The organism is Clostridium sp. YIM B02506 (assembly GCF_022324845.1).
Lineage (GTDB): Bacteria > Bacillota > Clostridia > Clostridiales > Clostridiaceae > Clostridium_T > Clostridium_T intestinale.
This window is the reverse complement of the sequence record NZ_JAKGTG010000003.1, coordinates 115,344-207,752: the sequence shown is the minus strand read 5'-3', so window position 1 is coordinate 207,752 and position 92,409 is coordinate 115,344. Positions and strand designations below refer to the sequence as shown.

The following is a 92,409-nucleotide window of genomic DNA, read 5'->3' as shown; positions in this document are numbered from 1 at the left end:
TGAAGAATTGAAGAATTGAAGAATTGAAGAATTGAAGAATTGAAGAATTGAAGAATTGAAGAATTGAAGAATTCTTTTAATGTTAGAAAAATATAATAGAGTAAAGTGCTGGGAAAGGGGATAAAGTATGGCGAATAATAGAGGTAAGGAAGAATTATTAAAGGAAGAAGAGGAAGAGAAACTGGAATCTGTTGTTGGTTTCGAAGAAGATAAGGATGCAAAATTTTCAAAAAATTACAATGTGGCAGATTTAGTAAGAGAGAAGTTAGGGGATTCAGCAGTAGTAGATAATATAAGTGAGGGAGAACCTAAAAGTGAAGATATAGAAAAAACAGGTAAAAAAAGTGAGGTTAAGAGTAATTTTGCACATGAAGTAATTCCTGAAATGAATAATAGTAAGCTTAAAAAGAATTTTTGGGTTAGTGCTAATACAATCAGAATGATAAATGAACTTAGGGCTGTTCATCCTAATGCTAACGTAAAGTTTGGAATAATAGTTGAAAATGCTGTTGAGCATTATTATAAATATATAAAGGAAGAAGGGGGAACCCAGATGTAGTAGCTTTTTCGGTTGTAAAAATAATATTTTGATTGTCAAAGTTTTATATATAAAGTAGTGGTGTTTAGATTCGATTATTATATTATAAATATAACTTTAAATAACTTGGGTTATATTTATAATTAAATTCTTAAGAGGAGAATGCTTATGAAAAATCTAAAGATAAGATTAAAATTAATGATCATGATTTTAATACCATTACTAACCATTATATTTATCTCTATAGACGGGGTAAAAAAAATTGATGACACTTACGATACTTTGACCGATGCCTACTATGAAAAACTCTATAAGGTTAATGAGTTAATATTAAATTCAGACAGAGACATGTATCAAGCTCTCGTTGCTCAGAATACGTTAAATGATGTAGGATTATCCGCAGACAATAGAACAAAAAATATAAAGGATTTAAATGATAATATTGATCAGGCTAATCAAGGTATGAAGAAAGCTGTGGATATACTTATTCCAATTAAAGATAGCTTGGTAGGAATAAAGCATACGGACGTTAATAAAAATATATTTGAACTTTACGAAAGCTTTCAAAATAATTATAAGGATTGGTTAAGTAGTTTTAATAAAGAAACTGGAGAAATAAAAGATTTAAATGAATTTAATAAAGGTTTTGAAGAGACTAGAAACGATATAAATCTAATGACTGAAGTTATGGAACTTACATCAGAAGGTACTAAAACTCATATGAGATCAAGTATTAATACAACAATTGTGAGATTTTCTATATTAGCAGGAATAACAATATTAATAACACTTATAATAGGATTATTAATATCAAAAGATTCTTCAAAGGTATTACATAAAATAAGAGAATTGGCAGTAAGATTATCTAATTATGATTTCTCAGAGGATTTAGTTCTTAAGCGTAGAGATGAATATGGACAAACTGCTGAAGCTTTAAATAAGGCTCAAGAAAATATAAGAACATTTATTAATAATATTGTTGAAAAAGTTAACGATATAGATTCTTCTAGTAATAATCTATTTACATCAATAAATGTAATAACTGAAGATTTTAATGAAGTTAATGAATCAACAAGAAAAATAAATATAACTATGCAAGAAAATAGTGCTATATCTGAAGAGATATCTGCATCAGTAGAAGAGGTTAATACAAGTGTTGATGTATTATCTGCTAAGGCTACAGATGGAACAAATAATTCTAATAGCATAAAAGATAGAGCAAATGGTATATTAGATGCTAGTAAGAGCGCTATAAAGAATATTAGAGATATATACGAAGAGAAGGAAGGCCTTATAGTAAATGCTATAGAAGATGGAAAAGTTGTAAGTGAAATAGGGGTAATGGCAAATACTATTTCTGCAATTTCTGAACAGATTAATCTATTGGCTCTAAATGCTGCTATAGAAGCTGCAAGAGCTGGGGAACAAGGAAGAGGTTTTGCTGTTGTTGCAGAAGAGGTAAGAAAATTAGCTGATCAGTCTTCTGAAGCTGTTAATAATGTTAAGGGTGTAATTGATAAGGTGCAAAAATCTTTTGATGATTTATCTTTAACTAGTAAGGATCTTTTGAGATTTATGGATGAGGATGTAAATGTACAATTTGAGGATTTTTCTAGTGTAGGGGAGCAATACTATAAAGATGCTGATTTTGTTAATAATATGTCTTCAGAATTAGCAGCTATGTCAGAAGAAATAAATGCTACAATTAATCAAGTATCAGATGCTGTTCAGCACTTAGCAGAGATGGCTCAAAAATCCTCTGAAAATACAAATGATATAGAGGAACGCTTAAATAGTTCCACTAGCTCAATGGAGGAAATATCTGAAATAGCTGAAAAGCAATCAGTTCTTGCTAATAATTTAAGTGAGATGGTTAAGAGATTTAAAGTTTAAAAGTGTTTTTTAAAGATAGCGATGGTCTGTTTTGAGACATTGCTATCTTTTCTTTTATAGTTTGACTTAAAATTTTCCCTATGATAAATTAAAGGTGTTAAGTTTGTGGCTATATTCAAACTTCTTAAATTTCATTTTACAATCTGAATTAAGAGAGGATGTAGTTATGTTAAAAGATGATATTCTTAAATATTTAGAGGTAAAGACAGAGAGTTTTACTAAGGGAAATGAAAATGAAGATTATACTGCAAATAAGATCTCTGAGGTATTTAAGGTTAAGAGAAATACTGTTAGCCATTATATTAATCAGATGGTTGAGGAAGGTCAAGTGATAAAGATAAATACTAGACCAGTGTATTTTCTTCATAGGGGAAAGTTTGAGGAGAGTTTTTTTTATGTATCTAGAAATATATATTTAAGCTTTGAGGAGCTTTATTTAGAAGAGCCTTTAATAGATAGTTACGATATATTTAATAATCTTATTGGTGCTGAAGGAAGTTTGAAAAAAGCTATAGAGCAGATAAAGACATCTATATTTTATCCAAGTGATGGGCTTCCACTTATGCTTAATGGACCAAGTGGAGTAGGAAAAAGCTATATAGCGGATTTGATTCATAGATACAGTATAGAGATGGGTGTTATTTCGGAAGATGCACCATTTATAATATTTAACTGTGCCCAATATTATAATAATCCAGAATTATTATCTAGTAATTTGTTTGGATATGTTAAGGGTGCTTTTACTGGGGCTGAAAAAACTAAAATAGGTATGCTAGAAGCGGCAGATGGCGGAATATTGTTTTTAGATGAGGTACACAGATTAAATGAAGAAGGACAGGAAAAGCTGTTTACCTTTATGGATCAGGGAGTATTTAAAAGAATGGGAGAAAGCGAAGAATGGCACAAGGCAAAGGTTAGGCTTATATTTGCAACTACTGAATCCTTAACAGATACTTTCCTAAAGACCTTCTTAAGACGTGTTCCTATATTTGTTACAATACCAGGTTTAGATGAAAGAGGAAATAAAGAAAAGCTTCAGTTTATCTATAATTTTTTGATTGGGGAAGCTAAGAATTTTAATAAAACTCTATCTATATCAAAACCTGCTATTGAGTCATTGCTTTCTTATAAGTTTAAAGGAAATGTGGGAGAGCTTGAAAATGCTATAAAATATACTTGTGCTTCAGTGTACTCTAGAAATGTGAAAGCTGAAAAGGTTGTGATTAGGCTTAAGGATATGCCGGAGAAATTACTGCATGAGGTAATAGAGCTAAAGAGTTTTAATATTAATAAAAGCAGTGATGAAACCATAATAACACCAAATACAAGGCTTGAGGAGCTATTTAAAAAAGAAGAGAGTATACTACAAATTATCAAAAATACTTATAGGCAGATTTTTAGTTTATATAGTGATTATAAAAGAAAAGATGAAACTGTAGAGTTTTTTGAGAAGAATGTTTTTAATGAAATTTATGCTTTAATTGATACCTTAGTTTTTGAGAAGTCCTATACTACTGAAAATACTATGTTGCATTTTACAACCTCTAGTTTACAGGATGTTTTTAGATATATGGAGGCAAGTTACAATGTAAAGTTTAATGGAGATAGCATTTACACTATAGCATACTTTTTATATTCTAAAGGTTCTGAAATAATAGAGTGGGATAAGGATTCAGAAAAGCTTAAGGAGCAGTTGTATAATTATATACTTTCCAATAATAATGAGGAGTATCAGCTGGTGTCAAAGCTTATAAAGCTTATTTCTAGTAAGATGGATATAAGTTTAAATATGGAGGAGGAGATTTTTCTTTCTTTTTATTTAAAAAGCCTAAATATTGAAAAACAAAACAATTACCCTAAGGCGGTTATACTTGCCCATGGTTATGCGACAGCTAGTAGCATAACTAATGTGGTGAATAGAATGCTTGAGAAAAATATATTTGAGGCTTTTGATATGCCTATAGATATATCCATTAAAGAAATATCCTATAAGTTAATAGAATATATAAAAAATAATGATGTTTCAAAAGGGCTTATTATCCTTGTGGATATGGGATCTCTTAAAGATATATATTCTAAAATTGAGGATTATATAAATGGACCTGTAATAATCATTAATAATGTTTCTACTCAAATGGCTCTATATGTTGGAGATATGTTAAGGAGAGAAGTCTATTTAGAAGACATAATAACAAAGCTAAAGGAAAATAATAAAACTGAGTATGAAATAATTTACCCAGTAAGCTTTAAAGAAAAGGCAATAGTAACCTCTTGTGCTACTGGAATAGGTACAGCTAAGAAGATACAAAAACTTCTAGAGCAGAGTATACCTAAGGATTTAAGTATAAATATAGTTGTGCATGATTACGAAAGGTTAAAAACTCATGGAACAAAGGAAGCAGTTTTTCAATTATATGATGTTTTAGCTGTGATTGGAACCATGAATCCTGATATTGATGAGATAAATTATATATCTTTAGAGGATTTAATATCTGGAAGAGGGGAAGATAGACTTATTAAGTTATTTGATGGAATAGCTGACGAGAAGATTATAAGAAATATAAATGATAATATAGTCCGTAATTTCTCTCTTGAGAGTGTTGTAAGCTTCTTAACTATTCTTGATACTAATAAGATATTAGAACATGTAGAACAATGCTTAAGCAATCTTGAGGTTTTTATGGGTAAAAGACTTCCTAATGATAAAAAGATAGCTTTATATGTTCATACAAGCTGTCTTGTTGAGAGATTGATAAGGCAGGCACCTATTAAGGATTATCCTGATATAAACGAGTTTTCAAAGTGTCAAAAAAACATGATTGATTATATACAAAAATCCTTTAGTGTCATAGAAGAGATTTATAATGTCAAAATCAACATTGAGGAAATAGGGTATATTTATGATATACTTTCGGCTAAAATAGAGAGTTCAGAAGAGTTTTAGAAAATTTAAAAGAAGGCGTGCCACTATATTGGCACGCCTTTTGCTATATATAATAATTGTAAAATGAAATAAGAAGTAGAAGTTAGAAAGCAGTAATTAATGATAGAAAGGATGAAGTTTAGTTAATGAGGAGTTTTTTGTTAGCTACCCATGGATATTTTGCAGATGGAATATATAATTCACTAAAGATAATAATGGGAGAGCAGAATAATGTGTCTACGCTATGTGCGTATGTAGATGGAAAAAATGATTTAAAGAAAGAAGTTCTTAAGATAATAAATAAGATGAAGAAAGATGAGGAACTAATTGTCCTAACTGATATTTTTGGTGGAAGTGTAAATAATGAGTTTATGAACTATATTGGGAAGGGAAAAATTCATCTTATTTCGGGGTTAAATTTACCATTGTTAATAGAACTCATATCAAGACAAGAGGAGGAGGATATTGAACTTTTGATAGAAGATGTTTTGGTGGGCAGCAAAAAAACTATTCAGTACTGTAATAGTATATTGAAGTCTGCCAAGAAAGTTGAAGATGAGGATTTTTAAGGTAATTATTTTAAGAAAGTGAGGGATTCATATGATAAAGCTATTAAGAGTAGACCATAGATTATTACATGGACAGGTGGCATTCTCCTGGACTAGTTATTTACAAGCAGATTGTATCTTAATTGCAAATGATAATGTTGTTTTAGATGATTTGAGAATGACAACTATAAAGCTTGCAAAACCAAGTGGAGTAAAACTTGTTATAAAGAATATTGAGGATTCAATTAAAGCAATAGTTGAAGGTAAAACAGATAAGTATAAACTTTTTATAGTTGTTGAATCTTTAGGGGATGCAGCTAAGATAGTTAAAGCTGTAAAGAATATAAAAAGTATAAATCTTGGTGGAACTAAACCAAAAGAAGGAACTATATCTATTTCAAAGGTTGTTCATCTTACAAAAGATGAGATTAAGATGATAGAGGAATTAAATAATGATGGTATTGAGGTTGAGGTTAGACAGGTTCCTAGTGAGAGTAAGGCAAAAGCTATGAGTTTGATAAAGAATAAATAAAGGAGGAATTATTATGGAAACATTATTAATTGGCTTAATTGCAGTTTTCGGTTATCTTGAGTATTTTTTAGGGACACAAATGATTCAAAGACCTATAGTAATGGGTACTTTAGTAGGCTTAGCATTAGGAGATTTAAGACAAGGACTTATAATAGGAGCTGCAATTGAATTAGTATTTATGGGAGTAGCTGCTATAGGTGCTGCTATACCACCAGAGGTCACTGCAGGGGGAATACTTGGAACAGCTTTTGCTATTAAATCAGGAGCGGGAGCAGAAGTTGCACTTGCTTTAGCATTACCTATAGCAACAATAGGTTTATTAGCTAAGAACTGTATATACTTACTTATTAGACCTATATTAGCTCATAAAGCTGATAGATATGCTGAGGAAGGAAATGCAAGAGGCATTGAAATGATGCATCTAATGTCAACTTTCATATTTGTAGTATCTATGAGTTTGATAGTTACAATATCCTTTAACCTAGGAAGCGGTGTTGTTGAATCTTTCTTAGCAATGGTTCCTAAAGTGATTATAAATGGCTTATCCGTTGCTACTGGATTATTACCAGCTGTAGGGTTTGCTCTTTTAGCTAGAATGATTATGACAAAACAAGTAGTTCCATTCTTTTTCTTAGGATTTGCTATAGCAGCATATTTAAAAGTACCAGTTATGGGAATAGCAATCATGGGTGTTATTGCTGCACTTATAGTTACTAATAATAGCAACAATAATGTAAATAAGGGGGTAGTGGAAGATGACAACGAATTCTAAAGACAATAAGAAAATAACAGACAAGGATTTGAGAAAAGTATTTTGGAGATCTTTTACTCTTGAAGGATCTTGGAACTATGAAAGAATGGCTCATTTAGGATATGCATATTCTATGATACCTGTTCTTAAGAAATTGTATGACAAAAAAGAAGATTTAAGTAGAGCACTTAAAAGACATTTGGAGTTTGTAAACATAACACCACAAATAGTTACCTTATTACTTGGAATATCAACTGCAATGGAAGAACAGAACTCTAATGATGAGAATTTTGATGAAAGTTCAATATCTTCAGTTAAGACTGGACTTATGGGACCAATAGCTGGAATAGGAGATTCTTTCTTCTGGGGAACTTTAAAGATAATAGCAGCAGGTGTTGGTGTTTCCTTATCAGCTCAAGGAAGTATATTAGGACCAATATTGTTTTTACTTATATTTAATGTACCTCACTGGATACTTCGTTATACATGTATGTTTGGAGGGTACAGATTAGGAACTGGCTTACTGAGCAAAGTTGAAGAGTCAGGATTAATGGGAAAAGTAACTTATGGTGCATCAATATTAGGACTTATGGTTATAGGAGCAATGACAGCATCTATGGTAAGCTTTACTCTTCCTTTTACTGTAGGAAGTGGAGATACAGCGGTAGCATTACAGGATATTTTAGATGGTATCATGCCAGCTTTATTGCCATTAGGATTAACAGGGTTAATATACTACCTTTTAGGTAAGGGGGCTAAGGCAACACATATTATCTTAGGACTTATAGTAGTAGGAATAGGAATCGCAGCATTATCTTAGCTAATAGTAACTTTTTAAAAAGGAGAAGATTATATGAATGAAACTATGTATACCTATATTTTAGAAGAGGAAGAGGTTTGCAGAAAAGTATTAAAAGAAAGAAAAGAAAAAACAGCTCCTTTTCTAGAAATTCTTAAAAATAACAACAGCGATAAGCTTGTATTTTTAGCTACAGGTTCTTCAGTAAATGCTCTTAATTGTGCCAAGTATTATATAGAAAATATGCTTAACATGGAAGTTCAGATAAAAATGCCTGGTACATTTATATATTATGATAAGGTCTTTGATAAGGATTCTATAGTCATTGCAATATCTCAAGGTGGAAAAAGCACTTCAACCATTGATGCTTTAAAAAAGGCAAAAGAAATGGGAGCAAAGGATGTTTTAGTTGTTACTGGAAATGTTGATAGCCCTATATGCAGCCATGTTTCCAAGGTAATTGACATAAACTGTGGAGAAGAAAAGGTAGGGTATGTAACTAAAGGATTTACAGCTACTATATTAACTTTAATGCTTATGGCTTTAGAGGGAGCTTATTTAAAGAAAAAGATAGATGAAGAGATATATAATTTAGAAATTATGAAGTTAGAGAAGGTAATAAGTAAGATACCAGAAACTATTAAAAAGAGTAATGACTGGTATGAAGCTAATAAAGAAGAGTTTGTATTAGCTAAAAGAATGAAGACTGTAGGATATGGTCCAAGCGTTGGGGTTGCTTCAGAAAGCAATACCAAAATAGCTGAAACTGTTAGGATTCCTATATCATCCTTTGAGCTTGAAGAATATACTCATGGCCCTTATTTAGAGTTAAAGGAGGATCATTATATGTTTTTCCTAAAAACTTGTGGGGATATGAAGGAGAGAATAGATAAATTAGAAGAGTATTCAAAGAGGACAACCAATTACTGTTACTCAATAACTTATGAAGAAACTTCTCATGATAAAAAGACACTAGCATTAGGTTATGATGAGGATGAAGATTTTAGTACATTATTATTTGTTATCCCAATTCAAATTTTATCTTATAGATTAGCTGAAGATAAGGGGATACCTTTAGGGATAAGAATCTTTACAGATTTTCATTCATGCTTATCAAGTAAGCTACAATAAAATAACTAGGAGGAAAGAAAATGTTTAATTTTGATGAGAAACACTATTTACAATTAGGAAAGGATGCCTACGCACTAAGAGCTGAAGTAGAGAAATTAGCAGATGATATTTCCAAGAAGGGTTTTGAAAATTTATTTTTCATAGCATCAGGAGGCTCACTAGCAGTTACACAAACTTTTGAGTACATCTGGAAAACTAAATCTAAAATTCCTGTTTATTCAGAGATAGCAGCAGAGGTTATATTAAAGGAAAATAAACAATTAACAGAAAAGTCTCTTGTAATATTACAATCAAAATCAGGAGATACAAAAGAAACTGTACAAGCCGCTAAGTATCTTAAAGAAAAAGGAATACCAACTGTAGGTATTGTAAGAGTAGCTGGCTCTCCACTTGATGAGTTAGTAGATTACTCAATAGTAGAGAAGGTTGAAAATTTTGCTGGTAGCGATCCAGAGAATATGATTTTATATTTCTTATTGTTCCGCTTATTACACAATAATGGAGAATTCCCAGAGTATGAAAGATTTGCTGATGAACTTAAAAATCTTCCAGAAGCTATGGTAAAAGTAAGAGGACAAGCTGACAAAAAGGCAGAAATCTTTGCTGAAAATTATAAGGATGAAACTTATCAACTTTGGATTGGAAGCGGAAGCCTATGGGGAAAAACTTATTCTTATGCAATGTGTGTATTAGAAGAAATGCAATGGATAAAATCAAAATCTATACAAGCTGCTGAGTATTTCCATGGAACTCTTGAAATAGTTGAGGAAGACACTTGTGTAGTTCTAATAAAAGGTGAAGACGAAACTAGATCAATATGTGACCGTGTTGATAACTTCACAAAACAGTACACTAAAAAGTTCACAGTAATTGATACAAAGGATTATGAAGTAAAAGGTATAAGTGATGAGTTTAGAGTAATAATAGGTCAAATGATAGTTACTGCTGTAGTTGATCGTATAAGTGTGTACTTAGAGAAAAAGAGAAATCATTCTCTAGATACAAGAAGATACTATAGAGTTTTAGAATATTAATATATTGTATGAAATAGGGTAAGAGAAAGAGGCGTTTTGAAATGCAATTAGCATGTCAAAACGTCTTATTTCTTTTATAATAAAATAAACAAATTTAGAATTATTTGGTATAATTATGGTATAAAAATTTAAATATGTATTTTTATGTAAAAGGAGGGGTTGTTGTGGAATATTTTAATTTAACACATCCACAGAGAGGTATATGGGAAACTGAAATGGTCGTTAAGGAAACTCCTATTGGGTGTATAGGAGGAACAATATTTTTTCAGGAGGAGGTCGATGTAAAAGTTTTAGAAAAAGCTATTAATAAACTAATAGAGGTTAATGCTTCTATTAGGATTCATATTAAAATGATGGATTTTAATCCTGTGCAGTATGTTTCTAGTTATAGCTTTAGGAATTTTAAGATGGTTGATTTTTATGGTAAATCTAAAGAGGATCAGGAAAAGTGGGTTAATAAGAATATGAGGACTCCCTTTAATTTATATGAAGAAGATTTATTTGATGTTGTTATTATAAGAGCTTTTGATGGGGAGATTGGGTTTTATCTTAAAATTCATCATATTATAGCTGATGCTTGGACTATGGCTTTAATTGGCTCTCAAGTTATGGAGTATTATAAAGTCTTAATGGAGGGAGGAGAGCTAAGTTCTGAGTTTAAGCCCTCTTATATAGAGTATGTAATTAGCGAAAATAATTATCTAACTTCATCTAAATATGAAAAGGACAAGGAGTATTGGGATGAAAAGTTTCAATATAAGCCTACCTTCTCCTCAATGAAGACAAGGGGTAAGGCTTTTTATAGTACTTTGGCTAATAGAAAAACTTTTATTATTAATGAAGAAAGTTTAGATAAGATAAAGAATTTTTGTAGAGAAAATCTGCTTTCTCCTGGGGTTTTATTTGAAGCTGCTATAGGAATATACATAAAGAGATTTTTTGATATTAAGGGTGTAACTTTAGGAGTTCCTGTTTTAAATAGAAGAGATAAAAGAGAAAAAGCAACAAGTGGAATGTTTGTAAGTACTGTTCCTATGAGAATAGAAATAGATAAAAATAATACTTTTTTGGAGCTATGTAAGATTATAGGGAAAGAACACAGGGAGGTATTTCGCCATCAAAGATATCCCTATGGTATATTGTTGTCTGAGATAAGAAAAAAGCATAAGATTAGGCATAATCTTTATGATATTAGTGTGTCTTATCAAAATGCTAAGATTGTTAAGTGTGATGACGGGGATAATTTTAAAACTAAGTGGTATTTTAATGGGCATTTGTTAGAGTCTATTTGTTTACATATAGATGATAGGGATGACTTAGGTGTTTTGGTTTTGAATTTTGATTATTTAGCGGAGTTATTTACAGAAGAGGAGATTGAGGATTTATATGATACTTTAATGCTTTTTATTAATCAAGGAATTGAGAGTATGAGCTTAAAGCTTCATGAAATGGAGTTAGTTAATGATAAGGATAGGTATAATCTCCTATACGGGTTTAATAATACTTTAGCTGATTATCCAATCCATAAATGTATGCATGAGCTTTTTGAAGATCAGGTAGAAAAAACTCCTGATAATATTGCACTGGAATATGAGGGGAAATTTTTAACCTACAAAGAATTAAATAATATAAGTAATGACCTTGCTTTAATTCTTAGGAGTAAAGGAGTGGGCCCTAATGTAATAGTGGGGTTATTGTTAGAAAGGTCATTTGAAACTATTATAGGGATATTGGGAGTTTTAAAAGCAGGTGGGGCTTATTTACCAATAGATCCAGATTATCCAGAGGAAAGAATAAAATATATGATAGAGGATAGTGGAACTAAAATGGTGTTATCTTCGTCTAAGTTTAAAGGTAAGCTTTTAAATATTCAGTGTATATGTATGGATTCTCTTAATAAATGTGAAGAAGAGGTTCCTAATTTAGACATAAGTTATGATTCAAAAAATCTTGTTTATTTAATCTATACATCTGGTTCTACAGGTAAACCTAAGGGATCTATGATAACTCATAGTGGGGTTGTTAATTATATTTTGTGGGCAAAAAAGGTTTATTGTGATAATAAAGCTGTTAACTTTCCTTTATTTACTCCATATTCTTTTGATTTAACAGTTACCTCAATTTTTACACCAATTATATCAGGGGCAGCCATAATAATATATAGAAATGAAAATATAAAAAGAACTCTAGATAAAATTATTGAGGAGGACAAGGTAGGCGTTATGAAGCTTACTCCAACTCATTTAAACCTTCTTAAAAATCTACACAATAAAGAAAAACATAGGGTTAATAAACTTATTGTAGGCGGGGAAGATTTAAAGACTGAGGTAGCTAAAAAAGTGTATAAAGAATTTAAAGGAAATATAGAGATTTATAATGAATATGGCCCTACAGAAACTGTGGTTGGTTGTATGATTTATAAATATGATTATTTTAGAGATAATAAGGAATCTGTTCCAATAGGGGTTCCTAGTGATAATGTTATGATTTATATTTTGGATAAATATATGAAGCTTGTACCAATAGGTAAAAAGGGAGAGATGTATGTATCTGGAGCTGGGGTTGGAGCAGGTTATATTAATAATGAAAAAATAACGAAAGAAAGATTTATTGAAAATCCTTTTGTCTTAGGAGAAAGAATGTATAGAACAGGGGATTTAGGAAAGTGGACAAAGAGTGGGGATATAGAATATTTGGGAAGAATAGATAACCAAGTCAAAATAAGGGGATTTAGAGTTGAGGCCGGAGAAATAGAGAAAAAGATCGAGGCATATGAGGGGATAAGTCAAGCTATAGTTAATGTTTATAAAGATAAAAGTGGGAACAAACATCTATGTGCTTATTATGTTTCTAAAGAAGATTTAGAAACACAAAAGCTTAAAAGCTTTCTTAAGGAAACTTTAGCTGAATATATGGTTCCAACATATTTTATAAAAGTAGAGGCTTTTTCTATAACTCCTAATGGTAAAATTGATAGAAATAATCTTCCAGAGCCAGAGCTTGATAATATACGTACTAAAGCCTTTGTAGCTCCAAGAAATGATTTAGAGAAAAAAATAGCTGAGATTTTTTATGATTTGTTTGATACTAAAAGCATAGGTATTGATGATAATCTCTTTGATGATCTTGGTGGAGATTCATTAATAGCTATCCAACTGCAGATTTTAGCTGAAAGGCAAGGTATAAAGGTTGAGATAGAAGAAATCTATAGATACCCAACAATAAGACAACTTACTTCTGGATTAAAGGAGGGAAAGAGTGAAGTTAATGAGTATGATGACTTAGATTATTTGGATATTTCTAATAGATTTAGGGAGTTTAATAATAAAAAGGAGATGAAAAATGTCCTATTAACTGGGGCAAGTGGATTTTTGGGAACGCATATATTGTTTAAACTTTTAAGTAGTTATAAAGATGTTAAGGTAACCTGTTTAGTAAGAGATGAAAAGAGGTTTTATAGTTCTCTAGAATATTACTTTGATAAATCAGATGTAGTTAATATGAAAAGGAGAATAAGCTGTGTAATAGGTGACATAAGAGAGGATAATTTAGGACTAGAATTAGATATATATAATAAGGAAAGAAATGAAATAGATACAGTTATTCATACAGCTGCAAATATTAAGCATTTTGGGGTTTTTGAAGATTTTTATAAAACCAATGTTAAAGGAACAGAAGAAGTGATAAAATTCTGCTTAAAGTCAGGAGCTAGGATGTATCACATATCTACTATGAGTGTTTCAGGACAAGGGATTATAAAACAAAGTCAAAAGATGCCAGAGTTTAGTGAAAATAATCTTTATATAGGTCAAGCTTATAAGGATAATGTATATATTCACACTAAGTATTTAGCTGAAAAAGCTGTTATTGATTCAATGGAGAAGGGATTAGATGTTTGTATTTTAAGAGTTGGTAACCTAATGTGGAGAGAGGGGGATGGGAGATTTCAGAAAAATCCTAAGGACAATGGATTTATAAATAGAACCCTTGCAATCCATAAGTTAGGGGTTACTTGTAAAGAACTCCAGAATTCTATAATTGATCTTACTCCTGTTGATAAATGTACAGAAGCAGTGATTAAAATAGCTGAATTTACGGAAAGCTGTGGAGTATTTCACTTAATAAACCATAATGAAATAAGTTATATAAAACTATTTGATATGCTTAATAAGAAATTAAACACAATATCAACGTTAGATTTCTACAATATTGTTAATGATAATAAAGAAGAGGACAAGGTTGGAGTTTTATATCTATATTTAAATGGTATAAAGGAAAATATAAATACTTTAAGTGTAAACATAAAATCAAACTTCACTAAAGAGTTTCTTAAGGGAGTGGGTTTTGAATGGAATTGTGTGGATGAAGAGTATATTAAGGGGGTTGGGGTGTTTTAGGGGAATATCTTTACAGTATCTTTATTATAAAATTATAAAAAGGTTAATAAAAGTAGCCATTATGTCTTTATTTTAGACTATGGCTATTCTTATTTAAAGGAAAATACACGCAAGACTACTTTTATATAATATTAAATTGTTACAAAAGTATTACATTTATAAATAGTAGAAGAACAAAAGATGAGAGCTGTTTTACAAATTATGATATTGAAATTAAATATATTATATGCTAATGGCAAAAAAAGAGATATTTTAAGAAAATATTATAGTAATATTAATTTTGAGTTAAAAATATTTTTAAAATATTGAATAATAGTCGAAATATAATTTATATTCATAAAAGCTAATAAAATATATGGCATTGAAGATTCAAATGAAAAAATATATAATAATTTAGACAAGATGTTTAATAAATTGCTACATAATTTATTGTTTGTACAAAATATGCTCTGTTTCCACAAATAAATAACAATTTTGCTTTTTATTAAATAGACTATAAAGGTATTGTATGATAATATTATTTTACTATAAATTCTTATGATTATAGGATATGGGGGGGCATTAATGCAACTTGAGAGAATTGAAGAAAAAATTTTTTATAATAAAAAATATAATACTATGTACAGTCTTACAAAAAGAGTTATAGATGTATTAGGTTCGATGATTGGAATAATTTTATTAAGTCCAATCTTTTTTGTGGTAGCTGTATTAATAAAAATTGACTCCAAGGGGTCAGTAATATTTTCTCAAACCAGAGTCGGAAAAAATGGTAAAGAATTCAAAATGTACAAGTTTAGAAGTATGGTAGTTAATGCGGAAGAATTAAAGAAAAAACTTTTGGCACAAAATGAAATGTCAGGTCCAATGTTTAAAATGAAAGATGATCCTAGAATAACTAAAATAGGAAAGTTTATAAGAAAAACAAGTATTGACGAATTACCACAATTAATAAATGTATTAAAGGGGGAAATGAGTTTAGTAGGTCCTAGACCAAGCTTGCCTAAAGAAGTGGAGAAATTTGAACCTTGGATGAGAAAAAGATTAGAAGTTAAACCAGGTCTAACATGTTATTGGCAGGTTAGCGGTAGAAATAATATAGATTTTAATGATTGGATGAAGTTAGACATAAAATATGTTGAAGAGAGAAATATATATACAGATATAAAACTTATCTTTAAGACGTTTTTTGTATTGTTTGGGGATAAGAATGCTCATTAATATTTTTAAGAAATGGAACTATGGATTTTAAATAAAAGGAGACTTATTATGAAAAAATATGATTACTTAATAGTAGGAGCTGGTCTGTTTGGATCAATATTTGCTTATGAAGCTAATAAGAAAGGAAAGACGTGTTTAGTAATAGATAAAAGAAACCATATAGGAGGTAATATTTATACTAAAGAAGTAGAAGGTATAAATGTTCACGAATATGGAGCACATATATTTCACACAAGTAATGATAAAGTCTGGAAGTACATAAATAAATTTACTGAATTTAATAGATATACTAATTCACCAGTGGCTGTTTATAAAGATGAGCTTTATAATATGCCTTTTAATATGAATACATTTAATAAACTATGGGGAGTAAAGACACCAAAGGAAGCTAAAGGAAAAATAGAAGAACAAATAAAAGAATCTGGTATTGGAGAACCTAAAAACTTAGAAGAACAGGCAATAAAACTTGTTGGAAAAGATATTTATGAGAAATTAGTAAAAGGCTACACAGAAAAACAATGGGGCACTAGAGCTACAGAATTGCCTTCATTTATAATAAAAAGACTTCCTGTAAGATTTACATATGATAATAATTATTTTAATGATAAGTATCAAGGAATTCCAATAGGTGGATATACTCAAATTGTTGAAAAGATGCTTGATGGAATAGAGATAAAGCTTAATACAGATTTCTTTAAAAATAGAGATGATCTAGAAAGTTTAGCTGATAAGATAGCATTTACAGGAATGATAGATGAATTTTACGAGTATAAGTTTGGAACTTTAGAATATAGAAGTTTAAGATTTGAACATGAAATTTTAGATGAAGAGAACTATCAAGGAAATGCAGTAGTTAATTACACTGAATATGAAGTGCCTTATACTAGAATAATAGAACATAAGCACTTTGAATATGGGACTCAACCTAAGACGGTAATAACCAAAGAATATCCAGCTAAATGGAATATAGGAGATGAGCCATACTACCCAATAAATAATGAAAGAAACAATAAAATGTATAAAGCGTACAAAGAGTTGGCAGACAAAGAAGCAAAAGTAATCTTTGGAGGACGATTAGCTGAGTATAAATATTATGATATGCATAATGTAATATACCAAGCTTTAAATGCAGTTAAGGAAGAGCTTGGAAAGGTAGAATAAAATGAAAATTATTAAAAATTTTTTATATAACTTATCATATCAAATATTAGCATTAATTTTGCCTTTAATTACAGTACCATATGTATCAAATATATTGGGAGCAAAAGGGATAGGGGACTACGCCTTTACTTTTGCTAATACACAATACTTTATTTTATTTGGAATGGTTGGTATAACGTTATATGGAAATAGGCAAATTGCATATGTACGGGATGATAAGCAAAACTTAAAGAATAATTTTTATTCAATATATTTTGTACAAGTAATGACAGTAACAATATCTAGTATAATATTTATACTTTTTGTTTTTATGTTTAATGTAGATTTTTATAGAACATTATACTTAATTCAAGGGATAAACATACTAGCCGCATTGGTGGATATTTCCTGGCTTTTTATTGGACTTGAACAATTTAAAAAAACAGTTGTAAGAAATACTATAGTAAAGTTAATCTCTCTTGCTAGTATTTTTATATTTGTAAAATACAGTAACGATTTGCTAAATTATACCTTGATATTAGCGTTGTCAAATTTATTAGGAAATCTAACTTTTTGGTTATATATTCCTAAAACGATAGGGCTTAAGGAGATTAAGTTAAGTGCATTGCCAATGCACCTGAAGGCATCAATAGCTTTGTTTATTCCACAGATAGCGATACAAGTATACTTATTACTTAGTAGAACATTGCTTGGTGTTTTTACAGATACTATACAAGTTGGATACTATGAAAATTCACAAAAACTAGTGAAAATGGCTCTTACTGTTGCGACAGCCATAGGTACAGTAATGATGCCAAAGATAGCAAATACAGTTGCATCAGGAGATATGAAAAAAGTTAAATATTATATTTCGAATTCATTTTTCTTTATGAGTGCTTTTTCAATACCATTAATGTTTGGATTGTTAGGAATTTCAGCAGAGTTATCACCCTGGTTTTTTGGTAAGGAATTTGTGGGGATAGAAAAGTTAATTATAATTAGCTCAATAATTATTTTAGCAATTAGTTGGTCTAACGTTTTAGGAACTCAGTTATTAGTACCATTAAATAAAATAAAGCAATTTACTACTTCAGTTACTTTAGGTGCTATAGTTAACTTATCATTAAATTTAATATTGCTTAAAAAGATGGGAAGTATAGGAGCTTGCATAACTACAGTTATTGCAGAGATAACTGTTACAACATCCCAATTCTATTTTCTAAGAAAATTCTTGAATATACCTAAGTTAATTAAGTCAGTACTTATATTTTTTCCATCAGCAATAATTATGTTTATAATTGTTAGATTTATTGGAATAAATATGGGAGCTAAGAAATTGACAACTATAGTTCAGATTTTAATAGGAGGTATATCTTATTTAGTATTCGTATTCATATCTTTTAGGATATTTTATAAACAAAATATTATAATTTACTTAAAGAAGATGGTAAAGAATTAAGGGTGAATATGAGTAATACTTGGAAGAGGTAATTTAAAGGAGTTGTCTAAGATTATAAGGCAACTCTTAATTTTTGGAAGCTATAAAAATATGTTTTTTTATAATATTAAGTAGTTATAAATATGTCAAATTTACAAGGTAAAACAAATATAAATAAATATATTAAACATAAATGTAAATAATAAGTTATATAGGACATTGTAAATATAGAAAGATTAAATTTAAAGAAAAAATATTGAGTCTAGAACTATAATTAGTCGAAAAATGGCTTGTTGACTCGAGGGTTAATACAAAATGTAGCGTTGAAGAATTTTAAAAAAAACTATATAATTATTTAGTTAAGGTATTCAATAAAGTACTATATATTTTATTGGTTATACAAAACATGTTTAATTTCCACGAATATATAGTGACTTTGGAGTTTAATAAATTGATGTGCAATATAGTATATGATGCTGTTATTTTGCTATAAATATTAAAGATGATAGTTAAATAATATAAATAGATGCCAATTTAAGATAACAATAGATTTGATTAGATGATGAAAGTGTTGATAGGGGGATAAAAATGAAAATAGTAGTAGCTGGCACTGGATATGTAGGATTAGTAACAGGGGCATGTCTAGCCGAAGTGGGGCACAATGTAACCTGCGTTGATATAGACGAGAAAAAAGTAGAGATGATGAAAAAAGGTGTTTCGCCTATATATGAACCGGGATTAGATGAGTTATTAAAAAATAACTATGAGTTAGGAAAAATAGATTTCACTTTAGATTATATTAATGCTTACAGAAATGCAGACGTTATATTTATAGGGGTTGGGACACCGGAGAGAGAAGATGGTTCTGCTAATTTAGAATATGTGTACAATGTAGCTAAACAAATAGCAGAAAATGTAGAGAAAGATGCTTTAGTAGTGGTAAAATCTACAGTACCTATAGGAACTAACGATAAGATAGAAGAATATATTAAGTTAAATTTGAAAAACAAAGTTAAAGTAGAAGTAGCCTCTAATCCAGAATTCTTATCTCAAGGGACAGCAGTAAAGGATACTTTAAATGCTAGCAGAATAGTAATAGGTGTTGAATCTAAGAAATCGGAAGAAACCTTAAGAGAAGTATATGAAAGATTTAACCATCCAATAGTAGTTACAAATAGAAGAAGTGCAGAAATGGTAAAGTATGCTTCTAACGATTTTTTAGCGCTTAAAATATCTTTTATAAATGAAATAGCGAATCTATGCGAAATAGTTGGTGCCAATATTGAAGATGTAACTAAAGGTATGTCTTATGATGAAAGGATAGGAAGTAAGTTTTTAAAAGCAGGAATAGGATATGGGGGTTCATGCTTTCCTAAGGATACTAAGGCTCTACACTGGTTAGCTGAAGACAATGGATACGAGCTAAAAACAGTTAAGGCAACTATAGAAGTAAATGAAAACCAAAAGTTTAGGCTTATAAGAAAGGCAATACAAAAGTATGGCACACTTAAAGGAATGAAAGTAGCAGTTTTAGGATTAACGTTTAAACCAGGAACTGATGACTTAAGAGAGGCACCATCAATACCTAATGTAAGGAGACTCTTAGAGGAGGGAGCAGAGGTTATAGCTTATGATCCAGTAGGAGCAGAGAATTTTAAAAAGTTATATCCAGAGAGGGTTCAGTATGTAAATAGCCCTGAAGAAGCATTAAAGGATGCAGACTTAGCCTTTATATTTACTGAGTGGGATGAAATAAAGAAAATTAATCTTAAAAGTTTTAAAGAATTAATGAAAAATGCTGTAATTTATGATGGTAGGAATTGTTTTAACTTGAAAGAAGTAAATAATGAAGGCGTAGAATATTATTCTGTTGGAAGATAAATATTTAAGAGCTTAAGAAGAGGTATATAATGAAACATGTTTTTATAATTGGATCTAAAGGAATTCCAGCTAATTATGGAGGATTTGAAACTTTTGTTGATAAATTAACAGAGGGACAAAAAGATAAAGAAATAAAATATCACGTTTCTTGTTTATCAGATAATGATGATGAGTTTGAACATAATGGGGCTAGATGCTTTAATGTTAAAGTACTTAATTTAGGTGCTGCAAAAGCAATTTATTATGATGTTAAGGCTCTAAAAAAATGTATTGCTTATATAAAAGAAATGAGATTAGAAAAACCTGTGGTTTACATATTGGCATGTAGAATAGGACCATTTATAGGGAAATATAAGAAGCAGATTGAAAAAATAGGTGGCAAGCTATTAGTAAATCCAGATGGACATGAGTGGAAACGAGGAAAATGGAATTTTGCAATAAAGAAATATTGGAAAATTTCTGAGCAGTTGATGGTTAAGCATGCAGATTTATTAATATGTGATTCTGTAAATATTGAAAATTATATTAAAGAAGACTATAGTTTTTACAATCCTAATACGACATTTATAGCTTATGGAGCTGACACAAAAAAATCACAATTAGGTGACAATGATGAAACTCTTCTTAGTTGGTATAATGAAAAGGGTATTAAGAAAAAGGGGTATTATTTAGTAGTAGGTAGATTTGTTCCAGAAAACAATTATGAAATAATGATAACTGAGTTTATGAAATCAAATACTAAGAAAGATTTTGTTCTAATTACTAATGTAGAGAAAAATAAATTCTATGATAAGCTTAGAGAAAAAACTAACTTTGATAAAGATAAAAGAATAAAGTTTGTAGGAACAGTATACAACCAAGAGCTGCTTAAAAAAATAAGAGAGAATGCTTACGGATATTTGCATGGTCATGAGGTAGGTGGCACCAATCCATCTTTGTTGGAAGCATTAGCTACAACTGATTTGAATATCTTATTAGATGTTGGATTTAATAGAGAAGTTGGAGAATCTGGAGCTGTTTATTTCAATAAAGACAATGAAAGCTTAAGTAGATTAATAGATAGTTTAGAACAGTACGACCAAAAGACTATAAATGATTATAGTAGTGCAGCTAAAGATAGAATAGAAAAAGAATATACCTGGCAATTAATTATAGATAAATATGAACAAGTATTTTTATCTAATAATATATAATGGAAACGACACCTTTAGATCCACACAGTCCATATTCTTCAAGTAAAATTGGAGAAAACTTTATGGAGAACCAGGTAAAGTTTATAATTTAGGTGAGCATAATGAAAGAATTAACATACAAATAGTTAAAACAGTAATAGCTTATTTAAATGAAAATGTAGATAATATTATAACTGAAGATTTAATTAAGTATATAGAAGATAAAAAAGATCATGATAGAAGATATGGATAAAAAATGATTTAGGTTGTTATCCAGAGACTACTTTTCAAGTATGAATAGCAAAAACTATTAAGTGGTATTTAGATAATAAAGAATAGATGGAACATATAACTTCTGGAAACTAACAGAAGTATTATGAAAATATGCATAGGTAACATAAGTTATATATTAATAAAACTTGAGGTAAGGTAATGATAGATAGAATTGATAGGAAAAATGTAACTAATTCTGCTTTGATAAATATACTATTTATGTCAGTTATAAAAGTAATTAGAGGAACCATAAGTAAGTATTTTTTTAAAAAATCTAGAGGGTTATTATTTATTGGTAAGAAGACTAGTATTACTCATAAAAGATACATATCATTGGGAAGAAATGTTAAGTTCGAGCAGAATTGTGAGATTCAAGGATTAAGCAAAAGAGGAATAATATTTGGAGATGATGTAACTATAGGAAATTCAGCAATGATAAGACCATCTAGTTACTATGGTGTTGAAATAGGTGAAGGTATGGAGATTGGTAATAACTCATCAATTGGGCCATTAAGTTATGTTGGGTGTGCCGGATATATTAAAATAGGAAAAAATGTAATGATTGGTCCTAGAGTTAGCTTGTTTGCAGAAAATCATAGTTTTTCTGATATAAATATTACTATAAAAGATCAGGGAGTTAATCAAAAAGGGATAGAAATTAAAGATAATTGTTGGATTGGAAGTGGAGCTATTATACTAGATGGAGTTACAATAGGGGAAGGTTGTATAATAGCAGCTGGAACTGTTGTAACTAAAGATATAAAACCCTATTCAATCGTTATGGATAAAAGAAATAAACAAATAGTAAGTAGATTGGAGAAGTAATATGAAAAAAATCTTATATCTTCATGCTGGGGCAGAACTGTATGGTGCTGATATAGTGCTTTTAGAGTTATTAAAGAATTTAGATAAAGATAAATTCACTCCATATGTTATATTACCTAGTGAGGGTCCATTAGTAGAGAAATTGAGAGGACATAATATATGGGTTAAAGTTATGGAATATCCTATAATTAGAAGAAAAATTTTCAATATTCTAGGACTATTAAAATATATAAAAGACTATTTTATATATTCATCTAAAATAAAGGCTATAGTTAAGCATGAAAAAATAAATATAATTCACACTAATACAGCAGCTGTGTTAGAAGGGATATTTATAAAAAGAATGCTTAAAATACCACTTATATGGCATATACATGAGATTATTGTAAAGCCGAAAATTGTACATAAAGTCCTGAGCTATTTAATTGCAACTAATTCTAGTGAAGTTGTTACTGTATCAGAAGCTGTAAAAGAACATTTGAAATCTACTGGATATTTTAAAAAAAATATAAATGTTATTTATAATGGTGTAGATAATAATGTATTTAATAAAGAAAATAATACGAGTTATATAAATAAAGAATTTAATATTCCAACAGAAGCAATAGTTGTAGGCATGATTGGAAGAGTTAATGCGTGGAAAGGTCAAAATGACTTTTTGGGAGCAATGGATATAGTTTTAGAAAAGCATAAAGATGTTTACGCTATGTTAGTTGGAGGTGTGTTTGAAGGAGAAGAGTGGAGAATAGAGGAACTAAAAAGTAAAATTAAATCAATGAAGAATAAGAATAGAGTAGTATTTGATCAGTATAGAAATGATAGCAAAAATATACACGCTTTGTATGATATATTTGTTCTTCCAAGTACTAACCCTGATCCGCTACCAACAGTAGTATTAGAAGCCATGGCCAGTAGTACACCTATTGTTGGATATAGACATGGGGGAATTTGTGAGATGGTTAAGGAAAACTATAACGGTTTGTTAGCAGAAGTAGGTAATGTAAAAGATTTAGCCGAAAAAATAAGTTTAATATTAAACGACAAAAATCTTAGAAAGAAATTTCAAGAAAATTCATGTTTAAGACAGAAAGAAAACTTTTCACTGAGAAGTTATGTTGATAAATTTACTAATCTATATGATAAGTATGAATTATAGTATTTGGGATATAAGGATGTAAAAATATGAATGATAGCAATGATAAGAAAAAAATATTATATATAAGAAGTGGTCCGTATGAGTTAAGCTTTGATAGTTATAATTTGCAAGAAGTAGGACTAGGAAAGGCATTTTGTGAATTAGGATATGATTTTGATATTATATACTATTCAAAGAAGAATAGGGATCAAGCTGTAAATACTGACCAAAATAAGTTGATAATATTTTGGCGTAAAGGTATAAAGATATTACGTACAGGGCTTTATCCTTCTGTTTGGAGTAGAAAGTTTCTAAGTAAATATGATATTGTATTTGTATCAGAATATAGCCAATTAATGAGCGTTATTGTAGCACATAGACATAATAACGTATTTTTGTATAATGGACCCTATTATAATTTATTTAAGATACCAATAATGGAAAAAATATATGATACTCTTTTTTGTAAATATATTAATTCACATATCAAAAAGATATTCACAAAAACAAGAATGTCTAAAGATTTCCTTGAAGAAAAAGGAATAAAAAACTCTGTAGTTACAGGTGTTGGTCTTGATGTTTCAAAATTTGAACAAGAAATAGAACTACAATCAAACACTCAAAATTTAATTGATAAAATGGATGGACACCGTAATTTATTATACGTTGGAAGTATAAGTAAAAGAAAAAATGTTGAATTTTTAATAAAAATATTTAATGTATTAAAGAAAGATACAGAATACAAAGACCTACAGTTGGTTTTAGTTGGAAAAGGAAGTGAATCTTACACACAATATTGTAAGAGTCAAATAGATAGAGAATACTTAAATGATGTGATTTGGTATGAATTCATTAAAAATTCTCAGATGAAATTTATATATAATAAAGCCAGTATATTTTTATTACCTTCTGTTCAAGAAATTTTTGGAATGGTATTATTAGAAGCTATGTATTTTAATGTGCCGACTATTTCAAGTAGGATTGCAGGTTCAGATACCCTAATTAGAAATAAAGAAAATGGATTTATTGTTGACTCTTTTGACTGCAATCAATGGGTTGAAAAGTGTAAGTGTTTATTAGAAAATCCTGAATTCTCTACTGAAGTTGGAAATAATGCAGGGCAAACAATACGTAAAGATTATATGTGGAGTAGTATTGCGAAAAAAATGATGGATTATTTTGAATATAGTTAGGAGGGAAAATAATGAAACTGTGTTTTGTAATATTACACTATCTAACATATGGTGATACAATAGAATGTATAAATTCGATATTAAATTTAAATGGATCAACAGATATTGTGGTTGTTGATAATAATTCCAATAATGGCAGTATAGAAATTGTTGAATTAACATTTAAAGAAATAAATAATATTAAATTTATTTATAACAAAAATAATCTTGGATTTGCTAAAGGCAATAATATTGGTTATGAATATGCAAAAGATGTTTTGAAATCAAATATGATTGTTGTAACAAATAATGATACTGTTTTTAATGATATAGAATTTATTGATAAATTACATAAATCTTACGAAGAAAATAAGTTTTTTATTACGGGACCAGATATTGTATCTATGGTTGATGGTGGCCATCAAAATCCAATGAGTGGAAATTGTTTAAGTAGCAAAGAAGCATTTATGGAAGAAGTTCGCTATTCTTTACTTTTCCTACTTTCAAAGTTAGGTTTATATGACTTACTTAAGAAGAATAAAAATAATAGTAATTCTAATAATTTAGCAAAATATGTTGCTGAAAAAAAAGAAAATGTTATTTTGCATGGGTCGTGTATTGTTTTTTCAGAATTGTATATAGAGAAGATGAAATATGCTTTTTATCCAGAAACTTTTCTTTATATGGAAGAAATGATCTTGTTTCAGTTATGTATAAAAAATGGTTTTAAAATAATTTATGAACCTTCACTTAAAGTACTTCATAAAGAGGATTCATCAACAAATAAATTAACATCTAGTAACAAGAAAAAACGTGAATTTGTTTTTACAAATATGGCTAAGTCATTACGTATTTATAGAAAATGCCTTAGATAATATAATAATTCTTATTATACAAAGTTGGAGGAATGATATGATAATAGCTTGCTTTATATTAATTTTCGCAGTTACAATCGTGGTTATTGAGAAAGAATATAGGAGTCCAATTAATCCATTTATCTTTTTTAGCGGGATTTGGGCATTCATTGTCTTTTTGTATTCATTACATCTTTTCGGACTTAGGGAAGGATCAGAACAAATAGTATATTTAATTTTTATTGGGGTCATATCTTTTGGAACTGGATATTTATTATTAATGATAAATAATAAATATAAAATCGTGAACAATTATAATAAAGAGAGTAAGCTATATGATTTAAGATATAAACTAATATTGTTTTTAGGATATTTATGTATTTTATTTTACCTAAATGATTTTATTATATCATTGAGTCTGGTACTAAAAGGAAATGATTTAGATGCTATTAGGGTTTTGGCTCAAGATCAAAATAGTATTTTAAATAGAGAGGCTGGAGGTATTTATAACCTAATTAAAAACTTTATAATTTTACCTTCTGTAACTGCAATAGAAGTAATTGCTGTTGTAGATTACTGGTTTGGGAAAAATAGTAAGCATTTGTTTTTTGTAAACATAGGTATCATAATTATGCGTGTTGTTTCAGATGCAGGAAGAACCCCATTGGTTAATTTTATGTTATATATGCTACTAGCTTATTTTCTTTTGTCAACAAAACAATCAAATAAAGGATCAGAAGAAAGTGAAGTAGATAAAAAAAATAAGAAGAGGATAAAAGTAATTACTGCAGCTGGTTTTATTTTGGGCGTAATATTAACTATTTCGAGAAGTGGTATATTAGTAATAAGACACTTGTATTTTTATTTTGCAATGCCTCCTTACTTATTTAGTTATTGGAAAGATACCATTGATAAGCTAGGTAATCTGGCATATGGAACTGCATCATTAAATGGTTTTGTATTTAGTATTTCCTACTTTTTCAAAAACTTATTTAATACTCAATATCCAGAATTTATTCAAACAGTGTACAATCAAATAGCTCAGACAGATAGTGTATGGCCTGTAATTGCAGCTGGAGGAACAAAAGCAAATGCATATGTTTCAGCATTTTGGTTTTTCTATTTTGATGGGAGGACTATTGGAATTATAATAGGAATGTTCCTGTATGGACTACTTGCAACTAAGATATATTTAGATTCAAAAAAAAGTGGTTCTGTAAAAAGTATTTCACTATACTTACTACTTTTTCAGGGGATAGCTTTCTCATTCATAAGATTTCCATTTGCTAAAATTTATTATTCATTAGCATTTTTACTCATTATGTTTATTGCATACAAGCCAATAGGAAGTTATTCTTCAAGGAGTTGGGTTACTAAAATTATTTATTTATATAAAAAAATATTTAATAAGAAAGAGACGTGATTATATGCTTAAAATCACTAATATGTCAAAGATATATGTTTTATGTCCATACAAGACCAAAACAGGAGGAACTGAGTTATTACATCAGCTAGTGCATGAGCTAAATAAAAATAATCATGATGCGCATATTGTTTATTTAGGAGTACCTAATAATCAAGTAGGTGATATAACTACTGGGTTTGAATCCTATGTTAGTAATTCAGTTAGTGTTAATACTATAAATAATTCAAAAGAAAATATTTTGGTTGTTCCAGAAGTGTTTACATTTGATATAATAGATAAGTTTAATAATATACAAAAAGTTATATGGTGGCTAAGTGTGGATAACTTTGTGAAAAATAATGGATTCATTAATCATCTAAAGTTTTGGGGATTTGCTAAAGCTTTATCACATACTATAAAAAGATTGTACAAACTAAATTCTATTAAAGAAATTTCAAGTTTGGGAGATATACATTTATGTCAATCTCATTATGCAATAGATTTTCTTATTAAATCAGGTGTAGCTAAAGAAAAAATAGAATATCTTTCTGATTATATTAATGAAGTATATCTAGAGAAAGAACATTCAATAAATAATAGGGAAGACGTAGTATTATATAATCCTAAAAAGGGATATAAATTTACAGAGAAGTTAATTAAAGCAGCACCTGATTTAAAGTGGGTACCATTAATAAATCTAACAACTAGTCAAGTACAGGAACTAGTATCAAAGTCTAAGGTATATATTGATTTTGGAAATCATCCAGGTAAAGATAGATTTCCACGAGAAGCGGCTATTTCCGGTTGCTGTATTATTACTGGAAAAAATGGATCAGCATCATATTATGAAGATGTAATGATTGATGACCAATTTAAATTTGATTGTAATGAAAATAATATATCAGCTATAGTAGATAAAGTTAGAAATTGTATAAATAATTATAATGAATATAATGGATATTTTGATAGATATAGAGAAATGATTAGAAATGAAAAAAATATATTTTCAAAAGATGTAACTAAAATATTTAAATCTAGGATTTAAGCAAAAAATAAATAAAGTTACATAGAAAATATACAGTGAATATTAAATTAAAGAGTTACATTAAAAGAAGATTTGTATTAAAAATTACTAATACAGATCTTCTTTTTTCTAAAAGTTATGAATAGACGGTAGTGATTTATTAAAATTAATTAAACTGTTAAGTCTCTCTAGAACACTAGATATTAAGTAAGTCAATCCAATAAACAATAGTAAAATAAATAAAGGGTTATGTGGTCTATAAATTAAAGATTGAAAATATTGATAGCAAAAAAAGCTATGCATAAGCCACATATACGTTGACTTTTTTCCAATACTAATGAAAGACTTTTTAATGAATTTAAGTTCATTAATGATGTTAGTTATAGATATAATGAGTAGCGGAGCATAAATATAGTCCCAACTAGTTTCTAATCCAGTTTCAGTTCTAAAAATAAAAATAATTATTAATAAAATAAAAGAAAAAAACAATAACGTAAATTTACTTTTAAATATTTGTCTAAATTTTAAAAATAAATCATATTTTGCGAAGATGTAACCAGATAAAAAACTAGGCATAAACTTAATTACTGAATATAATATACTCCAATATGTAGATTTCCAAAACTTATCAAAGTATGAAATGGAAATAATGCTAGGGAGTATAGTTCTAATTATTACTGCTAATGTTATAATTAAAAAAATATCCACAATTAAACCTTTTGAAAATCTTTCGTAAATGTTGGATATTATTGGAAAGAATATCATTGTAAAAATAAAAGGTGTAATAAACCACCATTCAGAACTGTAATCAATCTTATAACCTAAAATATTGTTAATTAAGTTGAGAAGGCTAAGTTTTCTTTGATAGTGCAAAACATATCCTAGTGGAATAAAAATAGCAAAAACTAACCAATAAACTTTGTAAAAATTCAATAACTTCTTTTTAATAAAATAATATTGTTTATTACTGGAATTATAACTTTTGTAGGTTCCATAGCCACTTAAAAAGATAAATGTACCTATACATATACCGCCAAATACGCCTATCCTCCATTCTATGTCCTTTCCCCATAATTGAAAAAAACTGTTATAATAATTTCCATTTAATATTCTGTTTGGAAAAGCATATAGATGATGGATATACATTAATATTAATGCTGCCCCTTTAGCTATCAAGGTATCATCTTTCGTAAAATTACGGTCCATGTTTATCCTAATCCCCCTCATATATAAGTCTATAGAATTATAACATACTTAAGAAGGATTTTCTATCGTAATAATCTCCTTTATACACTTAATTTAGAAGTTTAATTTTAGTAGTAGTCTTTAATATTAGAAAAGATTATTGTTTTATAGAGAAATTGAAACTAGAGTTAGTTCATGTGCCTTAAAGCTGTAGATTGTTAACTACTTTTGACCCGCTTTTGCAAATAAAATTGACCCTCCACTATTTAATTTCTATAGTGATAAGTTATCATGTGCTTAAAAATAATTATACGTCATATGCTGAACCTCTTAGAATATATTTGTAAGTGACTAAGATATTCATACTATAAGTTATAAATTACCCTTAATTATTTCAAATAATTACATAAAAGGTCAATAATTACTTTAAAAACACCTTAGTTTTGTTTATAATTATATATGTGAAATTTTTAAGATATTAAGGGGAGTGATTGAGATTAAGAGAAAAGCAATTGAATGTCTGTTAATTGTTCTTTGTTTATCACCTTTTATGGCTGATAATGTGCAAGCTGCTGAAAAGACCACTACTACAGCTGTAACTACAACAGTTAGTAAGAGTCTTGAGAAAATTGGGCATGTTGATGAACCAACTGCTAATTTAACCACAGGTGGTAACATAAGAGTAAGAGGATGGGCATTAAACCAATCAGGTATAAATGAAGTAAAAATATATGTACAAGACAAATATTTAGGGAATGCATCTATAGGAAAATCAAGACCGGATGTTAAAAATGTTTATCCGCAGTATATAGAGTCTGATAAAAGCGGATATGAATACACAATAAACACATCAGGTTTAGGAGAAGGAAGAAAAACTATAAAAGTAGAAGCAATAGGTAAGGATGGATCAACCCAAACCTATACTAAAAATGTAGATTTAACTAAAGCAAAGCCACTTATGAATATAGACGAGCCAACAGCTGATTTAAAAACAAGTGGAAACATAAAGGTAAGAGGATGGGCAATAAGCCAATCTGAAATTAAAGAAGTAAAGGTATATGTTAATAATACATTTGTAGCTAACGCAGCTTTAGGAAAAGCAAGACCAGATGTAAAAAATGTATATCCAGGATATCCAGGTGCTGATAAAAGCGGATATGAATACACAATAAACACATCAGGTTTAGGAGAAGGAAGAAAAACTATAAAAGTAGAAGCAATAGGTAAGGATGGATCAACCCAAACCTATACTAAAAATGTAGATTTAACTAAAGCAAAGCCACTTATGAATATAGACGAGCCAACAGCTAATTTAAAAATAGGTGGGAACATAAAGGTAAGAGGATGGGCAATAAGCCAAACTGGAATTAAAGAAGTAAAGGTATATGTTAATGATAAGTTTGTAGCTAACGCAGCTTTAGGAACATCAAGACCAGATGTAAAAAATGTATATCCAGGATATCCAGATGCTGATAAAAGTGGGTATGAATATACTATAAATGCTTCATCCTTAGGATCAGGAACTAATACAATAAAAGTTCAAGCTGTTGGCAATGATGGAACAAGTCAAACATATAATATAAATGTTAATTCAGAAAAATTAGTTCCAATCATGAACGTTGATGAGCCAAGAGTAAACTTAACTGCTAATGGAAATATAAAAGTAAGAGGATGGGCTTTAAATGCTTCTGGTATAAAGGAAGTTAAGGTTTATGCACAAGACAAGTATGTAGGAAGTGCAGCTTTAGGAAAATCAAGACCAGATGTTAAAAATGCATATCCAGTATATACAAATGCAGATAAGAGTGGGTATGAATATACTATTAACACTTCAGCTATAGCAGTAGGAGGAAATACAATTAAAGTACAGGCTATAGGTAATGATGGAACAAGTCAAACCTATAGTGTAAAAATAAACAAGCCAAGTCCACTTATGAATATAGATGAACCAACACTTGACTCAAGTACTGGAGGAAATATTAAGGTAAGAGGATGGGCATTAAATGCGTCAGAAGTAAAAGAAGTAAAAGTTTATGTAGATAATGCTTATGTAGGCAGTGCAGCTTTAGGAAAATCAAGACCAGATATTAAAAATGCTTTTTCGCAATACATTAATGCAGATAAAAGTGGATATGAATATACAATTAATACTTTAACTATAAAGCCAGGAACCAAAACTATAAAGGTCCAGGCTATAGGAAAAGATGGTACAAGCCAAACATACACTACAAAAGTAAATCTTAATAAGCCTAATCCTATAACTCATCTTGATGAACCATCTGTTAATTCTACAGTTAAAGGAAAAGTAAAAGTAAGAGGATGGGCATTAAATGCATCAGAGATAAAAGAAATAAAAGTCTATATGGATAATAAATATATTACAAATGCAGCCATAGAAAAGTCAAGACCTGATGTTCAAAGAGCGTATCCTAAGTATATTAATGCAGCTGAAAGCGGTTATGAATGTACTATTGACACTTCCTTTATAAAAGAAGGAACAGCTGCTATAAAAGTACTAGCTATAGGCAAAGATGGTACTCAAAGTGAAGTTAGTATTAATGTTAAGGTATATAATAGTTCAGTTGAGTATTACACTTATTCTAAATCTATAAATGACTATGTAGATATACAAGCTGCAAAGAAACCATTAATTCAAGATAGCTACACTGGACTTTGGAGATTTGCTACTAAAGATGAAATTTACTATTATATGAATCCAGAAAACTTCAGAAATGACTCCATTAGAAAATATATGTTTCTAAATCTTAATTACAGTAATGGAATAAGTGATTCTCAATTAAATAAGGCATTAGAAGGAAAAGGTGTTTTAGCAGGAAAAGGACAAGCATTTTTAGAGGCGGGAAAAAGAGCGAATGTGAATCCTATATACTTAGTAGCTCATGCACTATTAGAAACTGGAAATGGTACATCTAAGTTATCTAATGGATCAATTACTGTAAAGGAAATACATGAAGAGTTTGGTAATATCAAGTCTGATATAAAGAATGTCTCAGATAAAAAGATATATAATGTTTATGGTATAGGAGCTTTAGACCAAGGGGCAGATCTTTGGGGTAGTGAAAAAGCTTACTCAGAAGGATGGTTTACTATTGAAGATGCCATAATAGGTGGAGCTAAATGGATTGGTAATGGCTATGTTAATAGTACAACATTCAAGCAAAATACCTTATATAAAATGAGATGGGATTTTTCAACAGATGAAATGTGGCATCAATATGCTACTGATGTAGGGTGGGCATATAAACAAACCGTACAAATAAAAAAAATAATTGATTGCATGGACAATCCTGTTATACACTTGGAAATACCAAGATTTAAAAAATAATCTAAAATAAAAAGAGATGAGAATTCATCTCTTTTTATTTTAGATTATTTTACACTTATAGGAGTTTTAATGAAGTTATTACAATAAATTTAACTTTTATAAATATGTAAACGAGGTTATAATTGACCTAGAGTCCTTATATATAGAGGGATAATATAGAAAGGGAAGTGAGTACAATAAAAAGTGGATTAATAAAAATTCTTATTGCTTCAATATTTATTACACCTTTTAGTTTAGAAAAAGTACAAGCTGTAGAAGGAATCGTTATTTCATCTGATGCAGATAAAAAGCTTTCTACTATTATGAATATAGATAATCCTGTTAGTAATAGTACAGTAAGTGTTGGAAAATCTATTACTATAAATGGTTGGGCATTGAATGAGTCGGGTATTAAAGAAGTTAAGATATATCTAGATAATTTATATTTAGGAAATGCTACTATGGGCATATCAAGACCAGACGTTAAAAAAGTTTATCCAGAATATATGAAGGCAGATAAAAGTGGGTTTGAATATACTATAAATAACTCATCATTATCTGAAGGAGCAAAAACTATTAAGGTGCAAGCAATAGGTATAGATGGGACTAGTCAGCAATACTCTATTAAAGTGAATGTATCAAAATTAAGTTCTAAAATGAATATAGATGATCCCATATCTAACAACACAATAAATGGAAACATTAAAGTAAGAGGATGGGCACTAAATTCATCAGGAATAAAGGAAGTTAAGATTTATGTTAATAATTCTTATGTAGGAAGTGCAGCTTTAGGAAAATCAAGACCAGATGTAAAGAATGCCTTTCCATCATATACAGATGGAGATAGAAGTGGATATGAGTACACCATAGATACTTCATCCATGGCAGTTGGATCAAAAACAATAAAAGTACAAGCTATAGGAAATGATGGTAGCACTCAAGAAAGCGCTAGTATAGTTAAGTTTGATAAATTAGCCTCTTACATGTGGATAGATGGACCTAGTGCAAATAGTACTATAAAAGGAAATGTTAATGTAAGAGGATGGGCGTTAAATTCATCAGGTATAAAGGAAGTTAAGATTTATGTTAATAATTCTTATGTAGGAAGTGCAGTTATAGGTAAGTCAAGACCGGATGTAAAAAATGCCTTTCCGGCATATACATATGGGGATAAAAGTGGATATGAATATACCATAGATGCTTCATCTATATCTTCGGGTATAAAAACATTGAAAGTACAAGCTATAGGTAATGATGGAACTATTCAAGAAAGTAATGTAAATGTTAATATAGCTAAACTTAATCCTATAATGAATATAGATGATCCAGTAGCAAATAGTGAAGTGAAAGATAACATAAAAGTAAGAGGATGGGCACTAAATTCATCAGGAATAAAAGAAGTTAAGCTTTATGTTGACAATACATATATAGGAAATGCATCTATAGGAGTTTCTAGACCAGATGTAGGGCGAGCATATCCTGAATACATAAATGGAGATAAAAGTGGATATGAGTTTAATATGAATACTTTACCTATAGCAGCGGGTATGAGAGAACTGAAAGTAGAAGCTATAGGTAATGATGGTTCTTCAAAAACTTATTCATTAAAGGTAAATATAGTTAAACTGAGCCCCATGACACATATTGATGAACCTTCAGTCAATAATATAGTTAATGGTAAGGTAAAAGTAAGAGGTTGGGCATTAAATGCATCCGGGATTAAGGAAATAAAATTATATGTAGATAATAATTACGTAGGCAGTGCAACCTCAGGACTTTCAAGGTCAGATGTAGGAAAGGTATATCCACAATATATTAATGCAAATATAAGTGGTTATGAATATACAGTAGATACATCTAGTATTAATCAAGGAACAAAAACTATAAAAGTGCAAGCTATAGGTAATGATGGAAGTCAGAATGAGGTAACAATTAAGGTTAGTATAGTTAACAGTATTACTACATATGTTACTTATCCCAATACCTTTAATTCGTACTTAGATATCCAAATAGAAAAGAAACCTCTGATTCAAGATAAGTATACCTTGCTTTGGAGATATGCAACAAGAGATGAAATTGCTTATTATATGAATCCAGCAAATTTTATAAATGACCCAGCTGGGAAATATATGTTCTTAAAGCTTAGTTACAGTGATGGTATACAAGCTTCTCAGTTAAATAATGTTTTAAAAGGTAAGGGTGTGCTGGAAGGAAAAGGAGACGCTTTTATTGAGGCTGGTAAAAGAGCAAATGTTAACCCTATATACTTAGTTGCTCATGCATTGTTAGAAACAGGAAATGGAACATCTACCTTAGCAAGAGGAGCAATTAAGGTGGATAAACTGCATGAAGAGTTTGGGAATGTAAAATCATCTTTAAAGTCTGTTGAATCTAAAACTATATATAATATGTATGGTATAGGTGCATTAGATAGTGATGCAGATCTTTGGGGAAGCGAGAAAGCTTATGCAGAAGGATGGTTTACTGTAGAAGATGCTATTATAGGGGGAGCTAAATGGATTGGCAATGGTTATATTAATAGTATTACCTATAATCAAAATACTCTATATAAAATGAGATGGGATTTTACCACGAGTTCCATGTGGCACCAATATGCTACCGATGTTGGCTGGGCTTATAAACAGACAGTGAGAATAAAAAATATAATTGATGCTATGGATAATCCATTAATTCATTTAGAGATTCCAACTTTTAATAAATAGGAGGCTGCCTTTCAGGTAGCTTCTTTTTTTTGTTGAATTTTGAAAAAATATTTACTAGAAGTGATTAATTTGCATAAATATGGTACAATGATTTAGATATTTAATGATTAATTTTATGGGAGGAAAGATGAGCAGCAAATTAATTTCTATTGTAGTTCCAATGTATTATGAAGAGAAGGTCGCTGATGAATGTTATAAAAGATTGAAAAAAGTAATGAATGATAATGAGATAAATTATGAGTTTATATTTGTTAATGATGGAAGTAAGGATAAGACATTCGAGATTCTTAATAAGATAGCAGAGGAAGATAAGAATACTAAGATAATAAGCTTTTCAAGAAATTTTGGGCACCAAATAGCAGTTACTGCAGGTGTAGATAAAGCAAAGGGAGATGCTGTGGTTGTAATAGATGCTGATTTGCAAGATCCACCAGAACTTATTCCTAAAATGATTGATTTGTGGAATGAAGGATATAAGGTTGTTTATGCTAAAAGAAAAAAGAGAAAGGGTGAATCTTTCTTTAAACTTTTTACAGCAGGTATGTTTTATAGAATTTTAGATAAGATGACTGATATAGACATACCATTAGATACTGGTGATTTTAGACTTATGGATAGGGATGTAGTTAATGTTCTTAAAACAATGAAAGAAAATAATAGATTTGTGCGTGGAATGGTTAGCTGGGTAGGCTTTAAGCAAACACCTATTGAATATGAAAGAGATGAGAGATTTGCAGGAGAAACTAAATATCCACTAAAAAAGATGATAAAGTTTGCATCAGATGGTATAATATCTTTTTCAGCAAAACCTCTTAAACTTATGGGATCTTTAGGGGTGTTTTGTGTTTCCATATCACTAGTTATATTTTTGTATGCTTTAATCAGAAAATTAACAAATAATGTTAATGTTGTATCTGGGTGGGCATCTATAATGACTGCGGTAACTTTTTTAGGTGGGGTTCAATTGTTAAGTATATCTGTTCTAGGTGAATACATAGGTAGAATATATGATGAAAGCAAACGTAGACCACTATATGTAATAGAGAAAGAAGTAAATATGGAATAGAAGGTGGAATTGTGACTGATATAGTGAATTTTATTAAAGGAAAAAAGGAGTTCATAAAATTCGGTATTGTAGGAGTTTCAAACACATTAATAACTTTTGTTGTTTATAACATACTATTAAAATTAGGAATTAATTATTTAGTAGCTAATATTATAGGATATATATGTGGAATGATAAATGGATTTATTTGGAGTAAAAATTGGGTATTTAAAGTTAATAATGAGTCTAAGATGTATTTTATAAAGTTTGCCTTGGTCAATTTATTATCTTTAGCAGTTAGTACAGGGCTTCTTATGGTTTTGGTTAAACAGCTTAGTTTTAATAGTACTATAGCTCAGTTAATAACCACTTGTATAACTGTAGTTATTAATTACTTGTTAAATAAAATATACACCTTTAAAGTATAAATTTTTACACATTTAAAGTATAAAAGAGTTGTAGTTAACAACTCTTTATTTTTATTATATAAATACTAGAATACGTAGTAGTTACGAGGTAATCCATAAGAAAAACCTAAAGCTAATATTATCATTTCAAACACAAATACAACAAGTAATAAGGAATACAGAAGATATCTTTTCTCTAACATATTTCCAAGCAGTAAATATAGTGGAAACATAGGAAGTACATATCTTCCCATTGAAAAGATATTATTGCCTTTCATACCAAATATAATAAGAGGAAGAATAATTTGGACTAACGACCAAGTTACTAATAAGGCTTCAACCTTATAATCTATGATATTTGTGTACATATAATTCGAAAAAATTTTGCCTTTTTGAGACTTTCTAAATATTAATCCAATTATACTTATTAGAGATACAATAAGTAATATATAGACTACTAAGATTGATATAACTGAAGAGTCTAATGGATTAAAGTGTCTAAAAAAAGGAGTAAGTATGTATTTTATGAGATTTTTAATTTTTTGTAAAAGAGTTAAATCCCCACCGATATTTCCCCAATACTTTTGAACAATTTCTGAGGCAAAGGGCTCATTAAAACGTATAAGATTATGCAATATAAAAGCAACTTTTCCCCAGGTACTTATAATACAAAGTATTGATATTTTTACTAGGTTTGAGATTGTAAGTTTTTTTCTTTCAATAAGGAAATAATAAATAAGAAGTATAAGTGTAAAGAAAACTCCTATTGACCTTATTCCACTTAATAGCCCTCCAATAAATGCGGCAGGAACAATCTTTTTTTTAATCAGCAATATTATAGTTATTGCTGATATAAGTACATATATAGGTTCAGAGTATCCAGCAGTAAGAAAAATTGAAAAAGGATTAACTGCATAAAGTAAAATACCTATAAAAGCCGCATTTTTACTTATATTTATAAGCTTACTTAAATAGTACATTAAAAAGAAGCTAATATATGTTGCTATATTACTAGTTAATATAAGTGCTGCATCTGTACTTATTCCTAAAATATTACGAACAATTCTTGAAGTCATAGGATAAATATAGTAAAAAGCTACATTGATGGTTTGGCTATTATTAGGTTCGTAAAGATAGCCTGTATCTACTATATTTCTGTACCAACCTGAATCCCAAAATGAGAGAGCTTTTTTTAGTTGGAGTATGATATTATTTACCATACCAATATCTAAGGTATTAGTATTTTCAGGTAAAGCAAAAGGTCCTATAGAAAAAAACAAAAGTGCAGAAATTATAATTCCTCTAGAAACTATAAAGATAAGTGTTATTTGTAGAAATATAGTGAAAATATGTTTGAAGTAATTGAAATTAAAAGTTTCTTTATTAAAAGAAGTTATGTATTTCATTTTATCCTCCAGAATTAAGTTAAATCTTTTCTATATAATATATTATCAGAATTTTTAGGATGAGTACACAGTAGCAGGATTTAATAAACACATCTATAAAAATTTTAAACCTTTTTCCTATTTTAATCGTATTATTAGTGAAGGGGGAAGTGAAATGAAGGATTCTTTTGTGCACACAAATAAAGAAGTTTCAGAAATATATGATAGACATGTAAATAGCGTTTATAGGGTGTGTGTTTTGTATATGAAAAATCAACATGATACCGAGGACATGGTACAAAATACTTTTATTAGGCTGATGAGGGATAATACGAAGTTTGAAAGTTTTGAACATGAAAAAGCATGGCTTATTAGAACTGCTACAAACTTATGTAAGGATTTTTTCAAAAGTTTTTGGAGAAAAACAGTTGATATAGCTTATGCCAATGAGGTATCACATAATGAGGAATTTTATATTGATGATACTATAAAGAAGGTTATGGAACTTCCACCCAAATATAAAACAGCTTTATATATGTACTATTATGAAGGGTATTCTACTGTGGAAATTTCAAAGATTTTAGATAAAAACCTATCTACTATAAAAGGATATCTTCATAAAGGAAGGAAACTTCTTAAAGTTGAAATGGAGGGGGATTTAAGATGAAAGAAGATGAATTAAAAAAATCCTTTGAAAGTTTAAAGCCTAGTTATGGAGCTAAACAAAGAATGTTAGAAAATGTACTGAATAGCTCTAATGACAAAACTCCATCTATATTTATATATGCAAAAAGAGCAATTCCTCTATTGATTTTAGTTCTTGTGTTTAGTGGAACATTAGTATTTTATAATTTTAATAAAAGAAATTATATAAATGAGGAGCTTAGTACCGAGGATAATGCTATTGGGATGATAGACAATATTGCAAGAGTTACAAATCAATTTAAAGTAGAGAATAAGACTTATAATATTTTATCAGAAGGTGAAAAAGCTGAGTTTAAATTTCCAAACACAATTAATAATAAAGATATTGGGGATAAACTTACGACTATTTCTACAAGTGTTGATGAAACTTTAATAGGAAAAGAGGTTTATAGATATCTTCCAGCTGGTTGTGATGGAATTGTTGCTGTAAAGGTAGATAATGAATATAAACTTTTCAAATTCTTTTGGTTTGATAGTTATATAAATAATAAGGATGAAGATATAAAAGCTTATCTTGAGCTTTATGGTATAAATAAAGGTGAAGATATTTCAAAAATTCAATTTATAAGAAACGGAAACAGTATAATAAATGAAATTACTGATAAATCTAGGATTTTGGAATTTTATAATTATTATTCTATAATCCCAGATTCAAGTGATAAATATTTTAATAAATTATTTAACTACAAAAAATCTAAAGAGCAAGTTGAACCAGAAGTAAAAAATGAACCAAAAGAACTTCCTCCTGATTATAAAGATAATACAAGTTCAAGTGCTGCTTCAACTTTTATTGATAATGATGAGGCAAAAGATCCTCAAGCATCAATTCAAACAGACATAATTATGGATAGTGGTGAAGTAAAGGATGCCCCATCTTCAATCCCTGGAAGTGAGGGTTTTGTGGGAGATGCTTTAGGTAATTCAGTAACTATTAGAATATATAATCAAAAAGGTGTGTATTTTAGTTCAGAATACTATCCTAATATAAGTTTTATTTCAAGACATGAGGTTAATGAGGATTTTAAGAGGTTTTTAGATGAGTATGTTAAGTAGCATAAAAGAGCTGTTGATTTGGCAGCTCTTTTTATTATGAGAGTTTACTTAAATAGAGTACTATCATACGAAAAATTGATATGAATAAACTGTAAAATAAATTATAATAATTTGTAGAGATGGAGAATTGGGTAATTTCTAAGGTGTTGGTATCTTCTTATAATATTGTTGGAGTAAAAAGTTGGTGGAAATATAGATCAATCATACAAGCTGTAATTCTTTATTTAACTCACCAACTTTTCTTTCCAACATAGTCATATGTAGTTAAATAAAGTCTATATCTCCACAAGACAAACTTTAGGGTATATAATATTAATAAAAAGTGGAAAGTTGATGGGGTTTTAAACGCTCCTGTTTCAACTTTCAATTCTCAACTAATTAAGTGAGGAGTGGGAAATATGAGAGAAGATATGAAATACAATGATGGAATATATCAATTAAGGGAAAACCAAATAGATTTAATAAAAAAAATCATAGTAAATAATAAAGAAGCAATACCAGGTGGAGTAGTTTTTTATGGGGACTCTATAACTGAGTTGTATGATATAGATAGATTTTATCCTGAAATAAATATTAAATATAATTCTGGCGTAGGGGGATTTACTTCAGAAACTCTTTTGTGGATTATTGATGAAGGCGTTATTAAATACAACCCTAAGGTTGTTGTGTTAGGGGTAGGTACTAACGACTTGGGCAATGCAAGAATGAGAAGCCCTAGAGATATCTCTTATAATATTCAAGAATTAATAAGAATGATTTCTAATAATATCGAAGGAGTAGAAATAGTAGTTTTATCTGTTCACCCCTGCGATGAGGAATCAAATGGTCCAAAGGCGGGTAAAGTTTTAAGAAGTAATAGAATAATAAAAGCTTTAAATGAAGAGATAGAGTTGATTTGTAAAAGATTTGATAATGTAACCTTTAAAAATGTCTTTGATGTTTTATATAATAAAGAGAGTGGTAATATATATTATGAGTACACAACTGACGGATTACACCTTACTGAGGAAGCATATGTTAGGCTTACTAAAGAAATTAAACCTTTAATATTAGAAAAAAGTTTATCTTGAAAAAATATATAAAACCAATTATACTTAAAACAATTAAATATAGATTCTAGGAGAAATTCTAGGAGAGGTTCGTAACCATCCCTCTATAAAAAACTAGGAATTAGCTTAAGCATTTATTTGTGTTTGGCTTTTATTACTTGTGATTTAAGAACCTCTAGGTATATGCCTAGAGGTTTTATTAGTTATGATTAATTTTAGGGATGGGAGACCATCCCCTTTTATTTTTATAAAAATTAGGAGAGTGTAAATGAAAAGAAAAGTAATAATTGATTGTGATCCAGGAATTGATGATGCTCTGGCTTTAATTTTAGCTATAAAATCTAATGAATTAGATATCTTAGGCATAACTATAGTTTCTGGAAATGTACCTGCCTTACAAGGGGCTAAAAATGCTAAAAAGATTTTGAAACTTTTAGGTAAAGAGGAGAAAAAAATATATGTGGGAGAAGAATATCCTTTAGTAAGAAAGTTAGTTACGGCAGAGGATACACATGGATTGGATGGCCTTGGAGAAACTAATTACACCTTTAATGAAGATTTAATAGAGTACGGTGGGGTGGATTTTATTTTAGAAAAAGCTAAAGAAGGAGATGTAAGCATAATTGCTTTAGGACCTTTAACTAATCTTGCAAAAGCCATAGAAAAAGATAAGGAAGCTTTTAATAGTTTAGAAGAAATAGTATCTATGGGGGGTGCTTTTAAATCTCATGGAAATTGTTCACCTGTGGCTGAGTTTAATTATTGGGTTGATCCAGAGGCTGTTAAAGTGGTTTTAGATAACTTGGATATTCCTTTTACTATGGTGGGATTAGATGTAACTAGAGAGGTTGTACTTACCCCAAACTATATTGAACTTATTAACCAAATAGGTGGGGATATAGGAAGATTTGTTGTGGATATTACAAGATTTTATGTGGATTTTCATTGGAAACAGGAAAAAACACTAGGTTGTGTAATTAATGATCCATTGGCTGTGGCTTATTTTATTGATAGAAGTTTATGCAAGGGCTTTACTTCTTATATGGACATAGTTACTGATGGAATTGCTGTAGGACAAACTGTTGTTGATGTAGCTGATTTTTATAAAAAAAAGCATAATGTACGAGTATTGACTGATGTAAATTCAAAGGAATTTATGAAGTATTTCCTTAATATTCTTTTTGAAGATTATAAAGAAGAGATAGAAAAAATAGTAGACAATAATTAATTAATAGGAGATAAAAAATGAAAAATAATAATACTTTTAAATTAATAGTAATGGCGTTAGGTGTTGTATTTAATATAGCAGGTGGATTTATAGCTGTAGGGCTAAAGCTACCTATATATTTAGACACCATTGGAACTTTTATGTCCGCATTTTTCTTTGGACCAATAGCTGGAATATTAACGGGAGCTGTAACTTCTATAATTAATGGAGTTAGTTTTGACCCTGTATCTCTATATTTTATGCCGGTTCAAATAATAATAGGTTTAACCTCAGGATTGCTTTATAAAAAAGGTTTGTTTAAAGGAAAGCTGGCTGTTTTAGGAACCTTAGTTGTAACTTTAATTGGGTCAGTTATGGCTTCATTAATAGCAGCTTATGTTTTTGGTGGAATAACTTCATCAGGAAGTTCATTTATTGTAATGTATTTAAAAGAAGCAGGGGTTAATGTAGTAGCAGGGGTATTTTCAACTCAGATTATAAGTGATATTTTAGATAAAGCTATAGCTGTAGCTTTAGTAATTAAAATAATGGATGTAATCCCTAAAGGATTAAAAGAGAGAAGTTATGGAGAGATATAATAAAATAACTAATAAAAATAAAAGAGAAATAGTATTGCTTAAAGCATTTCCGTGTGTATGGGGAAAGTGTAGCTTTTGTGATTATATTGATGATAATGGGCAAGATGAAGAGGAAATGAATAAATTAAATAGAGAGGTATTAGATAAAGTAACCGGTGAATTTGGAGTTTTGGAAGTAATTAATTCAGGAAGTTGCTTTGAGATACCTAAGGATACATTGTCTTATATCAAAGAAATAATAGAAAAAAAGAAGATTAATAAGTTATTTATGGAAAGCCACTGGTGTTATAAAAATAGACTAGATGAAATAAGAGGGTATTTTAATATACCTATAATTTTTAAAATAGGAGTAGAAACTTTTGACTATGATTTTAGAAACTATATATTAAATAAAAATGCAAGATTTAGAACTCCAGAGGAAGTAGCAGAAAAGTTTCAATCTGTATGTTTAATGGTTGGAATAAAAGGGCAAAGTAAAGAAATGATTAGAAGAGATATAAACATTTTAGTAGATTATTTTAAATATGGAACTATAAATGTATTTGTAGAAAATACTACAGAGGTTAAAAGAGATGAAGAATTAGTGAATTGGTTTAAAAAAGAATATTCACATTTAAATGAAAACCCTTATATTGAGGTACTTTATCATAATACGGATTTTGGTGTGGGGGATTAAAGAAAAAACTGTTACAAAATGTAGCAGTTTTTTCTTTTTAATTAATAAATTCAACATAAATTTTAAGCGGATAAGTTCTTTATGATATATAATAATAGTATTATATAAATATTAGCAATTAAAAATATCTTAGAATATAAAACTAATATTTTCTTATGAGGTTATTTTATGAAAGTAGTTGAATATGTAAAAAATAAGAAAAGAGAAATATTCACTGCTATAATATCTTTTCTTTTGATATTTATGGCGGTTTTTTTTGCAATTAAAACAGAAAGTACTAATAATGTATATATAAAAGATAATATTTTAGATTTAAGTAATGTTGATTTACAAAATACTTCCCCATTATTTATTAATGGAAAGTGGGAATTTTACTGGGGAAAACTGCTTTCTCCTAAAGATTTTATAGATGATAGCATTTCATTAAATTCATCACATGAAAAAGTACCTTCCACTTGGACTAATTATAAGGATGAGAAGGGTAATAATCTAAAGAGTGAGGGAAAGGCCACTTATAGATTAAAGATAAAGTTAAGTGAAGGAAATCAAAATTTAGGGTTGAAGGTAAATAATATTTGGGGCAAGGCCACATTATTTATTAAGGAAGAGGGACAGGAACTTGTAGAATTGCAAGAGGAGAAGGGAAAGAAATTAAAAGCTGTAGATACAGTATTTTTTAATGTTAGAAGCAATAGTTTTGATTTAATAATACAAATAGAGAACGAAGATTCGCTAAAAGGCGGCATATTAAAGTCAGTTTATATAGGATCTTGGGATAATATCCTAAGTCTTAAAGAAAAGTTTCTGTTTTTTGATACAGTAGGTGTAATAGGATTATTTATGATGTTTTTATATTTTTTAAATAATACTATTCATAAAAGAAATTATGAGTCAAACATTACATTAGGAGCATTTTCTCTTCTTTCCTTAATATTTATAGCGTTGGGTGATGAAACTATAATATTATATGTCTTTCCTAATTTAGATATGTCTGATCTGTATACCTATGCTCTTTATATAGGGGCTTATTTCTTTTATATATTTTTTAAATATGTAAAAGAGAACTATAATGCTAAGATTTCTGATAGTTTCCTTCTTTTTTGTAAGATTTGTATTCTAATATTCACAGTTTTAATAACTGTAACCCCTATTGCTAAAAGATTAAATATAGGAGCATTTGGCGGTGCTATAGGAAGTATACTTGTTATTTACGGAGTATTTCTAATCTTGAAAAATGTTTTAGCAAAAAAAGAAGGTGTAGAATTTAAGTATTTATCATTAATAAGTATAATGCTTATGTTTTTTATTTTGATATATAATATTTATAGTAAAAAGCAAATAAATATTTTGATACCTATTTATATATTAACTTTTACTATAAGTGAAGGAATAGCATTGTCTTACAGCTATACTGATTTCGTGAGTAAAATAGAAAATCTTTCAAGGAAGCTAAAAATATTAGATAAAAGAAAAGATGAATTTTTAGAAAAAACTTCTCATGAACTTAAGTTGCCATTACAGGGAATAGTAAATATAGCAAAATCTCTTATGGATGGTGTAGCTGGGAGTTTAAACTCCACACAAAGAGAAAATATTGAAATGATAGGTAATATAGGGGAAAAGTTAGATATTTTAGTTGATGACATTCTGGATTACTCTAATATTACTAATGGATATGTTATAAATGAAGAAAAGCCAGTAAATGTAAAAAGTCAGTTAAATTTTGTTATCAATATAGCTTCCTATACTATTAAGGATAAGCCTATAGTTATAGAAAATAGAGTTAAGGGCAGTGCTGTCATATTAGGTGATGATAAAAGGGTAAGACAGATTTTTTATAATTTAATAGATACTTTGCTTGTTTACACAAGTATAGGAAAAATTATAGTTAGTTTATATATAAGTAATCAAGAGGTTATTGTTGATATTATTAATGAAGAACTTTTTATTGATGAAAAAGATGATATATTTAATGGTGTTAAGTGGATAAATGATGAAAAGGTGATACTTCATGAGAAAAAACGTTCGGATATAGGGCTTTTTGTGGCTAAAGAACTTACTAAACTTCATGGGGGAGATATTAAATTTCAATCAAGCAAAGAAGACGGGACTAAATTTAGTGTGTTTTTACCAATAGTAAATAATTTTAGTAGTGAAGTTATAAGTTATGAGGAGAAAAGTTCATATCTAATAATTGAAGATATTAAACATCCTAATATCCCTTTGGGAGATAATTCTATATTGCTTCTAGAACCCAACTCAGTAAATAGAAAAGTTATAACTAATTCTTTAATTATAGATGGACATGAGATAAATAGTGTGGGGTCTGTTCAAGAGTTTATCGAAGTGTTAGATAAAGGAATAAAGGAAGATTTATTAATAATAAACTCTATACTTCCTGATAGTTCAGGATATGAATTAATAACAGAAGTAAGAAAAAAATATAATAAAATGGATTTACCTATTTTAATAATAGTTGATAGGTCATATTCTGAAAATGTTTCTTTAGCATTAGATTTAGGGGTTAATGATATAATAGTAGAACCTTATGATATGAATGTTTTTAGAATGAGAGTGAATAACCTCATAAAGCTTAAAGAATCTTTTAATGCATTGATAAATTCTGAGATGGATTTTTTAAAAGCCCAAATAAAACCACATTTTATTTTTAATGTTTTAAGTGTAATATCTTCTATGATTACTAGAGATACTAAAAAAGCTAAGAAGATACTATTAGATTTTAGTGACTATTTAAGGTATAGTTTTGATTTTTCTTCTGGAGAAAGTTTCACTCATATAAAAAAGGAGATAGATTTAGTTAAAACCTATGTAGCCATTGAAAAAGAGCGTTTTGGAGATAGGCTAAATATAGAATATAATATAGATGAAAATATAGATATTAAGATACCGTCATTGGTAATACAACCAATAGTTGAAAATGCTATAAGGCATGGAATACTTAGTAAAATAGATGGTGGAAATATTGAATTAAGTATTTATAAAGATGGAGAAGAGGTTATTATAAAGGTAAAGGATGATGGGGTAGGTATAGAATCCAATAGATTAGCTAATCTTCTTGATGGAAAAGATGAAAAAGCAGGAGTAGGAGTTAAAAATATAAATAGCAGGCTTATAAAAAGTTATGGTTCAGGATTAAACATAGTAAGTAACTTAAATCAAGGAACAGAGATTATTATAAGAGTTCCGTTAGGAGATTTTAGAATTTAGTTTAGGGGAGAATTATGATTAAAAGAACTTATTATGATTTTATGTTATAATATGTAAATGTATTAGTAAGTAGTAAGGAGTGCAGTATGTTTAAGATTATAATTGTTGAAGATGAATTACCGAATCTACAGCTGATAAAGATGCTTTTAGATGAAAATAAGAATATAGAAGTAATTGGAGAATATCTAAGTTCAAATAAAGCTTGGGAAAATATACAATTACTTAAACCAGATGCAGTATTTCTTGATATAGAAATGCCTGGTATGAATGGAATGCTTTTAGCTGAAAAAATAAAAGAATATGATGAAAATATACAAGTGGTTTTTATGACTGCCTATAATCAGTATGCAGTTGAAGCCTTTAGGATTAACGCAGCACATTATATACTTAAACCTATATCAGAAAAGGCAATTGATGCTTCTATTGAAAGATTATTAAAAAATAAAAAAGGCGATGTTGAAAAAAAAGAAGAAGAAAAATATTTAATAGAGTGTTTTGGAACTTTTAAAGTTTTTAATAAAACAAGGGAAAATACAATAAAGTGGATAACCTCAAAGTCAGAAGAATTATTTGCATATTTTATATGTAATAGAGGGCAATGGGTGGATAAGTGGAAGCTTTGTGATATGTTTTGGAGTCAATCTACTCCTAAAAATGCAGAACACAATTTACATAGTACTATAAATAGATTAAAAAATTCTTTAAAGTCAATAGGTATAGAAAATATAATCGAATATAGCCAAGGTATGTATAAAGCTTATTTAGAAGAGTTTGATTGTGATTTATGGAAATTTGATGAGTTTATGAGAAAAAATTCTGCTTTTAACATAAGTGATATAGAAGCAATTGCTAAGTTAGATAAGGGAGAGCTATTTGAAGGTAAAGATTATCCATGGTGTACAGAGTTAAGAGAAAATTACAACAGGTATTATACTGATTTAATAAATAAAATTGTAGATTATTATAGCGAGAGAGCGGATTTAAATAAGGCTGAAATGTATATTAGTAGATTATCAGAGTTAAATCCATTAAATGATAGTATACAAGAAAAAATTATAGAATTATATTATAAACAAGGCAATTTAATAAAAACTATTGCTCAATATAAGAAAATAAATGAACTATATAAAAAAGAATTAGGAATTAAATTCACCCTCTCTAATAAAGAGTTATATAAGAGGATAGCTTTAATAGAAGAAGTAACAGAAGTATGAGATCTGTTACTTCTTTTTTTTTGTAGAAAATTGGCGGAAATTTGACAGATAAAAGTGTGGTTTTGCGAGGAAATTGTGAGAATATTGTAGTAAAATAAGGAAAAAGAGACGATATTTATAGGAGGGATATGGTATATGGTTAAAAAAATAGTTAATAAGATGTCGATAAACAAGGCAATATTATTTTACAAACTATTCAGAGTAGGATTTAAATTTCATAATGGAAAAGGAACTCCATTTATAGAAATATAGTATATATTGTTAATATAAGAGTCTTTACAGATTTAATTTAGAAGTTAGATTTGTAAAGGCTCTTATTTATTATCCCTAGTTTATTTTTTTATTTAAATAAAAGCTGTATATAAGAATTTTAATTTAATGTTATAATGAATATAGTATAAAAAATTCTTATATACGGGCAGGGATTGGCAATGAGAATTATAAATGACAGATACATTGTAGAAAAGATAATTTCTAATGGGGATCATATTAGTAGTTACCTTGTAAAAGATAAAATTAATGATAAGAAGTATGTTTTTAATATCATAGAGACTAAACTACTAAATGATAGAATAAAAGACAATATTTTATCTAGCATCACTTGGATTAAAAATCTGAATTTTGCTGGAGTAATTAACTTATATGATTTTATTACAATAGAGAATATAGATGGAACAAAAAGTGAAGGTAGGAAGTTTGCTTATTTAACTGAAGAGCTTAATGAAGGTGCTAAGAAGATTTCTGATATTAAGCCAGCTAGTATTGACATAAAGTTAAATGTATTCGCTCAACTAGTAGTCATTATCAACACCTTAATATTAAAGGGATACGTGTATGATAAACTAGATTTAGATAATATATTTTATTTACCAAGTGGAGATGTAAAGCTTAGCGATATCCTATCTATAGAAATAGAAAGGATAAATTTAAGCAATGATTTAATAGAAAATATTCTATTAGTTACTGAGGATAATAAAGATGATTATTATAAGTTTAATGACTTAACATATATTTTTAATTATATTTTTGAAAATGAACTTCAAAAAAATAAGGATGAGCATAAGGCTTTAAATAGATTATATAAAAAACTTATAGAAAAAGCATTTTCAGATTTTGAATCTATTATAGAATATATAAATTTAAAATTTAATAAGACATTTCCTAAATTTGATTATAGTTATTTAAATAGGATAAATACTGAACTACCTATAATAGGAAGAGAATATGAGATTAATAAATTTATTCAGAAAGTAGATGCTGTTGTAGCTAAAAAGATTCAGTTTTCTATAACGTCTATAAGTGGTGATGAAGGTAGTGGGAAAACAAAATTATTAAATTATTTTAAAAATATCATAGATAACAAATTTGATGATAATGTAAATATTATTGATATAGAGACGCTTGTAAACAAAAGTATTAGTATTGAAGAAAATAGAAGAATAGTGTTTGATTTTCTTCAAGGTGTATGGGATAAAAAACAAAAAGAAAAATATGAAAAATACATTGAAGAATTTTTCTATTTAATAGTAAAATCAAAGGAAATGTATACCGAGGAAGATAAAAATACTTATTTAATAATAATTAATAGAATAACCAAATTTTTATCAGAGATATCTAAGAATAAGTTTACTGTGTTATTTCTTGATAATATTGAGAGCAAAACCTATATAGGAAAGCTATTTCTGAAATATTTATGTCTATCACAAATTTCAATAGAAAACTTTCTAGTAGTAATAACTTATAACGATAATAAGATTAAAAATTCTATGGGGATTGATAATTTTATTCAAGAGTTTAAACTAAATAAAGATTTCGATGAATATAATTTAAACTATTTAAATGAACATGACACAAGGAAACTAATACGAAATATGTTAAATACATCTTTGGATTTATATGATTTTTCTAACAAAATCTATAAAGAAACATTAGGTAATCCAATGTATGTAATTGAAATTATAAAGAAGTTATTTGAAGATAAAGTAATATATATTTCTGAAAAAACTGGTAAATGGAAAGAAAATCTAAAGGATAAAGAGATAGCATTACCTAAAAATATAGAAGAAGAAGTTCAAAGGGAGCTAAAACGAGTTTCTGATGTTTCTTATGATATCCTTAAGAAATTATCCATGTTTAAAAGTCCTATAGAAGAAGAGCTATTATATAGTTTAGGAATATTAAACAAAGATAACATGAGAGAGTTTAAACAGCTTACAGTTGATGACTATGTAGGGGAAAGAATATCTGATAGAGGTATACTATATGGAATGAATAATAATCTTATGAAGAAAATTATTTATAGAAACACCTCTATAAAAGAAAAAAATATATGGCATAGTGAAATAAGTGATTTTTTGGAAGAGAAAATTAAAGAAGGTTATTCCTACGAGGATGAGCTTATTTATCAATTAGAAATATTAGAAGAAGACGATAAGTTTGTTAGGTTATGTAAAGAGTGTGGAGAGCGTGAATTTAAAGCGTGGAATAATAATAAGGCTATATATTACTATAACAGATGTTTAGAATCCAAGAGTATAAGCAATGAAGCCTATATTGATATAAGCTTAATTTTGGCAGATTTATATTATAGGGATGGTAATATTGATGAGAGTATTAATTGTTATAAGAGCTTATTGTGTATTGTAAAAGAAAAAGAAATTAGAGCTTATTGTTATGCAAGAATTGTAGCTATTGGATATAGAGTAGAAGAGTCAAGTTTTTTAGAAAAATCTTTAAGAGAATGTAGGACTATACTTGATGAAATAGATTATCATAAAGGTGAAGTAGCTTATTTGCTTGCAAAAGCTAAATATAAAAATTTCTTAGGTGAATATAGAGAAGCAATAAAAATTTCGTTATATGCTTTAGAATTTTCAAAATATAAATATATGGATTTAGTAGGTTACATTTATATATGTCTTGGAGATTCATATACAAGTATTAATGAGAAAAATAAACCAATAGAATGCTTTAACTTAGCAAAAAAGTATTTTAAGGAAGCATACAATTTTAGAGGAATAATATCTTCAGATTTTAATATAGGAAATTACTTTTTTAGGATAGAAGAGGACAACAATCAAGCTCTTACGAATTTATATAGTGTACAAAAGGCAGCTAACAAATATGAGATTACAGACTTTATTGTTTTAAGCAATGTTTATATAGCAGAAGTGTATATTTATCAAAGAAAATATAAAGCTGCATTTGAACTTTTACAGGAAGCTTTAAATAGAACTAATAGTAATTCCCTAGAATATTACAGGTGTTTAGCATGTTTTATGATTGCTGAATGTTCTATAGAATTAAATGAATTTCATTTGGCATATAAATATTTGGAGCTTGGAAAGTTACTTATAGATAAATTTACTTTAAAAGGAGCATTTGTTAAATATCTAATAAGTGTAATGGCTAAGTATCATTACTCCGTAAGCGACTATGAGAAATTATGGGAGAATATTGATGATAACATAGTAAACACAGGTGAATACTCTAGCCACATAGCACTTAAAATTGAGTGTAAGCAGCACTTTTATAATTTAAGAAGATGTAAATCAGAAGAAGATATAAAAAAGGAAATTAATGAAGTTTATAAAAAAAGTAAAAATATAAAGGATACTTATTTTAAGAGTAATTTACTTCTAGATTTTATCATTGCACTTGAAGAGATTGGATATAGGAATGTAGCAAAAGAAGTTTATGATAACTTAGAAACTATAGAAAAAGATAATAAACTAATTCTAAAACAAAAATATATACAATTGATTTTAGATGATAATAAAACTAGAGTTCCAAGTGAAATGGAAGTATTATTAAACTATATGGATGATAAAAAACTACTTTCTAAAATTCATTTAAAAATTGGTGAAATTCATGAGTTGAACAATGAATTTATAGAAGCTATAGAAAGTTATTATAAAGTTATAACCATATTGAATAGGAATATAAAAACACTTCCAATAAAATATAAACTCAATTATATTAATAGTGGAATATTATTAAAGGTTTATAATAACATAGTTAACTGTTTTAATAATAAATTAAAGACTCAAATATTGGGGCATAAAGAAGTAATTAAATCCCTTCAAGAGTTTGATGAATTAATGATTGAGTTAGAAATAGATAACTTAATTAAAAATAGGGAGTTTTTATATAAACTAAAGGAGAATTTTGAAGAAAGTTATTCAAATGAATTTAATAATATATATGATGTATTAGATGGTTTTAAGAGTGATATTATAAGCAATATAGAAAACCTTACAAAATATATATGCAAATTAACCCTAGCTGAAAGCGCTATAGTTACTATGCAAGATTTAGAAGGGGTAGAAACAATAATATACAATTACAGGGCTATAAATCCAAGGACGAAAGTAGAGTTCTTCAAGAGTAAATTTAGTACTGAAGAAGATGGAAAGATAGTAAAAGTAGATCTAAATAGAGCTAATATAGCAGATGAAGATTTATTGCCTAAAGAGATGAAATCAGCTATATATTTAAAAATAAAAAACAAGATAAGAATAGAAGCTAAAGAGAATATTCAAGGCTCAATAATACTTTATTCTAATAGACATTTAAACAATATAAATGAACAGTCTTTAAAAGAATTAAAAACGCTCATTCCTTTGTTAGGATTTCTATTAGATAAACATAATTTAACTTTGAATTCTACAATAGATAAATTAACTAATGTATATAATAGAAAATATTTTGAAGCTAGTTTAGCAGATCTGTTAGAAAGCTCAAGAGCAAACAAAAAAGAGTTTTCTATTGCAATAATGGATATTGATAATTTTAAAGGAGTTAATGATAAATACGGACATCATTTTGGAGATAAGGTTTTAAGCTATGTAGCGGCTATAACAAAGGAGACTGTTGATAAAAATGATGTTGTAGGGCGTTATGGGGGAGAAGAATTTGTTGTTATATTCCCAAATAAAAATCAATATGAAGCTTTTGAAACCTGTGAAAAATTCAGAGAAAAAATACAAAAAAGTTCCTTATTAGGCAATGGATTAGAAGTTACTATTAGCATAGGGATTTCTCAGTACCCCATACATTCAAATTCTAGCGATAATCTTATAAAAATGGCTGATGAGGCATTGTATGTGGCTAAAAATACCGGAAAAAATAGAACTATTATATGGAATAATGAAGTTGGATCATCCAGTAAAATAAATGATAAGCTTGCAGGTATATTGTCTGGAAATACTATAAATGATTATAGAAAATTAAGTGCTATTACAGATATAATAGACTTAATTAGAAGAAAAACAGAGAAGAAAGATAAAATATATGAGTTTTTAACAAGAGTAATGGAAATATCAGAAGCTCAAGAAAGCACTTTGTTTTTAATAGAAAATAAGATAATTGTGGATGAGTATTCACGAAAAAGATATAAGGACGGATGGCATAAAGCAAGTGATATTAACAATAATATGATACTTGAGGTTATAGAAAGTAGAGTTGGAGCTTACCTAGTCAACTGGGATGGAGAAAGTAAGAAAAATGATAGTTATTGGATACCAGATTGGAAGTCTATTTTAATAGTACCTATTATTTATAATGGACTTGTAAAAGGAATATTATATCTTACTGTTTCAATAAATGAAAAAGAGTTTAATCATAATGATTTAAATTTTGTTGATACACTGTCAGGAATATTTGCAGCTATAATATAAGGAGAATAAAATATATTAATATAGGATAATTTATTAATAGGCACTTACAAACAGTAGGTGCCTATTTTATAATAAATTTATTGATGATAGGTTTTTAGTGTTTCATGATTTATATTTTGACAAACAATAATCTGTATTATAGTATATAATATATAATATGTCGAATTTTACAACACGATGTTTATTTTCAAGAGTGATTAATAGTTAAACTTGAAAATAATTAAATTATTTTTATATGAAACATTTATATGATTAAAAAATTTTTTAAAAGCGAATAAAAAGTGGATAAAAGTTGATAAAAAGTGTTTAGACTTAAGTTATTTGTACGATTATAATAATATAGATTATTTGTGGTAAGGTGTGAAGTGGGTGAATATGGAGATTTTGAATAAAATCGATAATTTAGATGATATTATTCTTATAAGGTGCATAATTAAAAGGGATTATGGTGATTATTTTAAGGCGGAAGATTATCAAGGGAATAAATACATAATTGCCAAAAATAAAACTTCTAAAAAATTTAAAAAAGGTACAGATGACACTTTTTATGCTGTAAAAGAAAAAACAGGAGTTATTTTCAAAAAAGAAGTATATCATCCTGTTAGCTCGTCTGAGTACATAGAATTAAAAGAACATTTTGAAAAGGGTATTAGACTAAATTAGTTTAATACCTTTTTTAATTTACAAAAAGTGAATTTTTATTACTCAGTTTAACAATAAATTTGATATAATAAATAAAAAGAAGGGGGCTAAGTTATGTTTAAAAATATGAGAAGAAGTGATAGAGAATTATCACAAGAAGAAGCTTTAGTGATTTTAGAAAAATGCAGTTTTGGAGTGTTATCTGTTTTAGGTGATAATGAGTATGCATATGGTGTTCCTTTAAATTATGTTTTCTCCAATAACAATGTATATATACATTGTGCAAAGCAAGGATTTAAACTAGATTCTTTAAGAAAAAATCCGAAGGTTTGCTTTACAGTAGTTGGTGCAACAGAAACACTAGCTGATAAGTTTTCAACTAATTATGAAAGTGCAATTGTGTTTGGAGAAGCTATAGAAATTATTGAATCTGAGAAAATAGAAGCTCTTAAAGCATTTATCCATAAATTTTCTCCAGATTTTAAGGAAGAAGGAATGCAGTACATAGAAAAAGCGTCATCTGCCACAACTGTTATTAAAATAGAATCGCAAAAAATTACAGGAAAAGCAAGAAGATAGGTTTTGATGATTAACAAGTTCATTTCGTGAGGTATATATTATTATAATAGCAGTTTTATGCGTTAATTGATTTTAAGCTAGGAGGGATACTAATGACGAAGAAGAAAGTAGCTATAGTTCCTAATGTCTATACTGATTATGACAGGATGGGAATAAATTCAGATTACGTTTATTCTATAGCTGAAGCAGGGGCGTATCCTATAATTTTTTCACTTATAGATGATGAAGAGTATATGCAACAAATTTTAGAAGACGTTGATGGTATAGTTATAACAGGGGGTGTAGATTTAGACCCTTTGAGATATGGTGAAGAACCTAGGACACTTCAAGGTCCAATTGATCCTATAAGAGATTCATTCGATTTAAAGATTATTGATAAAGCAATTAAATTGAATAAAGGAATATTGGGAATATGCAGAGGACATCAAAGTTTAAATGTGTACTTTGGAGGGAGTTTATATCAGGATATTAGCTACGGATATGATAAACCATTAAAACATGCTCAACAAGCTAATAAAGATTATGGAACTCATACAGTAGAATTTACAAAAGGAAGCATACTTTATGAGATTTTTGGAGATAAAACAATAGCTAATAGCTATCATCATCAAGTTATTAAAGATTTAGGTAAAGGTGTAATTGCAACTGGTTATACAAAAGATGGAGTTATTGAAGGAATAGAAGTTGAAGGATATTCTAATATAATAGGAGTTCAGTGGCATCCAGAAAAGATGTTAGGAAATAAAGAAATGGAAAGATTTTTTAAACACTTTGTAGACATGCTATAATTTTTTAAGAAAAAAATAGAAAATGTAACAATACTTGCTTGGATTATTTAAAAGTTAATCGGACAATATAATAGTGTAAGCAAGATAAAAGAAAAATTCTTTTAAAAGCTTATAAATCCATGAATCCAAAAGGAGGAATCACAAATGTCAACAAGAAGATTAGTACCCGAAGCTAGAGAAGGCTTATCAAAATTTAAAACAGAAGTAGCACGAGAACTAGGAGTTGAATTCTCAGATTATAATGGGAATTTAACATCAAGACAATGTGGCTCCGTAGGAGGAGAAATGGTAAAAAGAATGGTAGCTGAATACGAAAGCCACTTAAAGTAAGTACTAAGGGTTAGTATTTGCAGGAACAATTACCCAGCTTATTACTAAAAATTACTAACGAATTGGAGGTAATAGTTATGGAGGGAGTTCCACCAGAAAGTTTATAAGATGCTACCTGGAGATTTTCTTTACAGATAATTTAATTATTTGTAAGAAAATCTCCTTTTTTATTTTGGGGAAATCTTGTTCTTTTATTACTTTTAAAATTATGGTAAAATAAGAACAAAAGTTCGATTAAGGTGATGAAGTATGGATAGAGTAAAGATATTACATGGAGCTGATTTTCATTTTGATACACCATTTAAGGAGTTATCAGCGTCAATGGGTGAAAAAAGAAATGAAGATATAAAAAAAAGCTTTGAAAGTTTAATTAATATAGTTAAAGAAGAAGAGGTTTCAATACTACTTCTATGTGGTGATATTTTTGATAATAAATGCATAAAGAAATCTACTTTAGAGTTTCTTAAGGATAGATTAGAAAGTATAAATAAAACTAAAGTTTTTATAGTAGCAGGAAATCATGATCCTCTTAATGATAGAAGTTTCTATAACTTATTGACATGGCCGGAAAATGTACATATATTTTCAAATGACATGGAAGCTGTAGTATTAGAGGATTTGAAAACCGTAGTTTATGGTAAATCATTTAGCTCAAATCATGAAAAATCCTCTCTGTTAAAGGGATTTCAAGTTCCAGTAGAGCATAAAGAATATATTAATATAATGGCATTGCATGGAGAGATAGCTAGAGGTGAACAAGAGAATGAATATAATCCATTAACTCTTGAAGAAATAAGAAACAGTAAATTGGATTATCTAGCACTAGGGCATAGACATGGGTTTTCTAATATAAAAAGAGAAGGGGAAACTTTTTATGCATATAGTGGATGCCCAGAAGGAAGAGGTTTTGATGAGTTAGGGGAAAAGGGGATAATAATTGGTGAAGTTTATAAAGGATATAATAATCTTAAGTTTAGAGCTATAAGCCAAAGAGTGTATGAACTTATAGAGGTGGACTTAACAGGAATTAATTCACAAGAAGAGATATTAAGATTAATTATTAGTTCTGTAGATGAAAATAAGAAAGTTAGAAATTTCTATAAAGTAATATTAAAAGGTGAGGTTTATAGTGAGCTTTCTATAAATATCAAAAAACTTCAATATAGATTAAAAGAAATGTTTTATTATATAAAGATAATAGATGAAACTACTGTGAAACTAGATTATGATATGGTAAAAAACGAAAACTCTTTGAGAGGTATATTTCTTAGAAAAGCATATAAGAAATTAGAAGAGGAACCAGAAAATAAAGAAAGTTTGGAACGAGCACTTAAACTAGCATTTAATGCCCTAAGAGAGGAGGACATTAATTTAGATGATTATTAAAAATATTAAAATAAAGAAGTTTGGTATATTAAAAGACAGGGAGATAGAATTTAAAGAAGGTATAAATATTATAAATGGGGAAAATGAAGCTGGAAAAACTACTTTACAACATTTTATAAAAACATTTCTCTATGGGATGAATTCTAAAAGAGGCAAGTCTATAAGAGATAATACTCGAGCTAGATACGTTATGTTTGACGGAGAAAGAGCTTCAGGAGAAATGGAGATAGAACATAATGGGGAAAATATAATAATTATAAGATCCTTTGGAAGCAGCAAAAAAGAAGATACAATTAAGGTTATCAATGAATTAACTGGAACAGAGGTTGGGGAATTAAACCATAATGAGCCTGCTAAGACTATGATTAACATAAATTCAGAATCATTTGATAACACTGCTTTTATTAAAAGTTTAGGTACTTATTTAAATTCCTCTAAAGATGATGAAATAATGAATAAGCTTACTAATAGCCTTGAAAGTGGAGAGGAAGGGGTTTCTTATTTTAAGGCCTTAGCAAAACTTGAAGCAATAAGAAAAGCTTTAACCACAGCGAGAGGAAATGGAAAAATTGATATTTTAAGAGAGAAAAAAATATCAATTCTAGAAGAGAGAGAACAATTTTTAAAAGCCTCTGACCAGAACCTAGAGGATGAAATGAAGAGGATTAATCTTAGAGGTGAAATATCAACCTTAAGATTGAAGCTTAAGAAGCTTGAAGTATTTAAAAAACATTTAAAGAAAATAAAACTTCAAAAAGAATATAAAGATATACTTCAATATTTAAAGAAAAGTGAAGAGCTTAAAAGTAAAGCAAAAGCTATTGAAGGAGAATTAGAAGCTGAGGAAGGATTAATAACTAAGGGGAAGATAGAAGAACTAAAAGAAGAAAATACTGTTCTTATGAGTTATTATAATTTAGCAGAAGATAAGGCTGAAGAAGGAAAAGAAATTGAAGCTGAGAAATTAGAAGTTGAAAAAATGTTAGAAGAGTTTTCTTCATTAATAGAGCTTGGAGATGAATTAGAAGACAAAATATTAAAGATATCGAAAGAAACAGAAAAGCACAAAGCTCAATTATTAGTGTATGAAGAAAATAAAAAAGAGCTTTTAGAGTTAGAGAGCCGACTAAGTTTTATAAAAAAATCTTTAGGAAATTCAATTAAAATAGAAAATAAGGAAGATGAAATATATGAAGCTTTTAGAGAATACGAAAATAAATTATTTGAATTAAAAGGGAAAGTCCTAGATAGAAAAATAGTAAATTCTTTAGAAGATTTAAAATCCGCTAGTTTAATAAGAAATTTATATTATATTTTAATTGCTTTGGGGATAATTGGATCCATTGCACTGATTTTTATTAAGCCTGTATTTTCAGTCGTACCTTTATTTTTTTCAGGTATTTTTTTGATTTTAAGTTTCAAATATTCTCAAAAGCTTGAGAGTTTAAAAAAGCAAAAAAATGAAAAAGAGTATATAGAACTTTTAGAAAGCAATATAAACAAAATAGAGGCTAAGCTTATGGGATACGGTGAAGAGTTAGGATTAAAATCTTATGAAGAACTACCTAAAGCTGTATCTGAATATAAAAGGTATAAAGATGAAATAAAGACGTTAGAAAGAATGGTAGAAGAAAGAAATAGGCGTCTTAAGAACTACAATATAGAAGAAGTAATTAATTCTCAATCGAGTAATAATCAAATTATCGAGAGAGTACTGTCTTATACTTCAGCTAAAGATATAGAAGAATTAATGGTTAAAATAAAAGAATTAAAATTAGTTAAATCGAGACAGGAAATCGTTATGCATAAATGGAGAACTTTTAATGCCGGATATGAGGCGTTAAAAGAAGATATAGATAATAGAGAAAAATCCTTAAACAGCAAATTAAAAATTCTTAAGCTTGATAAAATTCAATTACATGAACTACCTAAAGAATTAGAGAAGTTAAGTGAAAAAATAAGTGAAAAAGATAAAATCTTATTAGCTTTAAATGGAGTAGAGGATACCTATACAGCCCTTCTAAAGGATAGAGATTTAGAGCATATGAAAGAAGAACTCAAGGAAATGTTAGCAGATTCATTGGAATATTCTTATGAAAGTGAAGAAGAAGTGGAAGAGGAAATCAAAGGCTCACAAAACAAATTATTAGAAGATGAGAAACTTCTGAAAGATGTAGAAAATTCAGTAGCTAATAGATTTTTAGGAATAAGATCTATAATTTCAATAGAGGGAGATTTTCAGGAAATTTCAGATAAAATATTTGAGTATGAAAGAGAATTAGAAGCTTTAGAGATAGCCAAGGAACTTTTAGAAGAATCTTTTAAAGAGTTACAGAAAAATATAGGACCTGTATTAAATGAAAAGGTAGCTTATTATTTTAATAAATTAACTAATGGTAAATATAGAGAAGTTAAGGTTGGAAGTGAGTATGAGCTATTGGTTAGAGAAGAAAATGGAGATATTATAAAAGGGGATTATTTAAGTAATGGAACCTGGGATCAGGTTTACCTTTCCTTAAGATTTGCACTTATAGATATGCTTTTCGAAGATAAAAAAGTTCCATTAATTTTTGATGATGCCTTTATCCAATATGATGACAGAAGGCTTGAAAACACTCTGAAAATTATAAGTGATTTAAGTGATAAGAGACAGATTATATTATTTAGTTGCCAAAAGAGAGAAGTTAATTTCTTGAGAAATAAAGCAAATATAATAAATCTATAAAGCGGGTTTTTAATATTACACTTAATGAGATATAATAGTAAGTATACTAAATTTTATGAGAAGTGGTGGGATTACATGAGAAGCACAGAGATTTATGAGAAAAATATAGAAAACACACAAAAAGATATTAAAGAAGTAAATAAAGGAATAGATAGAGTAGCTTTATTAAGAGGGGTAAGTTTTATAGTTTTAATTATATTAGGTTATCAGTATTTCAAAAAAGGAAGTCCTATAATCTTAGGTTTATCTTTAGTTATAATAGGGGTGTTTATATATTTAGCTATTACTCATACAAGAGAAAAAGAAAAACTAAGGGAATTAGAATTATTAATAAGTATAAACGATGAGCATTTAAGAAGAGCAGAAGGGTTATGGAAGGATTTTTCAGATAAAGGAGAGGATTTTTTAAAAGAAGATCATCCCTTTACAAATGACCTAGATATATTTGGTGAAAGTTCATTGTTTCAGTGGATAAATACAACGAAAACTTTTTATGGAAGAGTAGCTTTAGCTAAAATATTATCAGATAGCAAACTACCAACAAAAGATGAAGTTAAGAGAAGACAGAAAAGCATAAGGGAATTAGCAGATAAATTAGATTTTAGACAAAGACTTGAGTTAATACCATTAAAGCATAAAAGCCCAATAGAAAAAACAGAGAGTTTTTTAAGTTGGGTTAAAGAAGAAAATAGCTGGTTTTTATCAAGTAATGTAAATCTTATAAGAATAATAATGCCATGTATATCATTAATTACTATATTATTAATTACATTTTTTAAACTGCCTTTCAGCTTATTTTTCTTATCTCTTATAATAAATGCAGGGATATTAAGTTTGAAGAAAAAAGAAATAGAAAAAGCTTTAGAGGAGATTTATTCTTTTAAAAAGAATCTAGCTGCTTATTATGAAGGGATAGAACTAATAGAAAATCAAACTTTTAATGATGAACTTAATAAGTCTATAAAAGAGAAGATAGATTCTAAAGATGGTGTAAAAGCATCTAAAGAGATGAAGGAATTAAGTAATATAGGTGAATTGCTTTTTGATAGAGCAAACATGATTTATTGGCTTTTAAATGCACTACTTATGTGGGATTTTATGCTTATGGCTAGATTAGAAAAGTGGAAAGTAAGAAATAAGGATAAGGTTCAAAATTGGCTTTTAGCTTTAGGAGATATGGAGGCATACTCTTCATTAAGTAATGTATGTTATGATAAAGAACATTGGGTTTTCCCAGAAATATTAGATGAAGATATTATTGAGGGGGAAGAGGTTGCTCATCCACTAATTATACCTCAAGGAGTTGAGAACTCATTTAATTTAAATGGTGAATTAAAAACTGCATTAATAACAGGTTCTAATATGTCTGGTAAAAGTACTTTTTTAAGAACAATAGGAATAAATATGATATTTTCGTATTTAGGATTGCCTATTAATGGGAAGAGTTTTAAGTTAGGCAGAATGATTCCTTATACTTGTATGAGGACAAAAGATAATTTGGAGGAAAGAATATCTTCTTTTTATGCAGAGATTTTGAGAGTGAAAAATATAATTGAAGCTACTAAAAGAGGGGAAAAGGTATTTTTTCTTCTAGATGAAATCTTTAAAGGAACAAATTCTGCAGATAGACATTTAGGAGCAGAAATATTAATAAAACAGCTTATGGATAAAGGGGCTAAGGGCTTGGTATCAACCCATGACTTCGAGCTTTGCGATTTAGAGAAAGAAGATAGAAGAATAAAGAATCTACATTTTAGAGAGTATTACGAAAACAATGAAATTAAATTTGATTATAAGTTAAGAGAGGGAAGATCCACTACCAGGAATGCTGTTTATCTTATGAAGATGGCAGGTATAGAACTTCTAGATAAGGAGTAACTAGATATTAAAATCTAGTTACTTTTCTTCTAATTTAAGAAATTATAAAGCTAAAAGTGATATAATATTTTATATCATATACGCTTAACAGGAGGAAAAAATGGAATTAAACAAAAGTCAATGGAGATACATAAACTCTAAGACTTTAGGGCATCAGTTTCTAAAGGGAGGAGAGTTTACAGGTAAAACAACCGCAGCAGTATACAGAATTATAAATTTAGAGAATAATTACAGACTTTTTCAGAATGAAAACATAGTATATGTGGTTTTAAGAGAAGAAGACAAAAAGAATATAGAAGAAATATATGAAAAAGCAAAATTAGATTTAAATTATAGATATGATTCCTTATTTTCTTATTTTAATAAAGGCTTTGAAATACTTACTTTAAATGAATTAATAGAGATATATTCTCAAGGATATATGAGGGTGAAAAAAGTTAACTATAAATTTTCTAATGAGGAGAAGGAATATACCCTTCTAAAAGATTTATTAGTTGATTTTAAATTAACATATAAAAAATCTAAACTAATAACAAATACATCATTGGATTTCTTGTTAAAGGAAATAAAATGGATAAAAGCAAGTAGTTTTACTAAAGATGAATATATGAATATAGATAGAAAAGGAAGAGATAAAAGAATTAAGAAAAATTCTTTATCAAGAGAAGGGCTTTATTATTTGAAAGATAGGTATAATGATGCTCTAAGAGAGAATAATCTTATGGATAAGTGGGATAATATATTGTTTGCTTTAGAATTTGGAAAGAATTTTAATAAGACATATACACATATAATCCTCGATAATTGTGAGGCTTTAACCTTAGCTGAAATAAGATTTATTAACTCTCTATTAGTTATGGAAAAATACAGTTCCTTAACCTATGTATTAGGTGAAAATAAAGAATCAAGAGAAAATACATGGTTTATTAAAGGAAGAAAATATAATGTGCTAGATGAAACCAATATAAATAGAAGTTTTCTTTTAAAAAATAGTTACAAGTCTAAAAAACAGAGCTGGAATTCAATAGAAGAATTCAGGTTTATTAATCTAAGAAATAAGATTTTTAAAGATTTTTCTAGAGATACGGCATCTAATGAAAAAGAACTTGTAATTAAAGAGGGAGATCAGTCTTATATTTATAAAGAGGGGAATTTAAAAGAATATCCTCTGTTCTCTAATATAGCAGCCGGTGAACCTATTTTAATGAATGAAAATGTGGAAGATAGCTTTTTACTGCCAGAAGATTGGATAAGAAATTCAAAGGATGTATTTCTTTTAAAGGTAAAAGGAGACTCAATGGAAAATATCAATATATTAAATGGGGATTTAGTGGTTATAAGAAAACAGGCAACAGCAGATCATAATGATATAGTAGCTGTAGATATAGATAGAAGCTCTACACTAAAGAGGTTAGATATGAGTGGGGAAAGTCCTCTACTAATGCCTGAAAATGAGAAATATGAGCCTATATCTCTAGAAGGAAGAGATGCAAACATATTAGGGGTTGCTATAGGGATTATAAAGAAACTAGGGTAATTAATTAGGGTAAAGGAGTAAAAATGGGATTTGTTATTATAGATTTAGAGTTTAATAACTTAAGAGAAATAACAAAATATATTCCAAGTTTTTATCAAGAATATACGCAGTTAGGAAATACAATTATTGAAAATGAGATTATAGAAATAGGTGCAGTTAAGCTAGATAGGTATATGAATAAAATAGATGAGTTAAAACTTTATATAAAACCAGCTATATTTAAAATATTAAATCCAAAGATAGCTTCAATGACAGGCATAACACAAGAGTCTATAAATAGAGGTATTGAATTTTCAGAAGCTATGAATGTGTTTAAGGATTTTGTAGGGGAGCAGGATATAATATGTACCTGGTCAAAAAATGATATTGTAGAAATAATAGTTAATGCTAAATATCATAAGTATGATCAGATAGATTGGTTAAATGAATATTTGGATATTCAGGAGTATTGTACAGGAGTTTTGGCTCACAAGAAATCTATCAGTCTTAAAAATGCACTTCAAGAACTTAAGATTAAAGTTGAAGATAATAATAAACTTCACGATGCGCTTAATGATGCAGAATACACTTCTAAAGTATTTAAGCGAGTTTATAATCCCAGAGTTGTTAAAAATCATATTATAAATGACATATATAATATGCCTGCTGTTACAATTAAAAATCTAAAGGAATTAAGCTTAGATTATAACAAAATAAATATGAACTGCCCTAGGTGCAAAAATAAAATGAATACAGATAATCCCCTAAGGTTAATTAGTTGGAGATTTATGGGGACTGATTATTGCGAAAAGTGTAAAAGTAAAGTTCTTCATGAAGTTATAGTGAAAAGAACTTTAAGTGGGGATGAGATATATAGTGAAATAAAAACCTTATTAAATGAAGTTGAGTATATGAATTACTGCTATAAACTAAAAAAAGCGGTTAAATAAATGTACAAACTTATGGAATTGAGAGTATATTAAAAATTAACTATATAATTTAACAAATACGAATAAATTAATTAAACTATAACATTTACATTTTAAATATGCTAAAATATAAATGATGATAATTATAAGTTTGAAAGGAAAGAATATGAATATAGCATTTTTTCTAACGCCTAAAAACGAAGTTGTTTACGAAAATTTAGATGCTACAATGAGGCAGGTAATGGAGAGAATGGAGCATCATGGATATACTGCTATACCACTTATAGACAAGTCTGGTAGATACGTAGGAACATTAACAGAAGGTGATTTATTGTGGAAGCTAAAAAACACACCAGAATTAACTTTTGTTAATACAGAAACAGTTAAAGTTAAAGATATTCCAAGAAGAATAAAACATAAAAGTGTTCAAATAAGTGCATCAATAGAAAGTTTAATTTCTTTAGCTGTAAGCCAAAATTTTGTTCCTGTAACTGATGACAACGGAACCTTTATAGGAATAATTAAAAGAAGTGATATAATTAATCATTGTTATAATGGAATGAAGCAAAATCAATTATAATATGATCCAGCTATCTTTGTAAGTTTAAGATAGCTGGTTTTGTTTGTTTGACAGCATAAGATAATTTATATAATATAATTATTATAACACCCCCATAGGGTGCATGCTTAGGAGGTCGGTTATGAATATAGATAAGAAGAATGCTCTTCAGAGTCTTAAAACTAGCAAAGGACAAATAGAGGGAATAATCAAAATGATTGAAGATGAAAGATATTGTGTAGATATATCCAATCAGATTATTGCAGCTCAAGCTCTTTTAAAGAAAGCAAATAAATTAATATTAAAACAACATATGACTCATTGTGTAAAAGATGCTATAAAAATGGAAGACCATGCTGAAGAGAAAATTGAAGAAGTTTTAAGTATTTTAGATAAGTTAATGAAATAAAACTACATAAATGATATAATAAAAGTATTAATTGATTATTATGATTATAAAGGAGAATGATTTTGTTTAGAAATAGAGTTTCCTTAAGAAAAGGGTATACTCCTACTAGCAGCAGTTCACAGTGGAAAACTTGCAATGAATTGTTATATGGGAGTAGTCTATACTTTTTTAAGGAAATACTGCACGTATAAGTGCTAATTCTTGCAAAAAAAGTTTTACTCCCATAAGCCTTAGTGCAAAAGCATTAGGGCTATTATTATGCAAAAAAATAATAGTATAGCTAAATTTGGGAGGAAACAAAATGAAAAAATTAGAGAAAAATATTAAATTAGATTATGTATATAGATTTATATCATCGGTAGATATAACTTCTGCTATATGGGTGTTATATCTTAGCTATAAAGGTTTTAGTTTAACTCAGATAGGACTTGTGGAAGGTATATTTCATGTAGCTAAGTTTATGTTTGAGATACCTACAGGAGCTATTGCAGATATTTGGGGAAGAAAAAATTCTTTAATGGCTTCAAGAGTTTTGGCATTTTTATCGAGCTTGATTATGATTTTTGGAAACAGCTTTGGAGAAATAGCATTAGGGTTTATTATTTCTGCAGCATCCTTAAGTTTAAACTCTGGTTCTGAAGAGGCTTTAGTATATGACTCATTAAAAGCTTTAGGAAAAGAAGAAGAGTATATAAAAGTTAATGGTATTTTAAATTTCTTAATTGAAGTTGCACAGATTCTTGCAGTTTTTATTGGTGGTGTATTATCAGATATCAATTTCCAACTAAGTTATGGAGTAGCTGCCATTATATCATTAGCTTCACTTTTAATATCCTTAGGTTTTTATGAAAGTAATAAGAGTAACTTAAATGAAAAAGATATTATTAAGATACATTTTAAAGAATGTTTTAGAATAATAAAAAATGAAAAAAGACTTATGAAAATAATGATCTACTTTGGAATATTATTTTCTATAGATACAACAGCTCATTTTTACATGCAGGAGTATCTGAGTTCAATGGACTTTACTAGAAGCGAAATAGCAGGCATATTCGTTATTAAAGGAATACTGTCAGCTATAGGTTCTAAATATGCTTATATATTTCATGATAAGTTAGGTAAAAAAGGAGTTATGAAGTTTGTTTCTATAATTACAGGAATATTACTTATGGTAATGTATCTTAAAGGGGTAACAGCAATAATATCATTTGTATTAATGGGAGCTATGATAGGTGCTGCATATCCTTTAAGTTCAAATTATATAAATGAACTTATACCATCAGAACAAAGAGCGACATTGATTTCAATTGATAGTATGCTTTTTTCCTTCTTAATGATAGGAATTTTTCCAGCAGTAGGATTTGCGGCTCAGCATTTATCTATGGGATTAACTTTTATGATTTTGGGATTTATATTGATAGTAGAAGTAATTGCAGCTTTTTATTATAATAGAGATAGTAATTAAATATGAGAGGTTAAAATGAAAAGAATATTGCTTCTAAATTCAAGCTTTAGAAAAAAGAATACTTTTAAATTACTTCAAAATATAGGCAATGTACTTAAGGATAAAGGCTTTCAAGTAGAATATATAAATATAAATCAATATGAAATAAAAGGCTGTAGAGGTTGTGAACAGTGTATCCAAAAAGACAGTCCTTGCTTTATTAAAGATGGAGCCGAAGAATTAATAAAAAAGATCACAGAATACGATGGGATTGTTATTGGAACTCCTGTGTATATGGGAAGCTTTAGCGGAAGTTTGAAGCTACTTATAGATAGAACCTCAAAGTGGTTTCATAGGACTGAAATAGCTGGAAAACCAGTTATACTTGTTTCTACAACTGCAGGCTCTGGATTAAAAAACACATTGAATTCTTTGGAGAAAGTGTTAGATGGTTGGGGAGTTAATGTAGTTTCAAAAATAGGAAGAACCATATCTAAAATAGATGATCCTCTTGATAAAGGTGAACTGGACAGATTTATAAACTATGTTAATAATGGTAATAGGAGATATAAACCAAGTACAGGACAAATTATCAGTTTTAATATTAAAAAGGTTTTAGCGGAAAACATATTTCCATTAGATAAAGAATATTGGGAAAAGAAAAATTGGTTAACACAAGATTATTATTATAGTTGTAAGGTAAATCCTTTTAAAAAGATTTTGGGAAAGGGCTTTTACAAGATGATGAAAACAAAGATTAAGCCTATTAAATAAAGGAGATTGTTATGAATTTAATCACACTAGAAAACATAAGCAAAAGCTATAGTGAAAAGATACTTTTAGATAATATATCATTAGGGATAAATGATGGAGATAAAATAGGACTTATAGGCATAAATGGTGCAGGTAAGTCGACGTTATTGAAAATAATAGGAGGAAGAGAAGAATTCTTTGAGGGTAATATTTCTAAAGTAAGAAATATGAGAATAGAGTATCTATCTCAAACTCAGGACTTCTCAGAAGGAGCTACAGTATTAGAGCAGGTATTTAAAGGTGATACCGTGGAGATGAAGCTTCTTATGGAATATGAGGATATATTGAAGTATATAGAAGAAGGACAAATTGATAAATATCAAGATAGACTTATATATATCCAAGGACAAATTGAGGCTTTAAATCTATGGGATTTAGAGAGTGAAGCTAAGATTATATTAAATAAGCTTGGAATAACTAACTATCATGAAAAGGTAATGAATCTTTCAGGAGGACAGAAGAAGAGGGTAGCCTTAGCTTCAGCACTTATAACTCCTTGTGAACTTTTAATATTAGATGAGCCTACAAACCACCTGGATAGTGATAGTATAGAGTGGCTTGAAGAGTATTTGAATTCTAGAAAGGGTGCTCTTATTATGATAACCCATGATAGATACTTTTTAGATAGAGTAACTAACAGAATAATAGAATTAGATAGAGGAACGTTATATACCTATCAAGGTAATTACTCTGAATTTTTAGAGAAAAAGGCAGAAAGATTAGAACGTGAAAAAACTGAAGAAGATAAAAGAGCAAGTTTAATTAGAGAAGAGTTAAAATGGGTTAAAAGAGGAGCGAAAGCTAGAACTACAAAACAAAAAGCTAGACTTCAAAGGTTTGATGATCTTGTGAATTATGAATACATAGAACCTAGAGGGAATGTAGAACTTAGTTTAGTTGGAACGAGGCTAGGTAACAAAGGCGTTGAGCTTACTACTATAAATAAAGCATTTGGAGATAAGGTTTTAATTAAAGACTTTTCTTACAACTTCGTAAAAGGAGATAGAGTAGGGATAGTTGGAAATAATGGTATGGGAAAAACTACTCTTATAAATATAATAAGTGGAAAGTTATCTCAAGATAGCGGAGAAATAGATATGGGGGAAACCGTAAAGGTAGGGTGTTTTTCTCAAGATAGCTTAAACATGGATGAAAATATGAGAGTTATAGATTACGTAAAAGAAGGCGGCGAAATAATACCGGTAGCAAATGGATTTAAAATAACTGCTTCTCAGATGTGTGAAAGATTTTTGTTTGATGGAACAATGCAATATACTCCTATAGGGAAATTATCAGGAGGAGAAAGAAGAAGACTTCAGCTTCTAAGAGTTTTAATGGAAGCACCTAATGTCCTTATATTAGATGAGCCTACTAATGATCTAGATATAGATACTCTTCAAATATTAGAGAACTTTTTAGATGATTTTGGAGGAATACTTCTTATAGTATCCCATGATAGATATTTCCTAGATAGACTTTGTCATAAGATTTTTGCCTATGAAGGAAATGGAGAAATCAAAGAATATACAGGTAATTTTAGTGATTATCTAATTAAAAGAGAATTAAGTAATACTGAAGCTCCAAATTCAAAAAGTTCAGATAAGGAAATTAAAAAGGAAAGAGTAAAAAATAAAGATGAAAGACCTAAGTTTTCCTTTAAAGAACAGAAAGAGTACGAACAAATTGATGAAGTAATAGAAGAGATAGAAAATAAAATTTCTAAGGTAGAAAAAGATATAGAAAGTACTGTAACTGACTATGAAAAACTTCAAAAATTTATAAAAGAAAAAGAAGAACTTGAGTTAGAATTAGCTGAAAAATATGAGCGTTGGGAATACTTAAATGAATTAGCTCAAAGAATAGAAGAATATAACTCAAATAAATAGAACTGGATTTAAATCCAGTTCTATTTATTTTAAGCTTCTAATGTTTCGAATTTTTGGGATATAAAGTTAAATTCATCTTCATCAGTTATCTCACCATAGGTATCTTCCTTAATACCAGCGTAAAGATATAAAATGTATCTGTCATTAATATCTCTAATATTTTCTATAATGATATATTCTTGATCTTTTTCGCAGTCTTCTAAGGTAGCTAAAACCTTAAATTTATCTTCTTTTCCAGTATCATTGTTAGTTAAATCTAAAGTGAAGTTATCATGAACTCTAATATTTAACTTATTATGATCACAGGATTTTATATGAGAATTTCTTCTGCAACTATTACAAGTTTTGAAAGAGCACTCAACTACACAATTAAAACAAGCACATTTTGAGCAGTTTTCTAGTTGAGTGAAGGTTTCTCTATTAGAAGCCTTATAGGAATTAATTTTCCCTTCATCAGGAGAGGTAAATCTACTAAAGAAACCTTTTTTATTAGATTTTTGTTCTTCTTCTTCTAAAAGCTTCATATAGTCTTTAAGAACCTTTCCTTTAGCATAGAACTTTTTTCTTTTTAAAAAATCCTCAGAGAGGAAGGGAGAAATATTGTCGATAGCATAATATATGTCTGTGTATATCTTTCCCCATCTTTCCTTCTCCTTAATAATTAATTCAAAGTCACTTTTCATCTGCTTCCCACCAAACTAATAAAATTAAGCATTATTATTTTTATACTTTTCAAGTTCTAAATCTAAATCAGTTTCGTCTAATTTTTCAAATTCAGATTCAAAATCATCAACATCTCTTAATTCTCCAAGACCTGTAGCTAAAGATTCTTTTCTTTGAATCTTTCTCTCTATAGCATCAAGTTGAATAGTGTTTGTTTTTGTTTGAACATTTGCAAGTATTTCATTAACCTTTTGAGATGCTTCAGCAGTAGAGTATCTAGCAGCAGCTTCATCTCTATATTGTCTAGTCTTTGAAATCTCTTCTTCTAAAGCGGCTAGGTTTTTCTTAATAGTATCTGCTTGTGATTTAGCAGCTTCATAGCTTTCCTTAAGAGAAGTCACTTTTTTGTCAGCTTCAAGTTTTCTTTGAAGAGCACGTTTTGCTAAATCTTCATTGTTTTTAGAAAGAGCAAGTTTTACCTTGTCTTCATAATCTTGAACTTCTTTTTCAGCTGTGTCTAATCTTTTCTTTATTTCGTGAGCGTTTCCTATAATTTGAGCTGAGTTTAGTTTAGCTTTTGAAAGCTGATCTTCCATATCTCTAAGTTTTTGATCTAATAATTCTATTGGATTTTCCACCTCGTCTAATGCATTGTTAACTTTTGCTTTAAAAATATTTGATATTCTTGTAAATACTCCCATGATAATTGTTACCTCCTAAAATTAAAATTTAATCATTTTTATAATGTAAATTACTAAAAAAACTACCGCTATTGCAATTATAATCTTTATAAAGAATGCAAAAGGGTTACTTCTGGAATATCCTCTAAAGGGACTAAAGTAACTAGAGGATGAGACTCTTCCAAATATAGGAATGCTCCAGGATGATCCACCACTAGAACCGCTGCTACTAGATGAATTTGTTTGAGAACTACTTTCAGTTTTTTCTTCATCTTTAGGTTTACTAGTGGAAAAGCTTCCAGACTTAGTCCCACTTGATGATGAGTTTGAAGAAGAACTACTTGATTCCGATTCATATTTTGATGGTGAATCAGTAGTACTGCCACTGCTTTTTGAGGAACCACTACTTCCAGAAAATGATCCTGATTTAGTTCCACTAGATGAACTACTAGAGCTTGATTTTGAGCTAGAACTAGAACTTGACTTAGAGCCAGAACTTGAACTGCTAAAGCTTCCTGATTTTGTGGAGCTTTTGGCCTTTGAAGCACCAGTAGACTTACTAGAAGATTTAAAAGAACCACTTTTGGATTTAGATGCTGCATAAGCAGACTCACCCTTAACTCCATTTTCAACAACATTTCCAACATCTAAAGATATTGAAGTGAAAATAAAAATAAAAGTTAGTACAAATGTTAGGATTAAACTTTTCTTTTTATTATTTTTGATATGCCCACCCCCTAATTTATCTCCTTAGAAGAATTATCCATGAGAATATTATATGGTATTATATAACCTTTAACAAGTTTGTTAATATTGCTTTTTGAAGTAAAAAAACTCCACACACCCTAAATAATTTAAATAGCTCACTAATTCTCTATAAAACTAAAAATATCTTCTATTTACTATTATGATTCAAGATTAAATCTAATGAAAATATTTATATTTAAATTATAGCATAATAAATTATATTAATTAATGAAGAACATATTAATTGTAATAAGGATAAAGCTGATTTAAAATAATAATGTAAGTAGTTATGAACAAGTTTAGGAGTGATAATATGAATAACGAAGAAAATAACTCAATGTCTATGGCAGACCTATTAAAAGATTACGATGTCAAAAAACTTAATGTGGGAGATATAGTAAAAGGAGAAATCCTATCTATAAATAATGATGAGGCTATGGTTAATATAAATTACTATAGAGATGGTATTGTTAGACGTAGTGAAGTTTCTCACGATGAAGTTGAGGTATCAGAGGTATTAAATGTAGGAGATACAATAAACTTAATGATAGTAAGTTTAGATGATGGAGATGGAAATGTTTTATTATCTAAAAATAAAGCAGATGAAATTATAGCTTGGGATGAAGTAAAAGCATCCTATAAAAACAATGAAACTTTAACTTTAAAGGTTAAAGAGCAAGTAAAAGGCGGAGTTGTAGCTTTATATAAAGGTATAAGAGTATTTATTCCAGGCTCACAAGTATCTAGAGAAAGAGGAGTAGAACTTTCTACCCTTGTAGGAAAAGAGCTAGAAGTAAGAGTAATTGAATTTGATAAAAGGGATAAAAAGGTTGTAGCTTCCAGAAGAATTTTAGAAGAAGCACAATATAATGAAGAAAAGAAAGCTTTATGGAATTTAGTTAAAAAAGGTGAAAAAAGAGAAGGAAAAGTTACTAGAATAGCTAAGTTTGGAGCTTTTGTAGATATTGGTGGAATAGAAGGATTAGTGCATATATCTGATTTAGCTTGGGGAAGAGTTAAGAGAGTAGAAGATGTTGTTTCTGTTGGAGACAGGGTTGAAGTTTACGTTGGAGATTTTGACAAAGAGAAGGAAAGACTATCTTTAGCAATCAAAGATATTAAGAAAGATCCATGGGAAGATGCAAAATCTACTTTAAAAGTTAACGATGTAGTTACTGGAAAAGTAGTTAAGTTCTTAAACTTTGGAGCATTTGTAGAAGTTTTACCTGGAGTTGAAGGGTTAGTTCATATAAGTGAAATAACAGAAGATAATATAGCTAAACCATCAGATGTTTTAACAATAGGTGGAGAAGTTAAGGTAAAAATATTAGATATAAATTCTGCTGATAAAAAAATGAGTCTAAGCATTAAAGATGCTGTAGAGAAGTCAAAAGAATATGAAAAGTTTAATGATAGCTTTGAAGGTGAAAGCCTAGCAGGTTTATTTAAAGATTTTAAATTCTAGTTTTTAATATAATTTAAAATGGCCCTTGCAATAATAGTCTATTGCAAGGGCCATTTGTATATCTTACTTTAAAGCTTCTCAATTTTAAGCATATTAGTTCCACCAACATGAGTAGTTGGCATTCCAGCGGCTACTAATATATTGTCACCTGAGGTAGCAAGCTCAAGGCTTGAAGCCACTTTTCTTGCTTCACTTAATATTTCATCTGTGGTACTAAACATATCACAGGTTTCAGGAATTATTCCAAAGTTTAATGATAAGCTTCTTCTTACCTTTTCATAAGGAGTTATTGCAACTATAGGGCAACTTGGTTTGTATTTAGATATAAGTTTTGCTGTAGCACCACTTTTAGTTGCAGCAACTATAGCTTTTGTAGGCAATATATTTGAAGTTCTACAAGCAGAGTAACTTATTGCATCTTCAAAGGCTAATAAAGAAGGTTCTCTTAGGTTATTAGTGAATGATACATAGTCAAAATTAGCTTCAGTTTCTAAAGCTATTCTACTCATAGTTTTTGCAGCCTCAATAGGATATGTGCCAGAAGCGCTTTCTCCAGATAACATTATAGCATCTGTACCATCAAATATAGCATTACAAATATCACAAGCCTCTGCTCTAGTAGGTCTTGAATTTCTTATCATTGAGTCTAACATTTGAGTTGCTGTAATTACTATTTTTCCAGCAGAGTTACATTTCTTTATAATCATTTTTTGGATTATAGGAACTTTTTCTATAGGAATTTCAACTCCCATATCTCCTCTAGCAACCATTATACCGTCAGTAACTTCTATTATTGAATCTATGTTGTCTACACCTTCTTGGTTTTCTATTTTAGCTATTATTTTAATGTGTTCTCCGTTATTTTCGTTAAGTATCTTTCTTACTTCTAAAATATCAGAAGCTTTTCTTATAAAAGAAGCAGCAACAAAGTCCACGCCTTCATTACATCCAAAAATTAAATCATTAACATCTTTTTCTGTAATAGCAGGAAGATTTATTTTTACATTAGGAACATTTACTCCTTTGTGGTCTTTGATAGTGCCGCCAACAACAACTTCTGTCAGAATTTCTTTTCCCTTTATTTCTTTTATCTTAAATTCTAAAAGCCCATCATCTACAAGCATAGTACCGCCGACAACTACATCTTTACAAAGAGTTTCATAAGATATTGAACATCTTTTGTTATCACCTAAAATTTCTCCAGAACATAAAAATGAAAACTCATCTCCAACATGAAGAGTAGCTTCACCATTTATAAAATTATGAGTTCTTATCTTAGGGCCTTTGATATCTAGAAGTATACTTGTAGGAGTCCCTAATTCTTCTCTAAGTTTTTTTATTAAATCCATTTTTTTTCTATGGTCATCTTGTGTGCCGTGAGAGCAATTTAATCTTGCTGCACTCATTCCTATTTTTATAAATTCTCTTAAGACATCTTCATTATCAGAAACAGGACCGATTGTGAAGATCATTTTTGTTTTTTGCATAAAATCACCTCTACTATATTTTTCATTCAAATTATTAACTTTAGTATAAACGAATAACTTTAGATATATTAGTGAGATAATGATAGAATAAACTTGTTATAATATTAGGATATTATAATGTCCTAATGTTATAATATTATAATAACATATTTTTACTGAAAGGATGATCAGTCTATGAGAATTTTAGAAAATATAGAGCCAAAGGAAGTCTTCTATTATTTTGAGGAGATATCTAAAATACCTAGAGGTTCAGGAAATGAAAAAGAGATAAGTGATTATTTATTAGCTTTTGGTCAAAATTTAGGATTGGAAACAATTCAGGACTCAGCTTTAAATATTATTATAAAGAAGCCAGCAACAGAAGGATATGAAAATGCTCCTGTTGTAATAATACAAGGGCATATGGATATGGTTTGTGAGAAAAATAATGATACAGTTCATGATTTCTTAAAAGATCCTATAAAACTTAGAGTTGATGGAGATAATATTTTTGCTACAGGTACAACTTTAGGAGCTGATAATGGTATAGCAGTAGCATATGCCATGGCTGTGCTTTCATCAAAAGAAATTCCACATCCAGCTCTAGAAGTTTTAATAACAACAGATGAAGAAACAGGTATGGGTGGAGCTATGGCTGTTGAGAAAAAGAACTTAGATGGAAAAATTCTGTTGAATATCGATTCAGAAGAAGAGGGATATTTACTTGTTTCTTGTGCAGGGGGAATGAGGGCTAATGTTTCATCTGATATTAAATGGGAATCCAAAAAAGAAGAAGATTCTATTTTAGAGATTACAGTAAGAGGTCTTAAAGGCGGCCACTCAGGTATGGAAATAGATAAAGAAAGAGGTAACTCTAATAAATTAATGGGAAGAGTTTTAATGGATCTACTTTCTTTTGAGGACGTTAGATTAGTATCTATAAATGGAGGCTCTAAAGATAATGCCATTCCAAGAGAGATGGATGCAGTCATTACTTTAAATAAATCCAATGTAGAAGCTGTAAAAGAAAGAGTAAAACACTTTAATGATGTATTCAAAAATGAATTAAATGCTCAAGATCCAGAAGTTAAATTAGAAGCTAAAGAATTAAATACAAAGGTAGAAAAGGTATTTTCAAGGGAATCCACTGAAAAAGCTGTAAAAATATTATATCTTATTCCAAATGGCATAAATACAAGAAGTATGGCTATAGAAGGGTTAGTAGAAAGTTCATTAAATCTTGGAGTTGTTAAGACAACCAATACTCATGTAGAATATAATTCAGCTATAAGAAGTTCCGTTGGAAGTCTTAAAGAAGAAATGCTAAGAAAAATAGAAGTAATAGCAGAAACCTTAGGTGCTAAAGTTGATACTTTTGGAGATTATCCAGAATGGCAATATCAAGAGGATTCTAAAATAAGAGAAATCTGTGAAAGAGTACACAAAGACATGACAGGAGAAGATGCTAAGATAATTGCAATTCACGCTGGATTAGAATGTGGATTATTTAAGGAAAAATTAGGTGAAGATGTGGATATGATAAGTTTTGGACCTAATTTATATGATGTTCATACACCTAATGAACATATGAGCATATCTTCTGTTAAAAACTTATGGGATTATCTATTAAGAGTACTAAAAGAAATCAAGTAAGCTTTTTAGATAAAGGATATTTATTATTAAAGAAAAGATATTGTTGACCGAATGAGAGATTTTGGTATAATTATGTTAAAGTGATTTTATGTAAGGAGGATACTTATAATGGATTTAAATGATAAAGTATTAGAAACTCTAAAATCTGCTGGAGAACCTTTAAAAGGTGGAGAAATAGCAGAAAAATCTGGATTAGACAAAAAAGATGTAGATAAGGCTATAAAAGCACTTAAGGCTGAAGGAAAGATAAATTCACCTAAAAGATGTTATTATGGAATAGCAGAATAAGGAACATACTATTGGCTTGGTTTTCTAACCAAGCCAATTTTTTTATATAAACGCTTGACCTATTCACACTTCTTTTATTATAATAAAAGAAGTGTGAATAGGTGAAAATGTTTACTGTAAAATAAAAGGGAAGATTGTCAAAGGAGAGGGGAAATTATAATGAATAAAAGGGGTAAAATTATAACTAGAACTCTATTGCTTACTATGTCGTTAATTACAGCTACAAGTTTCAACGCAATTAAAACAAAGGCAGATACAACTGGGAATGCGGCTCAAGGAGTTGTTTTAAAAACAACTCAACTTAAGGTTCAAAAAACTATAGTTGCACCAAAGAAAGATGAATCTGGATCATATAGCGGAGGAACACTTTCAAGAGGTAGTGGTGGAGCTGGTGGTAATGTGGTTTCTTATGCATATAATTTTATAGGAAGACCATATGTGTATGGAGCAGCAGGTCCAAAGAGCTTTGACTGTTCAGGATTAACTATGTATGTATATAGCAAGTTTGGATATTCTTTACCTCATTATACAGGTTCACAATTTTCTATGGGTTCAGCTGTATCTAGAGCTAATCTATCAGCTGGAGATTTGGTTTTCTTCAATACATATGGTTCTATAAGCCATGTTGGTATATATATTGGGGGAGGGGATTTTATACATGCCCCATCGTCAGGTAAAAATGTTACAATAAGCTCTTTAAATGATTCTTATTACTCAAGCAGATATGCAGGAGCAAGAAGAATAGCACAATAGAAAGTTAAAGCATCTAAAATATTAGGTGCTTTTTTTATTTATTTATTTTACATAAGTAATCATAAAACTCCCAGTTACATAATATTATATACAGTAGTAGTTAAGTAAGGAGGGTTTTATGAAGTACACTAGATATAATTATAAGAAAAAAAACGATAAAGGATTTAAATCCCTGACTTTTTTTATAACAGTTGTTATTCTTGCAGTGATTTTAGGGACCATGTTATCTAAATTTATCTTTAAAGGAGATTTTTCTATAGAAGATATAATAGGTACAAAAGATAAGCCGAGTAATAATGAAACACAAGTTACAGACTCAAAAGTGTATGGGACTTTTGAATTAATACAGTGTGGATATTATAGTGAAGAGAAATATGCTCTAGAAACACAGAAAAAATTAAGCGGCACTATACCTGTGTATTTAATAAAAGATGGAGATAAATACAGGGTTATATCAGGAATATATATGCTTGATAAAGGTGATGAAGATAAAAATAAGATAATATCATTAGGAACTCAGGCTGTTAGACTAAAAATAGATATTCAAGGAAAGTCTTATTACGACTCCTTTATATATGGACTAGTAGATGGATATATGAAGATGCTAGATGGACTAAAGGATAGTAGTGTAAAGAGTGTCACTACTGAAAAGTTTAAAAAGTGGGTATCTGATATTGAAGAAAAAGAAGATCGGGCTAGCGATATAAAAGCTATAAAAGAACATGTAAATAACCTTCCAGCAGAGATAACAAGGGATAATATATCAGGTGAATTAGAATTTTTATATTCATTAATAGGACCGTATAAAAGTTCATAAAGCCATAAATATAATTAAGATTGAGGCTGTAAAACTAGAATAATTAGTTTTATAGTCTTTTTTATCCCTATTCCATAGGCTCGCTTCTTGACGTCAGTTTAATCTTTCTAATCCACTAATGAAATATGCACTCTATATAATATCTAAAAAATCAAATAATTGTTACAATTCCTCGAAAAAAATAAAAAATTTACTTAAAAAATGAATAAAGAGTAGGCAGAAAAAGTAGACTACCCGGTTGAATGGTTGAATGGTTGAATGGTTGAATGGTTGAATGGTTGAATGGTTGAATGGTTGAATATCGCAATGTCTTAATGTCGTAATATCACAATAGCGTAATGTCGCTATATCACAATATCATAATTACACTATATTATTTAGAAATTAAAAGGAATCTAACTGAGCTTGAGAAGCAGGAAATATTACAGAAAGGTTAAAAGGTTTCAATATGATTAAAAATTCCTTAAAAAAGTTAAAGGCACTTGTATATAAAATACATAAATGATAAACTATATTAGATGTAAAGGGAGTAAAATGCCTATACAGCAAGGTTTATCCTAATATGCATGTTATAAATGTTATATTATTGGTAATAATATTAAAATAAGATATTAGGAGTGATAAAAGTGGGATTTGTTTTAGCTTCTGCTTCTGAGCGTAGGAAGGAATTATTAACTAGACTTTGCGAAGAGTTTAGAGTAATAGAAAGTTTCTTTCCCGAAGAAAAAGTAGTTTTTAACGGCAACTTAGAAGAGTATGTTAAGGAATTATCACTAGGTAAGGCAAAATATGTAGCAGACAACTTAGACACCGAAGATATCATAATAGCAGCTGATACTATAGTAGCTATTGGAGATTTAATATTAGGGAAGCCTAAGGATAAAGATGATGCCTATAACATGTTAAAATCTTTAAGTGGAAAAGTACATAATGTATATACCGGAGTTACGGTATTGGACCTGAGAAGTAAAAAGATTATAAGTGAAGCAGTATGCACAGAGGTTAAGTTTTCACATCTTAGTGATGAGGAAATTCTATCATACGTTGATAGTGGGGATCCTTTAGACAAGGCTGGAGCTTATGGAATTCAGGGACGCGGAGGGGTTTTTGTAGAGCGTATAGAGGGATGCTACTATAATGTAGTAGGTCTTCCTTTGAATAAATTGGATAAAATGTTGAAATCATTAGTTTAAGGGGGAGGGAAATCTATAATAATAAAGGAGTTTATTATATGTATAACCTAAAGGTTATGGATTTGCCCTTAAATGAAAGGCCAGAAGAAAAATTGTTTTTATATGGAGCGGAGTCCTTAAGTAATACAGAACTCATTGCATTAATTTTAAGATGTGGAAGTAAAAATGAAAATGTCTTAGGATTAAGTTCTAGAGTTTTAGAAACTGTTGATGGATTAAATGGAATGTTATCAGCTGGTATAGAGGATTTTCTTCAGATAAATGGAATTAAAAAAGCTAAGGCCTCTAGGCTAATTGCCCTATGTGAATTAACTAAAAGAATTAATTCTTATAGGGGAACTGCAGAAGAAATAAAAATCACAGAGCCTAGAATAGTAGCAAACATTTTAATGAATGAAATGCAGAATCTTCCCCAAGAGGTATTAAAACTCATAATATTAAATACTAAAAATGTAGTTATATCTATTAAGGAAGTTTTTAAAGGAAGTTTAAATTCCTCAATTGTACATCCTAGAGAAATTTTTTCGGAAGCTTTAAAGAAAAATGCGGCATCTATAATTATATGCCATAATCATCCATCAGGAGACCCTACTCCTAGTAAAGAGGATATTAACATAACTTTAAGGATTAAGGAGTGCGGTAAGATCATTGGAATTGAGCTTTTAGATCACGTAATAATAGGGAATGGTAATTATGCAAGTATGAAAGAGAAATCTATAATATAATTCTGAGAGGAGTATAGTAATGGGATTGTTTGGAATGACAAAAGATATGGGAATAGATTTAGGAACAGCTAACACTTTAGTATTTGTTAAAGGAAAAGGTGTAGTTTTAAGAGAACCTTCAGTTGTTGCTATAAATAATACTACAAAGAAATCTTTAGCTGTTGGAACAGAAGCTAAACAAATGATAGGAAGAACACCAGGAAATATAGTTGCTATTAGACCACTAAAAGATGGAGTAATTGCAGATTTTGATATAACACAAACAATGATTAAAAAATTCATTGAGAAGGTAATTAATAAAAGTTCATTTACTAGCCCAAGAATCATAATATGTTATCCATCAGGAGTAACAGAAGTTGAGAAGAGAGCTATTTATGAAGCAACAAAAGCTGCAGGAGCTAGAGATGTTCTACTTATGGAAGAACCTATGGCAGCTGCAATAGGAGCTGGACTTCCAGTTTCAGAACCAACAGGAAGCATGATTGTTGATATTGGTGGAGGAACTACAGAAGTTGCAGTAATATCTTTAGGTGGTATTGTTACAGCTAAATCTTTAAGAGTAGCTGGTGATGAATTAGATCAATCTATTATTAGTTATATAAAAAGAGAATATAACCTAATGATAGGAGAAAGAACTGCTGAACAAATTAAAATGGAATTAGGATCAGCATTTAAGATTGATGAAGAAGAAAGAAAAATGGACATTAAAGGAAGAGATTTAGTGACTGGACTTCCTAAGATTATAGAAGTAAGTGAAGATCAAATCAGAGATGCATTAAAAGAGCCAGTAGCGGCTATTATTGAATCTATAAAAACTACATTAGAAAAAACACCTCCTGAATTATCTGCTGATATTATTGAAAAAGGTATTATGTTAGCAGGTGGAGGAGCTTTATTAAAAGGATTGGATGCTTTAATTAACCACGAAACTCATATGCCTGTACATATCGCAGAATCACCACTTGATTGCGTAGTTTTAGGAACTGGTAAAGCTCTTGAAGATTTTGATAATATAGCTAAGCAACAAAGAGGATAAGAATACATGAGACTTTTTAAGAACAAACTGGCAGTAACTATAATAGTACTGTCAGTTAGCTTTTTAATTATAATTGTTTATAGCTTTAGAAAAGAGAATAAAACTATTTTTGAGAGTGGTGCAGGTGCGGCGTTAAATCCTATACAGAAATTAGCATATAAAGTAACGGATAACTTTAAAGGTGCAGTAGATTTCTTTTATAATTTTTCGGAAGTAAAGGCTGAAAATAGAAAGTTAAGTGAAGAAAATAAAGACTTAAGAATTAAGTTGATAGAGTACAATAGATTAAAAGAAGAAAATGAAAGTTTAAGAAAAGTAGTAGATTTTGCTAATCAAGATGAAAATTTCGATTATGTTGGTACCAATATAATTGGACATAGTGGTGGCGGTTTTTCAGGTGGATACATAATTGACAAAGGAAGTAAAAATCAAATAGAGAAGGGTATGGTAGTTGTATCTGATAATGGATTAGTAGGGCAAGTTACATCAGTAGGTGATAACTGGGCCGTGGTTCAATCCTTAATAAATGAGAATATAGCTATAGCTTCTAAGATAGAAAGTACTCAAGAAACCACTGGTGTTTTACAAGGATACAAAGATTCTAAAAATAAACTTTTGACTAAGTTATACAATATCCCAATAGATTCACCTATTAAAGCAGGAGATGTAATTCTTACTTCAGGGGTTGGAGAAATACCTAAGGATATAAGAATAGGAGAAGTAATATCAGTAGAGGACGATAATGTAAAAGTAATGAAAAATGCTGTGGTGCAGCCTTATGTTGATTTTAATAAACTGGAATCATTATTTGTTGTGGTACCTAAGGAAAAAAGAAATATAAAGGTGGATAACTAATAATGAAAAGAGTTGTACTTTTTTTTATCGGCATAATACTTGTGATTATCGATAATTCTATATTACCGTTATTTTCTGTAGGTGGATCTTGGGGGAGTTTATTATTTACATTTGCAATTTGTTATTCAATTATAACCGGTCCATGGGAAGCTCTGTGGATAGGTGTGTATTTTGGAATATTACAGGACATATTTTTTGGAACAGGCTTTGGGGTTAATTGTTTATTAAATATGCTTATTTGTCTAGGAGCAGCAAAGGTCGGAGAAACAATATTTAAAAATAGAAGAACTGTTCCTGTTATGATAGTTTTAGGAGCTACAGTAGTTAAATATATACTTATCTATGTAATATTATATTTACTTCATGTAAAAATAGATGTAGAAAACATAATAGTAATGACTTTAATGAACACTTTATTTGGTTTTATCTTCTATAAAAAGATTTACAAATTAACTGAAACGAGATTTATGAAGATACCATGGAAATTTAATTAGCAGGTGATTATATGAATAAAAAAAAGAAAAAGTTTAATAGATATACTGCTTTGATTATGATTATGTTTTTTATATTCAGCGCAATATTGGGAAGGCTAATATATCTTCAAATTGTTAAATATGATGACTATAAAGATCTCGCTAATACAAAATCTAGAAGATTTATTGCGGAGAATGCACCAAGAGGTATTATTTATGATGAAAAAGGAAATGTATTAGCTACAAATGTTCAAAGCTATACAGTAACTTTTACAAGTACTGAAGAATCAAATGCAGCATTTTATGATACTATGAGCAAAACTTTTAAGCTGCTGGATGAAAATGGACAAAAGATTCAAGATGAAATGCAGCTTATGTTAAATGAGAATAAAGAATTTTATTTTGATTTTAAAACTAGTGACCAGACTTCAATAAGAGCTTTGAATATTAGATTTAAAAAGGATAAGGGAATAGATTCTGAATTAAGAAAACAATTATTCCCTGGTAAAGAGGGCGACTTAACTTCAGGTGAGCAAAATCAGTTAGATGATGCTATTTTTAATTATTCACCTCAGGATACTTTCTATTATATGGTTAAAAGTTATGCTATATATGATATCTTAAAGCCTACAAAAGAAGAGAGTAAAGAATATGCTAAAATGAGTGGAAAAGAGATATTAGATATTCTTCTTCAAAAGTATTCTTTAGAGGAAATAAGAAAATACATAGTTATAAAAGATGCCATTAAAATGCAGAGTTTTAAAGGGTATAAACCTATAGTTATAGCAAACATAGATAGGAATACATCATTTATATTCTATCAGAAGCGTAATGATATGCCTGGGATAGACGTATCTATGGAGCCTGTTAGATCTTATCCTTATGATTCATTAGCATCATCTGTTTTAGGATATATAGGTTCAATAGACGGAAGTCAACAGACTAAATATGATGAAAAAGGATATGATGCTAATACTGATAAGATAGGTAAAGCAGGTATAGAATCAGCCTTTGAGAGTATATTAAAAGGCACTAAAGGTGGAACTACGGTTAAGGTTAACTCCTCAGGTAGAAAAACTGAAGAATTATTTAAACTAGAAGCTTCACCTGGGAACAACATACACCTAACTATAGATAAAAATATTCAATATTCAGCAGAAAAGATGCTTGAACATCAATTAAAGTATTATCAAAATGTAGGAATTGCTCCAGATGGATCAATTGTAAGAAATGCAACTAGGGGATCAGTTGTGGCAATTGAAGTTAAAACAGGTAGAGTTTTAGCATTAGCTAACTACCCATCCTATAATCCAAATGACTTCTCAATTCCGGGAAAGCTTACACCAGAGCTCTCTAAAATGTATTTTAGTCCTGACTTAGAGGCTTTTGGTAATGAGTATATAAGAAAAAATAATCTAAACAAAACAATAGATGATTTATTCCCAAAGGATAGTAATGGTTATAGACAAGATCAATATGACCTTTACCCTAAGCCGTTTTATAATTATGCTACCATGGGATTAACGCCTCCTGGATCAACCTTTAAACCTCTTACAGCTACTGCTGCTTTAGAGGAGGGGGTATTTGGGGTTAATGAAACTGTATATGCAAAACATCTTTTTGATACTCGACCAGACTATTTTGGAAAAGTTGATCCACCTAAAGATGATAATGCTTATGGACCTGTAAATGTTAGAGTTGCTTTACAGAAATCTGCTAATACTTTTTTCTATGAAGCAGGTATAAGATTATATGAAAAGTATGGAGGTACTAGCACTAATAATAATGCAGCTGCTTTAGATTCTTTAGCTAAGTGGGCATGGAGAATGGGTTTAGGTGTAGATCCTAATAGTAATCAAAAAGCTTCTACAGGTATAGAAATAGCTGAGAACTTTGGTCAGGTATATAACTTTGTATCCTTTAGAAATAGAGCTATTAACTCTTTTATGTTTAATATAGTCGATTTAGTGGAAAAGGGTAATATTACACCTATGGACCTAGCGAAAAATGATAACGATGAAGAAGAATTAAAAGAAGCTAAAGAGGCTGTTAAAAATATTATAAGGGAGACTCTTCAACAACTAGGAGTAACTACCTTAGATAAAAATGCAATGTATAGTGAGCTTTTAACTAAGTTGAAGCCTGCAATTCAACGTGTATATGATGTTTCTCCTAAATATCAAGAAAATGTAAAAAATGCCAATGTGGATGCTAAAAGTGCAGTTAATATGGCTACAAATGCTATAGCTAATTATGTTGCATATTCAGTAACTCAAGAAATAATGTCGGCTGCACAGATTTCATACGCCTCTATAGGGCAGAGTATGAATGCATTTACTCCTGTTCAGTTAGCAAGCTATATCTCTACAGTAACTAATGGAGGAACAAGATATAAGGTTCATTTAGTAGATAAGATTACTGATTCACAAGGAAATGTTGTGGAAGAGTTTAAACCAGAGGTTTTAGATCAGGTAAATATAAGTGAATCAACTCTTCAAGCTGTTAAAACTGGTATGCAGATGGCTAATGGAACTGATCAAGGCGGCGGAGCTGCCGGTACTGCGGCAAGTACTTTCCAAAAGCTTAATCCTTATTTAAGTTCTGGAGGTAAAACAGGTACTGCTACTTTTAGTAAAGATCAGGATGAAATAGGAAGAGCACCTTATGGGGTTTACGTAGGTGTTGCTCCAATAGAAGATCCTCAGATAGCTGTTGCAGTTGTTCTTTATGATGCTGCCCATGGTTCTTATGCGGCACCAGTAGCAAGAGCTATATTTGAAACTTATTTTAGAGATGATTTAAAAGCTAAGGGGTATACAACGGATTATTCAGAAGAGGTTGGAGGAAAATATGATTATACATTAAATCCTCCACTTCAAGATAATAATACAGCAAAAACTAATAATACTAATACTCAAGGGAATTAAGACTCGGCCTAGTGCCGAGTTTTTTATTTATGAGGGTCTGCATTAAAATATCCGAACATTCGAATGTTCGGACAAATGAAGATAAAACTCTTTAACTATTAATTGTTAATTTAATTGTTGTGTATTATAATTAAATTTAAGAGAATATAATAATAAGTTAAATCCTAGTTTGAGAGGTTACATATGCTTGATGATAGAATTGTTATTAAAGGTAATAGAGAAGGCTTAGTGGCTATAATTAAATTTACTGCCTTTAAGGATTTTCAAGATATGCTTGAAGTTTTTTTGGAAAGATTAAATAAGGGGAAAAAATTTTATAAAGGTGCAACAATAACTATTAAGACTGAACTTAAATACATAGATGAAAGAGAAGTTAGATTGTTAAAGCATTCTCTTTTTGATGAAGTTGGTATAAAAGAATGCATATTTAAAGATATTGATGAAAAAGATATAAAGATTTTTTCAGGAATATATGAAGGAAGAACCAAGTTCATACGAAAAACTATAAGAGGGGGCCAAAGAGTAGATTATAATGGCAACATTGTTATAGTTGGAGATATTAATTCAGGATCAGAGGTTTATGCCTGGGGAAATATTATTGTACTTGGAAGAATAAGAGGCCAAGTACATGCTGGGATAAATGGGAATACAAAAGCTATAATAGCTGCGTTTTCTTTGGAACCAGAGCTTCTTCAGATAGGAGACATAATTACCATATCACCTGAAGGTGATGATAAGCCTAGATATCCAGAAGTTGCTAAGATTAAAGATGGGGTTATAATGGTAGAACCCTATTTACCTAATAAATTCGCATATAAATAACATAGTGGAGGGATTTTAGAATGGGAGAGTCAATAGTTATAACGTCAGGTAAAGGTGGAGTAGGAAAAACAACTACAACAGCTAATATAGGTACAGCCCTTGCAGCTTTAGGTAAAAAAGTAGTAGTTGTAGATGGTGATACTGGACTTAGAAATCTTGATGTTTTAATGGGATTAGAAAATAGAATAGTTTATACGATAATTGATGTAATAGAGAAAAGATGTAGGACAAAGCAAGCACTTATTAAGGATAAAAGATTCCCTAATCTATGTCTATTACCTACAGCTCAAACCAAGGATAAAAATGATATAAAACCTAATCAAATGCTTAGTTTAGTTAATGAATTAAAAGAAGAGTTCGATTTTGTAATTATAGATTGTCCAGCAGGTATAGAGCAAGGATTTGAAAATGCTATAGTTGGTGCTGACAAAGCAGTAGTAGTAGTAAATCCAGAAATTACTTCTGTAAGAGATGCAGATAGAGTTATAGGAAAATTAGATTCAAAAGGTTTAGAAGATCACGTAGTTATAGTAAATAGACTAAATTATGAGATGACCCAAAATGGAGACATGCTTGATATCTCTGATATTATAGAAACTTTATCAATAAAGCTTTTAGGAGTAGTTCCAGATGATAAATCTATAACTGTTTCTACAAATAAAGGAGAACCTATAGTATTAGATGAAAAAGCAATGTCTGGACAAGCGTTTAGAAATATTGCAAGAAGACTTCTTGGAGAAGAAGTACCTTTAATGGATTTAAACACTGATAGCGGCGGATTTTTTGGTTCTTTAAAGAAATTATTTAAACGTAAATAGGGGGCGGAGTAGAAATGGAATTACTGAACAAGTTTTTTAATAATAAACCTACACCGAAAGACGTGGCAAAAGATAGATTGAGATTAATACTTATACATGACAGAGGGGAAATAGACCCTGAACTTATGGAAAGAATTAAGGCAGATATACTAGAAGTGATTTCAAAATATGTAGATATAGATTCTTCTAATATGGAGTTTGCTGTAACAAAAACAGAAGTTGAGGAAGGTATCTCTCCTGCTTTAGTTGCAAATATTCCAATAAAAAATGTTAAGGTAAGATAAATGAAAAGTTGTACATTTTATGTACGACTCAGAGTGTCGACAAAGTCGACACTTTTTTCTTTACAAAAAGATAACTTTTTCTTAAAACTTAATGAATTAATAGTAAGCTTTATGGTGAAAAATTATAATATGAGTTATAATAGGATAGAAATCATAAAATGGAGGCGTGCTAATGCTTGGAAAATTAAAATTGGATTTAAAAATCCTAAAGGAATTGGATTTCACACTTTTGCTTGCATCAATTATGACAGTTCTTTTTGGCTGCCTCAATATATATTTAGCAACAAAAGGTTCACCTGAAACTTTAAATTCCTTTAAAAAACAATTGTTATTTTTAGGACTTTCTATAGTAGTAATTTATTTTATGTTACTTATAGATTATATAATGCTCAAAAATTATGCATTAATATTTTACATATTATCCACACTGCTTTTAGCAGTTACTCCTTTTTTAGGAAAAACTATAAATGGTGCTACTGGATGGATAAGAATAGGTGGATTTTCTATGCAGCCCTCGGAACTAGCTAAGATAGCTATTATAATATTAGTGGCAAAAAAGCTTGAAGATATGGATGGAAAGATTAATGATGTTAAGAACTTCTTTATATTGACAGCTTATATAATTGTTCCAGTATTATTTATAGTGAAGCAGCCAGATATGGGAATGACTATGGTATGTTTCTTTATTGTTTTAGGAATGTTTTTTATAGCTGGTTTAGATATGAGAATAATAGGCGGAGGATTATTATCACTAGTAGTTGCGATTGTAATAGTATGGAATTCAGGACTTATTCATACATATCAAAAAGCTAGACTTACTAGCTTCTTGAATCCAGAAGCAGATGAACTTAACACAGGACTTCAGCTTACTCAATCTATGATAGGAATAGGTTCGGGCGGTTTATTTGGTACTGGTGCAGATTTAAACATTAATGCTACTACTGGATATGTTGCTCAAAATGTTCCGGAAAAACAAACAGATTTTATATTTGCTGTAGTTGGGGAACATTGGGGAACTTTAGGAGCTATATTTCTTTTAACTTTATATGGCATAATAATTTACAGAATGCTAGTAATATCTAGGACAAGTAAGGATTTATTGGGCAAAATGATATGTGTAGGTTTTGCATCTTATTTCTTATTTGCTGTACTACAAAATATAGGTATGACAATAGGACTTATGCCAATAACAGGAATTACTTTACCACTTGTAAGTTCTGGAGGTAGCTCATTGTTAACTACCATGATGTCTATAGGACTTGTTTTAAATATAGGAATGAGAAAGAAGAAAATAAACTTTTAAAAATAAAAGGGGAATGGGAAATATGAATATAGCTTTAATTGCTCATGATAATAAGAAAATAGATATTATAAATTTTGCCAAGAAACATCAGCATGTATTAGCTAATGGTCATAATTTATATGCAACAGGAACAACAGGACTTAAAATAATGGAGGCTACTGGCTTACTTATAGAAAGATTTTTATCTGGACCACTTGGAGGGGATCAGCAAATAGGTGGGAAGATAGCTCAAGGGGAAATGGATTTAGTTATTTTTTTAAGAGATCCACTAACTTCTCAGCCACATGAGCCAGATGTAACGGCTTTAATTAGAATATGTGATGTTCATGGTATTCCAATAGCAACTAATATAGGTACTGCAGAAATATTAATAAAATATATTAAATAGTGTAATAAAGAATCAGCTCTTAGCTGGTTCTTTATTTTTGTTCTAGGAATTTAAAAAACTAAATATATATTTAGAGTAGACTTTAATAGAAAGGAGAGTATTGGAGGTTTTATGAATGGGAAGTTATAACTCTGAATATGAGAGCTATTATGCAAAAATAATGGGTAAAAAAAGAGGGCCAGATAGCTACAGGAGAGATTATTCTGTAGGAAATTTAACTGGCACTCAAAGTAAGAATGTTGGAGATATCATAATTAAAAGGGTAATCCAAGAACTGGCGGGTACTTTTATTTTATTCATGTTAATATTTATGTTTAAAATGATTAAAACGCCTGAAACGACAACGGCGTATGCTATGGCTAAAGACATAGTTAGTAAAGGATATAGTGTAGAGGACACTATAAATTACGCTAAAACTATGGATTTATCCAGTATAAAAAGCAGTGCCGAAGTATATGTAGAGGATATAAAAGAAAAGTTAGGTGCGGGAGACAGTATTAAGGAGAGAAGTAAAGAAAATTTTATTAAACCATTATTAGGAGAATATAAGGTCTACGATGAAAAGCAGAAGATATACTCAGTTAGTGTTTCGGAAGCAACTGATGTTAATTCAGTATATGATGGTAAGGTTAAAAAGGTTGGAGAGGATGAGACCTTAGGAAAGTATATGATAATAGATAATGGAAGTGGCATAGAGACAGTATATGGAGGTTTAGCTGAATTAGCTCTAAAAGAAGATCAAGATGTAGCCAAGGGAGAAATGATTGGCAAGGTGAGTTCTTCATTTTTATTTCAATTAAAGTATATGGGAGAAGGACGAAATATTGAAGACTACATGAACATGGATTAGCAATTTATTTAGGGGGAAGAATGAGCAGAAAGGGTTTAATGTTTATATCCGAAGTACTTATTCTTTTTTGTATTAGCCTGCAATATGAACTTTTAGTAGCTTTTTTATGTATTTTTTTTCATGAATTATCTCATGGTTTGGTTGCTCTGATTTTTGGTATGGACATTAAGTATTTGCTTATACATCCATTAGGTTTTTTTATAGAGATAGAAAAATTAGAGGAGTTTTCAGATGAAAAACAACTAGGGGTTTATTTTGCAGGTCCTATATTTAACTTGATTCTATCGCTTATATTTTTGATATTATTTAATAAGCAGGGAGTAAATATGTATAAAGACTTATTTACTATTAATATAACTTTGTGCTTATTAAATCTTTTACCGGTGTTCCCTTTAGATGGCGGTAGAATTTTTAATATTATTTTATCAAGGAAACTAACATATAGAGCTGCAACTAAACTGATAGTTTATAGCAGTTTTGTTATAGGAACTGGATTTGGAATACTTTTTCTCTATAGTCTGCTCCTATTACATAAAGTCAATTTAACATTTTTAATGATTAGCTTTCTTGTGATTTACTCAGCATATAAGGAAAATGGAAGGATAATGTATATTTTAATGGGAGATGTGATTAAAAAGAAAAGTAAGTTTAATAAGCAAAAGTATATAGAAAATAGAAGTATATCTGTTTGTTATAAACTAGGGTTAATTAACCTGCTTAGAATGATAGATAAAAATAAGTTTCATAGTTTTTATGTTTTGGACGAGAGTATGAAGCTCCTTGAAATATTATATGAAGATGAACTTATGGAGGCTTTGAAGCTTTATGGAAATATAACATTAGAGGAATATTTAGAAATAAAGGAACATACTTAGGTAGTGCAAAAATATAAATTGTGGTAGAATAACAAAGTAATGAAGAATAGTATATTGGGGATGTGGATTTAATGAGTACACATTCCCAATTTTTAGATGAACTCAGGAGGTAAATTGATGAATAGAATTACTGATGATATTTTATTTAGAGTTGAAAAACCAGCTAGATATATAGGTGGTGAGCTAAATCAAGTAGTTAAAGATAAAAATGAAGTTGACATAAGATTTGCATTTTGTTTTCCAGATGTTTATGAAGTAGGGATGTCCCATTTAGGTTCAAGAATTCTCTACCATACAATTAATGAAAGAAAAGATACATATTGTGAAAGAGCATTTGCACCATGGCCAGACATGGAAGGGCTTATGAGAGAAAATGACATACCTTTATATACATTAGAAACTAAAGATCCTCTTAAGGATTTTGATATAGTTGGTTTTACACTTCAATATGAAATGAGTTATACAAATATATTAAATATGCTAAACCTTGGAGGTATAACAATAAGAGCTTCTGAAAGAGGAGAGGATGAACCTATCGTTATGGCAGGGGGGTCCTGTGGGTATAATCCAGAGCCTTTATGGGATATAGTAGATTTCATTGAACTTGGCGAGGGCGAAGAGATGATGAATGATGTTATTGAAGTTTACAAAAAGTATAAAGGTAAAGGAAAGAAGAAAGAATTCTTAAGAGAAATATCTAAAATAAGAGGTATATATGTACCATCTTTATATGAGGTTAGCTATAAGGAAGATGGTACTATTAAAGAATTTAAACCTAAATATGATGATGTTCCAAAGAAGATTCAAAAGAGAATAGTTCCTGACTTTGATAAAGTTGAATTTCCTACTAATATAATAGTTCCTTACACTGAAATAGTTCACGATAGAATAGTTTTAGAATTATTTAGAGGATGTACTAATGGTTGTAGATTCTGTCAAGCAGGTATGATTTATAGACCTATTAGAGAAAAAAGTAGAGAGACTCTTTTAAAACAAGCAAGAGAAATGCTTAAGGCAACAGGATATAGAGAGATATCCCTATCTTCATTAAGTACATGTGATTATTCAGATATTCAAGCATTAGTTGAAGATTTAATGAGCGAGCATTTAGATAATAATGTGAGTTTAGCATTACCATCAATTAGAGTAGATGCTTTTTCTGTGGATTTAATTAAAGAAATTCAAAAAGTAAGAAAGACAGGTTTAACCTTTGCTCCTGAAGCTGGTTCCCAAAGAATGAGAGATGTTATAAACAAAGGTCTTACTGAAGATAGAATATTAGAGGCTTCAAGATCTGCTTTTGAGGCTGGTTGGAGTACTATAAAACTTTACTTCATGATAGGATTACCTTATGAAGAAATTGAAGATGTTAAAGGTATAGGAGACTTAGCGGAAAAGATATCTGCCCAGTATTTCATGGTACCAAGACATATAAGAAATAAAGGTCTTAGGGTTACAGTAAGTACATCAATATTTGTACCTAAACCATTTACTCCTTTCCAATGGGCTCCTATGGATAAGATGGAGAATGTTAGTGAAAAGATTAGTGCAGTAAGAGATTCTATAAAAGCTAAAAGCATAGTCTATAACTATCATCATCAAAAAACTTCTTACATGGAAGGAGTTTTTGCAAGAGGTGATAGAAGAATGTGTGATGTTCTTATAAAGGCTTATGAAAAAGGTGCTAAGTTTGATGGATGGTCAGAGTATTTCAACTTTGATACATGGATGGAAGCATTCGAAGAATGTGGAGTTGATGGAGACTTCTATGTATATAGAGAAAGAAGTTATGATGAAATTCTTCCTTGGGACTTCATAGACATTGGAGTAAATAGAGAGTATATTGAAAAAGAAAATGAAAGAGCTAAAACAGCAAGTTTAA

At 29.2% G+C, this 92,409-nt stretch carries 74 protein-coding genes, 1 pseudogene and 1 riboswitch (1 of these 76 cut by a window edge); of the genes and pseudogenes, 69 read left to right on the top strand and 6 right to left on the bottom strand.

The window, feature by feature from the left end:
• Nucleotides 1–127: 127 nt before the first annotated feature.
• The 22 genes and pseudogenes from L1S49_RS04775 to L1S49_RS04670 all read left to right on the top strand — a co-directional run bounded on the left by L1S49_RS04775 (nt 128) and on the right by L1S49_RS04670 (nt 28,104).
• A complete protein-coding gene (locus L1S49_RS04775; RefSeq protein ID WP_238902774.1) occupies nt 128–559 on the top strand; it encodes a hypothetical protein in 432 nt (143 codons plus the stop codon).
• A 147-nt stretch (nt 560–706) separates the two neighbouring features.
• Nucleotides 707–2,431 (top strand): methyl-accepting chemotaxis protein, encoded by a 1,725-nt coding sequence (locus tag L1S49_RS04770; RefSeq protein ID WP_238902773.1) that lies wholly within the window; start codon nt 707–709, stop codon nt 2,429–2,431.
• 166 nt (nt 2,432–2,597) lie between these two features.
• Nucleotides 2,598–5,375, top strand: a complete 2,778-nt coding sequence (locus tag L1S49_RS04765; protein ID WP_238902772.1) for a sigma-54-dependent transcriptional regulator — start codon at nt 2,598–2,600, stop codon at nt 5,373–5,375.
• A 125-nt stretch (nt 5,376–5,500) separates the two neighbouring features.
• Entirely contained in the window at nt 5,501–5,923 is a 423-nt protein-coding gene (locus tag L1S49_RS04760; RefSeq protein ID WP_238902771.1) for a PTS sugar transporter subunit IIA, read from the top strand.
• 31 nt (nt 5,924–5,954) lie between these two features.
• Nucleotides 5,955–6,434: a PTS sugar transporter subunit IIB gene (locus L1S49_RS04755; RefSeq protein ID WP_238902770.1), complete on the top strand. Its 480-nt coding sequence runs from the start codon at nt 5,955–5,957 to the stop codon at nt 6,432–6,434.
• A gap of 13 nt (nt 6,435–6,447) precedes the next feature.
• A complete protein-coding gene (locus L1S49_RS04750; protein WP_238902769.1) occupies nt 6,448–7,206 on the top strand; it encodes a PTS sugar transporter subunit IIC in 759 nt (252 codons plus the stop codon).
• The gene (locus L1S49_RS04745; protein ID WP_238902768.1) at nt 7,190–8,005 is read left to right on the top strand and encodes a PTS system mannose/fructose/sorbose family transporter subunit IID; all 816 of its coding nucleotides are present in this window, start codon (nt 7,190–7,192) and stop codon (nt 8,003–8,005) included. Before L1S49_RS04750 ends, L1S49_RS04745 begins: the two co-directional genes overlap by 17 nt.
• A 33-nt stretch (nt 8,006–8,038) precedes the next feature.
• Entirely contained in the window at nt 8,039–9,115 is a 1,077-nt protein-coding gene (locus tag L1S49_RS04740) for an SIS domain-containing protein (RefSeq protein WP_238902767.1), read from the top strand.
• A gap of 20 nt (nt 9,116–9,135) precedes the next feature.
• Nucleotides 9,136–10,149, top strand: a complete 1,014-nt coding sequence (locus tag L1S49_RS04735; protein ID WP_238902766.1) for an SIS domain-containing protein — start codon at nt 9,136–9,138, stop codon at nt 10,147–10,149.
• Nucleotides 10,150–10,313: 164 nt separating this feature from the next.
• A complete protein-coding gene (locus L1S49_RS04730) occupies nt 10,314–14,546 on the top strand; it encodes an amino acid adenylation domain-containing protein (RefSeq protein WP_238902765.1) in 4,233 nt (1,410 codons plus the stop codon).
• 564 nt (nt 14,547–15,110) lie between these two features.
• Nucleotides 15,111–15,764 carry a sugar transferase gene (locus tag L1S49_RS04725; RefSeq protein ID WP_275299524.1) on the top strand — a complete coding sequence of 218 codons (654 nt, stop codon included), beginning with the start codon at nt 15,111–15,113 and terminating at the stop codon, nt 15,762–15,764.
• 48 nt (nt 15,765–15,812) lie between these two features.
• Nucleotides 15,813–16,925, top strand: coding sequence for a UDP-galactopyranose mutase (glf, locus tag L1S49_RS04720; protein ID WP_238902764.1), 1,113 nt, complete (start codon nt 15,813–15,815; stop codon nt 16,923–16,925).
• A gap of 1 nt (nt 16,926) precedes the next feature.
• A complete protein-coding gene (locus L1S49_RS04715) occupies nt 16,927–18,363 on the top strand; it encodes an oligosaccharide flippase family protein (RefSeq protein WP_238902763.1) in 1,437 nt (478 codons plus the stop codon).
• A 567-nt stretch (nt 18,364–18,930) separates the two neighbouring features.
• Nucleotides 18,931–20,223 carry a UDP-glucose/GDP-mannose dehydrogenase family protein gene (locus L1S49_RS04710; protein WP_238902762.1) on the top strand — a complete coding sequence of 431 codons (1,293 nt, stop codon included), beginning with the start codon at nt 18,931–18,933 and terminating at the stop codon, nt 20,221–20,223.
• Nucleotides 20,224–20,252: 29 nt separating this feature from the next.
• Nucleotides 20,253–21,416: a DUF1972 domain-containing protein gene (locus tag L1S49_RS04705; protein WP_238902761.1), complete on the top strand. Its 1,164-nt coding sequence runs from the start codon at nt 20,253–20,255 to the stop codon at nt 21,414–21,416.
• A 73-nt stretch (nt 21,417–21,489) separates the two neighbouring features.
• Nucleotides 21,490–21,734 (top strand): annotated as a pseudogene (locus tag L1S49_RS04700) (dTDP-glucose 4,6-dehydratase); the annotation flags it as partial.
• A 93-nt stretch (nt 21,735–21,827) separates the two neighbouring features.
• Nucleotides 21,828–22,493, top strand: coding sequence for an acyltransferase (locus tag L1S49_RS04695; RefSeq protein WP_238902760.1), 666 nt, complete (start codon nt 21,828–21,830; stop codon nt 22,491–22,493).
• 1 nt (nt 22,494) lies between these two features.
• Entirely contained in the window at nt 22,495–23,649 is a 1,155-nt protein-coding gene (locus L1S49_RS04690; RefSeq protein WP_238902759.1) for a glycosyltransferase family 4 protein, read from the top strand.
• A gap of 26 nt (nt 23,650–23,675) precedes the next feature.
• Nucleotides 23,676–24,821 (top strand): glycosyltransferase family 4 protein, encoded by a 1,146-nt coding sequence (locus tag L1S49_RS04685; RefSeq protein WP_238902758.1) that lies wholly within the window; start codon nt 23,676–23,678, stop codon nt 24,819–24,821.
• An 11-nt stretch (nt 24,822–24,832) separates the two neighbouring features.
• Nucleotides 24,833–25,675, top strand: coding sequence for a glycosyltransferase (locus tag L1S49_RS04680; protein ID WP_238902757.1), 843 nt, complete (start codon nt 24,833–24,835; stop codon nt 25,673–25,675).
• A gap of 37 nt (nt 25,676–25,712) precedes the next feature.
• On the top strand, nt 25,713–27,077 hold the full coding sequence (locus tag L1S49_RS04675) for an O-antigen polymerase (RefSeq protein WP_238902756.1): 1,365 nt from the start codon (nt 25,713–25,715) through the stop codon (nt 27,075–27,077).
• A gap of 22 nt (nt 27,078–27,099) precedes the next feature.
• Nucleotides 27,100–28,104 (top strand): hypothetical protein, encoded by a 1,005-nt coding sequence (locus L1S49_RS04670; RefSeq protein WP_238902755.1) that lies wholly within the window; start codon nt 27,100–27,102, stop codon nt 28,102–28,104.
• Between the two features lie 108 nt (nt 28,105–28,212).
• Here L1S49_RS04670 and L1S49_RS04665 read toward each other — a convergent pair whose 3' ends face one another.
• Complete coding sequence (locus L1S49_RS04665) at nt 28,213–29,289, bottom strand: acyltransferase family protein (protein ID WP_238902754.1); 1,077 nt, start codon at nt 29,287–29,289, stop codon at nt 28,213–28,215.
• Nucleotides 29,290–29,755: 466 nt separating this feature from the next.
• Here L1S49_RS04665 and L1S49_RS04660 point away from each other — a divergent pair, with 466 nt between their 5' ends.
• From L1S49_RS04660 to L1S49_RS04645, 4 genes are all read left to right on the top strand, one after another.
• Nucleotides 29,756–32,614, top strand: coding sequence for an Ig-like domain-containing protein (locus tag L1S49_RS04660; RefSeq protein ID WP_238902753.1), 2,859 nt, complete (start codon nt 29,756–29,758; stop codon nt 32,612–32,614).
• A gap of 167 nt (nt 32,615–32,781) precedes the next feature.
• Nucleotides 32,782–35,316, top strand: coding sequence for an Ig-like domain-containing protein (locus tag L1S49_RS04655; protein ID WP_238902752.1), 2,535 nt, complete (start codon nt 32,782–32,784; stop codon nt 35,314–35,316).
• Nucleotides 35,317–35,443: 127 nt separating this feature from the next.
• Nucleotides 35,444–36,382, top strand: coding sequence for a glycosyltransferase family 2 protein (locus L1S49_RS04650; RefSeq protein ID WP_238902751.1), 939 nt, complete (start codon nt 35,444–35,446; stop codon nt 36,380–36,382).
• Between the two features lie 23 nt (nt 36,383–36,405).
• A complete protein-coding gene (locus L1S49_RS04645) occupies nt 36,406–36,789 on the top strand; it encodes a GtrA family protein (RefSeq protein WP_238902750.1) in 384 nt (127 codons plus the stop codon).
• Nucleotides 36,790–36,854: 65 nt separating this feature from the next.
• Here the strand turns inward: L1S49_RS04645 and L1S49_RS04640 are convergent, their stop codons facing one another.
• Complete coding sequence (locus L1S49_RS04640) at nt 36,855–38,174, bottom strand: mannosyltransferase family protein (RefSeq protein WP_238902749.1); 1,320 nt, start codon at nt 38,172–38,174, stop codon at nt 36,855–36,857.
• Nucleotides 38,175–38,328: 154 nt separating this feature from the next.
• Here L1S49_RS04640 and L1S49_RS04635 point away from each other — a divergent pair, with 154 nt between their 5' ends.
• From L1S49_RS04635 to L1S49_RS04525, 23 genes are all read left to right on the top strand, one after another.
• Nucleotides 38,329–38,820: an RNA polymerase sigma factor gene (locus tag L1S49_RS04635; RefSeq protein WP_238902748.1), complete on the top strand. Its 492-nt coding sequence runs from the start codon at nt 38,329–38,331 to the stop codon at nt 38,818–38,820.
• Complete coding sequence (locus tag L1S49_RS04630; RefSeq protein WP_238902747.1) at nt 38,817–39,911, top strand: hypothetical protein; 1,095 nt, start codon at nt 38,817–38,819, stop codon at nt 39,909–39,911. Before L1S49_RS04635 ends, L1S49_RS04630 begins: the two co-directional genes overlap by 4 nt.
• A 398-nt stretch (nt 39,912–40,309) precedes the next feature.
• A complete protein-coding gene (locus L1S49_RS04625; RefSeq protein WP_238902746.1) occupies nt 40,310–40,981 on the top strand; it encodes a GDSL-type esterase/lipase family protein in 672 nt (223 codons plus the stop codon).
• Nucleotides 40,982–41,039: 58 nt separating this feature from the next.
• A riboswitch (PreQ1 riboswitch) is annotated at nt 41,040–41,084 on the top strand.
• Nucleotides 41,085–41,228: 144 nt separating this feature from the next.
• Entirely contained in the window at nt 41,229–42,188 is a 960-nt protein-coding gene (locus L1S49_RS04620) for a nucleoside hydrolase (RefSeq protein ID WP_238902745.1), read from the top strand.
• Nucleotides 42,189–42,205: 17 nt separating this feature from the next.
• Nucleotides 42,206–42,766 carry an ECF transporter S component gene (locus L1S49_RS04615; protein ID WP_238902744.1) on the top strand — a complete coding sequence of 187 codons (561 nt, stop codon included), beginning with the start codon at nt 42,206–42,208 and terminating at the stop codon, nt 42,764–42,766.
• The gene (locus L1S49_RS04610) at nt 42,753–43,442 is read left to right on the top strand and encodes a radical SAM protein (RefSeq protein WP_238902743.1); all 690 of its coding nucleotides are present in this window, start codon (nt 42,753–42,755) and stop codon (nt 43,440–43,442) included. Before L1S49_RS04615 ends, L1S49_RS04610 begins: the two co-directional genes overlap by 14 nt.
• Nucleotides 43,443–43,610: 168 nt before the next feature.
• Entirely contained in the window at nt 43,611–46,670 is a 3,060-nt protein-coding gene (locus tag L1S49_RS04605; protein ID WP_238902742.1) for a histidine kinase, read from the top strand.
• An 86-nt stretch (nt 46,671–46,756) separates the two neighbouring features.
• Nucleotides 46,757–47,884, top strand: coding sequence for a response regulator (locus tag L1S49_RS04600; protein WP_238902741.1), 1,128 nt, complete (start codon nt 46,757–46,759; stop codon nt 47,882–47,884).
• A 431-nt stretch (nt 47,885–48,315) separates the two neighbouring features.
• Nucleotides 48,316–53,562 carry a diguanylate cyclase gene (locus tag L1S49_RS04595; protein ID WP_238902740.1) on the top strand — a complete coding sequence of 1,749 codons (5,247 nt, stop codon included), beginning with the start codon at nt 48,316–48,318 and terminating at the stop codon, nt 53,560–53,562.
• 369 nt (nt 53,563–53,931) lie between these two features.
• Nucleotides 53,932–54,225, top strand: a complete 294-nt coding sequence (locus tag L1S49_RS04590; protein WP_238902739.1) for a hypothetical protein — start codon at nt 53,932–53,934, stop codon at nt 54,223–54,225.
• 93 nt (nt 54,226–54,318) lie between these two features.
• Nucleotides 54,319–54,783, top strand: a complete 465-nt coding sequence (locus L1S49_RS04585; RefSeq protein ID WP_238902738.1) for a pyridoxamine 5'-phosphate oxidase family protein — start codon at nt 54,319–54,321, stop codon at nt 54,781–54,783.
• A 92-nt stretch (nt 54,784–54,875) separates the two neighbouring features.
• Nucleotides 54,876–55,571, top strand: coding sequence for a gamma-glutamyl-gamma-aminobutyrate hydrolase family protein (locus L1S49_RS04580; RefSeq protein WP_238902737.1), 696 nt, complete (start codon nt 54,876–54,878; stop codon nt 55,569–55,571).
• 144 nt (nt 55,572–55,715) lie between these two features.
• Nucleotides 55,716–55,901, top strand: a complete 186-nt coding sequence (locus L1S49_RS04575; protein WP_021800593.1) for an alpha/beta-type small acid-soluble spore protein — start codon at nt 55,716–55,718, stop codon at nt 55,899–55,901.
• Between the two features lie 249 nt (nt 55,902–56,150).
• Nucleotides 56,151–57,287, top strand: a complete 1,137-nt coding sequence (locus L1S49_RS04570; protein WP_238902736.1) for a DNA repair exonuclease — start codon at nt 56,151–56,153, stop codon at nt 57,285–57,287.
• Entirely contained in the window at nt 57,277–60,012 is a 2,736-nt protein-coding gene (locus tag L1S49_RS04565; protein WP_238902735.1) for an AAA family ATPase, read from the top strand. The genes L1S49_RS04570 and L1S49_RS04565 overlap by 11 nt, the downstream gene beginning before the upstream one ends.
• Before the next feature lie 75 nt (nt 60,013–60,087).
• On the top strand, nt 60,088–61,890 hold the full coding sequence (locus L1S49_RS04560; protein WP_073018099.1) for a MutS family DNA mismatch repair protein: 1,803 nt from the start codon (nt 60,088–60,090) through the stop codon (nt 61,888–61,890).
• A gap of 100 nt (nt 61,891–61,990) precedes the next feature.
• Nucleotides 61,991–63,427, top strand: coding sequence for a transcriptional repressor LexA (lexA, locus tag L1S49_RS04555; RefSeq protein ID WP_238902734.1), 1,437 nt, complete (start codon nt 61,991–61,993; stop codon nt 63,425–63,427).
• 23 nt (nt 63,428–63,450) lie between these two features.
• Nucleotides 63,451–64,356 carry a 3'-5' exonuclease gene (locus L1S49_RS04550; protein ID WP_238902733.1) on the top strand — a complete coding sequence of 302 codons (906 nt, stop codon included), beginning with the start codon at nt 63,451–63,453 and terminating at the stop codon, nt 64,354–64,356.
• A gap of 145 nt (nt 64,357–64,501) precedes the next feature.
• On the top strand, nt 64,502–64,915 hold the full coding sequence (locus L1S49_RS04545; protein WP_073018105.1) for a CBS domain-containing protein: 414 nt from the start codon (nt 64,502–64,504) through the stop codon (nt 64,913–64,915).
• Nucleotides 64,916–65,036: 121 nt separating this feature from the next.
• Nucleotides 65,037–65,303, top strand: a complete 267-nt coding sequence (locus L1S49_RS04540; RefSeq protein ID WP_073018107.1) for a metal-sensing transcriptional repressor — start codon at nt 65,037–65,039, stop codon at nt 65,301–65,303.
• A gap of 301 nt (nt 65,304–65,604) precedes the next feature.
• On the top strand, nt 65,605–66,768 hold the full coding sequence (locus L1S49_RS04535; RefSeq protein ID WP_238902732.1) for an MFS transporter: 1,164 nt from the start codon (nt 65,605–65,607) through the stop codon (nt 66,766–66,768).
• 15 nt (nt 66,769–66,783) lie between these two features.
• On the top strand, nt 66,784–67,521 hold the full coding sequence (locus L1S49_RS04530) for a flavodoxin family protein (RefSeq protein WP_238902731.1): 738 nt from the start codon (nt 66,784–66,786) through the stop codon (nt 67,519–67,521).
• Nucleotides 67,522–67,532: 11 nt separating this feature from the next.
• The gene (locus tag L1S49_RS04525; RefSeq protein WP_238902730.1) at nt 67,533–69,446 is read left to right on the top strand and encodes an ABC-F family ATP-binding cassette domain-containing protein; all 1,914 of its coding nucleotides are present in this window, start codon (nt 67,533–67,535) and stop codon (nt 69,444–69,446) included.
• Nucleotides 69,447–69,475: 29 nt separating this feature from the next.
• On the opposite strand, the gene L1S49_RS04520 is transcribed toward L1S49_RS04525, so the two are convergent.
• From L1S49_RS04520 to L1S49_RS04510, 3 genes are all read right to left on the bottom strand, one after another.
• Nucleotides 69,476–70,129 carry a DUF1292 domain-containing protein gene (locus L1S49_RS04520; protein ID WP_238902729.1) on the bottom strand — a complete coding sequence of 218 codons (654 nt, stop codon included), beginning with the start codon at nt 70,127–70,129 and terminating at the stop codon, nt 69,476–69,478.
• A gap of 24 nt (nt 70,130–70,153) precedes the next feature.
• Nucleotides 70,154–70,810 carry a PspA/IM30 family protein gene (locus tag L1S49_RS04515; RefSeq protein WP_021800606.1) on the bottom strand — a complete coding sequence of 219 codons (657 nt, stop codon included), beginning with the start codon at nt 70,808–70,810 and terminating at the stop codon, nt 70,154–70,156.
• Between the two features lie 86 nt (nt 70,811–70,896).
• Complete coding sequence (locus L1S49_RS04510; RefSeq protein ID WP_207722154.1) at nt 70,897–71,061, bottom strand: hypothetical protein; 165 nt, start codon at nt 71,059–71,061, stop codon at nt 70,897–70,899.
• A gap of 14 nt (nt 71,062–71,075) precedes the next feature.
• Between L1S49_RS04510 and L1S49_RS04505 the strand changes: the two genes are divergently transcribed.
• The gene (locus L1S49_RS04505; RefSeq protein ID WP_181601284.1) at nt 71,076–71,393 is read left to right on the top strand and encodes a hypothetical protein; all 318 of its coding nucleotides are present in this window, start codon (nt 71,076–71,078) and stop codon (nt 71,391–71,393) included.
• A 456-nt stretch (nt 71,394–71,849) separates the two neighbouring features.
• Nucleotides 71,850–73,001 carry a 30S ribosomal protein S1 gene (gene rpsA / locus L1S49_RS04500; RefSeq protein ID WP_238902728.1) on the top strand — a complete coding sequence of 384 codons (1,152 nt, stop codon included), beginning with the start codon at nt 71,850–71,852 and terminating at the stop codon, nt 72,999–73,001.
• Between the two features lie 68 nt (nt 73,002–73,069).
• Here rpsA and pyk read toward each other — a convergent pair whose 3' ends face one another.
• Entirely contained in the window at nt 73,070–74,488 is a 1,419-nt protein-coding gene (gene pyk, locus L1S49_RS04495; RefSeq protein WP_238902727.1) for a pyruvate kinase, read from the bottom strand.
• A gap of 174 nt (nt 74,489–74,662) precedes the next feature.
• Between pyk and L1S49_RS04490 the strand changes: the two genes are divergently transcribed.
• From L1S49_RS04490 to L1S49_RS04405, 18 genes are all read left to right on the top strand, one after another.
• A complete protein-coding gene (locus tag L1S49_RS04490; protein WP_238902726.1) occupies nt 74,663–76,120 on the top strand; it encodes an aminoacyl-histidine dipeptidase in 1,458 nt (485 codons plus the stop codon).
• 108 nt (nt 76,121–76,228) lie between these two features.
• Nucleotides 76,229–76,408 (top strand): HTH domain-containing protein, encoded by a 180-nt coding sequence (locus tag L1S49_RS04485; protein ID WP_073018127.1) that lies wholly within the window; start codon nt 76,229–76,231, stop codon nt 76,406–76,408.
• A 159-nt stretch (nt 76,409–76,567) separates the two neighbouring features.
• On the top strand, nt 76,568–77,161 hold the full coding sequence (locus L1S49_RS04480; RefSeq protein WP_238902725.1) for a C40 family peptidase: 594 nt from the start codon (nt 76,568–76,570) through the stop codon (nt 77,159–77,161).
• 118 nt (nt 77,162–77,279) lie between these two features.
• Nucleotides 77,280–77,978, top strand: a complete 699-nt coding sequence (locus L1S49_RS04475; protein ID WP_238902724.1) for a hypothetical protein — start codon at nt 77,280–77,282, stop codon at nt 77,976–77,978.
• A gap of 626 nt (nt 77,979–78,604) precedes the next feature.
• Nucleotides 78,605–79,171 (top strand): Maf-like protein, encoded by a 567-nt coding sequence (locus tag L1S49_RS04470; RefSeq protein ID WP_238902723.1) that lies wholly within the window; start codon nt 78,605–78,607, stop codon nt 79,169–79,171.
• A 38-nt stretch (nt 79,172–79,209) separates the two neighbouring features.
• Nucleotides 79,210–79,896 carry a DNA repair protein RadC gene (gene radC / locus L1S49_RS04465; protein ID WP_021800614.1) on the top strand — a complete coding sequence of 229 codons (687 nt, stop codon included), beginning with the start codon at nt 79,210–79,212 and terminating at the stop codon, nt 79,894–79,896.
• 19 nt (nt 79,897–79,915) lie between these two features.
• Nucleotides 79,916–80,932, top strand: a complete 1,017-nt coding sequence (locus tag L1S49_RS04460) for a rod shape-determining protein (protein WP_021800615.1) — start codon at nt 79,916–79,918, stop codon at nt 80,930–80,932.
• 6 nt (nt 80,933–80,938) lie between these two features.
• Entirely contained in the window at nt 80,939–81,787 is an 849-nt protein-coding gene (gene mreC / locus L1S49_RS04455; RefSeq protein ID WP_073018137.1) for a rod shape-determining protein MreC, read from the top strand.
• Between the two features lie 2 nt (nt 81,788–81,789).
• Complete coding sequence (gene mreD, locus L1S49_RS04450; RefSeq protein ID WP_238902722.1) at nt 81,790–82,281, top strand: rod shape-determining protein MreD; 492 nt, start codon at nt 81,790–81,792, stop codon at nt 82,279–82,281.
• A gap of 11 nt (nt 82,282–82,292) precedes the next feature.
• Nucleotides 82,293–85,187: a penicillin-binding transpeptidase domain-containing protein gene (locus L1S49_RS04445; RefSeq protein ID WP_238902721.1), complete on the top strand. Its 2,895-nt coding sequence runs from the start codon at nt 82,293–82,295 to the stop codon at nt 85,185–85,187.
• A 183-nt stretch (nt 85,188–85,370) separates the two neighbouring features.
• Entirely contained in the window at nt 85,371–86,009 is a 639-nt protein-coding gene (minC, locus tag L1S49_RS04440) for a septum site-determining protein MinC (RefSeq protein WP_021800620.1), read from the top strand.
• Nucleotides 86,010–86,029: 20 nt separating this feature from the next.
• Nucleotides 86,030–86,827 (top strand): septum site-determining protein MinD, encoded by a 798-nt coding sequence (gene minD, locus L1S49_RS04435; protein ID WP_238902720.1) that lies wholly within the window; start codon nt 86,030–86,032, stop codon nt 86,825–86,827.
• A gap of 14 nt (nt 86,828–86,841) precedes the next feature.
• Complete coding sequence (minE, locus tag L1S49_RS04430; RefSeq protein WP_238902719.1) at nt 86,842–87,111, top strand: cell division topological specificity factor MinE; 270 nt, start codon at nt 86,842–86,844, stop codon at nt 87,109–87,111.
• Between the two features lie 172 nt (nt 87,112–87,283).
• A complete protein-coding gene (rodA, locus tag L1S49_RS04425) occupies nt 87,284–88,414 on the top strand; it encodes a rod shape-determining protein RodA (RefSeq protein ID WP_238902718.1) in 1,131 nt (376 codons plus the stop codon).
• A 22-nt stretch (nt 88,415–88,436) separates the two neighbouring features.
• Nucleotides 88,437–88,802 carry a methylglyoxal synthase gene (mgsA, locus tag L1S49_RS04420; protein WP_238902717.1) on the top strand — a complete coding sequence of 122 codons (366 nt, stop codon included), beginning with the start codon at nt 88,437–88,439 and terminating at the stop codon, nt 88,800–88,802.
• Between the two features lie 115 nt (nt 88,803–88,917).
• Nucleotides 88,918–89,652, top strand: a complete 735-nt coding sequence (locus L1S49_RS04415; protein WP_238902716.1) for a M23 family metallopeptidase — start codon at nt 88,918–88,920, stop codon at nt 89,650–89,652.
• A gap of 20 nt (nt 89,653–89,672) precedes the next feature.
• On the top strand, nt 89,673–90,527 hold the full coding sequence (locus L1S49_RS04410; RefSeq protein ID WP_073018158.1) for a site-2 protease family protein: 855 nt from the start codon (nt 89,673–89,675) through the stop codon (nt 90,525–90,527).
• A gap of 117 nt (nt 90,528–90,644) precedes the next feature.
• A protein-coding gene (locus L1S49_RS04405; protein ID WP_238902715.1) for a TIGR03960 family B12-binding radical SAM protein crosses the window boundary here: on the top strand, nt 90,645–92,409 show its 5' portion. It continues 89 nt past the right edge of the window; only the first 1,765 of its 1,854 coding nucleotides appear in the window; its start codon is at nt 90,645–90,647; its stop codon lies off the right edge, out of view.

Bases quoted from the DNA above. Each gene is read 5' to 3' on its own strand.
- L1S49_RS04625 (WP_238902746.1), top strand. From the start codon at position 40,310: ATGAGAGAAGATATGAAATACAATGATGGAATATATCAATTAAGGGAA.
- pyk (WP_238902727.1), bottom strand. From the start codon at position 74,488: ATGCAAAAAACAAAAATGATCTTCACAATCGGTCCTGTTTCTGATAAT.
- L1S49_RS04530 (WP_238902731.1), top strand. From the start codon at position 66,784: ATGAAAAGAATATTGCTTCTAAATTCAAGCTTTAGAAAAAAGAATACT.
- L1S49_RS04460 (WP_021800615.1), top strand. From the start codon at position 79,916: ATGGGATTGTTTGGAATGACAAAAGATATGGGAATAGATTTAGGAACA.
- mgsA (WP_238902717.1), top strand. From the start codon at position 88,437: ATGAATATAGCTTTAATTGCTCATGATAATAAGAAAATAGATATTATA.
- L1S49_RS04675 (WP_238902756.1), top strand. From the start codon at position 25,713: ATGATAATAGCTTGCTTTATATTAATTTTCGCAGTTACAATCGTGGTT.
- L1S49_RS04515 (WP_021800606.1), bottom strand. From the start codon at position 70,810: ATGGGAGTATTTACAAGAATATCAAATATTTTTAAAGCAAAAGTTAAC.
- rodA (WP_238902718.1), top strand. From the start codon at position 87,284: ATGCTTGGAAAATTAAAATTGGATTTAAAAATCCTAAAGGAATTGGAT.
- L1S49_RS04670 (WP_238902755.1), top strand. From the start codon at position 27,100: ATGTCAAAGATATATGTTTTATGTCCATACAAGACCAAAACAGGAGGA.
- L1S49_RS04760 (WP_238902771.1), top strand. From the start codon at position 5,501: ATGAGGAGTTTTTTGTTAGCTACCCATGGATATTTTGCAGATGGAATA.
- L1S49_RS04480 (WP_238902725.1), top strand. From the start codon at position 76,568: ATGAATAAAAGGGGTAAAATTATAACTAGAACTCTATTGCTTACTATG.
- L1S49_RS04630 (WP_238902747.1), top strand. From the start codon at position 38,817: ATGAAAGAAGATGAATTAAAAAAATCCTTTGAAAGTTTAAAGCCTAGT.
- L1S49_RS04750 (WP_238902769.1), top strand. From the start codon at position 6,448: ATGGAAACATTATTAATTGGCTTAATTGCAGTTTTCGGTTATCTTGAG.
- L1S49_RS04545 (WP_073018105.1), top strand. From the start codon at position 64,502: ATGAATATAGCATTTTTTCTAACGCCTAAAAACGAAGTTGTTTACGAA.
- L1S49_RS04570 (WP_238902736.1), top strand. From the start codon at position 56,151: ATGGATAGAGTAAAGATATTACATGGAGCTGATTTTCATTTTGATACA.
- L1S49_RS04415 (WP_238902716.1), top strand. From the start codon at position 88,918: ATGGGAAGTTATAACTCTGAATATGAGAGCTATTATGCAAAAATAATG.
- L1S49_RS04490 (WP_238902726.1), top strand. From the start codon at position 74,663: ATGAGAATTTTAGAAAATATAGAGCCAAAGGAAGTCTTCTATTATTTT.
- L1S49_RS04765 (WP_238902772.1), top strand. From the start codon at position 2,598: ATGTTAAAAGATGATATTCTTAAATATTTAGAGGTAAAGACAGAGAGT.
- L1S49_RS04540 (WP_073018107.1), top strand. From the start codon at position 65,037: ATGAATATAGATAAGAAGAATGCTCTTCAGAGTCTTAAAACTAGCAAA.
- L1S49_RS04510 (WP_207722154.1), bottom strand. From the start codon at position 71,061: ATGAAGAAAAAACTGAAAGTAGTTCTCAAACAAATTCATCTAGTAGCA.
- L1S49_RS04735 (WP_238902766.1), top strand. From the start codon at position 9,136: ATGTTTAATTTTGATGAGAAACACTATTTACAATTAGGAAAGGATGCC.
- L1S49_RS04485 (WP_073018127.1), top strand. From the start codon at position 76,229: ATGGATTTAAATGATAAAGTATTAGAAACTCTAAAATCTGCTGGAGAA.
- L1S49_RS04520 (WP_238902729.1), bottom strand. From the start codon at position 70,129: ATGAAAAGTGACTTTGAATTAATTATTAAGGAGAAGGAAAGATGGGGA.
- L1S49_RS04610 (WP_238902743.1), top strand. From the start codon at position 42,753: ATGGAGAGATATAATAAAATAACTAATAAAAATAAAAGAGAAATAGTA.
- minC (WP_021800620.1), top strand. From the start codon at position 85,371: ATGCTTGATGATAGAATTGTTATTAAAGGTAATAGAGAAGGCTTAGTG.
- L1S49_RS04525 (WP_238902730.1), top strand. From the start codon at position 67,533: ATGAATTTAATCACACTAGAAAACATAAGCAAAAGCTATAGTGAAAAG.
- L1S49_RS04410 (WP_073018158.1), top strand. From the start codon at position 89,673: ATGAGCAGAAAGGGTTTAATGTTTATATCCGAAGTACTTATTCTTTTT.
- L1S49_RS04635 (WP_238902748.1), top strand. From the start codon at position 38,329: ATGAAGGATTCTTTTGTGCACACAAATAAAGAAGTTTCAGAAATATAT.
- L1S49_RS04755 (WP_238902770.1), top strand. From the start codon at position 5,955: ATGATAAAGCTATTAAGAGTAGACCATAGATTATTACATGGACAGGTG.
- L1S49_RS04695 (WP_238902760.1), top strand. From the start codon at position 21,828: ATGATAGATAGAATTGATAGGAAAAATGTAACTAATTCTGCTTTGATA.
- L1S49_RS04550 (WP_238902733.1), top strand. From the start codon at position 63,451: ATGGGATTTGTTATTATAGATTTAGAGTTTAATAACTTAAGAGAAATA.
- rpsA (WP_238902728.1), top strand. From the start codon at position 71,850: ATGAATAACGAAGAAAATAACTCAATGTCTATGGCAGACCTATTAAAA.
- mreC (WP_073018137.1), top strand. From the start codon at position 80,939: ATGAGACTTTTTAAGAACAAACTGGCAGTAACTATAATAGTACTGTCA.
- L1S49_RS04605 (WP_238902742.1), top strand. From the start codon at position 43,611: ATGAAAGTAGTTGAATATGTAAAAAATAAGAAAAGAGAAATATTCACT.
- L1S49_RS04475 (WP_238902724.1), top strand. From the start codon at position 77,280: ATGAAGTACACTAGATATAATTATAAGAAAAAAAACGATAAAGGATTT.
- L1S49_RS04710 (WP_238902762.1), top strand. From the start codon at position 18,931: ATGAAAATAGTAGTAGCTGGCACTGGATATGTAGGATTAGTAACAGGG.
- L1S49_RS04770 (WP_238902773.1), top strand. From the start codon at position 707: ATGAAAAATCTAAAGATAAGATTAAAATTAATGATCATGATTTTAATA.
- L1S49_RS04620 (WP_238902745.1), top strand. From the start codon at position 41,229: ATGAAAAGAAAAGTAATAATTGATTGTGATCCAGGAATTGATGATGCT.
- L1S49_RS04775 (WP_238902774.1), top strand. From the start codon at position 128: ATGGCGAATAATAGAGGTAAGGAAGAATTATTAAAGGAAGAAGAGGAA.
- L1S49_RS04615 (WP_238902744.1), top strand. From the start codon at position 42,206: ATGAAAAATAATAATACTTTTAAATTAATAGTAATGGCGTTAGGTGTT.
- L1S49_RS04690 (WP_238902759.1), top strand. From the start codon at position 22,495: ATGAAAAAAATCTTATATCTTCATGCTGGGGCAGAACTGTATGGTGCT.
- L1S49_RS04745 (WP_238902768.1), top strand. From the start codon at position 7,190: ATGACAACGAATTCTAAAGACAATAAGAAAATAACAGACAAGGATTTG.
- minE (WP_238902719.1), top strand. From the start codon at position 86,842: ATGGAATTACTGAACAAGTTTTTTAATAATAAACCTACACCGAAAGAC.
- L1S49_RS04650 (WP_238902751.1), top strand. From the start codon at position 35,444: ATGAGCAGCAAATTAATTTCTATTGTAGTTCCAATGTATTATGAAGAG.
- L1S49_RS04445 (WP_238902721.1), top strand. From the start codon at position 82,293: ATGAATAAAAAAAAGAAAAAGTTTAATAGATATACTGCTTTGATTATG.
- L1S49_RS04680 (WP_238902757.1), top strand. From the start codon at position 24,833: ATGAAACTGTGTTTTGTAATATTACACTATCTAACATATGGTGATACA.
- L1S49_RS04560 (WP_073018099.1), top strand. From the start codon at position 60,088: ATGAGAAGCACAGAGATTTATGAGAAAAATATAGAAAACACACAAAAA.
- L1S49_RS04585 (WP_238902738.1), top strand. From the start codon at position 54,319: ATGTTTAAAAATATGAGAAGAAGTGATAGAGAATTATCACAAGAAGAA.
- glf (WP_238902764.1), top strand. From the start codon at position 15,813: ATGAAAAAATATGATTACTTAATAGTAGGAGCTGGTCTGTTTGGATCA.
- L1S49_RS04725 (WP_275299524.1), top strand. From the start codon at position 15,111: ATGCAACTTGAGAGAATTGAAGAAAAAATTTTTTATAATAAAAAATAT.
- L1S49_RS04715 (WP_238902763.1), top strand. From the start codon at position 16,927: ATGAAAATTATTAAAAATTTTTTATATAACTTATCATATCAAATATTA.
- L1S49_RS04665 (WP_238902754.1), bottom strand. From the start codon at position 29,289: ATGGACCGTAATTTTACGAAAGATGATACCTTGATAGCTAAAGGGGCA.
- L1S49_RS04640 (WP_238902749.1), bottom strand. From the start codon at position 38,174: ATGAAATACATAACTTCTTTTAATAAAGAAACTTTTAATTTCAATTAC.
- L1S49_RS04565 (WP_238902735.1), top strand. From the start codon at position 57,277: ATGATTATTAAAAATATTAAAATAAAGAAGTTTGGTATATTAAAAGAC.
- radC (WP_021800614.1), top strand. From the start codon at position 79,210: ATGTATAACCTAAAGGTTATGGATTTGCCCTTAAATGAAAGGCCAGAA.
- L1S49_RS04600 (WP_238902741.1), top strand. From the start codon at position 46,757: ATGTTTAAGATTATAATTGTTGAAGATGAATTACCGAATCTACAGCTG.
- L1S49_RS04535 (WP_238902732.1), top strand. From the start codon at position 65,605: ATGAAAAAATTAGAGAAAAATATTAAATTAGATTATGTATATAGATTT.
- L1S49_RS04705 (WP_238902761.1), top strand. From the start codon at position 20,253: ATGAAACATGTTTTTATAATTGGATCTAAAGGAATTCCAGCTAATTAT.
- lexA (WP_238902734.1), top strand. From the start codon at position 61,991: ATGGAATTAAACAAAAGTCAATGGAGATACATAAACTCTAAGACTTTA.
- L1S49_RS04580 (WP_238902737.1), top strand. From the start codon at position 54,876: ATGACGAAGAAGAAAGTAGCTATAGTTCCTAATGTCTATACTGATTAT.
- L1S49_RS04740 (WP_238902767.1), top strand. From the start codon at position 8,039: ATGAATGAAACTATGTATACCTATATTTTAGAAGAGGAAGAGGTTTGC.
- minD (WP_238902720.1), top strand. From the start codon at position 86,030: ATGGGAGAGTCAATAGTTATAACGTCAGGTAAAGGTGGAGTAGGAAAA.
- L1S49_RS04575 (WP_021800593.1), top strand. From the start codon at position 55,716: ATGTCAACAAGAAGATTAGTACCCGAAGCTAGAGAAGGCTTATCAAAA.
- L1S49_RS04685 (WP_238902758.1), top strand. From the start codon at position 23,676: ATGAATGATAGCAATGATAAGAAAAAAATATTATATATAAGAAGTGGT.
- L1S49_RS04595 (WP_238902740.1), top strand. From the start codon at position 48,316: ATGAGAATTATAAATGACAGATACATTGTAGAAAAGATAATTTCTAAT.
- mreD (WP_238902722.1), top strand. From the start codon at position 81,790: ATGAAAAGAGTTGTACTTTTTTTTATCGGCATAATACTTGTGATTATC.